Consider the following 115,343-nt stretch of genomic DNA (forward strand, 5'->3'; position numbering starts at 1 on the left):
AAGAAAATAAAGTGAGTTTGGAGGAAAAAATCGAGACAGGAACGGGTTCGCACCGATTTTATAATCAAACCATGCGGGATGCCAAAAATGGAGGATTTGGAACAATCACCGTTCGCGAAGCTTTCGAAAAATCCTCCAATGTGGCCATTTCCAAACTAGTGGATGCCCACTTTGGCTCCAGTCCATCGAAGTTTATGGCCTATATCGAGAAGGTGGGTTTGGATCAGCCTTTCGGGTTTCAGCTGGCAGGAGAAGGAAAACCATTTTTCAAAAAGCCCGGAGCCAAAGATTGGTATGGAACCTCACTTCCTTGGATTTCTATAGGGTATGAAAGTAAAATGAATCCCATTCACACCCTAGCACTTTACAATGCTGTGGCCAATGATGGAGTGATGGTCAAGCCCTACATCGTCAGAGCCATTGCCAAAGGAAATACCATCGAACAACAATTCGGGACCGAATACATCCGCAAGCAAATTGCTTCCGAAAAAACGATCAAAAATCTTCAGGAATTGCTTCAGGGTGTCGTGGACAATGGCACAGCCAAAAACATTGCCAATGCAGATTACAAAATAGCCGGAAAAACAGGCACTGCTCAGAAAATCGTCAATGGTCGATATACTCAAAAATACTACACCAGTTTTGCCGGCTATTTTCCAGCGGATCGGCCTAAATATTCCATGATCGTAGTGATCGATAGTCCTACTGGTTTTGCGGCCTATGGAGGAGATGTTTCGGCTCCGGTTTTCAAAGAAATCGCAGATCGGATTTATGCTTTGGACATGGAATTGAATCCCAGCAGTCAGGAAAAAATCCTTCGTGCTGAGGCTTCACAATCGATACTTCCGGAAGTGAAAGCCGGACGGGCTGAAGAAATCTACCAAATATTGGATCAGTTGGGGCTCAAATCCAGCCCGGTCCAGTCAGAAGAATGGGTAAAAACTGTGGCCCAAAATGATCAGGTGAAATGGAAGCCCAATGATACCGATCAGGCGACCGTTCCGGATGTGTCGGGACTGCCGCTTCGAGATGCCCTTTTCATTCTTGAAAACAAAGGAATAAATGTGAATTACAGTGGCAAAGGACTGGTTCGTAGCCAGTCGATTGATCCGGGGACCAAATTGACTCCGAATTCCACTATTAATCTTGTCTTAGGATAATGACCGTGCTCAAAGACATATTATATAAAGTATCCCTGATTTCCACCACCGGTGACATGGAAGTGGAGATCAAGAACATTGTTTTCGACAGCAGAAAAGTCGAAGAAGGATCGCTCTTTGTCGCTATACCCGGTACCCAGGTAGATGGGCATGAATATATCCCAAAAGCCGTTGAGAATGGCGCTAAGGTGATTGTTTGTCAACAGCTCCCCGAAGATAAATCCACTCAAGTCACTTGGGTGCAGGTCAAGTCTGCGGCAAAAGCTCTGGGCATCATGGCCTCTAATTTTTACGACAATCCATCTCATCAACTGAAAGTAGTTGCTGTCACCGGTACTAATGGAAAAACCACGACGGTCACCCTGCTCCATCAGCTATTTACGGCGATGGGTTACAGCACGGGATTGCTTTCGACAGTGGAAAATAAAATCAAGGAAGAGGTGATTCCGGCAACCCATACCACTCCGGATGCAATCAGTGTTCAGGCATTGCTTCGCAAAATGGTGGATGAAGGCTGTACGCATTGTTTTATGGAAGCAAGCTCCCATGCGATTGTGCAGGAACGGATCGCTGGATTGAAATTGATCGGGGCGGTATTTACCAATATCAGCCATGATCACCTGGATTATCACCAAACCTTTGACGAATACATCAAGGCCAAGAAAAAATTATTCGATGATTTGCCAAAAGATGCCTTTGCTCTGATCAACGGTGACGATAAGCGCGGGACTGTCATGCTGCAAAACAGTAAAGCGGTCGGTCAATTCTTTGCTTTGAAAAGTCCAGCAGATTTTAAAGCCAAAATCCTATCCAATACACTAGAAGGATTGGAATTGGATATCAACGGACGGCAGGTTTGGTTTCGACTGATTGGAGCATTCAATGCATACAATATCCTCGGAGTTTTAGGCACTGCAGTGCTTTTAGGAGAAGACGAAGATGAGGTCATGCAGGTCCTTTCGGGAATAAGAGGTGCCAAAGGAAGATTTGATCGGATATCTATCGGTGGTGTAACTGCCATTGTGGATTATGCGCATACGCCGGATGCCTTGGAAAATGTACTCAAAACCATCAATGGAGTCCGTACAGGAGGAGAGCAATTGATCACTGTGGTCGGATGTGGAGGAAACCGGGACAAAACCAAGCGTCCCATTATGGCAAAGTTGGCTGTGCAGGAAAGTGACAAGGCAATTCTCACTTCTGACAATCCGCGATTTGAAGAGCCAGGGGCTATCCTGGAGGATATGCAAGCTGGGGTAGGACCCAGTGATCTTCGCAAAACGCTGACCATTGTGGATCGCAAAGAAGCCATTAAAACCGCATGTATGCTTTCCCAAGCTGGAGATATCATCTTGATCGCCGGGAAGGGCCATGAAGACTATCAGGAAATCAAAGGAGTAAAGCACCACTTCGATGATGCTGAAGTAGTTAGTGAATTTTTAAACCAATTGACCAAGAAATAAAATGTTAGAACCAATTTTTGACTATTTGGATCGAGTATTGGATATCCCGGGAGCGGGGGTATTCCGCTATATCTCTTTTCGGGCAGGAATGGCGGCGGTTCTTTCATTGATTATTACGATCACTTTTGGTCACCGGATTATTAACTGGATACGAAATCGTCAGATCGGGGAGACCGTAAGGGATCTTGGACTGGAAGGTCAAAACCAGAAAAAGGGAACCCCTACGATGGGTGGCTTGATGATGATCGCGGCCATCTTGATTCCCACCTTGCTTTTCGGTGATTTGGATAATATCTACATTATTCTTCTCCTGGTGACTACGATCTGGTTGGGAGGAATCGGCTTTTTGGATGATTACATCAAGGTCTTCAGAAAAAATAAGGAAGGACTTGCCGGCAAATTCAAGATCATCGGCCAGGTAGGCATTGGGATTATAGTCGGAGGAACACTCTATTTTCATGAAGATGTGGTGATCAGGGAATTTCAAAACCCTGTCTCCATTGAGGAAGGGATAATCGAAACTCCGGCCTACCAAGATGTAAAAGTCGCCAGAACTACCATTCCTTTTGTCAAAAATAACGAGCTCGATTACGAGGTTATTTTGGGCTTTTTGGGAGAAAGCATGACTCCAGTGCTTTATATCCTAGTGGTGATTTTCATCATCACGGCTGTTTCCAATGGCGCTAATATCACCGACGGAATCGATGGATTGGCAGCGGGGACCTCGGCAATTATCGGGTTGACGATTGCCATTTTTGCCTACTTGAGCGGAAATGCCATATTCTCCCAATACCTCAATATCATGTATATCCCCAACTCCGGGGAGCTGGTAATTTTTGCCTCAGCCTTCATTGGTGCCTGCATTGGGTTTTTATGGTACAATGCCTATCCCGCCCAGGTTTTTATGGGGGATACCGGTTCGCTGATGCTGGGAGGAGTGATTGCGGTTTTGGCACTGACGCTTCGAAAGGAACTGCTCATACCGATCATGTGTGGGATTTTTGTCATCGAAAATCTCAGCGTCGTGATGCAAGTCAGCTATTTCAAATACACCAAGAAAAAATACGGTGAGGGAAGGCGAATCTTTCTGATGTCACCCCTACATCATCATTATCAAAAGAAAAATATACCAGAAGCAAAAATTGTAACTCGGTTTTGGATCGTGGGGATACTCCTAGCGGTCATCACCTTGGCTACTTTAAAATTGAGATAAGCAGAAAAATGAAAACCATAGCCATCATAGGAGCCGGAGAAAGCGGATTGGGAGCAGCAATGCTAGCCAAGCGGAAGGGCTATGGTCTGTTCGTTTCTGAAATGGGGACGATTTCAGCTGATCGAAAATCGCTGTTGGAGGAGAATGCGATTCCCTACGAAGAAGGGGGACATTCGGAAGAAAAAATTCTGGATGCGGATATGATTATCAAAAGCCCGGGAATCCCTACCCAAGCTTCCGTAATCAGTAAAGCACTCGATAAAGGAATTGCTGTGGTTGATGAACTGGAATTTGCTCATCACTTTTCCAATGGAAAAACCATTGCGATTACCGGTACGAATGGAAAAACTACAACGACACTGCTGATTTACCACCTTTTGAAATCCGCTGGCATCGACGTGGGATTAGCAGGAAATGTAGGTAAAAGCTGGGCGGGTCAACTGATCCATGAAGATCATGCTTGGTGGGTGATCGAATGCAGCAGTTTTCAAATCGATGGCATGCAGGCGTTTCGACCGGATGTTGCGATTTTGACCAATATCACTCCAGATCACCTAGATCGCTATGAATACCAATTCGATAATTATATCGCTTCCAAGTTCCGCCTCTTTCAGGCACAAAAGCAAAAGGACTTTTCCATTTTCTACGATCAAGATGAAGGCAGTAAGAAGGGAATCGGCCGCCAGAAAATCCGCTCTAAAAAATTATGGATTTCCCTGGAACATGAAGTAGAAAACGGGGCCTTTGTCCAGGATGGTGAATTTGTGATTCGTCTCCAAGACGAGGAAGTACGAATTCCAATCAGTTCGCTCTCGATCAAAGGAAAGCATAACCGCCTGAATGCCCTTTTTGCCATCACAGCAGCAAGGATTGCTGGAGCTAGTCGGGAGCAAATCCTAGACGGCATTCAGTCTTTTGAAAATGCTCCACACAGGATGGAATTTGTCGGTATGGTAGATGGCGTCCGATTTACCAATGACAGTAAAGGAACCAATGTGGAGGCCACCACTTATGCCTTGGAAAGCTATGACGAGCCCATTGTGTGGATAGCGGGTGGAGTGGACAAAGGAAATGATTATACCGCGCTAAAGGAACTCGTCAAAAACCGTGTTTTGGCCTTGATATGTCTTGGGAAGGAAAACCAAAAGCTAAAGCAAGCTTTCGAAAATATCATCCCAGAGATCAGTGAAACACAAGATATACGAGAGGCAGTCCGAAAAGGCTTGGAGTTATCGGCTGGCAAAGGAGTGGTGTTGCTTTCACCGGCATGTGCCAGTTTTGACCTATTTAAAAACTATGAAGATCGCGGTAATCAGTTTCGGGAAGCAGTGAAAAAATTAAAAATAGAATTAAACGCATGAACCAGTTTAAAACATGGATTGATGAGCATTTCAAAGGTGACCCGATCATTTGGGCTATCGTGATTTTGCTTTCTCTTTTCAGTATTCTGGTGGTATATTCTGCCACGGGTTCATTGGCGTATAAATATGCCGGTGGCAATACCGAGCTGTATCTTTTTAGACACTCAGCGCTGGTTTTTGCATCCTTGGTGGTGATGTGGTTTGCTCACAAAGTCCCCTATAGAAGCTATGCGCTTTATGCACGGCTTGCCATGTATTTGTCTATGCCGTTGCTTTTGATCACCTATCTTTTTGGCTCCAATATCAATGAGGCCAATCGCTGGCTGACCATACCTGTGATAAATCAAGCCTTCCAGCCTTCGGATTTGGCAAAGTTGGCATTGATCACCGCACTTGCTGCGATGCTAGCCAAGCGACAAAACAACATCAAAGACTTTAAAAGTACCTTCTTGCCCATCATCATTGCCATTGGGCTTATCAGCGGATTGATTGGCCTTGCCAATATGTCGACGGCTATTCTTTTGCTGTGTACTTGCCTCTTGATCATGTTTATCGGTCGAGTACCGGTGAAGTACCTGGTGATGGTGGTCATGGTGGGAGTTTTGGGATTGACGGCGGCTATTTTTCTCGGTCAGCGGGGAGATACTTTCCGCTCCAGAATCGAAGATTTTACCGCGTCTTATTCAGACGAAAGCAAAATTCCTTTCCAGGCTGAGCAGTCTTACATCGCTATTGCTACAGGAGGAGTGACAGGCAAAGGACCTGGAAACTCAGAGCAGCGTAATTCTCTGCCCCATCCTTACTCTGATTTTATCTATGCGATCATTATCGAGGAATATGGCATGATCGGAGGCGTGACGGTCCTTTTTTTCTACTTGGCTTTGCTTTATCGGGGAATGCGGATCGTGGCCAATTCCAACAAAGCATTTGGAGGACTTCTTTCGGCCGGTTTGAGCTTTGCCCTGGTGATTCAAGCCCTGATCAATATGGCTGTGGCCGTTGGGCTGGGACCGATTACGGGATTGCCTTTGCCATTATTGAGCATGGGAGGGACTTCGCTGGTCTTTACGGGGATATCTCTGGGAATTATTCTCAGTGTCAGCAGGGGAGATCATCAGGATGAGATGCAGACAGGATCTGCCATGAATAGACCTAAAATGAAATTAGCCTAAGTGAGTACGCAGACGACATATCGACTTTTGATCAGCGGAGGAGGAACCGGCGGGCATATTTATCCGGCGATAGCCATTGCCAATGCCTGGATGGAGCGTCATCCTGACACGGAAATTCAATTTGTAGGAGCCTTGGGCAAAATGGAAATGCAAAAAGTGCCTGAAGCAGGGTATTCCATCATTGGACTGCCGGTGGCAGGACTTCAGCGGAGCTTGACTTTAGCTAATCTTAGCTTTCCGATCAAGTTGTTTAAAAGCCTGCGGAAAGCTTTTCAGATCGTCAAGGAATTCAAACCGCATGCAGTCATCGGAGTGGGAGGATATGCCAGTGGCCCGGTACTGTACGCAGCTCAGAAAAAGGGCATTCCTACTTTGATTCAGGAGCAAAATTCCTACGCGGGACTTACCAATAAAATTCTGGCCAAAAAGGCTAAAAAAATATGTGTAGCCTATCCGGATATGGAGCAGTTTTTCCCAATTCAGAATTTGGTCTACACCGGAAATCCAGTTCGAAAGGACTTGTTGAAGTTGGATGGAAAACGTGAAAAAGCACTGAGTCATTTTAGACTAGATCCAGATCGAAAGACCGTTTTGGTACTGGGAGGATCTTTGGGTGCTCGCACCTTGAATCAGGGTATGGTAAAAGATATGGATGCGTTTGACCGAGATGGCTATCAGGTCTTGTGGCAGTGTGGCAAATTTTATTTCAAAGACATGCTTTCCATAGTGGAAAATTCAGGTCTAGCCCATATCCACTTGAGAGAATTTATCCGGGAAATGGATTTGGCTTATGCTGTGTCGGATGTGATTATTTCGAGAGCAGGAGCCTTGTCGGTTTCAGAGTTGGCACTGGTCGGTAAGCCAGTCATATTCATCCCCTCTCCCAATGTCGCCGAAGATCATCAAACCAAAAATGCAATGGCTTTTGTCAATCACCATGCAGCCTTGCTTTTAAAAGATCATGAGGCGGTAGGAAAATTCAAAACGACTATAGATCAGGTTTTGGGAGATCCTGAGTTGGAAAAAAATCTTGGACAAAACATCAAAAGTCTGGCGAGGCCCGAAGCGGCTGAAGCTATCATAAATGAAATTGAAAAACTGGTAGCGTGAGTTTTAAAAACATACATAGCGTCTATTTTCTAGGTATCGGTGGGATAGGGATGAGTGCCCTTGCCCGTTGGTTTCATAAGGAAAGCTATGCGGTTGCCGGATATGACAAAACACCTTCTCCGCTGACCGATGAACTGATTGCAGAAGGTATTGAAATCAGCTTTGAGGACCATTCTGAGACGATTCCACAGTCTTTCTTGACTGATAAATCCAAAGTGATGGTAGTTTGGACTCCTGCTGTTCCCAAAGAGTCAAGGTTGTTGTGTTTTTTCCAGGAAGAGCAATTTGACTTGAAAAAGCGATCGGAGATTTTGGGGATGTTGACCGAAAACCACTACAGCATAGCAGTGGCCGGAACTCACGGAAAAACAACCACATCCTCATTGATCGCCCATATTTTCAAAGCATCGGGCAGATCGATGGTGGCCTTTTTGGGAGGAATTACCCAAAACTATCAAACCAACCTTGTGCTCAATCAGCAAAAGGGAGAACCGGTAATGGTCGTGGAGGCAGATGAATTTGATCGCTCTTTTCTCCGACTCAATCCGAATGAATCAGTCATCACCAGCGTGGATGCGGATCATTTGGATATTTACGGGGACGAAGATCATTTACTTGATGGCTTTAAGGAATTTATTAAAAAACTAAAGAAAAAAGGACGCCTCTACATTCAGCAGAATGCTGCTCAAAAACTTGGTTCGGAAGCACTTCCATCTAAGCGATTGACCATTTATGGCTTGCGGAGTGAAGGAGTCCATGCAGATAATATCCAGGCTAGACCTGGTTCATTTGTCTTTGATTTTATCAGTCCCAAAGTCATTATCAAAGGGTTGGAGCTTTTTATTCCAGGATTTCACAACGTAGAAAATGCTTTGGTGGCGATAAGTATAGCATTGTCTAATGATATCGAGCCTGATCAAATCAGAGAGGCTCTCAGCACTTTCAAAGGTGTGAAAAGGCGATTTGAAATTCACGTGAATGAAGGCGGGAAAATCTTCATCGATGACTATGCGCATCATCCCGAGGAGATCAGGGCATTTCTAAGTTCAGTGCGGGCTATGTTTCCGACTAAGCATTTGACGGTCGTATTTCAGCCGCATTTATTTACCCGAACCCGGGACTTTGCTCCGCAATTTTCTGAGAGTCTTTCCCTAGCGGATGAAGTTATTCTGTTGGAAATCTATCCGGCGAGAGAGTTGCCGATTCCAGGAGTCAATTCATCTATGCTGCTAGATGGGATTCAGTCTCAGGCTAAGCAGGTGATTGAAAAGACAGCGCTCATGGAGCTTTTGAAGGCAAGGGATCCTGAATTGCTGGTGACGATCGGTGCAGGCGATATTGATCGCTTGGTTCCCGATATCGCAGCATGGACACGTTCACGCACTAACCTCAATGAAGCATGAGAAAAGCTAGGGTGAAAAAGGTCGTGACATTTATCATTCTCAATCTGGTTTTGATTGGGTTTATCGGGTTTGTAGAGAAACAAAGTCTGTATAAAACCTATCAGGGGCTGGAGGTTTCGATTGATGGGGAAAGCGGAGTGTACTTTGTAGAAGAGGCAGAAGTCAGAAAAATAATTGAAGCAAGTTTTCCAGAACTCAAAGTGGGATTGAGGCTGGGAGAGGTGCCGCTCAAAGGGATAGAGGACAGGATTTCCGGTCATCCCTTTGTCAAATTAGCGGATGCTACCGTCGGGCAGAAGGGAATTCTTCATCTTATGATCAACCAATATCAGCCGATCGCACGGATCGCTCGGCCCAATGCTGCAGACGGCTATATCACTACCGAGGGAAAAGTAATCCCGACTTCCTCATCCTATACCAGTAGAGTGTTGATCCTGGAAGGGCCTCATGCCGAAAAGCTGCTGGATAAAGGAGATGTCATTAGCGAAATGCCGGAGTTGATGGACTTGATTCGCTTCATTTCAGAGGATGAATTTTGGAGAGCCCAAATCACCAGTTTGGAGGTCAACTCAGCCACTGATATCAGGATGTATCAGCAGGTAGGAAGTCAAGTGATCGAGTTTGGAGACGCATGGGATATCGCGGACAAATTCAGCAGAGTTAAGATTTTCTATAAGGAAATTCTCCCGAGAAAAGGCTGGGATGCCTACCGTCGGGTCAGTGTAAAATTTAAGGATCAAATAGTTTGTGAATAATAGCTTGGATATGGAAAACGAAAAATTAATTGTCGGATTAGACATCGGTACCACAAAAATCTGTGCCATCGTCGGTCGAAAAAATGAATACGGAAAACTGGAAGTTCTCGGTATGGGCAAGGCGGTCTCTGACGGTGTGGAAAGAGGGGTGGTGACTAATATCGACAAAACGGTACATGCGATCCAAAAGGCCGTGGAGGAAGCCTCTGAAATGGCAGATGTGGAAATCGGCGAGGTAATCGTCGGGATAGCAGGTCAACATATCCAAAGCAAAATCCAAAGTGGGAGCATTATGCGTCCGCCCACCGAAGACGAAATCACCATCGAGGACGTGCGGAGACTTTCTTCCGAAATGGAGAATATCCTGGTTCCTCCCGGTAATCGGATCATTCATGTCATGCCTCAGGCCTATACGGTGGATTATGAGGGCGGCATCAAAGATCCGGTGGGAATGTCTGGATCCAAACTGGAGGCTGACTTTCACATCATTACCGCACAGACTACCGCCATAAATAATATCAATCGCTGTGTGCGCAGAGCGGATTTGACTTCCAAGCAGTTGATCCTTGAGCCATTGGCGAGTTCGCTTTCGGTCCTCAGTGATGAGGAAAAGGAAGCCGGGGTGTGTCTGGTGGATATCGGTGGAGGTACGACGGATATTGCGATTTTTTATGAAAATATCATTCGCCACACAGCCGTGATTCCGCTCGGAGGAAATATCATCACCAAAGACATCAAGGAAGGCTGCATGGTCATGCACAATCAAGCCGAATTGCTAAAAACCCGTTTTGGAAAGGCAATCGCAGAGGAAGCCAATCCCAATGAGATAGTTTCTATTCCTGGATTAAGAAATAGACCTCCAAAGGAAATTTCTATCCGAAATCTAGCTTCCATTATTCAGGCTCGGATGGAGGAAATCATCGAAATCGTGCAGAATGAAATCATGCAAAGCCACCACTACAATAAGCTGGCTGGAGGGATTGTCATCACGGGAGGCGGTTCACAACTTCAGTGTATTTCCCAGCTTTTCGAATACCTGACCGGTCTCGATACCCGCATCGGTTATCCCAATGAGCATTTGGGGAAATCAGTCATTGACGAGGTCAAAAGTCCCATGTATGCCACCTCTGTGGGTTTGGTGTTGGCAGGATTCAAAGCCTTGGATGACCGGGAGGAGAATTACAACAAACGAATCGCCAATGGCGGAGCCGCTATTCGAAAACCTAAGAAAGAATTCAATCCAAAAGATATTTTCCGAAACATCGGCGACAAGCTGAAAAGCATCATTCACGATGATATCGGAGACGACAACGATTACTAGGGCTTATGATTGGGGGAGATAAGCGGTCCTGCTGCTTATTTCCCTTATTAAAAAAACCTATTCAAAACGAAATTCAAATTCACCAAAACAATAAATATGTCAGATAACATGAAAGATTACAGATTTGATCTTCCAAAAAATCAAAAGTCGATTATCAAAGTAATCGGTGTAGGTGGGGGCGGCTCCAATGCCGTAAACCACATGTTTGCTCAAGGAATTAAGGATGTGGAGTTTGTCGTAGTCAATACCGACGCACAAGCACTAAAATCCAGCCCGGTTCCTCTTAGACTTCAGCTCGGTGCCAACTTGACCGAAGGCCTTGGTGCAGGAGCCAATCCCGAGCAGGGAAAAAATGCAGCCATCGAATCCCAGGATGAAATCCGGGAGCTTTTGGCCGACAATACCAAAATGGTATTTATCACCGCAGGAATGGGTGGTGGTACCGGTACCGGTGCGGCTCCAATCATCGCCAAAATCGCAAAGGAACTCAATATCCTCACCGTGGGTATTGTGACCGCGCCATTTATGTTTGAGGGCAAAAAGAAAATGTCTGTCGCTCAGGCTGGAATCGAAGCGCTTCGCGAAAATTGTGACACGGTATTGGTTATTTTAAATGACAAACTCCGTGAAATCTATGGCAATTTGGCGATCCGAACTGCCTTTGGCAAAGCGGATGATATCTTGACTACAGCTGCCAAGTCGATTGCAGAGATCATCACGATTCATCAGGATGTCAATGTTGACTTTGAAGATGTGAAAACCGTGATGAAAGAAGCCGGTGCTGCAGTGATGGGTTCATCGACCGAGGAAGGCGAAGGTCGTGCTATCCGGGCAGCCGGAGCGGCAATATCTTCTCCACTACTCAACAACGTCGATATCAAAGGCGCACAAAAAATCCTACTTTCTATCATGTCCGGGGAGGACGAAGAACTCTCTATGGATGAGTTGAGTGAAATCACTGAATACATTCAGGAGAAAGCCGGAGATAATGCAGAGGTAATCTTTGGTCAGGGTATAGATCCTGAGCTAGGTAAGGCCATCCGAGTGACGGTAATAGCGACGGGATTTGAAATGGACAGACTTTCCGGCACACTACCAAGAGTAGAATCCGAAGTGAAAGCAGCGCCAGCGCCAGTGGCGCAGAAGCCTGAACCAAAAGTAGAAGAAGATGATGTCAAAACGGTGATCAATCTGGATTCGGGCAAGTCCGAAAAAGTCAAAGAAGAGCCGATTGGTAATACTTTCGTCTTTAATAGCCCGAAAAATCCAACACCTGCAAAGGTGGAAGAAGAGCCTACCATGCCTGCTCAGAAACAAGAGTCTTTTACCTTCGATTTCAAAAAAGCTGAGTCTAAGCCGGAGGTAAAACCCAGTGCTCCTGAGAAGATCGTTCATGACCTTTATGAAGAAGAAGCTGAGGAAAATGCAAAGCCTGCAGAATCCGAAAAATCAGAACCAGCCAAGCCTGGATTTGCCAATGATTATTATGAGCAGATGAAGCAAAAGGCTATTCAAAGAGCGCATGAGCGATTTGAAAAACTCAAGGGTAGCAGATCTATCAATCCGACTCCTGAGGAGTTGAAAGAAAAACTCGAAGTACCTGCCTATTTGAGAAAAAATGTCTCTCTAAATGAGCCGGCTCATAGTTCTGAAAACAACATCAGTAAATTCAATGTCAGTGACGACAACGAAATTTTGGGTAATAACCGCTTTCTACATGACAATGTAGATTGAGGTTAAAATTCAATCAGCATTTCAGCTTGGGTATGCAGTAGTTCTGAATACAGCCTGTTGGTGAGCAGGTTATCTGACATATTTTGCTCGATTTTGGCAAGCTTCGGTTTGAGAGCAAGGACGTGCATTCCCAAGTAATGAAATATATCGGTGAGGTGGCTCAGTGCGATGCCACCTCCTCCGATACCTGACGAAAGGCCGACTAGTGCGGCTTTTTTGTTTCTAAAGGTATTGGGGTAGGTCATCCCATCGATAAAAGTTTTGAGTATTCCCGGGAATGAACCGTTGTATTCGGGCACGATAAAAACAAACTTTTTTCCAGAAGCCACCCGCTCATGAAAGGCATTGTAGCCTTCGTTTTTGCCGTTATTTTCATAAAGTGCCGTATGGATAAAATCAGCAGGAAGATCTTCTAATTCTAATATTTCCGAATCCATACCCTTTTCAGCCAAAATCTCTTGATATAGAGAGGCGAGAATTTTGGAGACTGAGTTTTTTCGGTTGGTACCGACGATAATCTTGATCATTTGAGAAAATAATTTGAAAGTGATACAAGCTAAGTGGGGTAAAAGTTCGTAGATAGGCCAAGATTCCTATCTTTACCGACCAAAATTGAACTATCATATGAACTATTTGACCCAAATCAGCGAGGCCAGTAATTTTTTAAAAAATCTTCATCCCGAACCCGTAGAAAACTTAATCATTTTAGGTACCGGACTGGGTAAACTAGGCGATCAAATTGAATTGGATCTCGAGGTAGATTATGCGGATATTCCTCATTTTCCAGTGGCCACTGTGGAGAGCCATTCCGGCAAATTATTGTTTGGAAAATTGAAAGGGAAAAGTGTGGTCGCCATGAGAGGGAGATTCCACTATTACGAAGGATATACCATGAAGCAGGTGACTTTTCCCGTTCGTGTGGCAAAGGCACTTGGCGTCAAACGCTTATTTGTTTCTAATGCTTCCGGCGGTCTCAATCCTGCCCAAGAGGTCGGAGAGGTGATGATTCTGAGTGATCATCTTGATCTCTTCCCCGAAAATCCACTTAGGGGTCCTAGTCCCGAGGAGTTTGGTCCGCGGTTTCCCGATATGAGCGAAGCCTATTCCAAACGGTTGATTAAAATGGCTTTGGAAATTGGTTCAGAAATGGGATTGAAGTTGCATACGGGCGTATATGTGGGAGTGACCGGCCCCAATCTTGAGACACCAGCCGAATATAAATACCTTCGAATCATCGGGGGGGATGCCGTGGGGATGAGTACAATTCCCGAGGTAATTGTAGCCAAACAGTCAGGCATGGAAGTTTTTGGTATTTCTGCTATCACAGATTTGGGAGTCGAGGGAAAAATCAAGGAAATCAGCATCAAGGATGTGCTCGAAGCAGCGGCAAAAGCAGAACCGATTATGGCCAAAGTAATGAGTGAATTGATCGGGCGATGTTAAGGTCTAGAATTAGAAAAAATCGATAGCTGAAAGTTCTTCTGCATTAAATACAATTAATTCTATGGGCCGACACGGAGCATCTACTTTTTCAATTTCTTTTCTCTATAGAATAAATCATTGATTTAGAAGCTTAAAATGCCAATATTTCATTGAAATTAGAATTTATGAGTTTTAAGCGTACATTTTTTTTCTTGGGATTTCTTCTGAATGCGTTGTTTGGTTTTTCTCAGACAGAATCGGATTCTCTGCAATTTGTATTCGGAAAAAGTGAAGGGATTCATCCCGAAAAGTACATCTTGACTGGAAAAATTCTCGATCAGGATTCCCAAGAACCGATAGAAGGAGTGGGCCTTCATGTGGATGGATTTTATACTGGGATAAGCTCTGATCGATTTGGGACTTATTATATCGCCCTGAGCCCGGGAGTTCATCGAGTTACCTTTAGGCATATCACCAAAATTCCCCTAAGCACCAGTGTCACCTTATTTGACAATGGAGTGGTCAATCTGAACATGAGGGAGAAAAACTTTGAATTGGACGGGGTGGTGGTGATGTCCGAAGAACCGGATAGAAATGTCAGAAACCCCATTACCGGAATTACCAAATTGACTACCCGGGAGTTAAAGGCGATTCCGGCCTTTATGGGAGAAGCCGATATTTTCAAAGGATTACAGCTCATGCCGGGCGTAAGTTCGGTCGGCGAGGGAACCTCCGGAATTAATGTCCGCGGGGCCAAGACTGATCAAAACTTGTTGCTAATGGACGAGGTTTTGGTCTTGAGCTCCAATCATGCCTTGGGATTTCTTTCTGGGTTTAATACCGATGTGACAGAAAACTTCACCTTGTATAAAGGTAATCTTCCCTCAAGTTTTGGAGGAAGGACTGGCTCCGCATTGAATATTCAGATGCGACCAGGAAATCTTCAAAGTTGGCGAGGTCAAGTCGGTCTCGGAACTTCCAACGGGAAATTATTGCTGGAAGGCCCCCTGAAAAAAGATCAGGTAAGCGTAATTTTTGGCGGGAGGATTTCCAATACCAATTGGCTCCTCAGGCAGGCGAGAGATTTTGATATTCAAAACTCAAAATTGGATTTTTATGATGGGTATTTGGGGTTGAACTGGAAAATCAAACAAGGTCATACCTTGGAAGTCAATACCTTGTTGACAGGAGATTATTTCAAATTCTCCGAAAGTTTTGGCTATGACTGGACCAACCGCGTCAGTTCGCTACGCTATCGTGGGATTGTGGGTGAAAACTGGGCCATTCAAGCCTTGATTGCGGATGGGGATTTTGACAATTCATTTTTTGATCCGGAGGGTTTGGATGCGGCGAGAATCAGCAATGGCATGCGTTATCAGCAGGGAAAAGTTTCAGCTACCTGGGCTAATGAAGAATTGTCGATTCAGTCCGGAATAGAGGGGGTATATTATCAAGGAAAAGACGAGCTGCTTAGTCCGTACAATTCTCAATCGTCTATTTTGCCGGAGCAAGAGGGCAAGGAGCAAGGGGTAGAATTAGCCCTTTATTCTAATTTGGAATGGGATATTAGTCCAAATACCGGTTTGGTAGCTGGCTTGCGCTGGAGCAATTATCGGCAACTAGGTCCAGATACCGTGTATCAATACCAATCTGCAGGCCAACTGACAGAAGATCAAATCATCGGATCAACTCCGGTTACTGGTTTGATTCAGAACTATTCTGGCTTAGAGCCCCGGATTTCTATGCGTCATTCGATCGATGAAACGACCTCCATCAAAGGCAGCTATTCCCGCTTGTTTCAATACATCCAATCCATCAGCAATACGTTTGGTCCGACTCCCATTGACCTTTGGCAACTGAGCACTCGCTACATTGCTCCCCAGCAATCCAATAATTTTTCTTTGGGGATATTTAAAAACAGCAATGAAAACCGCTGGGAATATTCCGTGGATTTCTTCTATAGAAAATCCGGCAACCAGGTGGAGTATCGGGATTTTGCCCAGATTTTCCTTAATCCCCACATGGAAACCGAATTGGTTTTTGGAGAAGGAGAAGCTTATGGAGGAGAATTTTTGATCAAAAAAAATATTGGAAGGACTACGGGATGGCTGGCTTATACCTATTCGCGATCTTTTTTCAGAAGCCAGGAGCAGTCCGAAGAAAAGCAAATCAATGGAGGGGCTTGGTTTCCCTCAAATTATGATAAACCTCATGAGGTCAATTTTATATTAAGTCATAAAGTCTATCCGAGAGGATTATTCAACTTTACGGTCAATTACAGTACTGGCAGACCTGTGAGTGCAGTCAATAGCAGCTATATCAATAAGGGATTGATTATTCCCGAATACAGTCTGCGAAATCGCTATCGAATACCTGATTATTTCCGGGTGGACCTTTCCTATACCGTCGAAAAAGTATTTTCTAAAAAAGGGGACAGTCTGAACTTCAGTATTTATAATGTATTGGGTAGGCGAAATGCTTATTCAGTTTTTTGGCAAAAAGATGGAGACAGCAGACAATTGAGACCCTATCGATTGGCAATTTTGGGGTCGATTTTCCCCTCTATTTCGTACACCTTGAATTTTGGAGGAGCTGAAAATGAATAAAAAATATTGGGTTTTGTGGGTTGTTGGGTTTCTCTGTATTCCTTTTGCCTGTGTGGAGCAAATCAGTTTTCCCTTGGATCGACAAGAAGAAAAATTGATTGTGTTCGGGCAAATCAGCAATCTTCAGGAGGAAAAGTACATTTTTCTTTCCAGCACCACCTCCCAAGACCGGCAGCCGCTTTCCTCGGGGGATTATTTGGTTTTAAATGATCTACCTAGACCGGTCACCAATGCTCAGGTCAGCTTGGTCGGTAGTGATAATTCCACCTTCCTATTTACCCATCAGTCTGATGGTCGGTACGATTTGAGTAGAAATGTGCCGATTTTGGATGGAGTCAGCTATTTTGTGGAGATCCAAGTCAATGGGAAAACCTATCGAAGTAGTCCGGAGGAAATTCCAGAGGCCGTGGGTTCAGATGAGCTCAGTTATGATTTTGGCAGAGGGGAATTGGACGGGATTCCAGGACTGGCGCTGATTTCGATCTATTCTGATGTGGAACTGCCAGAGACCAGCGAACCATATTATTTACGATGGGAAGTGGAAGAGGCGTACTTTTGGCAGCTGACTTTTTTCCCAAATCCCTTCAATCAGGGACCTCCGCCTTGTTATGTGTTTGAGTTTCCAGATTCGGAGCGAATCCCGCTGCTGAGTGGAGAATCACTCAGAGGTGGTGTGGAGGGAGGCAGGCAATTGCTAGCTACGAGACAAGTGGATCAATCCTTTCTTAGCAGACATTATTTTACCGTAAGACAGATCAGCATGAGCAAATCCGCTTTTGATTACTGGAGAAATGTCCGGGATTTGGTCAATAACACGGGTTCGGTATTTGATACACCCCCCGCACCCATTCAGGGTAATATCGTCAATGTCAATGACCCGGATGAGGTGGTCTTGGGCTATGTAGAGGTAGCGAAGGTGGCTCAAAAAAGAATTTACACTACACTGGCAGATGTGCCCTTTGAGCTGGAAGAAGTCTGTACTTATCAACCTGGCAAGCCTGCGATAGAATATCCTCAGACCTGCCGGAATTGTAATGCATTTCGCAATAGCAGTACTCAAACCCCCGAATGGTGGTTTGACCAGTAAATTCCTATAGCCGATCAAATAAAAAGTTTCTTAGCTCAGGATCCATTTTGTATTTTGAGAGCGAGTTCAAAAAACAAACCCAATAAACCTATGAAACTAAAACTCCATTTGCTTCTCGCCTTTTTAGGTGTCTTTCTATTCGCCGATCTTCAAGCTCAACAATTCAGGGCTTTGGTATTCAGCAAAACTGCCGGATTTCGGCATCAATCCATTCCTGATGCTGTAGTGGCCATCAAAAAAATGGCGAAAGATCACGTCTTTTCGGTACATACCACCGAGGATGCAAATTATTTCACCGACGAAAATCTATCTAAGTTTGATGTAATTATTTTGGCCAGTACGACAGGCACTATTCTGAATGAAGATCAAAAAGCCGCTTTTCAGCGTTTTGTTCAGAGTGGAAAAGGGGTAGTCGGGATTCATTCAGCTACGGATACCGAATACCAGTGGCCTTGGTACAACCAACTGATCGGCGCATATTTTTTGGCTCATCCTCAGCAGCAGACTCTTCGTCTCGAAGTAGTGGATCAAAGTCATCCATCCACTTGGCATCTCCCAAAAAACTGGCTTTGGACAGATGAATTGTATGAATTCCGCGATATTAATCCCAACATCAAGGTTCTCATCAATGCCGATGAATCCACCTACGAACCTGCAAAACCGATGGGAGCCAGTCATCCGATGGCTTGGTACCATGAGTTTGATGGAGGAAGATCATTTTATACTGCCTTAGGTCATGTGGAGTCTGCATTTCAGGATGCTGATTTCTTGAAACACCTCTATGGGGGAATCTGGTATGCCGCAACTGGCGAAAACCCGACGCAATAAAAAAGGAAGGAGGCTTAGGAACTTTCGGCCCCTACTTTGGTTTCTATCAACAAAAAGAAATTGATTATGCTTCAAGCTCAAGCTAGACCCGTTCACCTCTACATGGAGGCAAATCCCAATCCTAATTCCCTGAAATTCGTCGCGAATTTCATGTTGACAGAAGATGGCGTTAGTTTCGACTACCCGGATGCAGCCAGTGCTGAGAACAGTCAGTTAGCCAGAGAGTTGTTTAATTTTGCTGCAGTAAAGCGCGTGTTTATTGCTTCCAATTTTGTGACAGTGACTAAATCTGAAGAGGTGGAGTGGGCTGAAATTCAGACCATCATTCGCGATCATATTAAACAATACCTGGAAAGTGGCAAGAAAGCAGTAAGTGCCAAATTTGACAAAGACCCGCTCTTTGACGAAAGTGATTCAGAAATCGTGAAGAAAATCAAGGGTATCCTTGATGAATATATCCGTCCCGCGGTAGAGCAAGATGGAGGAGCGATTGTTTTTCATTCGTTTAAAGATGGTGTAGTCAAAGTCTTGCTACAAGGATCCTGCTCGGGATGTCCTTCCAGTACCATCACCCTAAAGGCCGGGATTCAGAATTTATTGACCCGAATGCTCCCTGAGGTAAAAGAGGTAGAAGCCGAGGGAGTTTAATTGCTACATCATGGCCAAAAAAGACTGGTCTTGGGCGATTTTAGGGGGTTTGGCACTAGGAATAAGATGGTTGGCCATTCGAAATCCCGACGCAACCGAAGAAATCTATTCACACACCTTTTTTCCTGCCATCAGGAACGTGTTTGATTTGACGCTGGGAAAGCTTCCTTTTCCCAGCGTTTATTTGTTTATTATCCTGATTTTTTTTCTGCTAGGGAGATATCTTTTACGGCTTAGAAAAAAGTCTGATTGGAAACGGAAATCCCTCTTTACCCTTCGTTCTTTATTGAATTTCACTGGTGGAATAATATTTTTCTTTTTGTTGCTGTGGGGCTATAATTATCATCGAGTGCCTGTTTTTAGACAGTTGGGTTTGGAGCCTCAGGCTTTGAATTTGGAGAAATTGACTCGGGAAATTCAAATTACCCATCGATTGGCAAGACAAAACCGCTATCAATTGACCATGGATACCGTAGCGATCGAAGAGTTTTTGTCCTATCCTGATTTGGAGTTGCTGGTTAGACAGAATATGCATGATAATCTGGAGCTTTTGGGGTTGAATTTCACAGGTAATCCCAGGACTAAACTTTTTCCTCCACCGGGATTTATGCGAAAAATGGGGATTTTGGGCATTTATTTTCCCTTTACTGGAGAAAGCTACATTGACCCTACGCTCCATCCTCTGGAGCAGCCATTTACGGTAGCCCATGAAATGGCACATAGCTACGGAGTTACGGACGAGGGAGAGGCCAATTTCATCGCCTGGGTAATCAGCACCAATTCGTTGGATCCACTTCTGCGATATTCTGGGCATTTGCGATTGCTGATGTATCAAATTCGTGATTTTTACAGAATGGATCCTGAGGGATATCAGGATTGGTTAAAAGGTCTCGATGTAGGAATCCGAAATGACATTCAAGCCATCCAAAAACGGACCGCTCAATACAAGCCTTTTTCGATAGAATTTAGTCGGAAAACCAATGATGTATTTTTGAAATCACAAGGTGTCAAAGCCGGAATCAATAGCTATCAGCAGCTTCCCATGCTTGCCTATGCCTGGCGGGAACGTATGAATAATTGAAAAAAAACCAAAAGTATTCTTGGATGAATAGTTGTCTGTCTATATTTTTAGCCAAAATATCAAATCATCATGAAGCCTTTTTTTTCGCTAGTATTAATTTTATTCTGTCTGAATTCTTTTGCCCAAATCCAAGTCGAAAGTGAACGTGATAAGGATGGAAATGTGATCATTACCGCTTCCAATACCAGTTCAGTTCCGCACACCTTACAATTCGATTTTTCCAATTTGCAGAATCTCTCTCCGGTGGGTGGGGGAAGCCCAATTGGGATCGCCAATCCAGGCATAAGTCGAGTCGCTACACTCAAGCGGGAAAATTCGTCTCAAGTGACTAATTACTCCTTTCGATATACCTATATCAAAGGGAATATCTTTGCTAAGCGCAAAAAAGAACCGATTTATCTGATCCCGGTTTCGGCAGGAACAGAAGTTCGCGGAGTTTCCATGACCCACATTCAAAATAGACTTCGGCCAGATCAGAAGAATAATGACCATGTCGGAGTTGCATTTTATCTACCCAAAGAAGTGACTATTGTAGCCCCACGGAAGGGGTATATATCGGATATGAAGATGGATTATACAGCGGGCAAAAATGACCTTGATTTCTCGAGGTCTGAGAATTTTATTGAGATTTATCATGAAGACGGCACCCTGACCCAACTCAAAGTTTTAAAAGCCAATTCTCAGCTGGTAAAAATCGGTCAAGAGGTTTTTCCAGGAGATCCCATTGCCACTTCTGCTGGTGAAAACTATCAAAATGGAAGACATGTCCGGGTAATTTGTACCCGAGTCATAAAAAACGGGGAAGGTAAAATTCAATCAGAGATTTTTCCAGTAAGCTATGTCTTGGGCGAAGATTTTAGCACTTTGGTCGAACCTATCGAGACTACGGTTCTGCACACTGATGAAGTAATTACCATGGAAATGAGTAAACGGGAGCTGAAAAACAGAAATAAAGCGAAATAGTTATTTTTTACGGTTGCCTACCCAAACTCCGAATATGACTGCTGCTATACCCAGGTAATGTCCTAAAAGTAACACCTCCCCGTCCCAAACTCCCCACATGATGGCAACAATCGGGATAAGATAAGTAACAGAGCTGGCGAAAACCGGACTGGCAACTTTGACCATCATATTGAACAGAATCAAAGCCAACGCGGTCCCCAATACGCCCAATAAGGTCACATAGCCCAAGGCAAGCCAAGCGCCATCCACGGATACCAATTTAAAGGCGAATTCTGTCCCCGCCATCAGGTAAATCAACGCAACAGGAAGGACCATCAGCAGGGAAATAGCAGTGATTTCGACCGGTTTGAGTTCTACGAATCGGAATTTGATCAGGTTGAGATTAAAACCATAGCAAATGCAGGCAAGCAAAACAAAAAAAGCATAGGTATTGATTTCGCTCAAACCACCAAATCCGCTTCCTTCCTTCACCATAACCAAAACTACGACGCCCAGAAAAGCAATGAAAAGTCCTAAGGCATTTCTGCGGGTGATTCTGGACTTGAAAAAAATAGCACCAACAACTACCACAAATAATGGGGTCAGAGCATTGAGCACTCCCGTCAGAGAGCTGCTGAGTTGAGTTTGGGCTTTTGCAAATAAAAAGGCTGGAATAAAGCTTCCTACCAATCCGACTAAAATCAAATTTTGGACTTGTTCGCTATTGAGACGCTTGACTCGGGGGAGTGACAAGGGGAGGAGAAAAGTAGCTGCCGCCACGATCCGATAGGCACCGAGTTCACCGGGAGAAAAGACCTCCAAACCACGCTTGATCAATATAAATGAACTTCCCCAAATGAGAGCAAGGATGATCAGAAATCCCCAATTCTTAACCGTATTTTCGGAGCTTTGCATGTGTGAGGGTGAAAGGTTCGAATACTTTCGCAAAGGAAAGCGCAATAGCTTGGAAATGTTTGAAAAAAAAGACCTCAGGCCAAAAAACCTGAGGTCAGGTGATTATAGGATTTAAAATTCGTGATCTGCGTAAACATTGGCGACTTGATCGAGAATTTCGCAGACCTGCTCATAGGTTTCGGCGGTAACCATTTCAGTTCGAAAGGGCTTGAAATTAGGCATCCCTCTGAAGTAATTGGTATAGTGTCGGCGCATTTCCAGAATCCCAAGTTTTTCTCCCTTCCACTCTACTGAAAAATCCAGGTGTTTTTTTGCTACTGCGATTCGCTCTTCCAAATCTGGTCCAGCGAGTTTTTCTCCAGTTTTTAGGTAATGTTTGATTTCATTGAAAATCCAAGGATAACCAATGGATGCTCTTCCGATCATCATGCCGTCTACATTGTACTTCGCTTTGTATTCGGCTGCTTTTTCGGGAGAATCGATGTCGCCATTGCCAAAGACTGGAATATGAAGTCTTGGATTGTCTTTGACCAGATTGAGCCAAGACCAATCGGCCTCACCCTTGTACATTTGCTGTCGGGTTCGAGCATGGATAGAAATAGCCTGAATGCCTACATCCTGGAGTCTTTCTGCCACTTCTACGATGCGAATGGTATCATGCGACCATCCTAGTCGGGTTTTTACGGTCACGGGGATATTTACAGCTTTTACAATCTCCGCAGTCATGGATACCATTTTATCTATATCCAACAAGATTCCGGCACCTGCACCTTTGCAGGCGACTTTATGCACGGGGCAGCCATAATTTATGTCCAAAATATCAGGTCCGGCTTCTTCCACGATCGCGGCTGCTTCACGCATGGATTCGATTTCATTCCCGAAAATCTGAATCCCAATTGGTCGCTCATAGTCGAAAATATCCAACTTTTGAACGCTTTTGGTGGCATCCCGAATCAGCCCTTCGGAACTGATAAACTCTGTGTACATTAAATCTGCGCCGTTTTGCTTACAAACTGCACGAAAGGGAGGATCACTCACATCTTCCATGGGTGCCAGCAAAAGCGGGAACTCTCCTAACTCTAACTTTCCGATCTTTACCACTGCTTATTCTAAATTTGGCGTAAATTTACGCTCAAATATGGAGATTTACGAAACCCAATCAGAAATAGCCAAACGAAAGAATTGGCTTTTGTCACTGGTAGTCACAGTTTTAATCACATTTGGGGTCTTGATTTTGCTTCAGGGCATTGCTTTGGCCCTGACCCCGTTTTTGTTCAATATTGAGTTGAGTGAGGTTTTAGGGCTGTTTTCGGGAGATTATTCCGTTTCAAATGGCCGGATGGCTATGCTTTTTGTCCAGGGTGTGGGGTCCGGTATCGGGTTTTGGGTAGCCGCTTGGATTTTGATTCACTGGATTGATCGGGCCGATCTCAAATGGAGTCTTCAACTTGTGCGGTACGATTCAAAAAAAATGGGACTGACTTTTTTGATTACCCTTGGAGCAATGTTTTTTAATGCCTTATTGGTGTACTGGAATTCTGAATTGAGTTTGCCCGAATTTATGTCCGGAGTAGAGACTTGGATGAAGGAAATGGAAGATCAGCTGATGGAAATGACCAAATTTCTGACTGATTTCCAAACTGTTCCGGAGTTATTGATGGGAGTGGTAGTGATAGGCGTATTGGCGGGGATCGGGGAGGAAATGTTTTTCCGAGGGCTTCTACAGCCCAAAATGCATCGATACACCGGATCTGTCCATTGGGGCATTTGGCTTACGGCCATTATTTTCTCAGCGATTCATGTCCAGTTCTATGGATTTATTCCCCGGGTGTTTTTGGGAGCTTTGTTTGGATATTTGTATGTGTACTCGGGAAGCTTGATCTATCCGATCTTGGCTCATATTTTCAATAATTCGTTTACGGTGATTTTGGTTTATGCCGCCAATCAGGGGATGGTGGACTTCGATATTGAGTCTAGTGATTCCTTTTCCTATCCGCTCTCAATCTTGGGATTATTGGTTCTTTTGGGAGGAATCTATTACTTTAAGAGAAACAAGCCCAAAGAAGATGAAAGATTGGATTAAAGTTTTTGAAAGTCCTCAGCAAATCCGCTGCGAAATCGTCAAGGGAATTTTGGAGGAGCATGGTATAGCTGCAGTGGTATTGAGTAAAAAAGAGGTGGCTTATCAATTTTTGGGGCACTATGAAGTCTTAGTCAACCATGAATCTGTCCAAGAGGCCAATAATCTGATCAAGAATGAGATCTCGTTTTAATATAAACAACTACAGCAATCTGGGTCAGCGCGCCATTACGGCGGCGATAGGGGCTGTGGTGGTAATTTCCTCGATCATATTCTCCGACTGGACATATTTTTTGGTTTTCGCTGCGATTTTGGGCTTTGCTCAAATGGAGTTTTACAAGCTTTGCGGATTGGATGGGATGCTGCCATTGAAGAGTTTCGGTACTATTTTGGGCTTAATGCTCTTTTCACTCACTTTTTTGATCGAAAAGGAGCAATTCCCCAATGAGTATTTGTATTTGATTTTTCCCATCGTATCCCTGACGTTTTTTATCAAACTGTATAAAAAAACGGATAAAAAACCCTTTACTGGAGTAGCATTTACCTACTTGGGGATTTTCTACGTAGCGGTGCCTTTTTCTCTGATTAATCTAGCGGTCTTCTCGGTGGATCAAACCTATCATTATGAGATTATTCTAGGGAGTCTTTTGATTTTGTGGGCTAGTGATACCGGGGCGTATTTTGCCGGGACTAAGTTTGGAAAGACCAAACTCTTTGAGCGCGTGTCTCCCAAAAAATCTTGGGAAGGGTTTCTCGGTGGGGCATTTTCGGCTATTGCCATCGCATTTTTGGTGGCACGATATTTTCACACCATAGAGGACTGGAAGTGGCTGGTCATTGCAGGGATTATCATTATAGCAGGAACTTATGGAGACTTGATCGAATCGCTGTTTAAGCGGTCTATCGAAATTAAAGATTCCGGAAAGGGACTACCCGGACATGGGGGATTTATGGATAGATTTGACGGATTGTTATTATCGGCACCATTTATCACTGCTTTTCTGAAAATCTTCTAATTCTATCCTACCTAATCTGAAAAACTACTTAATATTGTATAGCATTTCACTACTCAAATAAAAACCCAATATGGCTTACATTGAACCGGCTCCGATTAAGGATAAAGAGAATCCATTGGAGTCAATGATGGAACGATTTAACATTGCAGCGGAGAAGCTGGGACTTTCGGATGAAGTTTATAATGTTTTGAAAAATCCGGCGAAGCAGGTGATCGTTTCGCTACCAATCACCATGGATAATGGTAAGATTCAAGTTTTTGAAGGTATACGCGTAATTCACTCCAATATTCTAGGCCCGGCAAAAGGCGGGATTCGTTTCGCTCCCGATGTGCACATCGATGAAGTTCGAGCACTAGCTGCCTGGATGACTTGGAAATGCGCTGTGGTGGATATTCCCTATGGTGGAGGTAAAGGAGGCGTAAGATGTAATCCCCGTGAAATGTCAAAAGGTGAAATCGAGCGATTGATGAGAGCCTACACCATGGCGATGATCGACGTGTTTGGTCCGGACAAGGATATTCCTGCCCCTGATATGGGAACCGGTCCAAGAGAAATGGCCTGGCTGATGGATGAATATTCAAGAGCTCGTGGGATGACGGTAAACTCAGTAGTTACAGGTAAGCCTTTAGTTCTTGGAGGTTCTTTGGGACGAACAGAAGCCACAGGACGGGGCGTAATGGTCTCTGCCCTTGCAGCAATGCAGAAGTTGAAAATCAATCCATTTCAAGCGACTTGCGCTGTGCAGGGTTTTGGTAATGTCGGTTCTTGGGCCGCTCGCTTATTGGAAGAGAGAGGGCTGAAAATCGTTGCTATTTCAGACCATACAGGTGCATTTTACAATGAGAATGGAATCAATATCCTTGAGGCTATCGAGTATCGTGATGCGAATAATGGAACCTTGGATGGTTTTAAAGGTGCCGATCGTCTGGATGATCCGGGTGAGCTTTTAGAGCTGGATGTGGACGTTTTGGTACCTGCAGCGGTAGAAGATGTGATTACGGTCCGGAATGTCGATAAAATCAAAGCCAAATTGATCGTGGAGGGGGCCAATGGTCCGACATCGGCTAAAGCTGATGCCATCATCAATGAAAAAGGAATCATGGCTGTGCCTGATATTTTGGCCAATGCAGGCGGAGTGACGGTATCCTACTTTGAGTGGGTACAAAACCGACTCGGCTATAAATGGACTGCTGACCGGGTCAATAGACGGTCTGACCGAATCATGAAAGATGCCTTTGAGCACGTGTATGAAGCATCCAAAAAGTACGATGTGCCAATGCGAATAGCCGCCTACATCGTGGCTATAGACAAAGTGGCCAAAACTTATACCTTCCGGGGAGGATTCTAAGCTGGAAGCATTCGAAAGAATACCTTATCTTTGGGGCGTGAAAGTGATTTCACGCCTTTTCTTATTTATTTGCTTATGACTATTCACCGCGAAGGACGTGTTTTGTTGTTTTGGCTGATGATCATTTTGGTTGCCGGCAATTACCTGTTTTATTATTTTTTGCCCGATGAACGACTTTGGCTCAATGTCAGTATGCTCGGCAGTATCATCATTTATTTATTAATTCTCCAGTTTTTCAGAAATCCCATTTTCCCACTTCCAGATGAAGACGGAGTGGTATTTGCTCCTGCTGATGGGAAAATCGTCGTCATTGAAGAAGCTTTTGAGGATGAATGTCTTCACGAAAAGCGAAAGCAAATTTCGATTTTCATGTCTCCCATCAATGTGCATATCAACCGATCTCCCATCAAAGGAGTCGTGGAGTTTTTCAAATATCATCCCGGGAAATACCTGGTCGCTTGGCACCCTAAATCCAGTACAGAAAACGAACGGACAACCATGGTCCTAAAGGCAGAAAATGGGGTCAAAATCCTCGTTCGCCAAGTAGCTGGTGCGATGGCCAGAAGGATCAAATGGTACGTCAAAGAAGGTTCGACTTTGGAGCAGGGAGGGGAATTTGGTTTTATTAAATTCGGATCTCGGGTGGATGTTTACCTTCCGGTAGATGCAGAGATTCTTTGCGAGATGGATCAAAAAACTAAAGCAGGTCAAACTAGACTAGCACGATTGAAGAAATAAAATCTTCGAGAACTGTATCATTTTAGAAGTTGATTGCGTAATAGATTCAATCAACCAATTATTCTTTTATGAAAGCTTTTCAATTCTTTCCGCTTGTTTTTCTACTATTGGGTTTGTTTTCTTGCCAAGAAGATGAGTTGCCGAGGGCTCCTTTACTGGGAACTTGGGAAAACCGAATTTTTGACGAAACTCAGGAACTTTGGTTTGTGGAGTCTTTGACTTTCAAAAATGACAGCGTTATGGGCGTGGAGCACACGGTGAGAGAAACCGAAACCGGTCCGACTCTTGGCTACCGAATAATCTCCGAAGGCTGGTACAAGTTGGAAGGGACTACGCTTCAGTATTATTATGCAGATGCATTAATTTATTTTGGCGGAGGGTCTGATTCGGATGCACTTCCCTATGGATCCAAAGAGGAGCTGAGTGCCGGGATTATTGATTTTTTTAGAATTCCGGAAGGGGACCTGACTTTTTCTCAGGACAACAACAAATTCGAATTTCAGGAGGATTGTTGGCAGGTAAATCCTGATAGAGAATGTGTTGAATTCCCACTAAAAGAATATATCCGCGTCAATTAAGCTTTTTTCTGCTTCTGTAGATTCCATATCCTAGTCCTACTGTGCTGAGGAAAAATATCACGGTGGTCCATTCAAAAGTTCGTCTAGAAGCCAACATATCTTCAATGGTATTGTCCCGTTCATTGAGCGCTCGTTTGAGTGCTTGGACATCCTGCTCCAGACTTAAGGTAATGGTTTTGTAATCATCTTTTTCTTGACCGATCACCGCTGATTCAATCCTTCCACTGAGTTTGAGTTCCTCGATAATCTGCGTGTCCTTGGATAGGATTCGTTTAAGCCATTCATTGGTTTCGGTCATGTCTTTTTTGGTGCGATTGCCAAAAATCCCGGATTTTTTAGATTCCGAGGACTGCCATTGGTTCATCAGGATTTCTCGCTCATTGACCAGCTTTTCCAGTTTGGCACCGCCGGCTATTTCCTCTTGGAAAGGGCTGAAAAACATTAGAAAAATCAGTAAAAACGTCATGGTTATTCTTTTTTGGTACAAAAAGACAAATCCTAAGCCAAGCTTAGGATTTTGTGATAAAAACTAGATTTATCCCTCCGATTGGACTGGATTGATTTTCCAGGCTCGGGTCATTTCCTTTTTGCCCGGAGGGCCGGGAGGGTTCTCTACGGCTAGTCCCAGTTCTTTCAAATCCCGTTTGAATTGGCCCATGGCTGAATAGGTGGTAAGCACTCCTCCTGGTCTCATGGCCTCCGTTACTTTTCGGAGTAGATCAATATGCCAAAGTTCGGGCTGCTTGCTGGGAGCAAACGCATCAAAAAACACCACATCTGAGGGGTAAAGTTGGGCTTCTTCCAGCGTGACTTGATCTTTTTTGAAATTGAAGTATTCAGAAATGGGTCCTCCTTGATTCCATTCGGCCTCATGAAGGGCTTGGAAATATTTATGATAATGCCAGATGGCATCGTTTTGATTGATGTAATTGAGTTGGGAGTAGATTTCCTTGGAAATGGGAAATGGCTCAATCGTGTGATAGAGCACGGGGATTTGATTTTGCTCTGCCCAAACGAGAGTCAGCCAGGCATTGAGTCCGGTGCCAAAACCCACCTCAAAAATCCGGATTGGAAATTTATTCGGATTTTGGACTAGCCAAGAATCCAGCCCATAAATCAAAAATACATGGAGAGATTCCTTATATGCTCCGTGAAAGCTGTGGTAGCTTTCTTTCAGTCTTTCATGATAAAGTGAGTGTGAGCCGTCTTCGGTCGTGATGATTTTTAACTGATCACTCATGGCTTGAAAATCAATGTGGTACAATAAGCCGAAATTCCTTCTTCTCTACCCACAAAACCTAGCCACTCGGTGGTGGTGGCTTTGATCGAAATTTGGCTTTCAGCCACGTTCATCACTTTTGCTAGGCAAGTTTTCATGCCCGGAATGTGGGGATTTATTTTTGGATTTTGCAGGCAAATCGTGCTATCTAGATTTCCCAGCTCGTAGCCTTCTTTCCGGATCAATTCCATGACTTCTCTTAGTAAAATCTTGCTGTCGATTCCTTTGTATTTGGGGTCTTTGTCCGAAAAATGATAACCGATATCCCGCATATTGGCTGCGCCGAGTAAGGCATCACAAATGACATGAATCAGCACATCGGCATCCGAATGCCCAACAGCTCCTTTTTCATGGGCTAATTTGATCCCTCCGAGCCAAAATTCATAGCCTTCTTTGAGCTGATGGACGTCATATCCAAATCCAATTCGAAATGTGTTCATGAGTGCTTAGGTTGATAATATAAGACAGAAGCTTGGTCCTCCCGGATCAATTGCTCGCTCCAGGTTTTGACTTCTTCTGCGGTTATTTGCGATTTTGTTTCGTATTCTTTCCAGTACAAATCGGGATGCCCTAGATTAGCATAAAATGCCAAGTTCATCACTCGGTTGAGCAGTTGAATAGACTCATAGGTTTTCATCGCCTCACCTTGATTTTTGACTTTTTCGAGCTCCCGATCGGAAACACCCGTCGCCAAAAAGTCTCCGACTACCTCATCAAGTGCTTCTTCAGCTTCTTTGGCATTAATCCCGCTTTCCATTTTTCCAGAAAAAACCAATAATCCCGGTTCGATCGAACCCAAGACATAAGCACCAATTGAAGCAAAGAGTTTTCCGGATTTGACTAATCGCTGTTCCAAAATGGAAGATTTTCCAAATCCCAATAAATCTGAAATCAGATCTGCCTGAAGATAACCCTGCTTTTTTTTTCCGGGCATTTTGTAGGCTTTGAAAAGGGCGGCAGTAGGCACTGGGTAAAACACCTCTTTTTGACGCTTATTTTCTTGAGTAGGCTCTTTTAAAATAGGAATAGAATTTATTTTAATAGGCGGAATAGGTCCAAACCACTTTTCTGTCAAGGCTTTTACCTGCTCGGTCGTTACGGCTCCGCCTACCACCAAGATGGCGTTGTTAGGACCGTAATTTTTTTGATAAAAATCCCAGACATCATCTTTTGTATAGCCCTCGATGTCGGCAGGTTTCTCACCTATAGTTGGCCACTTGTACGGATGCGTCGTATAGGCCAAGTCCCGGAGGTGATGCCACACATCTCCATAAGGCTGATTGAGGTAGCGTTGTTTGTATTCCTCGAGAACGACTTTCCGCTGGGTTTCGATGGTTTTTTCACTCAGGGTGAGTTGGAGCATTCGATCTGACTCCAGCCAGAAGGCAGTTTCCAAATTGGCAGCAGGAAGACTCATGTAATAATTGGTGATGTCGGGACTGGTAAATGCATTGCAGCTCCCGCCTACTCGCTCCAGCTCGCGGTCAAAAACCAAGACGTTTTTGGACGAGCCAAACATCAAGTGCTCAAAAAAATGAGCTAAGCCGGTTTTTCCGGGAACTTCATTTTTTGAGCCAACTTTATAAAGAAGATTAAACACGGCCATTTTGCTACTGGAATCTTCATGGACAATGACTTCAAGTCCATTTTCCAGAAAAAAGCGTTGGTAGGGTAGCATCATAAGGGGCAAAGCTAAGTTTTTTGAAATTAAGCACGCTGAAAAAGAAATGCGTTTGAGGCTGATTTGTTCCAAAAATATGGGATTTAGTACTTATTTTTCCCCGTTGGTGGAAGATTCCTGATTTTTCAGAAAAAAGTCGAACTTTGGTCAAAACCATAAAGTTTGAAGCTAAATACCATCATCCTCCCCAAATTCATATGAAGAAGCACCTGATTGACCTCGAGAAGACCGGCCAATTTTCCTCATTTTTTCTGGATTATATCCAAGGCAAAGAAGAACTCAGGCCATTCTACCGGCATTTGCCGAAACTCGGGAGTTTTCGGGATGCGATCAAGGATAAAAAATTTACCGTCGAAAAGCGAAAGGTTCTCTGTCGCAGCCTTGAAAATCAATACGAAGGGATTTCGCTTTTTGAGGAAGAAAAAAAGCAGCTCAACCGACTAGCTTCAGAAAATACATTTACCGTCACCACAGGACATCAACTTAACCTTTTTACCGGCCCACTCTATTTTATTTACAAAATCGTCTCTACGATTAATTTAGCCGAAAAACTCAACAAAGAATACCCCGATTACCACTTTGTCCCGATGTATTGGATGGCATCAGAAGACCATGATTTTGACGAGATTAATTACTTCAAACTGGATGGAAAGAAATACAGCTGGCAAAGTGACCAAACCGGAGCGGTAGGAGATTTCAAACTGGACGCGACATTTAAGGAATTTCTAAAGTCGGTTTCTTTTGCACCAGAAGTTTTTAAGACTGCCTATTCGAGTTCGAAAACACTGAAAGAAGCGGTAAGAAAATATGTTCACGACCTTTTCGGTGAAAAGGGCTTGCTGATCATCGATGGTCATGATGTGGTTCTCAAGGCAGAGTTTAAGGAAGTGATGCTTGAGGATATGCTCAATCATGGACCTCACAAAGCGGCTACGCTGAAGACCGAATCATTGGAATCATTGGGATATGGAGGGCAGATATTTCCTAGGGAGATCAACTTTTTCTATTTGAAGGAAGGTCTGCGTGAGCGAATCGAGCAGAAAAAGGATAAGTATTATGTGTTGAATTCCGACTTGACATTTTCCGAAGAAGAGTTAAAGCAAGAAATAGAAAATCATCCGGAGCGATTCAGTCCCAATGTGGTGTTGCGGCCACTATATCAGGAAATGATTCTGCCTAACTTGGCTTATTTAGGCGGACCTGCAGAGGTGGTGTATTGGTTGCAGTTGCGGGGGGTTTTTGAGCTGTTTGACGAAGCTTTCCCAATCCTTTTGCCTCGTAATTTCGCCCTAATATTAGGAGAGGATGTTCAGCGCAAAATCCAACAGTTGGAATGGACTGCAGAGGATCTATTCGGGGATTTGGATCGCTGGAGGAGGGATTTTGTTTGCAAACATGCCCAGGAAGACTTGGAAATGACCGTAGAACGGGAAGCGATTGAATCGCTTTTTGATGCCAGAGGGGAGAGTGCTGCGCTATTGGAGAAAAGTTTGAAGGATTCCTTTGAGGCGGCCAAAGTTCGGGCATTTAAAATCCTGGATCATATGGGACATAAGATACGAAAAGCAGAAGAGCGAAAGCAAAAAGTCATGCTTGATCGATCTGTCGCAGTGGAAGAGTATATCAAACCGGGTGGATCTCCTCAGGAGCGGGTGGTAAATATGATGCAGTTTTACCTGGCAGATGAGGAGTTGATCGAAAAATTATTCGCCAATTTTGATCCTTTGGATTTCAGGATGGCGGTTTTGGAGTGTTGACCATGGATAAATCTGAGATCCGGAAAAAATATATCCTGAAGCGAGCTAACCTCTCTGATCAAGAACGATCCGCTTTGGACAAAAGCATCCAGAAAAAGGTATTTGATTTTTTGCAGGAGCGACCTCAGCTCCAAGGGATTCATCTTTTTTTACCTATAGCGAGACAGCATGAAATAGATACGCTGCCGATTCTTCAGTCTCTCTGGGAAAAGGAGCGGATGGTTTTTACTTCGAAAGTAAAACGGGGAAGCTTGGAGATGGATGTGTTGACAATTCCCAGAGGAGTGAAAATGATTCCCGACCATTGGGGAATTCCCATTCCTGAGACATTTGATGTGGTGGGACTTGAAGCTATCGATTTGGTGTTTGTACCGTTGCTGGCCTATGATTCAGAAGGGGGAAGAATTGGCTTTGGTAAGGGATACTATGATGTGTTTTTGGCTAAATTAAGGCCTAATGTTCTAAAAGTCGGACTGAGTTTTTTTCCACCTGAGGAACGCTTGCCCAAGGAATCTCATGATATTTCTCTGGACTATTGTATTTGCCCGGAAAAAGTTTTTACTTTTTGATCAAGTTGTGAAAAATTGACCTTTATGAAAAAAGTTTTACTCATGTCACTTGTCGGCCTTTTCCTGATTTTTTGGAAAAGCCATGAAGCAAAAGCCCAAGTAGGTGCATACAATACCATGGTGGGAGTCACTGGAGGCACCAATGTAGGGGGAACTGTAAAGCAGTTTATATCCGAACAGGGAGCCATAGATCTTTTGGTATATAATCGATGGAAGGGATGGGTCGGTGCCTTGCTATACGAACATCATATGGATATTCGGGAGTTTGATGGCTTGGAGTGGTATCTGGGAGGAGGAGTTCACTATGGCATTTGGAAAGACGGAAAAGGAGAACCACCCTGGGTGTATAAAATTGATCAGGATTACAATGTATTTGGAGTGGATGCGATAGTGGGGTTGGAATACAATATCAATCACAGTAACTTCTATGTAGGTTTTTACTGGAAACCCGCATATAATTTTGAGGAGTTTACGACACTTTGGGAAGATGAAGCAGCCTTTACCTTAAGATATTCCTTTTAAATCGATAATATCGGTTAAAAAAGAACCCTATATTTTTATTTATTTCAACAAACTGGATTATTATCGTTCAATTAGTCATCTATTCCGGCTAATTATTGATTTTTTTTCAACTGGATTAACATAGGGTTTGTATAAGTCGAAATAATTTTTGTTGAATACGGGTTAAGCTTTTAGGATATTTTCCATTTATTTAAATGGATTAATTTTTGAGTCAAAATTTAAAAAAATGCCAAGTAAAATTTTTTTTATATTCCCCAAAAAATTCTTACCATCAGAATAATATTTTGTAATTGTTAAATAATAAAGATGATTCGGTTAATAATCGTTAATTATTCAGGGAATTCAAAATAATCGACTCTACTTACCGCTCAAACAAATTTTTAACCGCTAGATCAATAAATATCTAAAAAAATTAATATTAAGGTAATCTGATATGAAATAAATAACTTTTTTATCCATAAAATATAAATAAAATGATTTTCTGTATAAAAAAATTTATTTCTAATTAATTAGGACCTCATTTTGAAATTCGGTTTAAAGGGATTTTATTTACATATCAACTAAACTAAATACCTTATGAGAAAAGCTTTACTCTTTGTTGTTGCGCTTTTCACCATGACACTCAGTTATGAGGTGTCGGCGCAGCAACGGGTAATTACCGGAACGGTAATTTCCGACGAAGATGGACTTGGCTTGCCAGGTGCAACCGTCCTCGTGAAGGGTACGACTGTGGGTACTACCACCGATTTGGATGGTAATTACTCCCTTGACGTCCCTGCGGGTTCTGATGTCCTGATTTTCTCTTTTGTGGGCCTCGAGTCCAAAGAAGAGGTGATCGGTAATCGAACCGTGATCAATGTTACCCTTACGGCCGATGCCGCCCAACTATCCGAAGTGGTAGTCACTGCGATCGGTATCGAAAGGGAAAAGAAAGCCTTGGGTTATGGAGTTACCTCAGTAGGTAGCGAACAACTTGAGAATCGTCCAGAGCAAGACGTTGCCCGCGTTTTGCAAGGAAAAGTACCGGGTGTAAGCATTACTTCTACCAACGGGATGTCAGGTTCGGGAACGAACATGGTAATCAGAGGTTATTCCTCTGCTACTGGATCTAACCAGCCTTTATTTGTAGTAGATGGGGTGCCATTTAACACTAGTACCAATGCCCAAAATGGATTTACCACGGGTGGAGCTACTACTTCTTCTCGATTCTTGGATATTGACCCGAATAACATCGAGTCAATGTCTGTATTGAAGGGCTTGTCTGCTACGGTACTTTATGGTGATCAAGGACGAAATGGAGTAATTTTGATTACTACTAAGTCTGGTGCCTCTAAAAGAAAAGCAGCAGAAGTAACAATCAATCAATCTGTATTTACCAACGAAGCAGCTTCTTTGCCTACTTATGGACAGGTTTATGGAAATGGTTTCCAGCAGGCTCCAGGATTCTTTTTCTCCAACTTTGGACCGAGAATGGATCAGGGCTTAACGGTTAATCACCCTTATGCTACTTCATCAGTTGCTTCAATTAGAAATGCATTCCCTGAATTCTTCAATGAAGATGGAACGCCTGTACAGTATGAGTACAAGGCATATGCCGATCCATCTGAAGTATTTTTCAGAAAAGGTTTGATTAGCAATACTTCGATTCAAGTAGCAGGAGGCTCAGATAACACGAGCTATAATGCAAGCTTTGGGTATACTGATGAGGAAGGATTTACGCCTGGTAATGAGTTGAAAAAATACAACTTTGGTTTGGGGATTAATTCTTCAGTGACAGATAAATTGTCAATCAAATCTTCGTTTACCTTTGCTATCACCGATTTGCAGTCTCCTCCGGTCAATGCGGCATTTGGTTCTGGCCCATCGGGAGGTATTCCTTCTGTATTTGCCCACGTATTGTATACGCCAAGATCTGTGGATTTGGGTGGTTTGCCCTGGGAAAATCCAGTTGACAGAAGCTCGGTTTATTACAGAGGGGATAATGGTATAGTCAACCCAAATTGGTTGGTTAGGAATTATACAAATACCTCTGATGTCCAGCGATTCTTTAACTCTACCTCAATCAATTACGATATCAATGACGACTTCTTCATTACTTATCGAATTGGGTTGGATACCTACACCGAATTGCAGGAAGCGCGATACAATAGAGGCGGACCTTCCTCAAGTTTGGCAACTCAAACTGGGTATTACAGATCTACCAATATTACCAATACGATTTGGAACCAGGATTTGGTATTCAACTGGAACAAGGAGTTTTCAGACGATTTCGGAATGACTGCCTTGTTAGGCGGAAACTCTAGATATGACGTCTATTCTCAAAATGGAGTTGCTTCACAGGGTCAATTAGCCTTCGGTTTGTTTCGTCATTCTAACTTTGGGCAATCATCGTCTAACGATGCCTATACCGGAAATAATCTAAACAGAACTCAGGAAGAGCGAAGAATGGGGGTTTATGCCAACGTTACTTTAGATTATAAAAATTACCTGTATTTGAATCTTTCAGCCAGAAATGACTGGACTTCTACGGTAGAGCCGGAGAATAGAAGAATCCTTTATCCAGGAGCTTCAATTTCCTTTATCCCAGCTTCAGCGTTTGACTGGAATTCGAATGTGGTCAATGATTTGAAACTGCGCTTGGGATATGGTACTTCAGCGGGATTCCCTGCTCCATATAGAACGAGAAATATTCTGGCGCAAAGTGCACGTGCATTTTCCCGAGACGGTTCGGTGACGGCTACTCACTCCGTTTCCAACCTATTGGGAAATCCGAACTTAAAACCAGAGCTTCATGAGGAGACTGAGTTTGGTATTGAAGGGGTAATGTTTAATAACAAATTAACATTTGACCTCTCTCTATATCAAAAAAATACGCGAGATCTGATTACACAATCCCCAATTGATCCTTCCACAGGATTTACCTCTACGGCAATTAATATTGGAAAAATCAGAACCCGTGGAGTTGAATTCCAGGCTACAGTTACTCCAGTTTCGACTGCTTCAGGATTTAACTGGAACTCGACTGTTAACTGGGGGCTATATCGCTCCGTAACTGTAGAGTTGGGTGGAGGTCTTGAGGAGGTGCTTATCGCCGGATTTACCACTTTGGGTAACTTTGCGATCCCAGGTGAACCATTCAATATTATCAAGGGTATTGGATTTGATCGAGACGAGCAGACTGGTCAACCAATCATCTTGTCAAATGGTCTTCAGAAGCCTGCGGCAGATCTTCAGATTTTGGGTGATCCTAACCCAAGATGGAATGGATCTTGGATCAACTCCTTCTCGTACAAAGGATTTACGCTTTCTGCGATGATGGAATACCGACACAAAGGGGTGATTCACTCTAGCACGGTAACGGCCACGCTTGCCAGAGGGGTGACCAAAGATCCTGTGATTGACAGAGAATTATCTCTAATCATGCCAGGAGTGAAAGAAGATGGTACACCAAATGATATTCAAATCACAGCATCGGATTATTTCTTTGGAGGATATCAGGGGGCTACTGATGAGCCAAATGTATTCGATGGTTCTATGATCCGATTGAGAGAAGTTTCTCTTGGCTATGCTTTACCAGCTAGCCTAGTTTCAAAGACTCCTTTTAAGAGAGCTTCTTTAGCCCTGAGTGGTACCAATCTTTGGTTCCTTGCTTTGAACTTCCCACCAAACATGAACTATGATACCGACGTGTTGGGAACTGGTGTAGGCAACGGTTTAGGATTTGACTTTGTAACTGGGCCTAGCTCCAGAAGATTTGGTGGAACCTTAACCTTGGCATTCTAAACCACAAACAGACAATACCATGAAAAAGAAAATATATAGTTTATTGCTGGCATTCAGCACCCTGTTTGCGGTTTCCTGTGATCTTGATCTCTTGGAAAACCCCAACGCGGTAAATGCCGATACAGCATCTCCTGATTTTCTCCTCAATAATATCCAGTTAGATTACCAGACTTTGTTTAATACCATTGGTAACCACGGGATGCGATTGACGAGAATGCTCAATCAGGGATCAGCACAATATGAAGGAGCTTATACTCCTGTCACAACAAACGGTTATTGGTCAAATGCTTATGCCAATATTTTACAGGATATCAAATTTCTGGAGCCATTGGCAGAGGAGGGTAATTTCCAAAGACACTTAGGAATAGCTAAAACCATTGAAGCAATGGTTCTATTCAACCTAGTGGATTCTTATGGAGATATTCCTTTCTCTCAAGCGTTGGATCCAGCAGAATTTAATCCCGCTACTGACTCTGGAGAATCAGTTTATGATGCGGCATTTGCATCTCTTGAGGAAGCTACTGCCCACTTCACAGCAGAGTCTGCCGGTGTACCAAATGATTATTATTATGACAGAGATTATGACAAATGGGTAAGACTAGTAAATACCTTGAAGCTTCGCTATTACCTAAACAGAAGATTGATTGATGGGAGTGGCTCTACATCAGGGATCAATGCCTTAATTTCTGAGGATAATATGTTGAAAGAAGGGGATGATTTTGTATTCCAGTTTGGTACTACCAATGCGGACCCGGATTCCAGACATCCTCGTTTTGCCGCCCAGTATACTTCTGGTGGTGGAGATTATCAGTCTACCTATTATATGTGGCATTTAACTGAGGAAAAAGGTTTTGATGATCCTAGAGCTAGATTTTATTTCTATCGACAAGTTTTGGTAAATTCTACCAATCCAGATGAAATCGAATGTATCACACAATTGCCTCCTTCTCACTATTTAGTGGCAGACTTTATTTATTGTCTCCCAGGTGATAGAGGATATTGGGGTCGTGATCACTTGGATCCTGATGGTATTCCACCAGATGGATTACTGAGAACTGCCTGGGGTGTTTATCCTGCCGGTGGTCGATTTGATAATGATTCAGCTACTCCGGTAAATGACCCATCTTTAGGAGCTCAGGGGGCTGGTATTCATCCGATTATGTTGGCAGCTTATGTTGACTTTATGCTTGCAGAGGCGGCCCTTACCTTAGGTACTTCCGGTGATGCTAAAGATTACATGCTTTCTGGGATAGAAAAACAGATGAACTACATGATTGATTGGAGCTTGGCTTCTGGGGATGCTGGGAATATCAGTGCTTTCTTGACTGAAGAGGAGATCGACCTAGACCGAAATATCGAAAACTACCTAGAGTATGTGGATGAGGAATACAGTGATGCTGGTTCGGAAGATGCTCGAATGAACATCATCGGCCGTGAATACTGGTTAGCATTATATGGAAATGGAATTGAGGCATATAACCTTTATAGAAGAACTGGCAAGCCTGATAATATGCAGCCTGGCTTGGAACCTAATCCTGGTATTTTCCCTCGATCATTCTTCTACCCAAATAACTATATGGTGACTAATACTTCTGCCGAGCAGAAAGCAGATCAATCGGCACAGGTATTTTGGGATAATAATCCTTCTGGAAATGCTTGGGTTTACTAACCAATAAATTTGAAAAATTATGAGAATCTTAAAATATAGTTTCGGCTTATTGGCAAGTGCTCTTGTGCTCTTTAGTTCTTGTAGGGACTTTGTAGAGCCAAACGTTCCATACAGCGAATTTGACACAGGTGCCTATTTGCGCACGATTGATAGAACCAGTACTACCTTTAACCTCTTTGATTTGCAAAGTTCAAACTTCGCATTGACTTTAGAGGCAGTAGATGCTGAAGATGGTGGTACCGTAGAGACAGTGGAAATCCGGGTTCGTCATAGACGATTGATTCCTGGGGTTGGATTGGAATATACTCCTGAGGATGATGTTTTGGTTCGTACTTTGGAAGCATCGGATTTTGCTCCAAATTCAGAATCCAGGTTTTTGAGAACAAGCTTTGAAATTCCTGCTTCTGAGGCAGTAAGTGCCGTTGGACTGTCTTTCGATGATATCGAAGGGGGTGATGTATTTGAGTTTAGATTGGTCTTGAATGATCGATTTGGTCGTTCATTCAGTACAAATAATGTGACTACAAACATTGCCGGTGCTCCTTTCTATGCATCACCTTTCCAGTATAATGTAAGCGTGGTATGCCCTTCAGACTTAGGAGGAACTTATCAGTTTGACGCGACAGAAACCTTCTGTGGAGAAACCTTCAGTGGGGAAATCACATGGACTCCTGTAGAAAGCAGTCCTGGTAGTTATGAACTTTCTGACGGTACTTTCGGGGCATGGGATGCTTGCTATCCAGATAGCTGGGGTAGTGGTGACGTGAGAATAAATGATGCGTGTAACATCCTTACCATGACAGGAACTGACAAGTACGGGGATTCCTACTCAATGACTGTAGTAAGTTCTACTCCGGAGGAATTGACCTTAGCATGGGAAAACACCTTTGGTGAATTTGGTACAGTAGTCGTTTATTCTAATGATGGTAAACCATGGCCTGATTTGCAATAATAGTTTTATCTTAAAAGGCAGCATTTCGGTGCTGCCTTTTTTTATAATAGTATATTTGGAAAAGCAAATAAGCGGTTTTTTAATCCCAATATTCTCGTGTAGTTTTGTTGTGATCTAAAAAACTGTCATGGACAAATTTTCCTACATCGCCAATGCTCACGTTTCCTATATCGATGAGCTGTATCAATCCTTCAAACAAGACCCAGATTCGATAGACCCAAGCTGGAAAGAATTTTTTCAAGGCTTTGATTTTGCCTTGACCAATTATGGGGAAGAGGAGAATGGGCAGCTTACTTCGCAACCCACACCAAAAAATGGTTCTTTGGCTACTCCAGGCACCATTATGGATATGGAGCAGCTGCCCAAAGAAATTAAAGTCAGGGCACTGATTCATGCCCATCGTTCGAGAGCTCACCTTCGCTCTAAAACCAATCCCGTAAGAGAAAGAAGAGATCGAAAGGCATTGATCGATCCTCAGGATTTTGGATTGGGCAAGGAGGATATGGACTCCGAATTCCAAGCAGGAAATGAGATTGGAATTGGAAAAGCGAAACTTTCTGCCATCATTGAGGCGCTGAAGACGATCTACGAAGGTCCGATGGGCTTTGAGTATCTTTATATTCGCGATCCGGAGATTCTAGACTGGTTAAAAACCAAGATCGAAAAGGAAGCGTTGGCCTTCAATCCATCCACGGAGGAGAAAAAGCGAATCTTGTTTAAGCTAAATCAAGCCGTGGTTTTTGAAAACTTTTTGCACACCAAATACCTCGGACAAAAGAGATTTTCCTTGGAAGGTGGTGAAAGCACGATACCATTTCTCGATGCTGCGATCAATACTGCGGCAAAAGGTGGAGTGGAGGAAGTTATGATCGGAATGGCGCACCGTGGACGATTAAATGTCCTGGCGAATATCATGGGGAAAACCTATGAGCAGATTTTTTCTGAGTTCGAGGGCACAGCAAAGCCTGACTTGACCATGGGAGATGGAGATGTGAAATATCACATGGGCTACTCCTCTGATATTATGACTCCTGATGAGAAAAAAGTTCATCTTAAACTCGCTCCAAACCCATCCCATCTTGAAGCAGTAAATCCGGTTGTCGAAGGATTTATTCGTGCCAAAATTGATTCTCAGCATCAGGGTGACGCAACTAAGGCTCTGCCGATTTTGATTCATGGAGATGCCGCGGTTGCCGGACAAGGGATTGTTTATGAAGTGACTCAAATGGCAGGGTTAAAGGGGTATCATACTGGCGGGACAATTCACTTTGTAATCAATAATCAAGTTGGTTTCACGACTGATTTTGATGATGCACGAAGCTCTATTTATTGTACCGATGTTGCTAAAATCATCGATGCACCAGTGATTCACGTCAATGGCGATAATGCGGAAGCTGTGGTATTTGCGGCTAGACTCGCTGCTGAATTCCGTCAAAAGTTCGGCAAGGATATTTTTGTAGATATGGTCTGCTATCGTCGTCACGGACACAATGAGTCGGATGAACCGAAATTTACTCAGCCGGAGCTTTACAATATCATTTCCAAACACCCCAATCCACGTGAAGTCTATATCAAGCGATTGACTGAGCGAGGAGACCTGGACGCCAAGATAGCTAAGCAAATGGACGAGGAATTCCGTCAATTGCTTCAGGATCGATTAAATATGGTAAAGGAAAAACCTTTGCCTTATCAAGCGACCAAATTTGAGCGAGAATGGGGGAGTTTGAGAAGATCTAATCCAGATGACTTTTTGAAATCTCCCGAAACAGGGATTTCGGAAGAAGCTATTGAAAAAGTAGCTGAAGCTTTGACGCTGATTCCAAAGGGGTTCAAAGCCATCAAGCAGATTGAAGTTCAAATGAAGCAACGCAAAGAAATGTTCTTCAAGTCTAAGTCGCTCAACTGGGCCTCAGCGGAGTTGTTGGCATACGGTTCCTTGCTGTTAGAGGGAAAAACTGTTCGATTGACTGGGCAGGACGTTCAGCGTGGCACTTTTTCTCACCGTCACGCAGTCTTGCATGACGCAAATTCCAATCAGCCTTATAATTCCCTTCGGGAAATGAAGGATAGAAAGGGGCAATTCTATATTTATAATTCCTTGCTTTCCGAATATGCCGTTTTGGGATTTGAGTATGGCTATGCCATGGCAAACCCACATTCTTTGACCATTTGGGAAGCTCAATTTGGGGATTTTGCTAATGGCGCTCAAACAATGATCGACCAGTTTATTTCCTCAGGTGAGTCCAAATGGCAGAAGCAAAACGGATTGGTGATGCTTCTTCCCCATGGGTACGAGGGCCAAGGTCCAGAGCACTCTAATGCCCGCCCAGAGCGATTTTTACAGCTTTCGGCCGAATACAATATGGTCGTGGCAAATATCACCGAGCCCTCCAATTTCTTCCATTTACTAAGAAGGCAATTGACTTGGGAATTCAGAAAACCATGTGTGGTAATGTCACCAAAGTCTTTGCTGAGACATCCCAAAGTAATGTCTCCGGTGGAGGAGTTTACCCAAGGCAGATTTAGAGAGGTGATTTTGGATGCGACGGTGAATGCTAAGGATGTGAAGCGAGTAGTGCTCTGCTCAGGCAAAATTTATTACGATCTGGAGGAAGTCAGAGAAAAAGAAAAGGTAAAAGATGTGGCGATTCTTCGGATCGAGCAACTTCATCCTCTCCCAATCAAACAAATTGTGGAGGCAGTGAAAGCCTATAAAGAGGCCGAGCTGGTATGGGTTCAAGAGGAGCCTGAGAATATGGGCTATTGGAATTATATTCTTCGATTACTTTATAAAGAACTTCCGATGGATTTGATCGCTAGAAAGATGAGTGCTTCTCCAGCTACCGGTTATAACAAAGTTCACGTAGAAGAACAGAAATCCATCATTTCCAAAGCCCTAAAATTGTAAATTGTCTTTAATCCAGAATAATCATTTTGTCATTTTTGCCCTGCTGGCAAAATCATAACAGAAAAACACATGAGCAAAGAAATCAAAGTTCCCGCAGTAGGAGAGTCTATTACGGAGGTCACGATTGGCCAGTGGTTTAAAAAAGACGGTGATACCGTACAAATGGACGAGGTTCTCTGTGAACTCGAATCCGATAAAGCAACATTTGAATTGCCAGCAGAAGCGGCAGGAACGCTAAGAATCAAAGCTGAGGAAGGCGATACCTTGGAAATAGGAGCAGTAATCTGTGTCATCGAAGAGTCTGATTCAGGAGTGAAAGCGGGTGATTCCAAGTCCGAAAAGAAAGACGGAGAACCCGAGAAGAAAGAAGAAAAAAGCAGCAAATCCTCCTCGTCTAAGACAGGTGAGGTAAAAGAAATGGTGGTTCCGACTGTCGGCGAATCAATTACTGAGGTGACCTTGGCTAATTGGATCAAAAGCGACGGTGACTATGTCAAGCTTGATGAAATCATCGCAGAAGTAGATTCTGATAAGGCTACATTTGAGCTACCAGCAGAAGCTTCGGGGATTTTGAGACATGTCGCTGCAGAAGGAGATACCCTGGAAATCGGCGGATTGATTTGTAAAATCGAAGTCACAGAAGGTGAACCCAGTTCCTCATCCTCTGATTCCAAAGAAGAAGAAAGTAAATCCGAGGCATCTTCTGCCGAAGGAAAGGAAAACTATGCCACTGGACATGCCTCTCCGGCTGCTTCTAAAATCTTAGCTGAGAAGGGAATCAAGGCTGAGGAAGTAAAAGGAAGCGGAAAAGATGGTCGCATCACCAAGGAGGATGCTCAAAGTGCCCAAAAATCCGCTCCCGCAGAGAAAAAGCCAGAAGCTAAAAAAGAAGAAGCTCCTCGGGAAGCAATTAAAGTAGCGGGCTCCAGAGAAGAACGAAGAGAAAAAATGTCTTCTTTAAGAAAAACAGTTTCCAAACGATTGGTAGCAGTTAAAAATGAGACAGCCATGTTGACTACGTTCAATGAAGTCAATATGAAGCCGATCATGGATTTGAGGTCCAAATTCAAAGAGCAATTCAAAGAAAAGCACGGTGTAGGATTGGGCTTTATGTCTTTCTTTACCAAAGCAGTCTGTGTAGCCCTTCAAGAATGGCCAGCAGTCAACGCTAAAATTGATGGAAATGAGATTGTTTACAACGATTACTGCGATATTTCGATTGCTGTCTCTGCACCAAAAGGATTGGTCGTGCCGGTAATACGAAATGCAGAAGGGATGACTTTCGATCAGATCGAAAAAGAAGTAGTGAGACTTGCCACTAAGGCTCGTGACAATAAACTCTCCATCGAAGAAATGACAGGCGGAACTTTTACGATCACCAATGGTGGGGTATTCGGTTCCATGATGTCCACTCCGATTATCAATGCGCCCCAATCGGCAATATTGGGTATGCACAATATCGTGGAGCGACCGATGGCTGTAAATGGCGAAGTGAAAATTCTTCCAATGATGTATGTGGCACTTTCCTACGATCACCGAATCATCGATGGACGAGAGTCTGTCAGCTTCTTAGTGAGAGTAAAGCAGCTTTTGGAAGATCCCACTCGACTGCTCTTTGGAGTGTAAATAAGTACGATTTAAGAATTACGATTTACGGGGGGCTGGGTAGAACTGGTCCTTTTTTTAACAAATTTAGACCAAGTCTTTTGTCTTGCGTCTAGTATCTAAAATCTAAGAAAAAATGTACGACGTTATAGTAATTGGTTCAGGTCCCGGAGGATATGTGGCAGCAATCAGAGCTGCGCAATTAGGGATGAAAACCGCCATAATTGAAAAATATTCAACCCTTGGAGGTACCTGCTTAAACGTAGGCTGTATTCCTTCCAAAGCACTTTTGGACTCTTCTGAGCATTATCACAATGCTGCTCATACGTTCAAGACTCATGGGATTAATCTTTCCAATTTGAAAGTAGACCTTAAGCAAATGATTGCCCGAAAAGATGATGTGGTGAAGCAAAATGTGGATGGAATTCAGTTTTTGATGAAGAAAAACAAAATCGATGTTCACCATGGGGTTGGCTCTTTTGTGGATTCGACCACAGTCAAAGTGACCAAAGAAGATGGCAAGTCGGAAGAAATCAAAGGTAAAAATATAATTATCGCCACTGGCTCAAAACCTGCGTCGCTTCCATTCATCAAATTGGACAAAGATCGGGTAATTACCTCCACGGAAGCTCTGAAGATGAAAGAAATCCCCAAGCATCTTATCGTCATCGGTGGTGGCGTGATAGGAATGGAACTGGGCTCTGTCTATGGAAGAATGGGATCCAAAGTTTCTGTGGTCGAGTTTATGGATTCTTTGATTCCATCGATGGACAAGACCATGGGAAAAGAGCTTCAGAAATCCTTGAAGAAACTCGGGTTTGAATTTTTCCTCAAGCATAAAGTCACTGCAGTAGAAAGCAAAGGCAAAGAGGTAACGGTCAAGGCTGAAAATGGAAAAGGAGAGACTATCGAACTCAAAGGCGATTATGTCTTGGTTTCAATTGGAAGAAAGCCGTACACCGAAGGCTTAAATGCAGAAGCAGCTGGTGTGAAACTCAATGATCGAGGTCAGGTAGAAGTCAATGAGCATTTGCAGACTTCTGCATCCAACATTTACGCGATTGGAGATGTCGTTAAAGGTGCGATGCTTGCGCACAAGGCAGAAGAGGAAGGCGTCTTTGTCGCAGAAGTGATCGCCGGGCAAAAACCGCATATCAACTATAATCTGATCCCCGGAGTGGTGTACACTTGGCCGGAAGTCGCTTCAGTAGGCTATACCGAGGAGCAATTGAAGGAAAAGGACATTAAATATAAGACTGGCAAATTTCCATTCTTAGCTTCCGGACGAGCCAGAGCATCCATGGATACCGATGGATTGGTCAAGGTTTTGGCGGATGCCGAAACGGATGAAATCCTTGGAGTACACATGATCGGTCCTCGTACGGCTGATATGATTGCCGAGGCGGTGGTAGCAATGGAATACCGCGCGTCTGCAGAAGATATCGCTAGAATGTCCCATGCTCACCCGACTTACACGGAAGCGTTTAAAGAGGCCTGCTTGGCAGCAACAGAGAATCGGGCATTACACATTTAAGCAAGAAAAAATACTTTTACGGAAAGCCATCCCACCAGTTGAGATGGCTTTTACTTTTTGGAGAAATTGATTTACTTCCAAGATGAAATTTCGAATTGCAATTATTGGGGCAGGAAATGTAGCCTGGCATTTAGCCCCTGCTTTGGAAGAAGCGGGTCATGAAATTACAGAGGTTTATGCCAGGACCAGTGAAGCTGCTAAAGAAGTCACTAAGCGACTTTACACCACCGAACCAAAATTGGATCTTGATTTTTCTGAAAGTCGGGCCGAAATCTTCATCCTTGCGATCAAGGACGATACCGTGGCAGAAGTTGCCGATTCGATTATATTACCGGAAGGCAGTATTTTAGTCCATACCTCAGGGACTCTTCCCCTGGAAATTCTATCGTATAGTTCGGCGAGTTTTACCGGGATTTTTTATCCTTTACAGTCCTTTACCGCTGGACAAAAAATGGATTTATCGGAGGTTCCATTTTTGATTGAATCGTCTGATCAGGAAGTTCTTCAGAAATTGAAAAAAATGGCTAAAAGCATTTCTAATCAATGTTTTATTGTAAGGTCAAAGGATCGAAAAGCGATTCATGTGGCAGCAGTTTTTGCAAGCAACTTTTCCAATCATATGATTCGGATCTCAGAGGAAATCATGCAAAGACAAGGACTCGATTTCGAAATGATGAAACCGCTGATTGTCGAGACTATTTCAAAAAGCCTTCAAATAGGAGCAAAAAAGGCCCAAACCGGGCCCGCTATTCGTGAAGATTACGAAACCTTGGAAGATCATTTTCGATTTTTAAATTTCAATCCGGAACTGGCTGAAATTTATCGATTGATCTCCCAAGATATCATTGATAGTTAACCATTCCAGCTACCAAATTTACCATTTTGATAGTCTTGGTAAGCTTCCCGAATCTGAGCCTCCGAATTCATCACAAATGGTCCTTGAGCCACGACGGGTTCATTAAACGGTTTGGCATGTCCCAAAATGATCACTGATTTTTCAGTGGCTTGAACTTCAATTTTTTCGCCCGTATTCTCAAATTCAACCAATTGGCGATAATCCACTTCTTGGCTATTGACGGTCACTTTGCCTCGGACTACGTAGAAGAAAATGTTTTCCTCCGTGGGAATATCCTTTTCAAATTTGCTTCCTTTATCTAGGTAAATGGTGCTCATCGTAACGGGAAAAGTTCCTTCAAAAGCGCCTTTTACACCATTCCATTCCCCAAAAAGCTGCTGAACTTTTACCTTGGCATCGTCTAGTTCAAGCACTGGAATTTCTTCTTTTTGAAGACCGATGTAATTAGGTGTCATCATTTTCTTTGATGCGGGAAGATTCAACCAAAGTTGTAAAATCTCCAAATCACCTCCATTCTTCTTGAATTGATCACTGGAGACTTCTGCGTGGATCAAACCTTTACCAGCAGTCATGTATTGTACACCGCCCGGCCCGATTACGGATTCATGACCTGAGCTATCCTTGTGCATAATATCGCCTTCAAGGATAAAAGTTACGGTCTCCATCCCACGGTGCGGATGTGGGCCAAATGGTAATCCACGATTATGTGCTGGATAGGTCTGATGGCCGTGATGATTGAGAAAAAGAAAGGGATCAATCATCTCCAAGCTTTGGGTCGGCATAGGGCTATAGGTGATTAAATCCGCAATGGGTCGATATTCTGAATCGTGTATTTTTTTGATGGCTCTCATAGGTGAAAATGATTACATTAAATGTATATACATGGAATGGCATTTTTCAATAGATGGTTCAAAAAATCAAGGATTTAATTCAGCTTTTTGTCAAGAGTTAAAATGGTTTTTAAAAGCACGTTGGCGCCATTCGCGATTTCTTCTTTGCTGGAGTATTCGTCTGGCGCATGACTGATGCCATCCTTGCTTGGGATAAAAATCATTCCCATTGGGGCAATTCGAGCCATTTCTTGGGCATCATGTCCAGCTCCACTTGGCAAACTCATTGTAGTCAGACCGAGTTCTTCAGCAGATTCTTTGATGATTTGCCGAATAGATTCATTGGCTATTGCAGGTTTGGAGGCCACTTCGATATGTTTGACCGAAACTTCTACTCCGAATTCTTCCGCAAATTCCTCCGCTTGACTTTCCAAACTTTCATAGAGCGACCAGATTTTTTCGGATGAGAGATCTCTGATTTCGAGGGATAATTTCACTTCCCCTGGGATCACGTTTCCAGCTCCAGGTGAGGCTTCGATTTTCCCGACTGTACCTACTTGTCTTCCTTCTTCGGCACGGATAGTTTCATTGACTTCTAAAATAAACTTGGCTGCGGGAAGCATAGGGTCTTTCCTCAAATTCATCGGGGTGGTCCCGGCGTGGTTTGCTTTTCCTTTGAAGGTAAATTCCCACCACTCGATCGCGACGATTCCTTCGACAACTCCAATATCAATTTCTTCATTGTAGAGATTGGCGCCTTGCTCAATATGTAACTCTAAAAAAGCGGCTAAGTCTCCCTGTTTACGTGCCATTTCTGGGATTTTATCAGGATTTCCACCCAGTTGACTGATTCCCTCAGCTTGGCTAACTCCCGCATTGCTGACTACTTTCAGCGCCTCCTCGTTGAGTTGGCCGACCATTGCGCGACTTCCAATGACTCCGCCTTCCTCATTAGCAAAAATGATCACTTCCAAGGGATGCTGAGTTTCGATATTTTGCTCTTGTAAAGTCTGAATGACCTCAATAGCACTTAAACTTCCGACGGGACCGTCGTAGTGTCCTCCATTGGGCACTTCATCAATATGGGAGCCGAAGGCGATGGGTTTTAAATCGGGGTTTCTTCCCGTCCGTTTTCCAATGATATTTCCTGCAAAGTCCACTTTTACTTCAAGTCCAGCTTCTCGCATTAAGCCTTGCACATATTCTCTTGCTGCCATGTCGTGGGTAGAAAATGCGACACGGTCGGACCCTTGAGCATCATTTTTTCCATAGTTGGACAAGTGCATCAAATGCTGATGGAGTCGATCCGAATTGACCAGGATCTCTTGTGCCAAAGAAACTGTGGCGCTGATAAAATAAATGCTGAGCGTGTAGAGTAGGGCTTTTTTCATCTACTCAATTTAGAGTTTAAAAAGCTAAGAAAAAACTTCTTTTTCTGGCCGATTTGGCCACAATTAAAAAAAGAAAAGTCCCACTTTTCAGCGGGACTTAGAAGATTTATTTCAACCAGGCAAGTTTGACTTCATCAGGAGCTTTCATCCGATCTGCCAATCGCATGTAGCGGTCTGCCAGATTAGAAAGGTAATCCTGAGCCTTGGAAGCCATGTCATTGAGTCCTGTGACAGCTTCGATTTTCCAGTAATCTACTAAATGCTGAATGATTCGAGCATAATCCCAACCGGTGTAGATTCCTACTTTCTGAGTAATCTCTGAGAAATCTCTGTAAAGTGATTCTCTTTTTCCACCTTCTCCCATGAGGACGGCTGGCATGACGATTTGCTTTCGCATCATTTTTTCAAAGGCCACCATTGCCCCACTCGGGTCTATTTCGAAAATTTTAGCCATAAATGACTTATAAGCTTTTTCATGTCTAGCCTCATCCCCTGCGATAGTTTTACATATTCTGGAGAGTACATAATCTCCCGCTTTATCGGCTAACTTACCAGTATTCACGTGTGAGATTTTTGTTGCACGCTCCTGAAAAGAGGTATAAATCATCGCCTGATAAGGGTCAGATTCAGACTTAGGGTCAAAGCCGTTAGAAAGCAAGCGGTGAATGGTTTGCTCCACTGCTTTCATATCCACTCGACCAGTGAGATAGAGGTATTTGTTTAGAAGGTCACCGTGCCGATTTTCTTCAGCTGTCCAGGCTTTGGACCAGCGAACCCAGCCGGAAGGAGACAGGAGGCTTCGCTCCTCATTTATTCCTTCCAACAAGTTGAAATAAGTTTGGTAAGAAGGCAAAGCCTCCTCGGTGATCATATTTCCAACAAGGGAAGTCAAGACGGTATCCGGAATTCCTTCTGCTCTTTTTTGTAATAATTTCACTTCTTCGAAAACTTCCGGATTGTGAAAATCGGGAAGGAAATCTGAGGGTTGCCAACATTCATCAGGGTCGACCAAAACATTGTCTACCGCATCCCCCACCAAGTCATCTAGTTGGGAGATGACTTCCATGTTTTTTTCTAGTTCGTAATTGATTTCTACTGATTTCATGGGTAATTAATTTATCCGAAATCCTCACTTCGGCATTGAAATGTCCTATAAAGGTACTGACAATTAAGCAGAATACACATTGAAATGTTCAATGCACCATTTGGAATTCCATGAATGGGCAAAAAATTGCTTTTATCTACTTAAAAAGTAAATAGAGCCAAGTCTGAACATAAGGCTCTATTCACTTTTAAATTGATTTGGATATGGATCAATAATCCAATTTGTAAGCAACAACTTTATTTTTGAAAAAAGTCGGCACGTAAACGACTTTATCAGCAGGATTGTATCCGATATCAGCTGTGTTGGATTCCTCTTCTGTAGTATCCAGCATTTTGGTCTGATCACCCTCGGAGGCGAACCAGATTTCACCCTGCCATCTTGATGCTACAAAATTACCATCACCTAAAATCACCAATCCGTCACCCCCCGTTACTTGGTCATTGATTACTGTGGCGCTTCCGTCTGCGTTCCATTTTTTCAAACCTGAAGCATCCAAGCCATAAATAGTACCGTCGTCTGCTACAGCAATTCCATTGATAGATTCGTGGCCTTCGGAAACGGTAGAAATCTCTCCATTGGTGTAAAGATGGACTTTACCGGTATTCATATCAGTGAAATAGACATTTTCTTCGAAAGTGGCTACATCGTTGAGAAATTCTGCTCCCTCGACTGGCCAGCGGTTGGTGACAGTAGCAGTAGCAATCTCGATTTCTACCAGATCGGTAATGTCAGTGACATATAATTTTCCGTTGGCAATACCCATTCCTTTTGGGGCATTCAGACCAGTCACCCAGTCTTGACTGATGATGTTGCCATCCTTGTCAATAATGGAGATAGATCCTTTTCCGTCTTTTTCCTGAGGATCTTGACCAATGATGTTGGAAGTATAAATCGCTCCCGTAGCTTCATCATAAAGTACGGACTCCACAGTTTCAAGAGTTGCAGGAGTTTCCCACATCATAGTTAGGGTGGGGCTTTTAGCCTCTTCAGCAGGCTGATTTTCTTCTACTTCTGTGGTTTCTTCCGTTTTTTGTGGGCTGCAATAGGTAAATAGTGCTACGGCAGAAAGGCCTAAAATCCCGACTTTCAATTGTGTTTTCATAACTATGGTTGATTAGATTCTATGATTTAGTTCTAAGTTCGTAAATAATTTTCACCAAATAAAATCCTGAATCAAGTCTTTTGTTTCAGGCTCTACCTAATTTTTAGTATTAAATATATGCAGTGGCATAGAATTGTTTTGAAAAATGCTTTTCATTTATATTGGTTTTACCGCTGGTGGATTTTTGATGTCAGAAAACTCAAAAGGAATTAAATTCAAACCAATAAAACACAGCAACCATGAGAAAATTTCTACTCCCAGCCCTATTATCAGGGCTTGTTTTAGCTTGCGGTCCTAAAGAAGTGACCGTAGATTATACCCAAATGAGCGACGAAGAACGTCTTCAAGCAGCTACTGAAATCGCTCAGTCCACTATTATGGTCGATGGCCACGTGGATCTGCCCTATCGGATGAAAGTCGGTGGATTTACCCTTCAGCGTGAAATTCTTGATGTTTCGGTCCGCACACCGGATGGGAATTTTGATTTTCCAAGATCAAGAGAAGGGGGATTGGATGCGCCGTTTATGTCGATTTATATTCCCGCAGGAAATCAAGCTATCCCAGGCGCTTCCAAGGCATTGGCGGACTCACTGATTTTAATGACCGAGCGCTTGGCCAATACTTTCCCGGATAAATTTGCGATGGCCTATAGTCCCGCTGATGTGGAGGCTAACTTTAATAAAGGAGTGATTTCTCTTCCGATGGGAATGGAAAACGGTTCTGGGATAGAAGATGAATTGGCCAACGTGGAATATTTTCACGGCAGGGGAATTCGATACATCACGCTGACACACGGCAAAGACAATCTTATCGGAGATGCGAGCTATGACACCACGGGCACTCACGGTGGATTGAGTGAATTTGGTGAGCAGGTAGTCGCCGAGATGAATCGAGTGGGAATCATGGTGGATTTGAGCCATGTTTCTGATAATACTTTCCGGGATGCCTTGGCCATTAGCAAAGTCCCTGTTATTGCTTCTCATTCCTCAGTTCGGAAATTTACGCCGGGTTTTGAGCGAAACATGAGTGATGAATTGATCAAAGCAATGGCTGATAATGGTGGTGTGATGATGATTAATTTTGGAGGATCCTTCATCGATTCCGCTTATGCGGCAGGCTCAGCCAAAGTCCGAGAGCATATTGTCAACTGGTTGGCAGAAAACAATTTAAGTCGGAGGGATTCGGCGGCTCAAGTTTATATCAAGGAATATACTGCAGCTAATAATCCATTTCCTACGGTGCAGCGCGTGGCCGATCATATCGATCATGTGGTGAATTTGGTAGGGATAGATTATGTGGGTTTTGGGTCGGATTTTGACGGGGTGGGAGATTCTTTACCGACTGGATTGAAAGATGTGTCGATGTTCCCCAATTTGATCGCTGAGCTTTTGAAACGAGGATATTCCAAGGAGGATATCGAGAAAATCTGCTACAAAAATATTTTCCGGGTTTGGCAGGCTGTGGAGGATTATGCGGCTTCTCAGAAATAGAGGTATTGAAAAAAACTAAAAATAGACCCAATTGATGGTTATGCGCTGGGTCTATTTTTTTAGGACTTCCAAAAGTTGGGAAGGAGTAAAAACTGGCAGATTTGACCGTTTAAAATCTTTGAGATTTCGGGTTAGGATGGACTCATATCCATATTCCAAAGCAGTATAATATTGAAGAGCATCTTCAAAATCTCGGAAGTCCATGTTATTTAGACTCAAATCGATGAATTTTTCATTCAGCGGCTTAACTTGAAGTAGAAGCTTGAATTTCCGTATCAGCTCTTTGGCGGATTCTGGCTTCACCAATTTTAAAAGATGATAATGAGTATTGGCAATAGATAAGACCGAAACACCACAGCTTATTTCACCTTTCTCAGCAAGTGAAAATATTATTCCAGCTTTGACATCAAAAGGCTTTCTCTGGGTTAAAAAGTCAATCAAAATATTGGCGTTAACAAAAATTCTTTTCATTGATACTTTTTTTCCAGGTATTCTCTGTATTCTTTTTTATAGTCGTAATCTTCAGGCAAAGGACCTGCTGCCCCCATCAAGCTTTTAACTAACGGGCTGATATGAGTATGATCTAATTCTTCTTCTTTAGGTTTGGAAATCCCATCCAAATAGGTTTCTATTAGTTTTGAAAGGCTAGTTTTTTGCTCTAAGGAATATTTTTTTGCTCTTTCGATCACATCCGCGTTAAGACGAATGGTAAGTTTGCTGTCCATAATTAAGTGAATTTTTGACGTATAAATTTATATTTATTGTACGACATTTTATCAACTCGGTTGATTTTTTTAAATGATTGAATTCTATTAGATGAATTTGATTATGTAGAATTCTGCCAGAAGTAGAATATCCTTTGATATTCGGGTTGAGAGAACCATGAGCGAAGCTTGCTAAAAATGAACTTTAAAGCTGATTTTAAGCCATTTAATTTCCTAACAGGCAAACAAGCGGATGATCAGATTAATGAATGTTGAGACATATTACCCTATTCAACTTTATAATATTTTTTTTACTAATTTCTTGATTTATGGAACAACTTGAAATCCTGCCATATTTTCCTGTTTTCTTTTTGAAAGTTCTCTTTTTCAGTCATTTTGACCGAAAAATGCAATTGGATTTTGATTTGATGAATAAGTTTTGAATACATTCTCAAGCAACTAAACCACTATCAATACATGGATTTTAAGCAATTCACGATCAAGTCTCAGGAGGCGATCCAAAAGGCTGCTGAGCTGACGATGGCTTCGGGTCAACCCGCCATCGAAACGGCTCATTTGCTAAAAGGGATTTTCTCCGAGGATGAAAATGTCACCGACTTTGTCTTCAAAAAACTCGGTGCAAACAAGCAATTACTTTCCCAAAAGCTAGATGAGCAATTGGGAAAACTCCCCAAAGTCAGTGGGACCAATCAGCAGCCCCATCTTTCGAATTCGGCCAACCAAGCCTTGATCAAAGCCAAAGATTACCTCAAGACTTTTGGAGACGAATATGTCGCCATCGAGCATTTGCTTTTGGCGATCCTTGCGGGAACTGATGCCACAGCCCAACTACTCAAAGATCAAGGCTTGGCAGAAAAGCCTCTGATTGAAGCTATTAAGGAACTTAGAAAAGGAAATAAAGTGACCGATCCCAACGCAGAAAGCAAATACAGGGCTTTGGAAAAGTATTCCAAAAACCTAAACGAATTGGCCAAAAAGGGTAAAATTGACCCTGTAATCGGCCGTGATGAAGAAATCAGACGGGTGCTGCAGATTCTCGCCCGTCGTACCAAAAACAACCCCATCCTGCTCGGGGAACCTGGCGTGGGAAAGACGGCAATTGTCGAAGGACTTGCGCAGCGCATCGTCTCCGGAGATGTGCCGGAAAACCTGAAAAGTAAGACGCTGATTTCTTTGGATATGGGCTTGCTTGTCGCAGGCGCCAAGTACAAGGGTGAATTTGAGGAGCGACTAAAAGCCGTAATCAAAGAAGTAACCGACGCCGAAGGAGAAATCATTCTCTTTATCGATGAGATTCATACTCTGATTGGAGCTGGGGGTGGAGGCGAAGGAGCCATGGATGCAGCAAACTTGCTTAAGCCGGCCTTAGCAAGAGGGGAGTTACATGCCATCGGAGCGACCACGTTAAAGGAATACCAAAAATACATCGAGAAAGACAAAGCCTTGGAGCGTCGTTTTCAATCGGTTATTGTGGATGAGCCGGATACGGCAGATGCGATTTCCATCCTACGCGGTATCAAGGATAAATACGAACTCCATCATGGTGTGCGAATTAAAGATGATGCAGTGATCGCTGCAGTGGAACTTTCGCAGCGGTACATTTCTGACCGTTTTCTTCCCGATAAAGCCATCGACTTGATGGATGAGGCAGCCGCTAAACTCCGAATGGAGATCGACTCATTGCCTCAGGAATTGGATGAATTGAACCGTCGAGTCATGCAGCTCGAAATCGAGCGGGAGGCGATCCGAAGAGAAAATAATAAAGACAAAGAAGCAACGCTAAGCAAAGAAATCGCTGAGCTTTCCGAAAAACGACAGTCGGTAAAAGCCAAGTGGGAAAGTGAGAAAGCGGTGATTATGGGTATTCAGCGGGAAAAAGAAGCTATCGAGAAGCTGAAACTCGAAGCCGAACAAGCCGAACGATCTGGAGATTTTGGAAAGGTAGCCGAAATCCGGTATGGAAAAATTGTGGAGTCCGAGAAAAAATTGGAATCCTTCAAGTCCCAATTGGCAGAAATGCAGGCTGGTTCGCCACTGCTGAAGGAAGAAGTGGACAACGAGGATATTGCCTCTGTGGTCTCCAAATGGACAGGTATTCCTATCAGTAAAATGATCCAATCCGAGCGGGAAAAATTACTCCATCTCGAAGACGAATTGGGTCGAAGAGTAGCCGGTCAGCGAGAAGCGATCGCAGCATTGTCAGATGCCGTCCGCAGAAGCCGAGCCGGATTACAGGATCCCAAGCGCCCGATTGGTAGTTTTATCTTTATGGGTACGACTGGTGTGGGTAAAACCGAACTGGCAAAAGCCTTAGCCGAATACCTTTTCAATGACGAGAATGCCATGGTGCGGATCGATATGTCCGAATATCAGGAACGACATTCGGTCAGCCGATTGGTTGGAGCGCCTCCGGGATACGTGGGATACGATGAAGGCGGTCAGCTGACTGAGGCTGTTCGGAGAAAACCATATTCCGTGATTCTTTTGGACGAGATCGAAAAAGCGCATCCGGATGTATTTAATATCTTGCTCCAAGTGCTCGACGATGGTCGATTGACCGATAACAAAGGCCGTATTGCCAACTTCAAGAATACCATTATCATTTTGACCACTAATATCGGTTCGCACCTGATTCAGGATCGGTTTGCTGAGATGGAGGAATGGAACAAAGAGGAGCTTTTGGAAAAAACCAAAGCTGAGGTCTTTGACTTATTGAAGAAATCAGTCCGTCCGGAGTTCTTGAACCGAATCGATGAGACGATTATGTTTGAGCCGCTGAATAAGCAGATCATCCGCAAGATTGTCGATATTCAATGGAAAGAAATTCAAAATCGACTCGCCGAATCCAATATTGAGATAGAGGCCACCAAGGAAGTTTTGGATTACCTTGGAGAGGTCGGTTTTGATCCCAATTTCGGTGCGAGACCGCTGAAGCGAACGATGCAGCGCCTGATTCTGAATGAGCTTTCCAAGCAGATATTGGCAGGCTATATCAAAAATGACTCAGCGGTTCTAGTGGATTTGGATGCCGACAAGCAGGTGTACTTTAAGAATGTGGATGCTGCGGTTACGATAGAGAACTAATCTCGGAAAAGCTTTCAGGCTGAAATAGGTAAACCCTTGAGGTCTTTTAGACCTCGAGGGTTTTGTTTTACCTGATGTAAAATGGGGCCAAACTGATTTCTATTCCTTTTCCATTTTTATTTGTCCCATATCTTGAGTAAGCTTTCTCAGAGTTACCTTAACTTCTTTCGATTGATAATGAGGATACGTTAATACTAGCGTAACTTTTTTCTTCTCGAATTTCGAGAGATTGAGCTCAAAAAATCCATTCTTGTCGGTTACTGTACCTGTCGTAGTTCCTTTGACCAATACCGCAATCCCTTGCATCGCTTTGTCTGTTTCATCTATTACCCGAGCTCTGATTTTTGGATCATTGAGGTTTTCGCTTTGTTTTGATTTGGCCTTTTCGATGGCTTGGGCGGGATGGTAGGCTACGAATAGAATAAGGGAGATGAGCAAGAGGAGATTTTTGAAACCGGGTAGTTTGAGTTTGGTTTTCAAGATTCAGAAGGATTAGAATGTTAGAAATTACTAATAGACTAGGAATTTAACCGTTTTTTAAACTAACACCCAAATAATCAAACCTTTATTTTTAGACAAATTATCGATGGTCAACAGGTAATTATCCCCCAATCCAATCCAGATAATTCCCCGAATGGATCACCTCAAAACTGGCATCCGGGTAGGCTTTTGCCCAAGCAGCCGGGGCTTTTGGAGTTTTATTTAAGGTGTATTTGAACTCGTAGCTTCGAAGCTTATCCCCCTCTTCCTCTATCCAATCCAACTCCTGCTGATCATAGGTCCGCCAGAAATAATTGTTGCAATGAATTTGGGTATAGCTCTGAAATTTAAGTCGTTCTGCAGCCAGGTAGTTTTCCCAAAGTTCTCCCACGTCGGATCTAAGATTCAGACGATTGAAGTTCTGAATCAGGGCATTCCTCACCCCGTTATCAAAGAAATACCAACGGCTGCTTTTGACAATCTCTTTTCTAAGATTTTTACTAAAGCCCCCAATCCGATAGACCACAAAAACTTTGGAAAGCATGTCGAGGTATCGTTCCACCGTGTTTTTTGACATTCCCAATTGCCTTCCGAGTTCTTCCAGAGACACTTCTTTACCGATTTGAAATGCAATCAATCGAAGAAGCGAATAGAGCTTTTCCGAGTTTTTGACTCCATCTATCATCAAGATGTCTTTGAGCAAGTAATTATTCATAATTTGATACAGGTAGTCTTCTTTGTCTTTCCAATCCGGATATTGACTTAGCTCGGGATATCCCCCAAAAATGAGTCGCTCTTCACGCTTTTCAAGTGTAGTCTTATAACCTTCCAGCTCCTTGAATTCCATTTGAGCTAAGGGAAAAAGATACACGGTGTTTTTCCGGCCAACAAGTGGCTCACCTAGCTGCTGATGAAGGTCAAAAGCAGATGATCCTGTTGCAATCACATGAATTCCCTCGATGGAATCTACGATTAACTTTAGAGCCATTCCGATATCAGGAATATGCTGCGCTTCATCGATCACCAATAACCCTTTACCAGTCATGAGACGGGTATAATTGGCCACGGACCTTTCCTTTATCAATGCTGCATCCAAGACATCATCTCCATTGAGTATAAGTGTTTCTTCGGATTTCCATTGGGAAATAAAGTGGCGGATAAAAGCTGTTTTACCTACTCTTCTCGGCCCGATCAGCATGAGGACCTTATTGGGTCTTAGTTTTTTTTCGAAGACAGTGTGTATACTGCGTGGGTAAATCTGCATAAATTTGATTTAAAGTCCTGAAAATCAAGTTAAATATCTTGTTTTTTTCTTTAAAAATCAAGTTAATTGACTCAATTAATGTAAATTCCGTCAGTTATGTGACGTAATTAATGTAAAATCCGTCAGTTATTTGACGTAATTAATGTAAATTCCGTCAGTTTAATTAACTCTGAAGGCCATTCGATTTGGGTTGATGCATTGATTTTTGGAGCTTTTTTATGATTTAAAACCATCTTTGGCAAACTATTACTTCTTTCCTATTTTGGATAGATACCATTAATAAATCAGTCGGGTAGAAGCAAATTTGAATCTTAACTTTTTCCTAATTCACCAGTTTCTTCATTATGCACGAACACTTCTTCCATTGTCCTCATTGCTTTCAGGAGATATCCATGCTCTTGGACCCTTCGGTTTCTAGGCAGGAATATATCGAGGATTGTGAAGTTTGCTGCAATCCGATCGAACTCAGTGTAGAATTTGAGGAAGGAGAATTGGTATATTTTGAAGCAAATTCCATCGAACAATAATGCTGTTTCAAAACACAGACACGCTCGAGGAAATCTTGCAAACAGTGAAGCATGAACTGCATCGCGGGGCTTTGGATGCCAAGCATCCTTTTCATTGGGTGAATTTGGGGACATTCGGAAAGGATTTTCCGGAAGTTCGAACGGTGGTTTTGCGTATGTTGACTCAAGATCTCGATTTTTTGGTTTTTACCGATTTTCGATCTGAGAAATGCAGAGATTTGAGGAAAAATCAGAAAGCCACGCTTCATTTTTACCACCCCAAAAAGCAGGTCCAAATTCGAGTTAATGCCCAAACCAAGCTTCATTTTCAGGATGAATTGGCAAATGAAATTTGGAATACTATTCCAAACCATCGAAGGTCAGAATATACCGGTGCTCAAGCTCCCGGAACTTCCATTTCCCGTCCTGAAGAAGGCTGGAAAGAAGGGATTTCTTCCGATCATTTTTTCTGTGTGTTGGAATTTTCTCCTGTAGAAATCGAGGCTTTACAGCTTCGAAGGGAAGGGCATCTTCGGGTCCATTTTTCCAAAAAGGCGGATTGGGAGGGGAGTTGGCTCGTACCTTAACTAGACGAAATTCACGTCCACATTAAAGGGATATTTCATTAAAAACTGAAGGGCTTCTTCGATTTCCAAATCCTCAAAAAGCACTCGATAGAGATTTTCAGTAATCGGGGCTCGCAGATCAGCAGTTTCTAAAAATGCTTTGATGATTTTTACCGTGTTGATCCCTTCGGCTACTTCTTCCATATCGGCCTGAATTTGCTCCAGTGTTTCTCCTTTTGCGAGGCGATAACCGACGGTGAAATTCCGGGAGTTTTCCGAATTGCAAGTGGCAACCAAATCTCCGATTCCGGCCAGACCAATGACAGATTTGACACTACCGCCCAATGCATTGCTCAGGTGGACCATTTCGACCATGCCTCGGGAGATTAACAATCCCTTGGCATTTTCGCCCAAGCCCAATCCTGCGAGTGCTCCGGCGGCTATGGCGATGATATTCTTCAAAACTCCACTGAGCTCCACACCGATGATATCGGAATTTCCGTAAACCTGAAAGCGGTCCGAGCGCAAAAGACGCTGTCCTTCCAGAATCACTTCATTAAATTTGCTGGCGATGACTGTGGCCGCAGGCTGCCCTTGACTGAGCTCGAGAGATAGATTGGGACCGGCAAGACAGCCGACTCTTACCGCGACCGTTTCTTGTTGGATCACCTCGCTCATTGTTAGCAGTTGGCCTCTCCTTAGGCGCTTCATCGTGTCGAGAGTTTGCCCAAAAGGGAGATTGATACATAGTCCTTTGGTACCGTGGATGATGAGATGATAGGGATGAAGAAAAGGGGCGAATTTACGGGCGACCTCTTGAAAACCAGAGGAAGGAACCATGAAGAACAAAACCTCACAGGCCTCGCAAATTTCTTCGGGATCATCAGTTGCTTTAATCAGCGGGTTCAAAGTTCGACCTTGAGCCTGATGTTGAGAATTGATCTCATCCACCACTTCTGATTTTCGTGCGTAGACGATGACTTGGTTTTTTTCGGCGAGCATATTGGCTATAGTCGCTCCAAAGCTCCCGATTCCCACTACACCGATTTGCTTTATTTTAGAAGAGTTTTTCGAGGCCATATCCATGCAATCTGTTGTGGTAAAAATAAAGTAAGCTGATGTCTTCGGTAACGATATCGCCGGATTGATTTCGAAGCAGCGGGCGCTTGGCGTGGTACATGCCGACATTGTCCAAGCCATGAGCTATGATCTGCTCCATACCACGCTTCATGTGCGGAGCTATTTTGATTTGGTGATCAGCTCGCAATTCCAGGATTCGATCATAGACCTGCTGACAGGCGGATTTGAATTCTTCATAAGGAATGACGATCTCCTCCTCAGGAAGCCGGATCAAGTCGAACAGGTCCAATTTCTGATTTTTTGCTTGAATCAACTCAAATGCAGTGAAGGCTACCAAGTGGCTACTAAAGACTCGGTTGATTTTGTGAAACTCTTCCACAATTCTTCTTCCGAGCATATGCGTATATTCCTCTTCCCGCTGCTGATCTACCGTAATTTTTCCATTGGACATGAAGTAATCTCTCGTATCAATGATCCTTCCATGCTTGTCTAGGCTTTTTCCATCCTGATCGACGTAATTGCCCAAAACATCCATCGCACGGCCTACTGAGACCGAAATGTCAGAACCTTTGGTGAAGAATTTGAAAAGGAACTTGGAGATTTTATAGGAAGTGGAAAATTCATCATTTTCCTTGTAATAACGCTCTTGACCAGTGATGCTGAGATGATCCCGGATCAAACTTGGTGCTTCCAGGACAAAGTGGTAATTGATCGTAACCGGAACGATGAAGATTTTGCCGGAAATGTCATTTTGCTCGTCTTGAAAATTATTCCGCTGCGCTTCAATCGCGGTGCTGAGTAGCCCAAGCTTAAGTTTGGATTCGATCATCCCACTGCGGCTTCGCGTGCCTCCGGGGAAAAACAGGGAATGACAGCCAAACTGAATTGCTTCTTTGGAGTACGTTTTTAAGGTCTCCAAATACATCAGATTTTTCTTTCTCCGATCCACTTTATAAGCCCCCAAGGCATTCATAAAGTAGGCGAAAATCGATATATTAAACAGATTTAATCCCGCTCCATAGATAAAGGGCGGAAGACCCAAAACCGAAATGATCCAACCGATCAAAATACTGTCTAGATTCGAAAAATGCGTTGGGACCATGACTACAGTTCCTTTGGTCGCCAAATCCCGGAGCTGATCGGTTTCTCCGGTGATTTGGATTTTATCCTGAAGGGTAAATTGATTGCTGAAAATTGAGCGAAAACCTTTTACCCGTGCTGCATTGAGAAGCCGTGCAAAGCCAAAGGTGACCACGCTTCGGGTAAATTTATAATGCTGATGTTTGAAGTTACTTGCGATTTCCTCAGAGTATCGAGTAGTGATTTTTTCCAAGATGTCTCTGTAGGCCTTTAAGCGGGTACTTTTATTCAGTTTGGTATCTGAGTTGACATGGAGTAAGGAACTTTTGACTTTTCCCCAAAATTCCTGCTCATCATCGGGATCCACCGCCCAGGGGTTTTGTTTGATCCGAAGTTTTTCCCGGTAAAGCGTCGTCTCCAGTTCCTCTTTGAGAAGGTCGGGATTGCTGTTGATCAGATTGAGGATTCGGTCTTGGGATTTATCGGAGACCTGCTTGATAAATTCCTTTCGCTCCCGCGCCAATTTGACCACAGGCCATTCGTTTTTGCTGGGCAAAATCGGTTCATATCGATGTTTGATGTATTTCTCCTCCAAGGTCCGTCAGTGCTTATCAAAAATTTAGGCCAAAGATAATCAAATAGATTTTGTACACCGGAAACTCTTTGTCATGAGGGTTTCAAAATGCTTTTGCTTCGAACAAAAAAAGCCACAATCAAAGAGGTGATTACACCCATCAAAACCGCCCCGATCAGGGACTGTATGATATAGCTTTTCAGATTGAAATAGGATTCGGCTTTCTCCTGAGTCAATTCCCCCGTGCTGACGGAGTATGCAATCACATTGGCAAAATAATCCGGAGTGATCCATTGGCTGATGATAAACTGAACCAAAGGACTGAGTATCGCTACAAAGAGCGTAATCCATAGACCGGTGGCAAGGCCTTGCTTGTAGGACATGAAACCGCCGAGGTCATTTTTCTTTTTGTCCATCAGGGCAAAGACATATACTGCAATAGCAGGTATGGCAAAGAATGACGTCAATTTGGCATGGTCGGCAATTTTTTCGTCATGCCAGCCGAGGGATTTTTCTAGCACCATCCAAGCGATCATGACTAAGGAAAAGAGGATCGCCCATTTGATTTCGGTTTTGAGATTTTTCATGGTGTGGGTGGGTTTTGGGTATTTGATACAAAATAAGAAAAATCCAAAACGTTTCATTCAATCTGCTGTTTCTTTGGTATGCTTAGATATTCCCTTGTCCATGAACGAAAGGGTATTATTTTTACGCCATCAAAGCCGGATGAAACCAGACCTCAAGCAAATACAAAAACCGATTGAAACCGAAATGCTCGTTTTTGAGCAGAAATTTCGGGATTTCATGAAGAGTAGGGTAAAACTGCTCGATCATATCACCAATTACATTGTCAAGCGCAAAGGGAAGCAAATGCGCCCCATGTTTGTGTTTTTGACAGCGGGTGTATGTGGTCAGGTCAATGACTCCACGCACCGGGGTGCCGCTTTGATAGAGCTGCTTCACACTGCCACGCTCGTGCATGATGACGTGGTCGATGACGCCAATTATCGGCGGGGATTTTTTTCGGTTAATGCCCTTTGGAAGAATAAAATTGCAGTACTCGTAGGAGATTATTTGCTTTCAAGGGGATTGCTGCTTTCTGTGGATAATGGGGATTTTAATTTGCTCCAAATCGTGTCGAATGCAGTAAAAGAAATGTCAGAAGGCGAACTTTTACAAATTGCTAAAGCACGAAAACTGGATATCACTGAGGAAGTGTATTACACAATTATCCGTCAGAAAACAGCCAGCTTGATTGCCTCATGTTGTGCGGTAGGTGCTGCCAGCGTCCATGCGGATTTGGAGACGGTGAGTCACATGAGGGATTTTGGGGAGAAAGTAGGAATGGCATTTCAGATTAAGGATGATTTATTTGATTTTGGCGAAGATGAAATCGGTAAGCCAGTCGGGATAGACATCAAAGAGAAAAAAATGACGCTTCCTTTGATTTTTGCCTTGACTCAATCCGGTTGGATGGAGAAAAAGCGGATCATTCACTTGATCCGAAATCGCTCAGAAGACAAAAAAGCCGTCAATGAGGTGATCCAATATGTCAAGCAAAGTGGAGGACTGGAATATGCCAAAGAAAAAATGAATGGATTTTATCAGGAGGCGCTAGAGATTTTAGATAGTTTTCCCGATTCAGAATACAAAACATCTCTGAGAGATCTAGTGAGTTATACCATTGAGCGAAAAAAGTAAAGCCGGTTCCCCGGCTTTTTTATTAGTTCATCGGATTTATTGTTTGGATTTTTCCATCCGGAAGATGAGTCAACTCAGCCATTTTGATATTTCTAAGGGGAGTTTTGCCGGAGAGCTCTGTGTCATGGTAAAACAGATACCATTTCCCTTCAAACTCAACAATAGAATGATGATTGGTCCAGCCTTCTACAGGTTCCAATACATTCCCTTGATAAGTAAAGGGGCCGTAGGGATTATCGCCAGTGGCATAGGCTATAAAATGCGTATCTCCTGTGGAGTATGACAAGTAATATTTACCCTCGTATTCATGCATCCAGGCGGCTTCAAAAAACCTTTTGTCATTTTCACCAGCTTTGATCGGTTCTCCATTTTCATCTAAAATCAAAAGTTCGCGTGGTTTTTCCGCCAATTTGGTCATCGACCTGTCCAGTTTGGCGATGTAAGGCATCAGGGCTTTTTCCTCAGCAGCTGGGATTCCATCAGTTGGCCCCTTTCTCCCTTCCACCAATTCTTGATTTTCGTACCATTGAAGCTGTCCCCCCCAGATTCCTCCAAAAAGCAAGAAATAATCTTCGCCTTCATGGAATACCGCAGGATCCATGCTGAATGTGCCTGCGATAGGCTCAGGTTCTGCGGTAAAAGGACCCTCAGGGCGATCAGAAATGGCCACTCCGATTTTGAAAATATCAGCTTTGTCTTTTGCAGGAAAGTAGAGGTAATATTTGCCATCTTTCTCTGCGGCATCAGGCGCCCAAAGCTGTCGGCCTGCCCAGGGAACGTCCTCAAGCTTAAGCGCCACACCATGGCCGGTGACTTCCCCTCCGGGCTGATCCATGGAGAAGACATGGTAATCCTTCATATCAAAATGGGAACCCATATCATCCTCTTGTACTTCAGTCTCAATATCATGCGAGGGATAGATGTAGATTTTCCCTTCAAAAATATGGGCCGAAGGATCGGCAGTATAAATATCCTCTACCAAAGGGGAATGGGCGAATTTGGATTGAACCGTTTCAGTATTCTCTACTTCAGAAGATTTTTGAGGCTGAGAACAGCCTGTTGCCAACACGAGCGCTGTGAGGAAATGAATTGAGAATTTCATGGTTGGGTAAGGTTTGAGTTAAGGACTAAAATAAGGAAGAGAACGAAAGATTACTAAATAAATCAATCTATTTGGGATCATTTAAATCAAAAAACACGTATCTTTAATCAAGTAATACGTGTGATGAAAACTAAATTAACCCTAACAATCGACAAATCAATTATTGAAAAGGCTAAGGGGTTAGCCAATAATTCCGGAAAAAGCCTATCGGATCTGGTTGAGAGGTATTTAAAAAAAGAGATTGATGAGGCAGAATTGAGGCAGTCCAATATTCCAGAGGAATTCAAAGGGCTTTTTGGGTCGGTCAATTTACCAAGCGAACTAAATGGAAAAGAGGAAATTCGTGAGATTTTAAACAAGAAATATCAGAGATGAAGCGATATTTTTTGGATACGAATATTCTATTAGACTTTTTGGGCAATCGCCAGCCTTTTGGAAAATATGCACTAGAAATTTTCAATAAGTCCCGTTTAAAGGAATGGGAACTGTGGACATCAGACAATTCAATTCTTACTAGTTATTATATTATCTCCCAAGAAATCGGTGAAACCGAAAGTAGGACAAAAATCAGTCGATTAATTAATTTTTTGGAGATTCAACCGACTAAAAAAACACATATTCAAAAAGCCTTAACCTCAGATTTTAAGGACTTGGAAGACGGAGTACAGTATTTCTCCGGATCCAGTATTCCTAAAATTAAGGGAATCATCACAAGAAATAAGAAGGACTTCAGGTCAAGCCAAATCCCTGTTTTTGAGCCTTGGGAGGTGGTTTGAATTAAAATTGATAATATGAAATCGAGCACGACGAGAACGACACACACTGGGATGATTATAATTGCGAGATTCCATATGACCTATAAAATCAAATTATAAACATATGAAATGATACTATCACCGATAATCCCATCAATCCAACCCCTTCAAAAAAGCCTTAAATTCTTCGAAATTTTTCCTCATCGGGATCACCTTTTTTTCTCCATCCAGAAAAGCTGCCAGTCGGTCAGGTAAAACTACTTTTTCTCCCAAAGCTTCCTCTACCACATCTTGGAATTTGCCTGGATGGGCCGTCTCCAGAAAGACACCCAGGTAGCCGGAATTTTCATTCATAAAATCCTTTAACCCCAAATAAGCCACGGCACCGTGAGGATCGAGTGTATAGCCTCTCCGATTCACTTTTTGGATTGCTTCGACGGTTTGGGCATCTGTATAGAAATAGCCTTTGACGTTTTTTCTAAATAGATTTTCATCCCCGCCATAAAGGGCCTGAAGTCGCGGGAAATTGCTTGGATTTCCAACATCCATGGAGTTGGAGACCGTAGAAATAGAAGGCTGGGAGGCAAATGGCGATCCCTGCAGGTATTCCGGCACCACCTTGTTCACATTGGTTGCGGCCACAAAATGATCGATTGGTAAGCCCATCCGAGAAGCCAAAATCCCTGCACCTAAGTTTCCAAAATTCCCGCTCGGGACGGAAAAAACCACTTTTTTATCGTTTTTGGGTAATCGCGAATAGGCGTAAAAATAATAGAGACACTGTGGAATCCAGCGGGCAATATTGATCGAATTGGCAGAAGTCAGCAATAGTTTTTGATTTAGCTTTTCATCCAAAAAAGCCTGCTTGACCAGCGTCTGACAATCATCAAAAACTCCGTCTATTTCCAAGGCAGTGATGTTTTTTCCTAAAGTGGTAAACTGTTTTTCCTGGAGCTTGCTGACTTTTCCTTTTGGAAAAAGGATAATCACCTCGACTCCATTCACGCCTAAAAAACCATTGGCTACCGCACTGCCGGTATCACCTGAAGTAGCTACCAAAACCCTGAGAGTCTTTGATTTTTTTTCAACCAACATACTCATCAGTTTGGAGCAGAATCGAGCCCCAAAGTCCTTAAATGCCAGTGTCGGACCATGAAAAAGCTCCAAACTGTACAGATTTTCCGCTACTTCTACGATGGGCGCATCAAAGCCTAGCGTATGATCGACAAGCTCTTTGATTTGATTTCCATTCAAATCCTCCGAAAACAATACCTCAATCACGGCATAGCCGATATCCCGGAAAGTCATATCCGGCATCTTGTCGATTATTTCCTTCGGTAAAACAGGAATCCGCTCTGGCATATAAAGTCCATTATCTGGAGCCAGTCCTTTGATGACTGCTTCAGAGAGAGAGGCAGAATGGTTGGGATTGTTGGTGCTGTAATACTTCATGTGCTAGAGAATATGAGCGCCTCGGGTATTGATGGCGGAGTGATATGCATCTACACCTAGTCCAATGGATTCAAAAACTTCCTGGGCAGCTGTAATAATTCCGGGAATGGGTGCTGATCCTTTGCAAAGGACAAACAGCGTAGGCCCCGAGCCTGAAATCCCCATGCCCAATGCTCCGGCTGCTTTAATAGCTTCTCGGACTTCATAAAAGCCTGGGATCAAAACTGCCCGATAAGGTTCTGCAATCACGTCGCGAAGGGATCTGGAAATCAAATCAAAGTCTCCCTGAAAAAGACCCGTGACGAGACCGGCCACATTTCCGGATTGGATGGTCGCGTGCCTGAGTGGGATCTGATCTCGTAATACCGATCGGGAATCGGCTGTATTGAGTTGATAATGGGGATGAAGTAAGACACAATGCAACTCTTCGGGTACAGGTAGTTTAATGACATCCAAAAGATGATAATCTCTGATCAAGACAAAACCTCCCAGGAGACTAGGTCCCACATTATCTGCATGGCCTGCTCCGCAAGCCACCTTCTCAGCTGCTATGGCAAAGGGTAATAGTTCGTTTTTTTGAAATGGATTCCCCAGCAACTCATTGGCAGCCACCAATGCAGCGACTGCACTCGCAGCACTAGATCCCATGCCAGACCCTAACGGAAGACCCTTTTCCAATTGGATTTCAATACCCGGGTTGATTCCGAGTTCGTCAATCATAGCTTGGATCGCCACTGTACAGGTGTTTTTGTCACTATCGTAGGGTAATTTTCCACCATCACCTTGGATAGAAATCACCTCCAAACCTGGGCTTTCCCGCTCGGTCACCGTGACCCAATCGCCCATGCCTTCCAAAGCAAATCCGAGGATATCAAATCCACAGGAAACGTTGGCTACCGTAGCCGGCGCAAAAGCTTTGATGGTCTTCATCACTCACGGGTGTAATTACCAATTCGAATCACATCAGCAAAAACTCCTGCGGCAGTCACATCCGCACCTGCTCCCGGGCCCCTGATAATCATGGGTCTGTCCAAGTAGCGCTCGGTAGTCAACAAGATCATATTGTCGCTTCCACTCAGGCTGCTGAATGGGTGGGAATTGGATAGGGAATTGAGTCCAACCTTGGCTTTGCCATTTTCAAGCGTAGCCATAAATCTCAGCTTTTCTCCTTTTTCATCAGCTTTCTTGAGCAGGTTGGCGAATTCCACATCGTGGGATTTCAGCTTTTCAAAAAACTCCTCGACCGAAGCGGCACCCTGACAATCATCCGGTACCATGCTTTGGATGGTGATATCTTCAAACTCCAAAGTCTGCTCCGCTTCCCGGCCCAAAATCAAAATCTTACGAGCTACGTCCATTCCGCTGAGGTCATCTCTTGGATCGGGTTCGGTAAAGCCTTTTTCCTTGGCCGATCGAACTACCTCCGAGAAAGGATCTCCTTTTTCGAGTTCCGAAAAAATAAAATTCATAGACCCACTCAGGACAGCTTCGATTCGGATCACTTTATCACCAGACAGCATCAAGTCTTGAAGCGTATTGATTACTGGCAGACCTGCTGCTACATTGGTTTCGTAGAGGAATTTGACGCCCCTTTTTTTGGCAAGTTTTTTTAGGAATTTGTATTCGTCCATCGAGCCCGAATTTGCCTTTTTATTTGGAGTGACGATGGCGACTTTAGCTCCCAATACACGACTATAGGCATCTGCTACTTCTTGACTTGCAGTACAATCCACAAATACCGAATTGGAGAAGTTCATTTCTTCCATCGTTTTGATGAATTTTTCCAAATCCATCTTTTCATCCGAATCGCTAAGCTGATGTGGGTTTTTTAGCTCAAAGCCATCCTCATGGAAAGCCATAAATCTGCTGTTGGCCATGCCGTGAATTTGAATGTCTAGTTCGCTTTCACTACGCAATTTCTGCTGCTGATTAGCGATCATTTTGATCAATGCCTGTCCGATCAGACCTGTGCCTACAAGAAAAACGTGAAGCACCTTGTTTTCGGAAAGGAAAAATGCTTCGTGGAGAGCATTGAGCGCTTTTTGTAGGTCAGCTTGAGGAATCACAGCAGAGATATTCAGCTCCGAACTCCCCTGAGCAATAGCGGCAACGTTGATGTTGTTTCTTCCCAGCGCGCGGAACATCCGTCCTGATGCTCCCGGATTTTGTTTCATGTTTTCCCCAACTACCGCGATGGTAGATAGTCCATGCAAAAGAACCACCTCGTCCATTTCTCCGGATTTGATTTCGTAGTAAAACTCCTTTTCTACGACTTCCTTGGCGAGGTAGGCTTCACTGGTTTTGATGGCCAGACAGATGATGTGCTCGGAGGAAGCTTGGGAAATCAACACGATATTCACTTTGGCTTCTGCCAAGGCTTTAAAAACCCGGCTTCCAGCTGATCCATCGAGCAAAGAGGCGCCTTGTACTGTAACAATGGAAATATTGCTCATGGAGCTGATTCCTTTGATCAGGGCTCCATTGGTTACTTCGCCATTGATCATAGTGCCTGGATTTTCCGGCTCAAAAGTATTTTTGATGTAGATCGGAATACTTTTTTTCATCGCCGGCTGCATCGTAGCCGGGAAAATTACTTTGGCCCCAAAATGGGAAAGCTCCATCGCCTCATTATAGCTGAGCTGTGGGATGGTAAATGCAGTGTAGACCAACTTTGGATCGGAAGTTAAAACTCCCGATACATCGGTCCAGATTTCTAGGTCATCTGCATCCAAGGCCCCGGCAAAGATCGCAGCAGTATAATCTGATCCCGATCTCCCCATAGTGGTCGTTTCTCCTTTGGCAGTGGAGGCGATAAATCCCGTGATGACTTTGATCCCGTCATGTTTTAAGAAGTATTCCTTGATTAGGGAGTTGGTGACCTCAAAATCGACACGAGCTTGGCCAAATCGATCATTGGTGCGGATCACTTCCCGGGTATCCAGAAATTGGGTTTTGATTCCTTTTGCGGCTAAGGCCTCGGCCAGAATAAAAGTTGATAAGCGCTCACCAAAGCTCACTACATAGTCCAAGGTCCGAGCAGAATTTTCTTTGATCAGGTAGATTCCGTGAAAAAGGTCTTCCAGTTCGTTGAACCTGACTTTGACAAAGGTCATCACCGTGGATTGATTGTGCACAGCTATGAGCTGTCGCACCATATCGAGGTGTTTTTCTTCGAGACTCTGAAGGAGATCTCGATACACCTGATCTCCCTCACGGGCAAGTCGGGCAATGGTCAATAAGCTTTCCGTCACACCTCCGAAGGCAGAAAAAACGATCGCAACATCCTGCTTTTTTAGCTTGTCCTGGATGATGGAGAATACCTTTCGAATGGTATCGGGATTGGCTACGGAGGAACCTCCAAACTTGATGATTTTCATGTGAATATTGGGGACTTTTTTTGGGAAAATTGAAAAGGCATAGAAGCCTAAGGGGCGGGTACTAATAGATTGACGACGGGACTACCCCGTAATCATTGTGGTCCCGGTCATTGTGGGCATAAAAGTGGTTGTCGCAGTACCTTGGGTATTGCGACTCGATGTAAAGAAAAAGTTGTTTGACTCAAGTACCATGACCTTGTATTTGATTGTACAATTCTAAATAGATATTTCCTTTTTCCCAAGTTTATGGGGTTTATTTTTTAAACTTTATATAAAAGTAGTAGTTTTAGTAAAGAATCGTCAAAAATGATAATTGGTTTTTTCGAATTTAAATTCTGAATATTGAGAAAATAAAGAATTTAATTTCCTAATTATTCGCTAAATTAACAGCAAACAAACAGAAATGATATGAAGTACCTTAGGATTATTTCGTTCGGACTTTTGATCTTTATTTATGGGGGTTGCGATAGCAGCAAAAATCTGAGCCCTATTGGATTGCTTACTGGAAATACTTGGGCACTTTCGTCACTTTTAGGTCAGGGATTGAATCTTAGTGAATTTTCGGGTGGCGTGCCCACGCTTAATTTTCTTGAAGAAGGAAGATTGGCAGGCTTTACCAGTTGTAATAATTTCTCGGGTGGTTTTTTGCTGGAAGGAACTACACTTGAGCTCGATCCCGGAGCTATGACCAAAAAAGCCTGCCCTGGAGATGGAGAGCAGGATTTTTTAGAGGCACTGGGCAGAGTAGCTAACCTTCAGATTTCCAAGGATAAATTGACACTGCTCGATGGGAGCACCGAATTGATGACTTTCCTTCCTAAATAATCTCCTCAATTACCTCGGGTTTGCCTCGGAATTGCACTTGGTCTTTTTCTTTTTTCCCAATTAACAATTGTCCCAAGGGGGCGTTTTTGCTAAGTAAAAAGACCTTTTCATTATCAAAATGAAGAACCCCAAAACTGATCGAAATTAGAAACCATTCTGAACCTAGTTTGACCAAACTTCCCTCTTTAACTTCGGATTGGGTATTTTTGATCGCTTGAATCCGATAGAGTTCCTCCAGGCCTTCGATGTTTTTTTCGATTTGAATTTCTACCTGTCGTAGGTCTTGGGTGAGCATTTCTCTACCGGTTTCAAATTTATCTCCGGCACTGCTTTTATTATCTTCCAAAATTCCTTCTGAAATCGCTTTTTGCTCCGATTTGAGCTCCTCGATTTTTGCTTTCAAAGCAGTAATGGCCGCTTTGAATAGTGATTCTTTTTCCCAACTCATGATCTAGCAGTCTTCTTTTCTCCGAGTATCAATAATGTAAACAATTTTCCATCCTTCGGCCATTTTGACTAGTTGGAAGGAATTGACTCCACAATGGCTGAATTGGTCATTGACATAAAATTCATAAGGCGTCCAAGCGGAAGCCATGTCTCCATCTACCTTGATCTGATAATCCAAAATTCGCTCATCGAGCTGGGTGTCCTCCGGGGTGGTGGCGATTCGGGAAACAAAATCCGCAACGGCATTGCTTCCGATGGTGCTTCCGTTTTCACCGGAGATGACCGTTTGCATAGGAGCTTCCGGGTAGAAAGCAGCCTGTACCAAATCCGTATTTTTGGTTTTCATTCCTTCAAAAAGTGACTGAATGACTGCTTTGACATTTTCTTCTTCCGATTGGGCAAATGCAGAAAATTGAAAACTGAGCATCAGGACGAAAAACAGGGACTTGATGCAATAAAATCGGTTAGGCTTCTCCATATAGTTTGAAAGTCATATTTCGTAATGCGGAATTATTGACAGCGTAGTGCATGGCTTCGGCGATTTCTTTAGGGCTGACCCATTTACTGAAATCCGCATCGGGCATGGCTTCGCGGTTTTGAGGTGTATCAATGATGCTTGGAGCAAAAACATGAGAACGGATCGCAGTTTCTTTGGTTTCGGTAGCTAGAATTTCTGCCAATGAAACGATCAGGCGTTTGCTCAATGCGTATGCAATGGTCTCAGAGGCATCCTCCAGCTGAAGTGCTGGTCGGGCACCCACAAAAAGGAAAGTGCCGCGATGATTTTTTTTCATGACGGGCAAAAATCCCCTAACCAAATGATAGGCACTGAAAAAATTCAGACTAAACATCTTTTCAAGATCCTGCTGTCCTGTTTTTTCCATGTTTCCCATTGAAAATCCCCCAACGATTAAGGCTAAAGCATCCAAATCCGCATATTGAAGTTGATATTCTTTGACAAATTCCATGACGGATTCTTCATCAGTGACATCTACTTCATAGCTGTCATCCGCTTCTTCGACTTCCTCATCTTTTCCGGGTTGGAGCAAGGCAATGACGTGGTAACCTTCTCTTTTAAACTTTTCTACTACTGCCGAACCCAAGTTTCCAGCAGCTCCAGTTACTATTATATTTCGATTCATTTGATAAAAACCAATTGATTATTGCTAAAATTAGTGGTTATTTTTCTATTAAATTATGAATCATCTAAAAACAAGCATTCAAAGTAAGGAAAATAAGCGAAGACGTAACTTTGTGATCAAGTTGGTATTGTTGATCGTTTTGGATTATATCTACTTGGGCGACACGTTTTTAAATCCTATTGCGGTGAGATATCCATTTCTGTTGGATATACTCAGAGCCTTGATTTTTGTGCTTTCGGCCAATTTGGTGATTTCGCTGGGAAGAATCGTGACGCTGCGCTTGTATCTCCAGAAAACTGCTGACACGAAAGTCTTGCCTAATTTTGTCATAGGGATAGGGAGGATTTCGGCCATTCTCAATGTACTTGCTATTTTGATTGGTTTCATGTTGGCCCTTGGGATCAAACCCTTGGAATTTCTGACATCGATTACCATCGTGGCGGCGGCTTTGGCTTTATTGACCAAGGATTATATCACCAATATCGTCAATGGCTTGATCATTATGTTTTCGGAGCAGCTGGAGATTGGAGACAAAATCAATGTGGGAAGAAATACCGGATTTATAAGGGATATTACCCTCATTAATTTGGTCTTGAAAAGCGAAACGGGGGAAATCATCTTGATCCCAAATTCACTGATACTGACTTCGGATGTGATTAATTATTCGAAAAACAATACCCATCAGGTAGTTTTTGATGCAGAAATCCCCTATTCAAATCATTTGCAATTGAGTGAACTTGAAGAGGAACTTGGAAAAACGCTGGAAGGATTCAAGGATTTTGTGACTGTGGAGGGGGCTCAGTTGAATGTGCTGGAGCGGAAATCTGAGAGTCTGTTGATTCGCTATCAATTCCCAATTCTTTCAGGAGAAAAGGAAGTGGAGATCGGGCTAAGAAAAGCGATTAATCAAGGGTTTTTAAACTGGAAAAATGAGCAACGAAAAGGCTAATTATTTTGATTTGGTCTATCAGGTAGTGAGAGAAATTCCTCCGGGAAGAGTTTGCTCTTATGGTGCAATTGCCAATTACTTGGGCTTGAAAAGTGGGGCCAGAATGGTCGGTTACGCCATGAATGCTGCACATACTCTATCGGATGTGCCTGCACATCGAGTAGTCAATCGACAGGGGCGATTGACTGGAAAGCATCATTTTGAAACGCCAACAAGAATGCTGGAATTGCTGGAAGCGGAAGGAGTCCAAATAGTAAATGATCAAGTTCAGGATTTTGAAAATCGATTTTGGGATCCGGAAAAGGAGCTAGGGTTTTAATTTTTTCGCCGGAACATGTAGAGTCCGATAAACATCAAAAGTCCGTTAAGAATCAAGGCTTCAAAGCCAAATTTATATCCCCAGAGCCAAGCCTCTGAATTGCTGCTGATCATAAATGTAATCAATGGGGCAGCCACTGCTAAGTAAGGGACCACTCGATCTTTCACCTTTAATTTGGTAAACAGTCCAAAGGAATATAAGCCCAAAAGCGGACCATAGGTATAGCCGGCAATGATAAATACCGAATTGATGACACTTTGGTCATTGATCCAGTGAAAAATCAAAATGGCTAAAAACATAACTCCCGTAAACGCCAAGTGGACTTTTTTCCGTAAAGGGATCTGCTTTTCTTTTGGGTATTTTCGCTCGATTTCCAGAAAATCAATGCAAAAAGATGTGGTCAAAGCCGTCAGTGTAGAATCAGCGCTGGAATAGGCTGCTGCTGTGATTCCCAGGACAAATACGATTCCCGCAAATTCAGAGAAATGCTGGGTCGCCAGTAGCGGAAACAATTCGTCGGTTTTGGTAGGGATGGCAATTCCGTTGGTCTCCGCATAGAGATATAGCATGACTCCCAATGCCAAAAACAAGAGATTAACAAAGACCAGAATTATGGTAAACCAAAACATATTCTTCTGAGCATCCCCGATGTTCTTGCAAGTCAAATTCTTCTGCATCATATCCTGGTCCAATCCAGTCATGACAATGGTGATGAATGCCCCTGATATGAATTGTTTGAAAAAGTTTGTTCCGGCTTTCCAGTCCCAGTTAAAAATATCAGACCTCGGATCATTGCTGACAGCACTGAAATAATCACTAATCCCAGCAAAACTGAGTTCTTCTCCGACTAGGATGATGCATGTCACTACTGCCGCTAGCATGAAAAATGTCTGTAGCGTATCAGTCCAAACAACCGTTTTGATACCTCCCCGATGAGTGTAAAGCCAAATGAGGCCTACCGTAATCAAAACCGAAACCCAAAACGGGATTCCCAGAGAATCAAAAAGAATCAACTGGAGCACCGATGCTACTAAAAATACCCGCAGGGATGAACCTAAAGTCCGTGAAAGAATAAAGAAAAATGCGCCGGTTTTATAGGACCAAAAGCCAAAGCGATCTTCTAAATAGGAGTAGATCGAGACTAGGTTTAATCGGTAATAAAGCGGGAGCAATACCTTTGCAATTGTAAAATAACCCAAGGTATATCCCAAAACCACTTGGAAATAAAAGAAGTTACTATTTCCGACTTCTCCGGGTACAGAGATGAAGGTGACACCGGACAATGATGCCCCGATCATTCCAAAAGCCACCAAAAACCATGGCGATTGTCGATCTCCGGTAAAGAAAGTTTCAGCGGTCACTTTTCGTGAAGTGAACCATGAGATTGAAAAGAGCATTAAAAAATAGACTGATATGACGAGCAGGACAATAGTAGGATTCATAAAAGGCGCAGAAATGAATCGCTAAAATTGGCCATAATTCTTAATTTTGCAACATGATCGATATGAGAACGACATTTCCACAGGTTGAAGAAGAAGAAATCTTAGTAGAGGAATTGGTGGATTTGGAATCACATGACTTAGTGGTTTTCAACGATGATTTCAATACATTTGAACATGTAACCAATGTGCTGATTAAGGTCTGTAAACATACTCGGGAGCAGGCCGAACAATGCACGCTGATTATTCATTATAAGGGTAAATGCGCTGTGAAGAAAGGAACTTTCGAGGAGCTTAAGCCCATGTGTGAGGCGATTTTAGAAGCCGGAATTCAAGCCACTATCACCTAATTGTCACTTTGTGAATTTTCCCTCTAAATTAATCGAAGATGCAGTCACGGAGATTTCGCGTCTTCCCGGGATTGGTAAAAAAACTGCATTAAGGCTTGCGTTGCATCTGCTTAAGCAGCATGAAGCGCATACAGAAGCGTTGTCGCTTGCCCTGACCCGAATGCGTCAGGAAATCAAATATTGTAAAATTTGTCACAACATTGCCGATGAGGAGGAGTGCAGCATTTGCAAAAGCCATCGAAGGGACGGTTCCATCATCTGCGTGGTGGAGGATATGCGGGATGTGTTGGCGATAGAAAACACCAATCAGTTCAACGGTAAATATCATGTTCTCGGCGGGGTGATTTCTCCTATCCAAGGGATTGGTCCTGAAGAATTAAAAATTGATTCTTTGGTTGCAAGGATAGATCTAGGGATGAATTCTGAGCCAGTCAGGGAAATTATTTTGGCCTTAAGTGCGACCATGGAAGGAGATACTACTTCCTTTTATTTAGCCAAAAGGTTAAAAGATAAAGGTGTCAAGGTAAGTACGATTGCCCGTGGAATTCCGGTGGGAGGTGAGTTGGAATTTACCGATGAGGTGACCTTAGGGCGAAGCATTATGACTAGAATAAATTACAGTAGCGAATAAATTTTTTTGTGGGATAAAATCCCTGTTCTATATTTGCAGACCTTATGGGGGATTAGCTCAGCTGGCTAGAGCGCTACACTGGCAGTGTAGAGGTCATCGGTTCGACTCCGTTATCCTCCACTACAAAGCTTCACAGCGATGTGGGGCTTTTTTTATGAAATTGGCTCAGCTGTCTAGAGCGTCCCGCTAGGTAGCGGGAAGATTGCCGAAATTCTTCGGCACAAGCTATCGGTTCGACTCCCTGCCTTTGCCGGCCAGGCAGGCGTTATCCTCCACTACAAAGCTTCACAGAAATGTGGAGCTTTTTTTGTGAAATCAGTTTAGCAGGCTAGTGGGAGGGGCCCAGAATTCATTTCACCCAAGGTTAATCCAAGTTCAGGATTTTGAGTTGTTTTTTAGTTCAGTTTTGACTTTAGAATTGGTTTTTGGCGAAGCTAAATCCTGTCTATTCATCTATTTTTGGACCTGTTTTCGAATAGGAAAATTGATTCTTTAGAAGAATTTATAAGATTTTTCAAAAATATTTTCATCTAATTCTGGGGTCAAGTCCAAAAAATCTATTGTTAAACGAGCTTTTTGGTATTTGTAAAAATAATCCCATAAACCAAAGGTTATCAGTGATTTAAATCATGTTTTCGTATTGCTTCATTGCGTATTTTTGAAGTCCTGAAAAGCCTTGAATTGATGACAAGAAGTGGGTATATATGGCTAATATTTTGGGTATTCATTTTTCTGAATTCCCTAGGGAAGGTCTTGGCACAATGTTCTCAAAATAATTTTGTTGTAGATGGTTTTCAACTTCGTGATGCTGATGGAAATCCATTTTCGGCTACGGATGATTATGAATTGGGAGAAGAAATCAATGGTGAACTATGGGTTATGTTAGGAGGCTCATCTACTAATGGATATAATCTTCGTTTTTACTTTGATATCTACATCAATGGTGTTTTGGTTGCTGATGATCAATATGAATGTCTCTTCTCAGGAACCCAAGCTCAGCAATATGTTTGGGTGAAGGTCAGGGATTTTACATGGAATTGGGGAGATGTGGTAGATATAAAAGATATTTTTATCTATTGGGATACAGGTACTGCCAAAGAAGAAAGTACTTGTGTGATTAGTGATAAGAATAATATTAATTCCCAATGTTATACGAATGAAGAAGGCTTTACCGCTGCAGTCCCTCTTTTTCCTAAGTTTGATTTTCAGTCCAATGGAATTTGCAATACAACCATTGAATTTACCTCGGAGACGATAGGGGGTTCTCCCCCTTTCGAATATACTTTCGAGTGGGATTTTGACGGTTTAGGAACTGCCACAGGTTCAGATCCCGTATTCAATTTTCCTGCCTCAGGGACATATACAATTGGCTTGACAGCAGATGACGGAGTTAGTACGACAACCATCTATAAGGATATATTTATTGACCCCAATTTTGGGATTCAAGTCACTATTTTCCCAACAAAAATTGACGATAGCTCTGGGATAATCTACGTGGAAGAAGTAACGGGGGGAACTGAACCGTATTCCTTTTATTGGGTAGGGCCTGATGGTTTCACTAGTACCAATAAAGATATCTTTGGGTTAAAAGATGGCTGGTATTATTTGACTGTGACAGATGCCAATGGTTGCACTCAAACAGTAGAGTATTTATTGGATATTGCTTCAGTTCTGTCCCTAGACCTCTCATTTTTGGAAGCTTATTGGGATAAAAGCGCAGATCAAATCAGCGTTTCTTGGGAAACAAATAAAGAAGCCGAGGCTGGAGAATTTGAAATTCAGCGAAAAACTCAGAAGCAAGAAAAATTTCAATTGATCGGGACTATTGACGTTCCCGAGATAAAAATTGAAAAAACCAGCTATCACTTCCAAGATTCTGCTTTTGCCTTTAATCAGGATCAACTTTACTATCGAATCCGAAAAAAAACCAAAGATGCAGACTATTACAGCTCCGTACTTTTGGTCCGTCGGGAAGTCCCAAAAGCTCTGGTAAATGACTGGACCTTATTTCCAAATCCAAGCGTTCCGGGTGAAAATTTGGAACTTGCGTTTTTGGGAAATGGAGATATTTTAGGACAAAAAATCGAGCTTCGATTGGTTGGGGCTTCGGGTGAACTAGGGAGAAAATCAATCCCCATGCCTGCAAACTCCAAAATCACTTTTAATTCGTATTTTGGCCCCATACCTCCAGGATTCTATGTGCTTGAGGTAGTTTGGGATAACAAAGTCAACCGAATTAAAATCTTAAGAAATTAACCAATGAAGACAACTCTTCTTAAAGCCTTCACTTTCCTGATGGCTATTTTTTTGTTTGGAGGCTGTGCCTGCGAACCAGAGTCCATTATTCGCTTGGCGATGAAAGGAATGGATATGATGGTGGGTGACGGATTTTTACCTTCTCAGGAACTTATAGCCTTGGGGGATTTTCAGCACGTCAGCGTTTCGATCCAAAAAACGAATGATCAAGGGGAGGTTTTTTTAAAATTGGAAAATGGAGATCCGACCCTAATAGGAGATAGGCCGGAAGTATTGGCTAGAAAATGTGCTGAAATTTATCTGCGAGATTTTGAAAATGCAGCAGATTATCAGCAAATTACTGTGCAATTTCTTCAGTCCGATCCTCAAAACTCAGATAATTTTGCCATGCAGGAATACAGTTTTGAGATATCGGATTTTTTCTAACCCTAAATCCTAGCACCATGCAAATGCCCGAAGAATTCAAAAAACCACCCCTAAGTCTGGGAGATTGGATTATTTCTGTCCTAGTCAGCAAAATCCCCTTAATCGGATTTATCATGCTAATCGTCTGGGCTGTGGACTCCAATACAGATAAAAACAAATCCAACTGGGCCAAAGCAGAACTGATCGTCACCTTGATTTTTATCGGAATTTCTATTCTCTTTGTGGCCATCATCGGATTTGGCTTTTTTGCCAATTTTGCCGACGATGTAGACTGGTCCCAAATCGATTAATGCAATTCAAAGCCATCTGTACCGATATTGACGGTACACTTCTCAACTCGGATAGAGATCTATCGCCGAGGTTAAAAGCAATTGTAAAAAATATTCCCGAGTCAATTCCTTTGATTCTGGCGAGTTCCCGCATGCCTGATGCTATGCGGCATTTGCAGCGGGATTTGGGTCGATCCGCCGAACCCTTGATTTGCTATAATGGGGGATATGTGATTGATGGAGAAGGGCACGTGTTGGATTCGGTGGAGATTTCTTTTCCCATCGTCCAATCCATCTTTGCACTTTGTCAAGGCGAAGAGATTCATTTGAGCCTTTTCCGAGGGGAGCATTGGTATGAAGAAAAGGAGGATTATTGGTCCAATAGGGAAATCAGAAATACCAAGGTGCAGCCTACCTGGATACCCTTGAGAAAGCTTCTTGATGACTGGGAAAGCCAACATTTGGGCGCGCATAAAATCATGTGTATGGGTGAATCGAACTTGATCAATTGGCTATTTGGTGAGTTACATTTGAATTTTGGTGATCAGCTTCACTTGTATCGCTCAAAGGATACTTACATAGAAATCGCACCTAAGAAGATATCCAAGGCCTCTGCCCTGAAACTAGTTTTAGAGAAAAAGTTTGATTTTGGAATGGGTGAGGTAATCGCTTTTGGGGACAATTACAACGATATTGATTTGATTCAATCCGTGGGATGGGGAGTGGCTGTAGCCAATGGCCGAGCAGAGTTAAAAGCGGTTTGCAAAGAATTGACACTTCATCACAAAGAAGATGGGGTAGCCGCTAGTTTGGAAAAATACTTTGGGTAGGCTTGATTATAGAATCCCGCTGCCGTCTTCTACATCCTCTATAGCTTTAGCGAGAAAATCATTAAAAGGCTTCATGACGCTAAAACCATCCAATGCGAGATTGATAAAATTGCCGGAATTCACATCTTTATCGGCAATCGGGTGAGATACCGTAAAGCTCTTCAACCGTAGGTATTCGATGTAAGGATGATCTGCTTCATAATCCCTCGGACTGGTTTTGAGTTTTTCTCCCTCGATTCCCGAGAATAACTTTTTGAATTCTGCTGAATGTTCGATTTTCTCCAGTTCGGTTCCACTGTAATCAATTTCTCTTCTGATTTTTTTCAGATTCTCGGCTTCCGGCATCCATATTCCACCGGCAAAAAATGAGTTTCCAGGTTGGATTTGAAGGTAATAACCTGGTCCTGGTGATTTTTTTCCTTTGGGAGAAAAGTAAGCTCCAAAATTCGTTTTGTAGGGATCCTTATTGGCCGAAAACCGGATGTCCCGATTTTGTCGAAATACGCAGTCCTTGGGCTTAAAAGCCGAAAGCTCAGGTTCCAATTCGCTTAGCTTTTTTAGGATGACCTCCACATCCTTTAAAAATTCCTGGCGCGTCTCCTGATACCAATCGCGATTGGCATCCATCCATTCTTTGTTATTGTTTTCGGCTAGTGAACTGAGGAATTTGAGGAAAGGACGCATAGGAAGAATTAGGGATAAAGTTTGAATTTTGAAGTGATTCAATAGTTAAACTGGGATTTAGAAAATTGGTTTTGGCTTAAAGATGCTCATTTTTTCTAGTGTTTGTAATGGGCCGCTTTCGACAAACTCATCGATTTCTGTAAAGAATTGAGAACTTTTGAGTATGTTGCACGTGTTTAAATTTTAAAATCCACACGTGTAATGAATACGAAACTAACACTCACACTGGAAAAAGATGTGATCGAAAAAGCAAAGGAATATGCTGCCCGACAGGGACAGAGCCTTTCTTCAATTGTTGAAAATTACTTTAAACTTTTGACCTTGGATCGAAATCAAGAGCCAAAAAATGAAGAGTTGAAGTCCTTGCCAGAAAGTTTTTTGAGATTAAGAGGCGTTTTAAAAATGGAAGATGGCCACTTTGACTACAAAGAAGAACTGACTAAGGCTTTGGAGGAAAAATATGGAAAATAGCTACTTTTTAGATTCAGACGTAATTCTCGATTATTTACTGGACCGGATGCCATTCGCAGATAGTTCCCAGGAAATTTTCACGCTTGCAATGAATTCAAAGATCAATCTTTTTATTTCTTCCTTATCTATTTCAAACGTGGATTATTTGCTGAAGAAAAAGGTTGGAAGAATTATTAGCCTTCAAATGATCAAAGATTTTTGTACAATCTGTGGAATTCTTTCAGTAGGAGAAAAAGAAATCCTTCAAGCTTTTAAAAGCAATTTTAAGGATTTTGAAGATTCGATTCAGCACCAAACAGCTTTAGGCAATCCAGAAATCAAAGCAATTATCACCCGAAACGTAGCGGATTATAAAAAGTCTCAAATCCCGGTTTTTTCGCCGGAAATTTTCCTTTCCAGATTCAAATAAAATCCACCAATCCCTCCAGCTTCATTCCCCGACTTCCTTTAATTAAAATCAAATAATCCTCCAGTTTGCTGTCCTGAAGCCAGTTTCGGAAAGAAAAAGGATCTGGGAAATACAGCGCTTTGGGAGCTTTTTCTACAGCCGAAACCATTAATTTTCCCGTAAGACAAATTTTATCAATCGGATACTCACTGACGATTTCCCCGATCTTGCGATGTTCTTCTTCGGCATGCTCACCTAACTCAAACATATCTCCCAAAATCACCATCTTATGCTTTTTCCCTTTCATTTCTCCAAAGGTTCGAATGGCTGCATCCATGCTCGAGGGGTTGGCGTTGTAAGCATCAAGAATGATCAAGTTGCTGCGCTTTTCGATCAATTGGGAGCGCATGTTTTCAGGTTTGTAACTGACAATTGCCTCGACCGCTTTTTCCAAATCCACACCAAAGTATTTACCAATCGTTAGCGCATTGGCGATATTCCCAAAATTATACGCGCCGATAAGTGAAGTCAAATGTTCACCCGTAACCTCTTCTACTGAAAACTTCACAAAGGGATCAGCGCCCAAAAAACGCACCTCGCAAAAATCTCCGGCTGCCGGATAAAGCACCGGGTTTTCGAAGCGCTTGATCATATTGGAGAGAATGGGGTCTTGGCTATTGATGAAAACGGTCCCTTTGTTTGCCCGCAGGTGCTGATAGAGTTCGGTTTTGGTTTTTAAAACGCCCTCGGGTCCGCCCATTCCTTCAAGATGTGCCTTGCCAATATTGGTAATGAAGCCGTGTGTGGGTTCGGCGATTTCGCAGAGTTCGGCAATGTCTCCCTGCTTATTGGCTCCCATTTCGATGATGGCAATCTGATGCTCTTTGTTGAGTTTGAGCAAGGTCAAAGGGACACCGATGTGATTATTGAGGTTACCCTCCGTGGCTAACGTATTAAATTTTTGGCTGAGAACTGCGTTCAATAACTCTTTTGATGTGGTTTTACCATTGGAACCGGTCAAGCCGATGATGGGGATATCAAATTGATGCCGGTGATAATTAGCTAGCTTTTGCAAACAGGCTAAAGCACTTTCTCCAATAAAATACCGCTCGTCATCCTCTTCAAAAAAAGCAGCTTCATCCACCACGACTGCCGAAGCACCCATTTCCAAGGCTTTAGCCGCAAATTCATTGGCGTTAAAATTGGGTCCTTTGAGTGCAAAAAATAGATTTCCCTTTTCGATTTTTCGGGTATCGGTACTTACTCCGGTACTTTTGAGAAAGAGTTGATAGAGGATGGCGATGTTCATGATCGGAAATTTTCTTCAAAATAAATGATTCATCACATCTTTAGGCAAAAGGCTACGTATTAAATTTAGCTTTGAGCTTTACACTATGCGATTTCTTCTCTCCGCTTTTTTCTTTCTTTTGACCCAGTGGTCTTTTGGCCAGACTAATTTTAGCCTGCAAAACCTGCCGGTTTTTTCTCAAAATGAGGAAGAGTTGCCTTCGGCTTGGAGTGGGGGGATCAATAGCGCACAGATTCAATTGATCGACTTAAATTTTGACGGGCAGGAAGAGTGGGTCATTTGGGATATCAATTCGCGCCAGCTTTCTGTATTTGAAAAAGAAGGAAATCAGTTTATCCATCAACCCGAATGGACTTATTTTTTTCCAACTGACATCAGTGGATTTTTAGTCCTGGCTGACTATAATGCAGACGGATTGAAGGACCTGTTTACCTCGACGGCCAGAGGGATCAAAGCGTATAAAAATACATCATCGGATGGGAATATTTCCTTTGAGGTGGCGCGGGATTTCCTTCCGCTGGATAATGGATCCAATATTCAGGCTAATAATTTGGACACGCCATTGATCCAAGATTTGGATGGAGATGGGGATCTGGATCTGGTTGTGTTTAATTTTGCCTCGGGGGATTATCTGGAGTTTTATGAAAATACTTCTGTGGATCGGACAGGCAATTTGGATATTGATGGATTTGCCTTTCCATTGACGCATTGGGGGAATTTTGAATTTTGTGATTGCGATGACATCTCTTTTGGACAGACTTGCTCAGGTTTGGAGCTGAGAATTGATCCATCGGAAAATCAAAAAATCCAACATGCAGGCGGGCATTCCATTCTCTACCGGGATTTTGATGGAGATGGAGTATCAGATCTGCTTTTGGGAAGGGATGAGTGTGATGTATTGTATTTTTTGTCCAATAAAGGAACATCGGCCGAGCCGCTTTTTGATGAATTTTCCAATGAAATTCCCGAATTGGGAGAATTACCCCGATTTCCGATTTTTCATAACCCTGCCTTTATCGATGAGCAGCTGATTATCAGTTCCAATTCCAATGAAGCGGCACAAGTTTACGGAGTGGATTTTGCCAATTCCATTTTTTCGTTTGAGGGTTCGCTCAGCCCGATTTTGCAGAGTCAACTTGTTGATCTGGGCGAGAATACACGACCCTTTTACCTGGGTAATCAAAATGGAGGAAGGCTCTTTGTCGGTGCCAATGTGACTCGTTCGGGAGAGGTTTTGGGTGAAATCGCCGTTTTTGACTTCCAGAATGGGATCGTAGAATTAAGTGAGCAGGATTTTTCGATTCGAGAGTGGAATCTGACCGAAATCCAGTATTTGGAATTTCAGGATCAGTCTGGAGTTTCTCGGCAATTGTTGACGGGAATTCGATTTGAGGGAAATATTCCGCAACAGCGGGTTTTTCAGAAGGAAAATAATCAGTGGGAAGAGATCAACTTTTCAGGATTTGAACCGAATCGGGGTGATCATTTGACCTTTTTCGACTATCAAAATCAGGATCATTTGCTGGTAGCCGCCCAAAATGGAGGTTTGGACTTGTATGCCGTTGATTTTGAAAATTTGTCTGCGGAACTGATGGAGTTAGATTTTTTGGGCTTTCAGGATAACCCATCCAATCGAAATTTGAATGTGGCAGTGAATCCGCAACCTCAGCCCGGGCTCTATGTCGTCGATCAGCGAGGGATTTTGATCTATATCGAAAACTTCATGGAGCAGACCCAGCGTGAGGAGGTTCAGGTTGCCATCCAAAATCAAAATTCCCCAACTCGACTGGGCAGAAATACCTGGATTACCTTGGTGCCGGATGTGTTGGGAGCAAACCCCGATTTGATACTGGGCACTCGTGCTGGAGGTTTGATTTACCTCAATGCAGAGGAAGGAACTGATCCCCTTTCGGAAGGCCTTCAATTGCTTCTCTATCCCAATCCAACTACCGGACCCATCAAAGTTATTTCAAACCAATCGGGTCTGGGTAGAATTATCAATGCGATGGGAAAAGTGCTTTTAGATGAGATTTCTGTTCAGGCTGGACAAGAAATCGAAATCCAATCCGGTATTTACACTCCGGGCCTTTATATTTTCCAACTCGAAACTGCCAATCGACGGCAGGTTTCAAAGAAGTTTTGGGTGAGGTGAGTAAAATGATTTTGTTTGGATTGTGGAAAAATCCTAGCTTTCCCCTACAGAATAAACACCAACTTATGAGAAATACTTACTTCCTAGCCTTATTGGCTTTTATCGGGTTCTCCTGTAGCTCAGGCCCTGAAAATCCAGCAGACCAAGTTTTTATCAATGGCATCATCTACACCGTCGATGAATCCAATCCAAAAGTGGAGGCCGTCGCCGTTAAGGATGGCATGATTCAAGCCGTGGGAACGACTGCCGAAATCCAAGAATGGGCGGGAGAAACTACCGAAGTCATTGATCTCGAAGGCAAAACCATGACACCCGGCTTGATCGAATCTCATGCGCACCTGATGGGAATCGGCTATAATAAACTTGAGCTTGATCTCATGTACGTGAAAACCTACGATGAATTGGTCGAAAAAGTAGCCGAAGCCGTGGAAAAAGCCCAGCCAGGCGACTGGATTACGGGCAGGGGCTGGCATCAGGATAAATGGATCGAAAAGCCCGAGAAAATGGTCAAAGGCTTTCAAACCAATGAAAAGCTTAATGAAGTCTCCAAAGACAATCCGGTATTTCTCCGTCATGCTTCAGGACATGCCTCTTTCGCTAATGCAAAGGCTTTAGAGATGGCGGGGATTGCAAATTTGAGTGGAGAGCGCCCCGGAGAGGTAGAGGGCGGAGAGATTATTTTGGATGATTTGGGAAATCCAACCGGTGTATTGACCGAAAGAGCTTCCAATTTAGTCGCTAGATTGGTTCCCGAAGAGACCCCCGAACGGGCAGAAGAAGCCTTGACTTTGGCCTTGCAGGAATTGGTGGAAAAAGGGATCACTTCTTTTCACGATGCAGGTTCGGGTCAGGATGTGATTGATTTGGTGGAGAAATTCAAAAACGAAGGCAAACTCACCGTTCGTCAATACATCATGCTCACAGGTCGTCAGCCCGAGCTCTTGGAGGAGTGGTATCAAAAAGGACCGATGATCGACACGGCTGATCATTTGCTGACGGTTCGATCCATCAAATTGAATTGTGACGGCGCCTTAGGTCCAAGAGGTGCATGGTTGCTGGAAGATTATTATGATCGTCCGGGGCACAGAGGCCATGAGACTTTGCCGATGTCTGTGGTGACAGAAGTTTCCGAGAAAGCGCTGCCTTTAGGGTTTCAGGTTTGTTCCCACGCTATCGGAGATCGCGCCAATCAGGAGATTTTGGATCGCTACGAGGCCGCATTTGCTAAAAATCCAGAAGCAACCGATCATCGTTTTCGGATCGAACATGCCCAGCACATTCATCCCGATGACATTCCCCGATTTGGAGAAATGGGCGTGATCGCCGCCATGCAGGCGATTCACTTGAGTTCGGACCGTCCTTGGGCGATTGATCGCTTGGGCGAAAAGCGAATCATTGACGGGGCTTATGTTTGGCAGAAGCTGATGAAATCCGGTGCGGTAGTGACCAACGGAACAGATGCACCCGTAGAGCCGGTGGATCCGATTCCTTCTTTTTATGCTTCGGTGACCCGAAAAACGCTGGAAGGAACTCCCGAAAACGGCTACGAAGCCGATCAAAAAATGACTCGGGAAGAAGCCTTGAAATCCTATACTTTGGATGGAGCTTATGCCGAGTTTGAGGAAGATTTCAAAGGCTCGATTGAAGTAGGCAAGGCGGCTGATTTCACCGTTTTTGATCAAAATATCATGGAAGTTCCCGAAGAGGAGATACTGAAGACGAAAGTAGCCATGACTGTGATGGGGGGAAAAGTTGTATTTAAAAGATAATAATTAAGACCTTTCGAGGTTAGTTAAATTTTAAAAAGTTCCCTTTATGGGAACTTTTCTTTTATATTTGAATTTAGAAACATGTGAGAATAATTGCAAAACGGACCTTGCGGGAATTTTGGGAAAAACATTCCGATTCTGAACAACAGCTAAAAGCCTGGTATCGAGAAGCTGAAAAGTCTCAATGGAGTATTACCCACGATCTAAAAAGAGCGTATCCAAACGCCAGTTTATTGGGAGAAAATAGAGTAGTATTCAATATTAAGGGGAATCACTACCGATTGATTGTAAAAATCAATTTTGAATTTCAGTTATGTTGGATTCGCTTTATAGGAACTCACGCCGAGTATGACAAAATCAACGTAAATACGATCTAATATGAATATCAAGCCTATCAAAACTGAAACAGATTATCAAAAAGCACTGATTCGCCTTGAAGAGATTTTTGATGCTCAAAAGGGGAGCAAGAAAGGGGACGAATTGGAAATACTTTCTATTCTAATCGATCAATATGAAAAAGAAAATTTCCCGATTGACCTACCCGATCCTATCGAAGCGATCAAGTTTCGAATGGAGCAGATGGATCTCAGAAATAAAGATCTTGCTGAGGTGGTAGGAAATAAAAGTCGGGTAAGTGAAGTGTTGAATAGAAAAAGAAAACTTTCGCTGGATATGATCCGAAAACTGAACACCTATCTTCGAATTCCTACAGAGGTATTGGTTCAGGAATATTGATCCCATGATTTATTTGATTTTTTGTTTAGGCTTACTTTTTCAAATTCAAGAACAGTACAGCAATACACCACCTGAAGATGAAATACTAAAAACCCAATTTGCTATGATAGTGGTGGGGGAAAAGTGGTGTTTAAGAAGTATTCGGTAGAAACCTGAATGCTTATATCTAAGTTAGACTTTCCAGGTTTTGAAAACCTGGAAGGTTTTTTTGATGTATTTGCCAACTATCGAACTTGCTAAAATTCAATATTCCTCTGAAGAAGCTAGTCTTAATTAGGTTTGGAAAATTGATTAGTGGTTTCTCAGAAACTTCAAAAATCTGCTCACTTGGGGTGGACATAGTTGAATTGTGAACCTTTACTTTTGCCCTTCACTCAGGTTGGGATATCAAAAAACCAATTTTTTATTAAATCCTGATTGAAACCCCGTCCAAAACAAATCCCATTAGATTTTTCCCTATTTTCACTCTTCTAATAAAAAACCAATTTCATGAGAAAAACACTACAACTCTTTTTGGGCATGATGCTGATTGCTTTTATCGCACAGGCTCAGGACACCAAACCCATCGCCTGGCAGGATATTGCCACTTGGAAATACATGCCCGGACAGGCATTTCGACTCTCTCCCGACGGTCAGTGGCAAGCATTTGGCCTCGTTCAGACCGAAGGTGACGCTGAGATCATCCTCCAGAAAGTTGGGGATGAATCCTCCAAAAAAACCTTTAAAATCGGTTCGACCAACTACCCCTCCATGCAATTTAGCGAGGATGGAAAGTGGTTTGTTTATACCGAGTACCCAACTTTCTCTGAAAAAAAGGCCAATGAAAAAAACAAAGGCAAGGCTTTGAAGAACAAGGCGATTCTGATCAAGTTGGGAACCGAAGACAAAAAGGAATTCGAGGGTGTATCCAATTACGCTTTCAACGGAGAAGCTTCCAGTGTCTTGGCCATTAACCTATCCAAAGAGGGGAATGGTGATGCCCGAGGCTCAGATTTGCTGATGTATCATCTAGCAACGGAAAAAGCCCAGAACATCGGCAATGTCGCTGATTTTTCTTTCAACAAAGCGGGAAGTTACCTCGCCTACACCGTCGATGCGGCCAATCAGTCCGGAAATGGGCTTTATCTGATGAATGTGACCGGCAATAGCATGCAGATTCTGGACTCGGACAAGGCTTCTTACCGTTCACTTAACTGGACGGAAAAAGGTGAGGCTTTTGCTGCCTTGAAACTAGTTAAAGACAAAAAATACAAGCAGGATAAGGGGCAGGTCATCGGGGTGAAAAACCTCACTCCTCCGCAGGTCACCGTTTACAATCCTGAAAAAGATTCGGTCAATTTTGATCAGGAATTTACCATTTCTCCTAATAGAACTCCGATGTGGTCGGAGGATTTGACTCGATTGTTTTATGGAATTCACCCCTTGGTTTTAGCGGAAAAAGAGGAAGCCAAAAAGGAAGTGGATCAGGACTCTGTTAAACAGACTGAAGCGGAAGCCATGAAAAAAATCATGGCCGACACCACGATCAAATCCATTTCAGATTTGCAAAAAGCGATCGCCAAATTGGATTCTGGGAAGGTGAAAGATAAAAAAGACGATGAGGCCGACACACCGGATATGACGATCTGGCACTGGAATGATAGTCGTCTGCAGTCTCGACAGCAGGTCATGCAAAACCAGGATAAAAACTACAGTTTCTGGGCGATGTACGATGTCAATGCAGCGAAACATATTCAACTCCAGGATAGCAGCATGCGGGAATTGAATATCTTGGACAAGGAACGCTATGCATTGGGTTCAGACCTGCAAGCCTATGAATTGGATGGAAATCTGAATGGGCAAAGCTATCGGGATTTTTACATCGTGGACCTGAAAACTGGAGAAAAGAAGGAGCTTTTCACCAACTTTTATCTGCCAAATTATTCCTCTTTCCCGCGGGAATCTCCCGATGGCACCAAGTTGATTTATGGCCTCGATGGGCATTACTACATCTATGACATTCTTACCGCTCAAAGCCGAAATATCACCGAAGGCATGCCCGTTTCCTTCGTCAATGTAGAAGACGATCACAATATCGAAAAACCGCTCTATGGCGCTTTGGGCTGGAGTTCGGATAGCAAATACGTACTCATCCGGGACGGTTGGGATATTTGGCAAATTCCTGTTACCGAATCCAAAGAAACCCCCGTCAACCTTACTGTCAATGGCAAAACGGATCAGATTCGCTATCAATACCGATTTACCTTAGACCCGGAGGAGAAGGGAATTGACTTAAGTAAGCCTGCTTTCATCCGCATGTATGGCGAATGGACCAAGAAAAGCGGAATCGCTAAACTCACTCCGGAGCGGAGAGGAGGAATGAATCCAGGTGCTGAGGTTTTGATTTGGGAAGATGCCAATGTGGGTAATCTCTCCAAAGCTAAGAATGCGGAGACTTATTATTTTTCCAAAGAAAAATTCAATGAACCCACCCAAATCTACTTAACAGATGCTTCCTTAACTAACCCGACACAGGCGACAGAAAATGCGCCGGATGCTGGAAAATACGCTTGGTCAGCCGGAACCATGCTCGTGGATTATGTTTCCGACAAGGGCGACAAACTTCAAGGCACGCTCTTTTTGCCTGCAGGCTATGAAGAAGGGAAAAAATATCCCACAGTAGTTTACTATTACGAAAAACTCTCCCAAACCCGCCACAATTGGTCCAATCCAGGCTATGGAGGCACAGGCTGGAATCCCGGCGTTTATACTTCCAATGGCTTTGCGGTCTTTATTCCGGATATCGTTTACAAGCTGGACGATCCGGGAATGTCGGCCGTTTGGTGTGTGATTCCTGCCGTGAAGGAAGCGATCAAAACCGGGGTGATTGACGAAGACAATATCGGTATTCACGGTCACTCTTGGGGCGGTTACCAAACTTCCTTCCTGATCACGCAAACGGATATGTTTAAGGCTGCCGCCGCAGGCGCGCCACTGACTAATATGATTTCCATGTACGATTTGATCTATTGGAATTCAGGTGGGGGAAATATGTCCATCTTTGAAGCTTCACAGGGGAGATTCCGAGGAGCACCTTGGGAAAACTGGGAAGCCTATGAGCGAAACAGCCCGGTTTATCACGTGAAAAATGTCAAAACTCCGCTTTTGCTGCTCCACAATGACAAGGACGGTGCCGTGGACTTCACTCAGGGAATTGAATATTATTCCGCTCTCCGTCGCTTGAAAAAACCGGTGGTGATGATGCAGTACAAAGGCGAAAATCATGGACTCAGCAAGCTGGAAAACCGAAAAGACTACAGTGTGCGGATGATGGAATTTTTCGACCATCATCTGAAAGGCGAGGCTGCTCCTGACTGGTGGAAAAGCGGGGTGAATTTATTGGACTTGGATGAGCACCTGAAGGAAAGAGCTTTTTGACAGATACTAGATACTATAAACAAGAAGCAAGAAAAATCCCCCGGTGTTGTGCGTCGGGGGATTTCTGAGTTTAGATGAGGCCTGCTTCTTCTAGCTCTTTTTTTAGATCATGGTAAACTTGTACTAATTGCTCATCGGTAGGTGGAGCTGATTTTCGCCTTTCCGATGGGTCGGAAATCTGAGCGGGATTAGCCCGGACAACTTTGAATTCAAATTCTTCACCGATTTCCAAGGGCCTTTTTAACCAATCAAGATGTTCATCAGCCTCATTTAAACCTCCTAAACTGATTTGCAATTCTTTTCGATGCTGTTTGTGAATCGACTCAAAAATTGCAGAAACAACCCCATTTTCCAAGCCAAAAACAACCTGCTCTTTTTCACTTTTAAATTCAAAAGCTAAAATTTTCCTTTTATCCAATTCATTCATTTTCAACATCGATTAATCCTTTTTCGAGCAATTTTTTTTGAAGATTCTTGAAAGACAAAAGCTTGGCCTCCAAGGCTGATTTCTTACTTTTTTCTTTACTGTGTCTTTTAATTGGCTCTGTGGCTTCCTCTGTTTCAACTACCCTAATTTCAAACTTGTCACCTTCCTTTAGATTCCATTGTCCCCACACAGAGCGAAAATCAAAATTATAGCTAGAACCTGTTACAGAAAGATCCAACTCATCTCGATCGTTAACTTTTACCCTAGTGAAAATCAAAAATGTGCTCCCCGTATCGGCCGCAATTATTTTTTCTTCTTTAAAAGAAATCTCAAATCCAATCATACTAGAACTTTTAGATCATATTTCTCCTAAGTTAATAATATTCTAAAATTCTCCTTAGCTTTATTCCTCTTGTCTAAACTATGACGTTGCGAACTATTTTAGCATTTTTTCTTATGCTCTCCAGTTATTCCCTTTTTGCTCAGCAGGACTTGGGGATCGAAAAGCAATGGGTGGTAAAAACCTCTCCTTTGGCTTTATTTGAACCGGAGACAATTATTATTCAGGGAGGCTTGGAGTATTTTTTTAACACTAAAGTCAGCATTCAATCAGAGATAGGATTGAATGGGGGACTATTCGGAATGAAAGCCGGAAGAGGGGGGAATGAGGATTTTAGGATTTGGAGGAGTAAAAGTGAGGTGAAATTTTATACCAAGAAGAATTACTGGGCGGTGGAGTTTTTTTATGTAAATAAAGACTTCACTCGAAAGGATGACTCTTACGGGATGGACGGCCAGGAATTTTTCTATGATAAGGCAAGAATCAATTTTTATGTTTTGGCAACCGGAATCAAATTTGGTCGACAGGTATATACATCCAAAAATATTCTGATTGACTCATTTGCTGGACTCGGATTTCGTGGACGTTTTCGTCAGATAAGTCAGGTGGAATTATCCGAAAATCAAAGTGATGAGTTCTCGGAAAATTTCTTTGACTTTGCAGATCGCTATCGTTTCAACGGCTGGGATTCCGTTCCTCATTTTACGATTGGCGTCAAGGTAGGGATTTTGACAGGGGACCTAGATTGAATTGATTAAGGCTTTTATATCAGCTGCTCCCTTTCTAACTCTTCCTTTAATTTTAGATACATTTTCAATTTCGCCTCATCGGACAGTTCCCTTTCCTCAGCTGTTACTTTTTTGGGTAGGTGGATAGTTTTTTCCTCAGTTTTTAAAATTCTGACGGGTAGGAAACCTTCCTCCTTCGATTTATAAAACGAATAAGTAGCGTTTTGGTAGTCGCCGGATATTTCTATCGAGGTTTCTTTGACTTCCCCTAGTTCAGAGATATCGAGCAGAATCGATAGCATCACGCTTCCTTCACCGGGAAAACCGGCTTTAATTAAGGGGCCTATTTCGTCTTGATAAGTTATTACATCCATGATAACTAGGTGATTGGGTTTAAATGAGACCTTTTTCTTCGAGTTCCTTTTTCAGTTTTTTGTACCAAAGTAATTTTGTCTCCGTAGGCATTTTAGGCTTAGTTCGGGCAAAAGGGGTTGGTAATGTTATTTCCTTGAGAGACGAAGATTGGAGCTCAATTGGAAATATATCCTCCGATTTGGTTTGAAGAAATCGATATCGACTTTCTTCAGTAATTCCTGTGATACGGATTTCCGACTCTTCAATTTTTCCTAATGGGGACAGGGTACAGATTAAATTAATATGGATGGTTCCTGTACTCGGTAAACCCACTTCCAACTGCCTTTTTCCGATGTTGCATGCTATGATTTCCATTTCATCCATATAATGACAATTTTTTTAAATAAAGCGAAAGGATAGACCTGAAAATATCCCAAAAATTCATCCTAGCTTTGCTTCTTCAATTCTCATTCAATCCACCATGATACTTCAGATTGTTTTATTGGTAGCAGGTTTATTGCTTTTGGTCAAAGGGGCCGACTGGCTCGTGGACGGCGCCTCTGTTTTGGCTAAAAAGCGAAATATTTCTGATTTGGCGATTGGTCTGACGATTGTGGCTTTCGGGACTTCTGCTCCGGAATTGGTAGTGAATGTGATCGCAGCTTCGGGCAATTATCCGGATATCGTTTTTGGCAATATCATCGGATCCAATAATTTCAATCTCTTTGTGATTTTGGGACTTTCTGGATTGATTATTCCCCTTTCGGTGCAATCCAGCACGGTTTGGAAGGAGATCCCTTACTCACTTTTGGCAGCGATTGTGATTTTTTTCTTGGCCAATAATTACTTGGTCGATGATACTCGGGAGCTTTCACAAATTGACGCCATAATTCTACTCGTTCTGTTTGCAGCGTTTCTGTATTACGTCGCCACGCAATTGAAAACAGAGGAAGGCCTGGAAACCATCGAAGTAAAAGACTATTCCCAGCTTAAAATTTGGACCCTGATTTTAATTGGGTTAGGTGGATTGATTTTAGGTGGAAAACTGGTAGTGGACAATGCCGTCTCTATGGCCCAATCGCTGGGAGTCAGCGAAAAAATCATCGGCTTGACTATCGTGGCAGCAGGAACTTCTCTGCCTGAGTTAGCCACTTCGGTGGTAGCCGCCTACCGGAAAAATACCGACATCGCCATCGGGAATATTATTGGCTCTAATATTTTCAATATTTTCTTGATTTTGGGTGTCAGCGGCTTGGTTCGTCCCCTGGAATTCAACCCATCATTCAATACCGATATTTACATTTTGATGGGAGGTACAATCTTTCTGTTTTTTGCCATGTTTACCGGAAAGCGTAAAAAACTGGATCGCTGGGAAGCGTTTATCTTACTGGCAACCTACTTACTTTATACTGGCTATTTGGTAGGAATGGAGAGTTGAGTGCTTCGGAAAATCAGCCCTTGTCATGTAGGTCGAGATTATTGGCGCCGTTCCACCCCAACATTTCATCCTCTGCAATCTCAATTGCTTTCACAGCATATTGAAGGCTTTGGATATTGGGATCTGTGGCATGGTCAAAGTCACTGCTCCTAAAGGAAAACTGCTCCCCTTCCTCAAAAAGCTCATCGACATCCTTAAACTCGGAGTGCATGGCCACATTGACCAAAGCAGTAAATACTTGGATCCTCGCCTCTTCGAGGGATTGAAATGCCTCTTTTATTTTTTCTTGATAGGTCATCTGAGTTATGATTTGATGATTTCAACACTGATAATTCTCAATTCAATTGTACCGAACCCTCATTTTTCAGGAGCTGATTTGACTATTCTTTTGATTGACTTTGACATAGGGGAAAAGAGATAAGAATCCTTTTTGCCTAATGTACATTCGGTTGAAATTGAATTGCTTAGTGGAATAAATTTACAGAAAAGTCGGGTGTTGACCTATCTCCAAGAAAGTTATGATGACATAAAGTGTCGTAATTTGCCCAAAAAGTTTAAAAGGATACTTTTTGCATATTCTGGGGAATTTTTCATGCCATTTATCAAAAAATAGAAAACCATTGCTAGGCTTACTGCTAAATTGCAGAACCCAATTTGGTAAAGTTTGCTTTGCCAGCCCAGCCTACAAACCTATGATAACCCAAAATTTACCCTTTCGGCTCTTTTTAGCCGGATTTGTCTTGTTTCTGCTAGGAAGCTTTTCGGCTTTTCCACAGGCAAAACTCCGCGGAAAGGTTAAAGATCAAAACTCCAAAAAAGACCTTCCGTTTGCTTCTGTGGCTGTTTTTACTGCATCGGATAGTTTGGTAGGAGGTGGAATTACAGGTGAAAATGGGAATTTTTCTGTAGATCTTCCCTTTGGGAAATTTTATGCTTTGGTGGAGTTTATGGGTTTTGAGGCCTATAAAAGTGCAGAATTTGAACTTTCTCGCAACAAGAATCTGCATAATCTAGGTACAATTTTTCTTCAGGCAGCTGATGAGGAATTGGAAGAAGTGGTCGTGCAGGGGGAGAAAACCTTGATGGAACTTTCGCTAGATAAGCGGATTTTCAATGTGGGTAAAGACCTAGCCAATGCCGGGGGAACGGCCACGGATATTTTGATGAATCTTCCTTCTGTGGCTGTAGACCCCGAGGGCAATGTGACACTTCGAGGTTCGTCTAATGTGCGGATTTTGATCGATGGAAAGCCATCGGGTTTGGTGAGTTTCAAAGGTTCCTCCGGATTGCGTCAGCTTCAGGCCAATCTCGTCGAGCGCGTCGAGGTCATCACCAATCCCTCCGCAAGATATGAAGCCGAAGGAATGGCCGGCGTAATCAATATCATTCTGAAAAAAGACAGCAAACAGGGCTTCAATGGTTCCTTTGAAGTGATTGCCGGCACACCGCTCAATTTGGGCTTTTCAGCCAATTTGAATTATCGAAAAAAACGGATCAATTGGTTTATTAATTACGGCTTTGCTCGTCGTTATCAACCCTATGTCAGTGAGCAATATCAGGAAGTCTATGAGGAGGGAAATACCTTGATCCTGAATCAGGCCAATTCCGGTGAGCTTCGAGGCTGGAACAATAATATCCGGGGTGGATTGGATTATTTTTTCTCTGAACAGAGTATCCTGACCGCTTCCTATCTCTGGAGACGAACGGATGGACGACGCATCACCGATATTCGCTACGAGGATTACCTGAATTCACTGGATAATTTTCTGGGCTATTCTCTTCGTAGGCAGGATGAAAAGGAAAAGGAACCCAATTCTGAAATTGCCCTAAATTATAAGCGGACGTTTGCCGAAAAAGGGCATGAACTCACTGGGACATTTACCTATTTGAGTTATTGGGAAAATTCAGATCAGCTGTTTACTGAGTTTCGTTTTGATCCTTCAGGAAATGAAGTTTTGGGAGAGGATTTGTTGCAAACCTCGATTAATGATGAATTCGAAAATCAATATTTGCTCCAATTGGATTATGTCAAGCCTTTGGGTTCGGAGGGTAAATTCGAAACGGGATTCCGGACGAGCTTCCGAGAAATGGAAAATGATTTCATCGTCTCGGAGGAAAATGAAACGGGTGAATTATTGCCAATCCCGGGCTTGGATAATATTTTTCTTTACAATGAAAATATCCTGGCAGCATACGGGATTTTGGGAAATAAAACCGGTGACTGGACCTATCAAGCTGGTTTGAGGGCAGAGCACACCGATGTGGAAACCATCCTTGCCGAGACCAATGAACGAAATCCCCGCACGTACACCAACCTCTTCCCGAGTGCGCATTTGACGTATTCAGTTTCGGAGGAAAATGCCTTCCAACTCAGCTATTCCCGCCGAGTTCGCCGTCCTGTATACAATGACCTGAGTCCCTATGTGACATTTTCTGATCAGCGAAATTTCTTCAGCGGAAATCCAGATTTAGATCCTGAATTTACCGATGCGTTTGAGCTCGGGCATATCAAATACTTTGAAGGGGGAACGCTTTTTTCTACTGCCTATTTCCGGAATACCAGGGATAAAATCGAGCGGATTCGAGCGGTCAATGACGAGGGTTTTGCGACGACTTTACCCTATAATTTGACTGGAGAGGAATCATTCGGTCTAGAGTTTAGTGCGGATTATCAGCTCAAAGAGTGGTGGAAATTGGACTTGAATTTTAATTTTTTCCATGCCGATATTGACGGCAGCAATGTGCAGACGGATTTTCGGGCAAGAACTACTTCATTTTTGACCAGACACACTTCCCGATTTATACTGGAAAATGGTTGGGATTTGCAATTCCGCGGTAATTATGACGCTCGTCAAAAAACTGCTCAGGGTGTCAGAAAAGGAATTTTCTTTATGGATATATCGGCCAGCAAACAAATCCTGGGGGAGCGGGGAAGGCTGATATTTACAGCAAATGACATTTTGAACTCTAGACGAAACCGCTTTATCACGGAGGGAGAAAATTTCTTTACCGAAGGAAACTCCCAATTTATCCGCCGACAGATCAATTTGACCTTTAGCTATCGCATCAATCCATGAAGAATTTCTGTTTAGCCCTTTTCGTAGTATTAATTTCAGGCTTTCCCGGTTTTTCTCAGAAAATCAATGATGCCTATCGTCTACACATGAAGCGTGCTTCGTCCGCGATTGTCATTGATGGTTTGATGGATGAGCAGGCATGGGAAGATGCAGAAGTGGCCACGGATTTTTTTATGATTACTCCGATGGATACCAGTTTTGCAGAGGTGAGAACTGATGTGAGAATGACCTACGATGATCAGCATCTCTACCTGATGGTGGTCAATTACCATGCGGTCGAAGGTCCCTATATGGTAGAGTCCCTGCGTCGGGATTTTAACTTTGGCAAAAACGATAATTTTCTGCTTTTTATGGATCCGTTTGATGATCAGACCAATGGATTTTCTTTTGGAGCCAACGCAGCAGGAGCTCAGTGGGATGGGATTATGTTTAATGGCGGTTCGGTGGACCTGAGTTGGGATAATAAATGGACTTCCAAAGTCACCAATTACGAGGACAAGTGGGTCTTTGAGGCGGCCATTCCTTTTAAATCCATCCGCTACAAAAAAGGCATCAAAGAATGGGGAATCAATTTCTCCCGACTGGATCTGAAAACCACCGAAAAGTCAGGTTGGGCTCCGGTCCCTCGTCAGTTTCCATCAGCTTCGCTTGCCTACACGGGAGTCTTGGTTTGGGATGAGGCGCCGCCTGAAGCGGGGGCGAATATTTCTGTGATTCCGTATTTGTTGGGAGGCATTTCCAAAGACCAAGAAAATCAAGGCGATAATCAATACCGACGGGAATTCGGGATGGATGCGAAGATTGCTTTGACTTCCTCGTTGAATCTGGACCTGACGGTTAATCCGGATTTTTCTCAAGTGGAGGTGGATCGGCAAGTGACCAATCTGGATCGATTTGAATTGTTTTTTCCCGAGCGGAGACAGTTTTTTCTCGAAAATGGAGATCTTTTCGCCAATTTCGGTTACAGCACCATTCGGCCATTTTTCTCCCGGAGAATCGGACTCAACGCGCCCATTCAGTTTGGCGCTCGCCTGAGTGGAAAAATCAACAAAGACTGGAGAATCGGAGCGATGAATATGCAGACAGGCGGAGTAGATTCCGAAGGTTTGCCATCTCAGAATTTCACCGTGATGGCGCTACAACGACAAGTAGGTGCCCGCTCCAATATTACTGGAATTGTAATCAACAAGCAGTCGCTGAATTATAATCCGGATTTGGAATCGGAAAATCAGATTTATAGTCAATACAATCGGAATCTGGGCCTCGAATACAATTTGGCATCTTCCAATAATCTGTGGACGGGAAAGGCAATGCTGCTAAAAAGTTTTGGGCCGGATGGAAGCCACAACGGATTTGTCCATGCAGCGAACTTAAGGTATGCCTCGGGGAATCTTACCTGGAATTGGCAACATGAGTATGTTTCTGAAAACTACACGGCCGAAGTGGGATTTGTACCGAGAAATGGGTTTTACAAAATTTCACCCACGCTGGGCTATCGCTGGTTTCCCAAAAGCGAAAAAATCCTGAGTCATGGTCCTGATGTGGGGACGACTTTCTTTTTCAATACCAATGGGGAGCAAACTGACAACACGACTTTTGCTTCTTACAATGTCAAATGGAGAAGTCAAAGTACCTTTATGCTGTGGACCGGCTATGATTTTGTGAAATTGCAGCGGCCCTTTGACCCTACCAATTTTTCTGGGGAAACACTCCCGGCAGGGACCAATCACACTTGGCGAGCTTGGGGAACAGAATACGCATCCAAGCCACAGAGTTTATTTACCTACAGTTTTTCGTCCCGAATGGGCGGCTATTATGCCGATGGCAATCGCTACAATGTCAGCACGGAGATGGGGTATCGCTTTCAGCCCTATGTGAGCATTGCGATGAATACCAATTACAATCGGATCATTTTGCCTGAGCCTTGGGGAACCACCAACTTCTGGCTGGTCGGTCCCCGGGTGGATGTGACGATGACCAATACGCTATTTTTCACGGCCTTTGTCCAATACAATGAGCAGATCGAAAACATCAATTTGAATACCCGATTTCAGTGGCGATTCCAGCCGGCTTCAGATCTTTTTATCGTGTACACGGATAATTATCTTCCGGCACCATTTTATACCAAAAATCGCTCAATCGTGCTGAAGTTTACTTATTGGTGGAATGTATAAGTTTTGGATAAAAAAATGGGGATTTGAGATGTCATAATCTTAGATAGATTGAGATCCTCAAAAGTCAAATGATTAATTTTATTAAAGATTTAGGCGAATATTAGAATCAATGAAAAGTGAATTACTTCGAAATTATTTTTAGAATCTTTTTATAGAAGGTATGCAGTTTGGTAGTTGCGCTTGAATTGTGGTAAGCGATAAGCAAAGAGTCTGCAAAGTCAATTCTGTTTTTCGAATATATTTTAAGAGATTCAAGAATAGTACTCTTATTTACCATTTTCAGATTTTGATAGCGAACGAGATTTTCTAAAGTGCTTTTTATAACATCTCTGGGAATTGAAAAGACTTTTTCCAAGACATAAACCACTTCAGCTAAAATAAAATCAGTCAGGAGGATTTCTTGATTTTCGATTACCTCTTTAGATAGGAGAAATTGTCTATTGTTGTCTCGGAGAAGATATCTCAAAATATAATTTGCATCAATGAGTGCCATGCTTCTCTTTCACTATTTTTTCCCAAACTAATTCCTCTTCTTTGAGTTTAGTGCTGTCGGCATAAGATTGCAAAGTCCCAGCTACATTTTTTGATTCAGATTTTTCCTTTTCCAAAGGAATTGGCTCTCCATCTACCTCCCTAACAAAATTAAACCTTAGAAGAAATTCTTTTAAATAGGCCCGATTTTCCTCTGTATCCACTTTAACTATGATTGTTTCCATGTTGACTGAATTATGATCTCAATTAAAAGTAACGAAATTTGAGCTTTTTAGATAATTATTTGAAGGTGAAATTAAAGCCTTTAGTTTTCTAAAAAGCATTTTTGAAAGATTCAGAAATTGAAATGGATAGCGTTAAAATGATAGGAGCCGAAAAAGTATTCGGCTCCTATCAAAAAATAAAATCTATGCTTTTTCTAAGTCAATTAATTCACTGGAAGCAATTTAACCAAGAGCCCGGTTCCCTCCGTGATGGCGTATAGGTAGCCATCAGGGCTTTCGGAGACCGTCCTTACCCGTCCGATGTCTTGAAACATCACTTCCTGAGAAAGAGCCTCTGTTCCTTCCATATCCACCCGGTTGATGTGCATTTTGGCCAATGCTCCAATCAAGATATCACCTTTCCAAGCGGGATATTTATCGGAAGTGACTAAAGTCATTCCGCAGGTGGCAATAGAAGGGACGTAGTAAGTTATCGGCTGTTCCATTCCTTCTTTTTCAGTGATATCGGTAATCGGCGTACCATCGTAATTGATGCCATAAGTGATCACAGGCCAACCGTAATTTTTTCCTTTTTCGATCAGGTTCAGCTCATCGCCTCCTTGTGGTCCGTGCTCTACTTCCCAAAGCCGATCATTGGCTTTGTCATAGACTAATCCTTGAGGGTTTCGATTTCCATAAGTCCAAATGGATGCTACGGCTCCTTCCTCATCTACAAATGGATTGTCAGAAGGAATTCTTCCATCGTCATGGATTCTATGGATTTTCCCGTGCGCATTGGTGAGGTCTTGGGCATTTTCAGGCTTGTTTCCTTTGTCTCCGTTGGAGAAATATAAGTATCCGTCATTGTCAAAAACAATTCGGCTCCCGAAGTGTCGTCCACCTTCCCATTCTGGCATGGCAGTGATCAGTTCTTCCTGATCTACGGCGTTGGTTCCGTCAAGCTTAAATCGCATAATGGTCAAGGCTCCTTTATTATCTGGAAAAGGTTTGGCGTAAGCAATGTATATCCAGCCATTTTCATCGTATTTTGGATGAATAGCGACATCGAGAAGTCCTGCTTGGTTCACCTCGTGAACTTCCGGGAGACCTTGGATTTTTTGTCCGGTAAATGCATCATCTTCGAAAATCAAGATTTCACCCTTTCGCTCGGTGATCAGCATTTTTCCGTCAGGAAGCCAGGTCATTCCCCAAGGACTTTCAAAATCCGTATGCAGGGTGTCTACCTTGATGAGCATTTCATCGGTTTGAGTTGCAAAAGTTGCATCTACAGTTTCTCCTTGCTCCTCAGAGACAGCTTGATCGACGTCTTTGGACTCACAAGAGAAAAGCAAAGCTGCTCCAAATGCTCCTGTAAGTAATTGATAATAGATTTTTAGTTTCATAAATTCAAGATTTAAGCTTACAAGATAATACATCCTCTTGGAAAGCTCAATCGGAATCCTTTCAGAGGTTGAAAGCAGAGATGGATTGATTGGATTTGGCGATCAACCTGAGAACCTCGTCGACCATTGTGTCAGAGCCGATGAAAAGTGGAGTCCGCTGATGAAGGGAAGTGGGCTGAATCTCCAAAATTCGCTGTGAACCATCCGTAGCTTTGGCGCCAGCTTGCTCAGCAATAAATGCCAAAGCATTGGCCTCGTACAGGAGACGGAGTTTTCCGCTCGGGTTTTTTTGTGTTCCCGGATAGAGGTAAATGCCTCCTTTGAGCAGATTACGGTGAAAATCAGCCACCAGAGAGCCAATGTATCGGGCAGAGTACCCTTTGCTTTTGCAAAAGTCAATGTATTCTTTTACTCCCAAAGACCAGTGCTTTTCAAGACCCTCATTGATAGAATAGATTTTACCATCTTCAGGGGCTTGAATATTAGGATGTGAAAGGAAAAACTCTCCAAGAGAAGCTTCATATGTGAAACCGTTGACTCCAAATCCGGTCGTGTATACGAGCATGGTGGAGGAGCCATACAGCACATACCCCGCAGCCACCTGTTCACTGCCCGGCTGCATGATATCTTCTTCCTGAATAGGAGAACCGATTGGTGTCTTTCTTCGGTAAATCGAAAAAATCGTCCCGATGCTGATATTGACATCGATGTTGGAGCTTCCGTCTAGCGGATCGATGGCAACTACGTATTTACCGGAATTATTCTGCAGATCAATCACTGCGTCTTCTTCCTCCGAAACTATGGCACAGACTTCGCCACCCTTGCTGAGGGCTCGCATAAATCGGATGTTGGCGATCACATCCAGTTTTTGCTGCTCTTCCCCTTGTACATTGATCTGGCCAAAAGCTCCGCCGATATTGGCCAATCCGGCCCGATTCGTTTCGCGATTGACTATCTTGGCGGCCAAAGCGATATCCCGCAAAAGCTGGGAGAGTTCTCCAGAAGCAAATGGGAAGTCGCTTTGTTTGAGTTTAATAAATCGGTCCAGGGTGACCCCGACGGAGTAAGCCATTCCGCTTTGGTCCGGCTGATAAGGTAGGATTTTCATAAATTAGAAAAGTACAATTATTGGGTTTATATCTTCCGAAAATTAGGAAATATTTCTTATGGCAAAAATAGCTGTTTACAAATTTGGAGGGGCTTCGGTCAAAGATGCGGATTCTATCAAAAACTTAGCTGAAATTTTTCGTAATCGATTGCGAAAAAATCTCATAGTCGTAGTTTCAGCCATGGGGAAAACCACAAATGCCTTGGAGGAAATTATTGATTTAAGATTAAAATCAGAAGATTGGTATTCGAAAAGTTCAATTTTAGAAGCCTTTCATTTGAAAGTCTGTGATGAGTTGTTTGAGTCGGAGCACCCAGTCTTTTCCAGAATTAAAAACTGGTTTATCCAATTGAAATTAGTCGTCGAGCGGCCTTTGACCAAAGAAAATTACGATGAGTTTTATGATCAAGTCGTGTCCTTTGGAGAGTTGATCGCCACGACCATTGTGATGGAGTACCTATGTAATCAGGGTTTGATTGTGCTTTGGCAAGATGCCCGGGAACTGATCCGGACCAATTCAGAATTCCGCTTTGCCAAGGTGGATTGGGAGCGGACTCGGTCTGCCTGTCAATTGCAGCTTTTACCCAAGTTGGACCTATTTCCAGTTCTTACCCAAGGATTCATTGGAGCAGATCATATCGGAAGAACCACAACTCTGGGAAGAGAGGGATCGGATTTTACCGCTGCGATTTTAGCAGCTTGCTTGGATGCCGGGAGCGTGACGATCTGGAAAGATGTACCCGGAGTATTGAATGCAGATCCGAAGCGATTTCCCAATGCCACGCTCTTTGATGAACTCGACTACAAACAAGCCGCACAAATGACTTTTTACGGAGCTTCGGTCATTCACCCCAAAACGATCAAGCCATTGGCAAATAAGTCGATTCCTCTATACGTTAAGTCTTTTTTGAATCCGGAAGCCAAGGGTACCATGATTTATGGATCGGGTAAGCAAAATCCCATTCCTACTCTGATTGTCAAAGAAAAGCAGATTTTGGTGACATTTCAGATGACTGACTTTTCCTTCGTGGAAGAACAGCATATTCATCAAGTTTACCGGGAACTGGATTTACTGAAATTGCGGGTAAATTTGCTTCAAACCTCCGCAATTGGGATTTCGATTGTGATCGATTATCAACTATTTAAGTTGGAAAAACTAGTGGAAAGTCTAGCCAAATCCTTTAAAGTCAGGTACAATGAAGGTTTGCAGTTATTGACTATTATAAATCCCGACGAAGATCTGATTCGGGATTTTTCGGCAAACTATACCATCATGCTGGAGCAGCGGACACGGACAACTTTTCAGTTAGTAGGAAAGCCGATTTAGGATGTTTTTTTTTATAAAAATGAGTACATTCCATTTTCAACCCGATAAACCTATGAAAACCAGAAGATCATTTCTCCAAAAAGCTAGTATTTCAGCCTTGGCTCTCAGTTTACCTACTATTCCTATGATTAGCTATTCCAAAACACAATCAGATCCCCTATTTAATCAAGATGAAAAACCGCTCCGTGTTGCCATCATGGGACTGGGGAGCTACGGCACCCGAGTCGCCCAAGCGATGAAAGATTGCAAGCGAGCCAAACTGGTTGGCCTGGTCAGTGGCACTCCATCCAAAATTGAATCTTGGAAAAAGGAGCATAACATTGAGGATAAAAACTGTTACAACTACGAGAATTTTGATCAAATCAAAGATAATCCGGACATCGATGCGGTGTATGTAATTACGCCCAATGGACTGCACAAGGAGCATAGCATTCGTGCTGCAAAGGCAGGGAAGCATGTCATCTGCGAAAAACCCATGGCCACCACTGTTGCCGATGCTGCCGAAATGATCAGCGTTTGCGATCAAATGGGCGTGAAGCTTTTGATTGGGTATCGAATGCACTTCGAAGCCAATACCTTGGAGGTGGTGCGAAAGCGACGAGCAGGTGAATTTGGGGAAATTAAGTTTTTTCAGGGATTAAGCGGATTCATTATTGGAGATCCTACGCAGTGGAGGTTGGATCCTGTACTTTCCGGTGGAGGGGCGATGATGGATATCGGGATTTACTCCATCAATGGCGCACGATATATGATCGGTTCGGAACCACTTTGGGTGACCGCTCAGGAGGTCAAAACCGACCCCGTCAAGTTTAAAGAAGGGATTGATGAGACGATTATTTTTCAGATGGGTTTTCCAAATGAAGTAGTCGCTTCTTGTCTTTCGACTTACAGCATGAATTATTTAGACAAATTTTACCTAAACGGCACCAAAGGTTTTGCCGAGATGCAGCCATCAACTGGATACGGTCCGATTGAAGGTCGTACGCACGAAAGCCCACTTGACAATCCGCACGTAACTCATCAAACCACTCAAATGGATCAAATGGCTGCGATGATTCTGGATGGTAAAGAAGCGGAAATTCCTGTGGATGGACGGGAAGGGCTCAAAGATATGCGCATCATCGAGGCAATTTTTGAAGCAGCAAAAACCGGTGAAAAAGTGGCCTTAGTTTGATTCCTCCAAGAGCAACTGCACAAAAATCAAGTCCAACCACTTGTCGAATTTGTGACCGATTTCTTTGAACCTTCCCACTTCTCGGAAGCCAAGTTTTCGGTGGAATTCCAAGCTGCCTAAATTGGACGAGTCGATTCCTCCTACCATGGAGTGATATCCTGCCTCTTTGGCGATGCCGATGAGTTGCTCCATGAGTTTCCTGCCTAGGCCTTTGCCTCGGGAATCTGGTCCGATATACACCGAATGCTCGACCGTAAACCGATAACCGTATTTAGGGCGAAAAGTCCCATAAAAGGCAAATCCCTCTACTCTTCCATTGATCTCAGCGACTAAAATCGGGAAGCCGGCATTTTCTTTTTGGTGAATCCAATTTTCTTGTTCTTCCAAAGTCTTGGGCACGATGTCATAATTGACCGTGGTCTGAAGGATCTCATAATTGTTGATTTCCAAAATCACAGGAATATCTTCCAATTTTGCAGCTCTGATTAAAATAGACATCGTTAGTTTTCAAATCGTTTGACAATCCGCTCGATTCCGGGTAAATAGGCGCTCCCAAAGAGATTGAGGTGGACCAAAAGCGGGTATAAATTGTAAATGCCCATCCGAGACTCAAACTCAGGCTCCAAAGGAAATGCCGATTCATACGCATCGTAAAATTCCTGATCAAAGCCACCAAATAAACGGCTGAATGCCAGATCCATTTCCCGATGTCCAAAATAAACCGCCGGATCGATCAGTGCGGGCTGTCCTTCGGCATTGCAGACCACATTTCCTGACCAAAGATCTCCGTGCAGCAAGGCAGGCTTTTCTTCCGGGAAAATTCCTTGGAGCCTAGGATAGATTTCCTGAAATTTTTTGAGAAAATCTAAAGGAATGAGCCGATCGAAATACGCTTTTCCGATCAAGGGTTCCAATCTGAATTCAATGAAAAAATCAAGCCAATTGTCAGTATGGATATTTCGTTGCTGAAGGGATGCGATGAAATTATCTTTTTCCAAACCAAATTGTTGTTCCTGAGTCAAGTGCAGGTGGGCTAGCCCGATCCCCAGATTTTCCCAATAATTGGGGTTTTGGCGTCGCTGCTGGATAAATTCCATCAGGAGGTAATTATAGTCCCCGATTCGTCCAAATCCGAAAACCTCAGGAACCTGAAGGAAGGTATTTGCCCGAAGTAAATCCAAGCCCTCAGCCTCTTTTTTCAGAATGTCCCGTTCGTGTTCGAAATTAATTTTTAGGAAAAATGAATCCGCAGGAGTGTCCAGTCGGATTCCTTGATTATGACTGCCTGATGCGATTAAGCTGGCATTTTTAAGCAGGGAATCAGCCCCAAGATTTTCAAAAAGTATTTGTTCGTAAAGGTCATTTTGATCATGCATAGAGCTGATGTCTCTCTTGGATAGTCACCAAAAAATGGTCCACGGCCTCATTGAGGATATGATAAATTTCCTCAAAACCATCCTCCGTGCCATAATAAGGATCCGGTACCGAAAGGACTTCGCTATTTGGTACAAAATTGCGGAGAAGATGAATTTCTTTATCGGCAAACCCAAATCGCACTTTTAGATTGTTGAGGTTTCGCAGATTGTTTTCATCCATCGCCAAGATGTAATCAAAATCACGGAAATCCGTACGGTTCACCTGCCTTCCCCGATGATTGACCGGAAGATTAAATTTTTTGGCACAATTGATCGTACGCTCGTCAGGCAACTCTCCAATATGAAAATCGGAGGTGCCAGCACTATCGGACTTAAAGTGGTCCTCGATACCGGCAGCTTTGATTTTTTGATCAAAAATTGCTTCTGCCAACGGGGAACGACAAATATTACCAAGACAAACGAATAATACTTTAATCATGCGAAAATACTAATTTGAGACAATGCTGTGTGTTTGGCAACTTTGAATGTAGGAATTTTTGAGTGGAAAAGCACAAAGGTATCTTGAATTTTGTCAAAAAAAGGAGAGGGTACTCAATTCAGTCCTTTGGCCGAAAATTGGGTTGTTTATGAAAAGTAAAGCTTAATTTTGGGCATGAACTGGATGTACAACTTTTCGATGAAAATTGCCGAGCTATTGATGCCTTTAGTAGCTCTGTTTTCTTCGAAAATCCGGGTTTTTTGGAGCGGAAGGAAAGGTGTTATTGATGCAGTGGGGGATTTTCGAAAAAGGAATCCGGGTGCTCTGATTTGGTTTCATGTAGCTTCTCTTGGAGAATACGAACAAGCAAAGCCCCTGATTAAAGCGCTCAAAGAGCGAAATTCAACTCATAAAATTGCCGTTAGTTTTTTCAGTCCATCGGGTTTTGAGCCGGCAAAGAACAAACCTCAAAAAGAAGTTGATTTCATTTGTTATTTACCTCTAGATACCCCTCGGAATGCCAGTGACTTTGTGGCTAACTTGAAGCCGAGCTATGTTTTTTTCGTCAAATATGACCTTTGGAATAATTTTTTGAGTGAACTTAAAAATAAAAAGATCCCTATATTCTTGATCTCAGCCGCCTTTCGGCAAGATCAGCTCTATTTCAGGCAAAAAGGCTTTTTTAGGAATCAGATTTTCTTTTTCGACCATATTTTTACCCAAAATCAGGAAAGCCAAAAATTGCTAGACGGGATTGGTTTTCATACTCATACTCTAGCTGGCGATACCCGTTTTGACCGAGTTTGGGAAACTGCTCAATCGGCTCAGGAATTTCCCGAAATATATGCTTGGACTGGAGGAAAGCCTACTTTTGTTTTGGGCTCGGTTTGGCAGGAGGATATGGAAATTTTAATCCCGCTGATTAATCAAAATAATAATTACAAGTGGATCATTGCGCCCCACAGTATGGATCCAAAACCTATGGAAATGTGGCAAAGCAAGTTAAAAAAGCCAAGTGTATATTATTCGAACTGGGATACTAATCTGCCAAGTGATATTTTATTCATTGATAATGTAGGAATGCTTTCTTCCCTCTACCAGTTTGCCCGAATTGCCTATGTGGGTGGAGGATTTGGAAAAGGGCTGCACAATATTTTGGAGCCCTTGGGTTTCGGTGTGCCGGTTTTGTTTGGTAAGGTTCACAATGACCGAAAATTTCCAGAGGCCAAAACCAGTCATGAAATAGGCTGTGGGTTTAAAGTAAAAAATTTTGAAGAGTTGATCGGAATTGTTGAATCTTTGGAAGATCAGGGAAATTATGAACTTGCGGTTAAAGCAGCCCAGACTTGGTTAGCTGAAAATGTCGGTGCAACTGACCGGATTTTAAATGTTCTCACAAGATGGATGGGAAAAGCATGAAAGGAAGAGTAATCAAATCAACCGGGAGTTGGTACACCGTAAAAACCGAAGTAGCGGAAGTAAAAGCGCGCCTCAAAGGGAAATTTAAGCAAGATGAGCTTAAACTGACCAATCCGATAGCAGTGGGAGATTGGGTGGAGTTGGCCATGGAGGAAGGTCAGGAGACTGGAGTGATTTTCGAAATTCTACCAAGAGAGAACTACGTCATCCGCAAGTCAACCCGCAAGCAGCATTTTTCCCATATTATTGCCAGTAATCTGGATCAGGCGATTTTGATCATTACGATGAAAAGTCCCAGAACCTCCCTCGGATTTATTGATCGTTTTTTGGTCAGTACAGAGAGTTTTCGGATTCCGGCGATTTTGGTCGTCAACAAAGTAGATCTAATCAGCAAAGATAGGGATCAGGAATGGCTACAGGATATCCATGAAATTTATGAACCTTTGGGCTATCCGGTACTGGAGATATCGGCGATCAAGGATACCGATCTTAGGGAAAAATTTCTTCCTTTGATCCAAGGGAAGTCTAGTTTGATCGCAGGACACTCGGGAGTTGGGAAGTCCACCCTGCTCAATAGACTTGCTCCCGGAGCCAGTCAGCAAACCAAAGAGGTATCCAATTTTAGCAGCAAGGGAGTCCATACGACGACTTTTGCCGAATTATTTGAACTCCCGGGAGGAGGGGATTTGATTGATACGCCGGGAATCAAGGAATTTGGGATTTTGGATGTGGAGGAGTATGAACTTTCGCATTATTTTCCCGAAATGCGCAAATACCTCGGTCAGTGCAAATACAACAATTGCCGACATATCAATGAGCCGGGATGTGTGATTTTGGAAAAGCTGGAAGAAGGCTACATTCACCCCTATCGGTATGAGAGCTATTTGAATATCCTTTCTGAGGAGGATTCTCACCGTTGATAAAATTTTGAAAGCAGGGTAATTTGGCCTAATTTTCATTTTTCAAACCAATCTTATGAGCGAAGTACTCCATCACGAGCAAATCCAGAAAAAGATCACCCGAATGGCTTTTGAAATCTACGAGCGGAATCTCTATTCCTCAGGATTGATTTTTGCCGGAATATCAGGCATGGGGCAGCAACTTTCCCGGTTACTTTCCCAAGAGCTCCGAAAAATCTCTGACTTGAAAATCGAAGAAATCGAAGTTAAATTGGATAAAAGCAATGTGGCAAATTCAGATATTGAACTGTCTCAAGAGCTGGATTTGAAAGGTAAAAACCTCATCTTGGTAGACGATGTCCTGAATACCGGGAAAACAATCGTCTATGCGATGAAGCCTTTTTTGGAAGAAGAGCTCAGTAAAATGGAATTGGCTGTTTTGGTCAATCGTGCCCATGGACTTTTTCCTGTTCGGCCGGATTATACGGGCTATGAGCTTTCGACGACGCTCAATGAGCACATCAAAGTTGACCTTTCCGGAGATCGCTATTCTGTTCACCTTCACTAAAAACTATGTCAGTTCACTCCTCTGCCTCCATCAAGCGGATCACCACGCATATTCTCCAGGAAATGAAAGATCGTGGAGAAAAGATTTCCATGCTTACGGCCTATGATTTTTCCATGGCAAAAATCGTTGATGCCGCGGGCATCGATATCATTCTGGTTGGCGACTCGGCTTCCAATGTCATGGCAGGACACGAAACCACCTTGCCCATCACTTTGGATCAGATGATCTATCATGCCTCTGCGGTGGTCCGAGCGGTGAAGCGTGCTTTTGTGGTCGTGGATATTCCTTTTGGCAACTATCAGGGAAATAGCTCCGAGGCTTTGCGATCGGCGATTCGAATCATGAAAGAATCCGGTGCCCATGCCGTAAAAGTAGAAGGCGGATCAGAGATCAAAGAGTCGGTCAGTCGGATTTTGACAGCCGGAGTGCCGGTAATGGGGCATTTGGGATTGACTCCCCAGTCGATTTATAAATTCGGTACTTACACTGTAAGAGCTAAAGAGGAGGCCGAAGCGCAGAAACTTTTGGAAGATGCCCAAATGCTCGAGGCCTGTGGTTGCTTTGCGATCGTATTGGAGAAAATCCCAGCTTCCTTAGCCAAAAAAGTATCTGAGCATGTCAAGATTCCGGTGATCGGAATCGGGGCGGGAGCAGATGTGGATGGGCAGGTATTGGTAATGCATGATATGTTGGGGATTACCCAGGAATTCAAACCTCGATTTCTCAGACAATACGCCGATCTGCAGCAGACGATGACAGATGCCTTTAAAAACTACATCAAAGATGTCAAAAGCCGGGATTTCCCGAATGAATCGGAAAGCTATTGATTGAGAGAATTATCCAAAAAAAGAGGCTGTCTCAAAAGTGAGGTTTGTCACATTGAGCGCCTGCCTCGCCGGCAAAGGCAGGAAGGCGAAATGTGGGCCAGAACGATAGAAATGGCCTTCGACTCCGCTCAGGCTGAACTTATAGTGATTTATGAGACAGCCTCTTTTCGCTTTAGACTTTCTCGACTTCTTTTACTTTTTCTTTCACCCGCAAGACAAAGTCACTCAACACATTCATGTAATTGATAAAGGCATCGTAAGGGGTGTCGTAGGGGCTGAAGTATTCGTGAACTGAGCCATCGGAAAAGAACTTGGTACACATGTAATAAAAGTGATCCGAGGTCTGCAAGTATTTCCAGTCTCGTTGAATATCGGGATCATTGATTTTTTTGACTTGATCTTCCAATTCATAAAGGCGGTCAAAAGCCTCATCTTGTAGATCATTTCCCAGCCAAGCAGTCAAATCCCGCTCTTCGTCCGCCCAGGAAATCGGGGTTGGTACATGAATCGCTCCCACCGGAGACACTTGGGAAATAATCTCAGATGGAGTGGAAAAGCTAAAGTCTGAATGCTTAAATACCGATTCCGGCAGCGCCCGCATAAACTCAAAAATCCCGGTTTCGGCCCACTGATGCTCACCAAAAGTTTCATAATCCATGAAAAGATTCAAGGTTTGTTCTTCCTTTGGAATAGCATTGATCCAATTGATAAATTTATCTGTGGTGAGCGGGTAATCCTCCCAGGTTTTGTTGCTGAACCGGAAGGCAATGTCATCGGAAAGCCTGAAGTTTTTGAGCAGGACTTTCAATTTAGGATTAAGGGAATTGTGATAGACATAATTGGGGCTTTTCCAACCCAATATATGCTTGGCTCCTTCGGTTAAAATCGCTTCGTATCCCATGTCAGCCACCATTTCTCCGATTTTGTCTGAGTAAATTAGTTCGGTGTTTCGAAAGACTTTTGGCGTGTAGCCATTAAAAAGTCTACTGATTTTTTCCTGATGCTTTTGGACCATATCGGTAAACTCGGCTTTGCTTTTCAGCGAAGCCAAAGCATGTCCGTAGGTTTCATTGAGCAATTCTACCTGTCCTGTCGCAACCAGTCGCTGAAAACTTTCCAATACATCCGGAGCATAGGCTTCCATCTGATCTAGAAAAGTCCCCGAGAGCGAAAAGGTTACCTTGAACTTTCCTTGATACCGTTGGATCAATTCCAGCAAAAGTGCATTCATCGGGAGATAACATTTCTGGGCTACCTTTCGAATGATCGTTCGGTTACTGAAGTCATCCCAGTAATAATGATCTTCCCCGATGTCAAAAAAGCGATAAGGTTTGATTCGGTAGGGTTGATGAACCTGAAAGTAAAAGCAGATCGTTCTCATGGTCTTGTGGATAAAGTTTTTTCGTAAACAGTGACTAATTTGGCAGCGACATGCTCCCATTTTAGTTTTTTAAGTTCTTGGCTTCCCAGTTCTTTAAACATCTGGGAGATTCCTTTGTAATGGAGCAGTGCGAAAATAGCATCCGCCATCGCATCAATGTCCCAAAAGTCCACCTTGATGGCATTAATAAGAACTTCGGCAACTCCTGACTGCTTAGAGATGATGACGGGTGTATTATGCCTGACGGCTTCTAGAGGTGATATTCCAAACGGCTCAGAAACAGAGGGCATGACATACACATCGGAAATCGCATACATGTGATCTACATCGTCGCCTTTTAAGAATCCGGTAAAGTGAAACCTCGAGGCCATGCGAAGTTCGGCAACCCGATCAATCATCCGATTGAGTAAATCCCCAGAACCAGCCATCACAAATCGGACATTAGGGTCTCGGTCCAATACTTTCTTTGCTGCTTCGACAAAGTATTCCGGGCCTTTTTGGAAGGTAATTCTACCTAAGAAGGTCACGATTTTTTCAGGGACCTTTTTCTCGTATTTCGACTTGATGATGCTCGCATCCAAGACTGCATTGTGGAGGACACTGACTTTCTCGGCAGGTATTCCGTATCTTTTAACGATGGTATTTTTGGTCAGTTGGCTGACAGCCAAAATATGGTCAGCAGCATGCATTCCTGCCCGCTCGATATCATAAACGGGCTTGTTGACTGATTCACCGGATCGGTCGTATTCGGTAGCATGGACATGGGCGATGAGGGGCTTTCCGCTGATTTCTTTGGCCGCAATTCCGGCAGGGAAAGACAACCAATCATGTGCATGGATAATTTCAAAATCACTTCGATCTCTGGCGATTTGGGCTCCAGTCAATGCATATCGGCTGACTTCTTCCATGAGATTTTTCCCGTATTTACCGCTGAACTCGTATTTGGTCGTAAAGATCGATTCATCCACGTCGGTACGGTCGTGGATGGCATAATCGGTAAATTTTTGGTATTCCTCCGGTCCCAGATAAGGGACCAAAAAGCTACTCACTTCCAGGTAAGTCAGGTTTTTCCAGATTTTTTTGAATTTCCGCTCGCGGTAATCGATGCTGATATCACTGGCATTGACAAAATCCGCCAAAGGCTCTTCATCCCCCCATAGTTTTGGGACCACAAAAATGATGTCCTGATTATGATAGGCCAAGCCTTTGACCAGACCATAGCAGGCCGTGCCTAATCCTCCTGAAATATGTGGGGGAAATTCCCACCCAAACATTAATACTTTCATAAAAATCTATTTAATTCTGTTGACCAACTCCATCATCCGCAATAGTTCTGCAATACTCCAAGCTTGAGAAACCGCGCCTTTGGGTCGGTGAGGAGGATCTCCGTCATAGATTTCCGCGACAGTTCCGACGCCATATTGGGTCATCACTCCATCAAATCCCTGGATGATCTTATTGATGAAATTCAAGGAAGATTTTCCGTGAATTTTAATATATGCTTCTACAAAATGGCCCAAAGGCCAAACCCAGACCGTACCGTTATGATAGGCTTGATCCCGGCTGATTTGATCTCCAAAGTAATATCCCTTGTACGCCGGATCATCCGGAGCCAAGGTCCGTAATCCACGAGTGGTCAGTAAATTGGATTTGACAATTTCTAAAATTTGATCACACTGAGACTCTGTCAGCATGCTGTAAGGTAGGGAGGTCGCAAAGACCATGTTGGGACGAACCATCCAATCTTTTTCCCCATCATTAACCACATCTGCCAAATAACCCATTTCTTCATCCCAGAAAACTTCTAGAAAGCTTTCTTTGACTTTTTCGGCCAGTTTTTTAATCTCTTCGTCTCCAGTCAATTCATGGTAAAAGCAAAGGGCATTGTACCAGAGTGCTTGAATTTCTACCGGGCAGCCTATTCTGGGAGTGACCGGTCCATCGGGTGTCACCGCATCCATCCAAGTCAGTGCCAGATCCTCTTGGCCACCATAGATCAGCCCATTTTCCAACATGTGTATATTGAAGTCAGTGCCGGCTTTATAGCCATCGATAATACCTTTGAGTTTGTCTAGGTATCGTTTTTTGACCGTCTTGACATCTCCAGTATAGGTGATGTATTTCTGAAGGGACCAGAAAAACCAAAGCGGGGCATCCATGGAGTTCATGTTGGCATAGTCTCCGCTTCCCACATTGGGGAAAAGGGGCCCTTGCAAATCCCGGGACATGGTATCCATGATCTCTAAAAAAGTCTCATTATCTCCTCGGGCTAAAGTCAAGCCTGGAGCGGCGATAAAGGTGTCTCTTCCCCACCAGCCAAACCAAGGATAGCCGGCAATAATTCGGGTGTCTCCGTTTCGCTTGCGGATAAATTGGGTGGCTGAATTTCTCAGGCAATTCTCAAAATTGCTTCGGGGGATTCTTCGGGCAATTTCCTTTTCAAAGGCTCGCTGTCGGGTACTGGGATCGGCTTCTGTCAGCCCTGCGGAGAAAATAACCGACTCTCCTTTTTCGATATCAAATTCAAAATATCCGGGCACATACAAATCCTCCTGATAGTCATATCCTCGCTCACGCTCTAA

At 43.2% G+C, this 115,343-nt stretch carries 109 protein-coding genes and 1 tRNA gene (2 of these 110 cut by a window edge); 67 read left to right on the forward strand and 43 right to left on the reverse strand.

Annotated elements, in window-relative coordinates:
- From BM043_RS11860 to ftsZ, 10 genes are all read left to right on the forward strand, one after another.
- A protein-coding gene (locus BM043_RS11860) for a penicillin-binding protein (protein WP_092791914.1) crosses the window boundary here: on the forward strand, nt 1–1,160 show its 3' portion. Its footprint begins 949 nt before the window's first position; the window shows 1,160 of its 2,109 coding nt (coding positions 950–2,109); its start codon lies beyond the left edge, outside the window; its stop codon occupies nt 1,158–1,160.
- Entirely contained in the window at nt 1,160–2,623 is a 1,464-nt protein-coding gene (locus BM043_RS11865; protein WP_092791916.1) for a UDP-N-acetylmuramoyl-L-alanyl-D-glutamate--2,6-diaminopimelate ligase, read from the forward strand. The genes BM043_RS11860 and BM043_RS11865 overlap by 1 nt, the downstream gene beginning before the upstream one ends.
- Before the next feature lies 1 nt (nt 2,624).
- Nucleotides 2,625–3,836: a phospho-N-acetylmuramoyl-pentapeptide-transferase gene (gene mraY, locus BM043_RS11870; RefSeq protein WP_092791918.1), complete on the forward strand. Its 1,212-nt coding sequence runs from the start codon at nt 2,625–2,627 to the stop codon at nt 3,834–3,836.
- A gap of 8 nt (nt 3,837–3,844) precedes the next feature.
- Nucleotides 3,845–5,197, forward strand: a complete 1,353-nt coding sequence (gene murD / locus BM043_RS11875; protein WP_177188471.1) for a UDP-N-acetylmuramoyl-L-alanine--D-glutamate ligase — start codon at nt 3,845–3,847, stop codon at nt 5,195–5,197.
- Nucleotides 5,194–6,369 carry an FtsW/RodA/SpoVE family cell cycle protein gene (locus tag BM043_RS11880; RefSeq protein WP_092791920.1) on the forward strand — a complete coding sequence of 392 codons (1,176 nt, stop codon included), beginning with the start codon at nt 5,194–5,196 and terminating at the stop codon, nt 6,367–6,369. The genes murD and BM043_RS11880 overlap by 4 nt, the downstream gene beginning before the upstream one ends.
- Complete coding sequence (gene murG / locus BM043_RS11885; RefSeq protein ID WP_092791922.1) at nt 6,370–7,479, forward strand: undecaprenyldiphospho-muramoylpentapeptide beta-N-acetylglucosaminyltransferase; 1,110 nt, start codon at nt 6,370–6,372, stop codon at nt 7,477–7,479.
- Nucleotides 7,476–8,882 carry a UDP-N-acetylmuramate--L-alanine ligase gene (murC, locus tag BM043_RS11890; RefSeq protein WP_092791924.1) on the forward strand — a complete coding sequence of 469 codons (1,407 nt, stop codon included), beginning with the start codon at nt 7,476–7,478 and terminating at the stop codon, nt 8,880–8,882. Before murG ends, murC begins: the two co-directional genes overlap by 4 nt.
- Nucleotides 8,879–9,637 carry a cell division protein gene (locus BM043_RS11895; RefSeq protein WP_092791926.1) on the forward strand — a complete coding sequence of 253 codons (759 nt, stop codon included), beginning with the start codon at nt 8,879–8,881 and terminating at the stop codon, nt 9,635–9,637. Before murC ends, BM043_RS11895 begins: the two co-directional genes overlap by 4 nt.
- Nucleotides 9,638–9,647: 10 nt before the next feature.
- Nucleotides 9,648–10,958 carry a cell division protein FtsA gene (gene ftsA / locus BM043_RS11900; RefSeq protein ID WP_092791927.1) on the forward strand — a complete coding sequence of 437 codons (1,311 nt, stop codon included), beginning with the start codon at nt 9,648–9,650 and terminating at the stop codon, nt 10,956–10,958.
- Between the two features lie 96 nt (nt 10,959–11,054).
- Nucleotides 11,055–12,692, forward strand: a complete 1,638-nt coding sequence (ftsZ, locus tag BM043_RS11905; RefSeq protein WP_245753023.1) for a cell division protein FtsZ — start codon at nt 11,055–11,057, stop codon at nt 12,690–12,692.
- Nucleotides 12,693–12,694: 2 nt separating this feature from the next.
- On the opposite strand, the gene BM043_RS11910 is transcribed toward ftsZ, so the two are convergent.
- On the reverse strand, nt 12,695–13,219 hold the full coding sequence (locus tag BM043_RS11910) for an NADPH-dependent FMN reductase (RefSeq protein ID WP_092791930.1): 525 nt from the start codon (nt 13,217–13,219) through the stop codon (nt 12,695–12,697).
- Between the two features lie 97 nt (nt 13,220–13,316).
- Between BM043_RS11910 and BM043_RS11915 the strand changes: the two genes are divergently transcribed.
- The 7 genes from BM043_RS11915 to BM043_RS11945 all read left to right on the forward strand — a co-directional run bounded on the left by BM043_RS11915 (nt 13,317) and on the right by BM043_RS11945 (nt 21,327).
- Nucleotides 13,317–14,135: a purine-nucleoside phosphorylase gene (locus BM043_RS11915; RefSeq protein WP_092791932.1), complete on the forward strand. Its 819-nt coding sequence runs from the start codon at nt 13,317–13,319 to the stop codon at nt 14,133–14,135.
- Nucleotides 14,136–14,299: 164 nt separating this feature from the next.
- A complete protein-coding gene (locus BM043_RS11920) occupies nt 14,300–16,720 on the forward strand; it encodes a TonB-dependent receptor (protein WP_092791934.1) in 2,421 nt (806 codons plus the stop codon).
- A complete protein-coding gene (locus tag BM043_RS11925; RefSeq protein ID WP_092791935.1) occupies nt 16,713–17,807 on the forward strand; it encodes a DUF4249 domain-containing protein in 1,095 nt (364 codons plus the stop codon). Before BM043_RS11920 ends, BM043_RS11925 begins: the two co-directional genes overlap by 8 nt.
- 90 nt (nt 17,808–17,897) lie before the next feature.
- Complete coding sequence (locus BM043_RS11930) at nt 17,898–18,635, forward strand: ThuA domain-containing protein (protein ID WP_092791937.1); 738 nt, start codon at nt 17,898–17,900, stop codon at nt 18,633–18,635.
- 66 nt (nt 18,636–18,701) lie between these two features.
- The gene (locus tag BM043_RS11935; protein ID WP_092791939.1) at nt 18,702–19,283 is read left to right on the forward strand and encodes a NifU family protein; all 582 of its coding nucleotides are present in this window, start codon (nt 18,702–18,704) and stop codon (nt 19,281–19,283) included.
- Between the two features lie 10 nt (nt 19,284–19,293).
- Nucleotides 19,294–20,364: a DUF3810 domain-containing protein gene (locus BM043_RS11940; protein WP_092791941.1), complete on the forward strand. Its 1,071-nt coding sequence runs from the start codon at nt 19,294–19,296 to the stop codon at nt 20,362–20,364.
- A gap of 69 nt (nt 20,365–20,433) precedes the next feature.
- Nucleotides 20,434–21,327, forward strand: coding sequence for a peptidoglycan DD-metalloendopeptidase family protein (locus BM043_RS11945; RefSeq protein ID WP_092791942.1), 894 nt, complete (start codon nt 20,434–20,436; stop codon nt 21,325–21,327).
- On the opposite strand, the gene BM043_RS11950 is transcribed toward BM043_RS11945, so the two are convergent.
- Nucleotides 21,328–22,221, reverse strand: coding sequence for a DMT family transporter (locus tag BM043_RS11950; protein ID WP_092791944.1), 894 nt, complete (start codon nt 22,219–22,221; stop codon nt 21,328–21,330).
- Nucleotides 22,222–22,332: 111 nt separating this feature from the next.
- On the reverse strand, nt 22,333–23,322 hold the full coding sequence (gene dusB, locus BM043_RS11955) for a tRNA dihydrouridine synthase DusB (RefSeq protein ID WP_092791945.1): 990 nt from the start codon (nt 23,320–23,322) through the stop codon (nt 22,333–22,335).
- A gap of 37 nt (nt 23,323–23,359) precedes the next feature.
- Between dusB and BM043_RS11960 the strand changes: the two genes are divergently transcribed.
- The 6 genes from BM043_RS11960 (at nt 23,360) to BM043_RS11985 (ending at nt 27,981) form a co-directional block, all read left to right on the forward strand.
- Nucleotides 23,360–24,304: a CPBP family intramembrane glutamic endopeptidase gene (locus BM043_RS11960; RefSeq protein ID WP_092791947.1), complete on the forward strand. Its 945-nt coding sequence runs from the start codon at nt 23,360–23,362 to the stop codon at nt 24,302–24,304.
- A complete protein-coding gene (locus BM043_RS11965; RefSeq protein ID WP_092791949.1) occupies nt 24,288–24,494 on the forward strand; it encodes a putative signal transducing protein in 207 nt (68 codons plus the stop codon). Before BM043_RS11960 ends, BM043_RS11965 begins: the two co-directional genes overlap by 17 nt.
- Complete coding sequence (locus BM043_RS11970) at nt 24,478–25,317, forward strand: phosphatidate cytidylyltransferase (protein ID WP_092791952.1); 840 nt, start codon at nt 24,478–24,480, stop codon at nt 25,315–25,317. Before BM043_RS11965 ends, BM043_RS11970 begins: the two co-directional genes overlap by 17 nt.
- A gap of 70 nt (nt 25,318–25,387) precedes the next feature.
- A complete protein-coding gene (locus BM043_RS11975) occupies nt 25,388–26,665 on the forward strand; it encodes a Glu/Leu/Phe/Val family dehydrogenase (RefSeq protein ID WP_092791955.1) in 1,278 nt (425 codons plus the stop codon).
- Between the two features lie 75 nt (nt 26,666–26,740).
- Nucleotides 26,741–27,403, forward strand: coding sequence for a phosphatidylserine decarboxylase family protein (locus BM043_RS11980; RefSeq protein ID WP_092791957.1), 663 nt, complete (start codon nt 26,741–26,743; stop codon nt 27,401–27,403).
- 68 nt (nt 27,404–27,471) lie between these two features.
- Nucleotides 27,472–27,981, forward strand: a complete 510-nt coding sequence (locus BM043_RS11985; RefSeq protein ID WP_092791958.1) for a hypothetical protein — start codon at nt 27,472–27,474, stop codon at nt 27,979–27,981.
- Here BM043_RS11985 and BM043_RS11990 read toward each other — a convergent pair.
- The 4 genes from BM043_RS11990 to BM043_RS12005 form a co-directional block, all read right to left on the reverse strand.
- Complete coding sequence (locus BM043_RS11990) at nt 27,974–28,447, reverse strand: Clp protease ClpB (protein WP_092791961.1); 474 nt, start codon at nt 28,445–28,447, stop codon at nt 27,974–27,976. The two genes, BM043_RS11985 and BM043_RS11990, sit on opposite strands and share 8 nt — an antisense overlap.
- Before the next feature lie 69 nt (nt 28,448–28,516).
- Complete coding sequence (gene mnmD, locus BM043_RS11995; RefSeq protein WP_092791963.1) at nt 28,517–29,221, reverse strand: tRNA (5-methylaminomethyl-2-thiouridine)(34)-methyltransferase MnmC2; 705 nt, start codon at nt 29,219–29,221, stop codon at nt 28,517–28,519.
- On the reverse strand, nt 29,218–29,700 hold the full coding sequence (ispF, locus tag BM043_RS12000; protein WP_092791965.1) for a 2-C-methyl-D-erythritol 2,4-cyclodiphosphate synthase: 483 nt from the start codon (nt 29,698–29,700) through the stop codon (nt 29,218–29,220). Before ispF ends, mnmD begins: the two co-directional genes overlap by 4 nt.
- Nucleotides 29,697–30,938 carry a M16 family metallopeptidase gene (locus BM043_RS12005; protein ID WP_092791967.1) on the reverse strand — a complete coding sequence of 414 codons (1,242 nt, stop codon included), beginning with the start codon at nt 30,936–30,938 and terminating at the stop codon, nt 29,697–29,699. Before BM043_RS12005 ends, ispF begins: the two co-directional genes overlap by 4 nt.
- 200 nt (nt 30,939–31,138) lie before the next feature.
- On the opposite strand from BM043_RS12005, the gene bshC reads away from it, so the two are divergent.
- From bshC to BM043_RS12060, 10 genes are all read left to right on the forward strand, one after another.
- Entirely contained in the window at nt 31,139–32,698 is a 1,560-nt protein-coding gene (gene bshC, locus BM043_RS12015) for a bacillithiol biosynthesis cysteine-adding enzyme BshC (RefSeq protein ID WP_092791970.1), read from the forward strand.
- A 2-nt stretch (nt 32,699–32,700) separates the two neighbouring features.
- Nucleotides 32,701–33,267: a 5-formyltetrahydrofolate cyclo-ligase gene (locus tag BM043_RS12020; RefSeq protein WP_092791971.1), complete on the forward strand. Its 567-nt coding sequence runs from the start codon at nt 32,701–32,703 to the stop codon at nt 33,265–33,267.
- A gap of 24 nt (nt 33,268–33,291) precedes the next feature.
- Nucleotides 33,292–33,789, forward strand: coding sequence for a hypothetical protein (locus tag BM043_RS12025; RefSeq protein WP_092791973.1), 498 nt, complete (start codon nt 33,292–33,294; stop codon nt 33,787–33,789).
- A 576-nt stretch (nt 33,790–34,365) separates the two neighbouring features.
- On the forward strand, nt 34,366–37,572 hold the full coding sequence (locus tag BM043_RS12030) for a SusC/RagA family TonB-linked outer membrane protein (protein ID WP_092791975.1): 3,207 nt from the start codon (nt 34,366–34,368) through the stop codon (nt 37,570–37,572).
- Nucleotides 37,573–37,591: 19 nt separating this feature from the next.
- Nucleotides 37,592–39,241, forward strand: coding sequence for a SusD/RagB family nutrient-binding outer membrane lipoprotein (locus BM043_RS12035; RefSeq protein ID WP_092791977.1), 1,650 nt, complete (start codon nt 37,592–37,594; stop codon nt 39,239–39,241).
- Nucleotides 39,242–39,260: 19 nt separating this feature from the next.
- Nucleotides 39,261–40,193: a hypothetical protein gene (locus BM043_RS12040; RefSeq protein WP_092791979.1), complete on the forward strand. Its 933-nt coding sequence runs from the start codon at nt 39,261–39,263 to the stop codon at nt 40,191–40,193.
- A gap of 127 nt (nt 40,194–40,320) precedes the next feature.
- Nucleotides 40,321–43,101, forward strand: a complete 2,781-nt coding sequence (locus BM043_RS12045; RefSeq protein ID WP_092791981.1) for a 2-oxoglutarate dehydrogenase E1 component — start codon at nt 40,321–40,323, stop codon at nt 43,099–43,101.
- Between the two features lie 69 nt (nt 43,102–43,170).
- A complete protein-coding gene (gene odhB, locus BM043_RS12050; protein ID WP_092791983.1) occupies nt 43,171–44,727 on the forward strand; it encodes a 2-oxoglutarate dehydrogenase complex dihydrolipoyllysine-residue succinyltransferase in 1,557 nt (518 codons plus the stop codon).
- 115 nt (nt 44,728–44,842) lie between these two features.
- Nucleotides 44,843–46,240, forward strand: a complete 1,398-nt coding sequence (gene lpdA / locus BM043_RS12055; protein ID WP_092791985.1) for a dihydrolipoyl dehydrogenase — start codon at nt 44,843–44,845, stop codon at nt 46,238–46,240.
- Between the two features lie 82 nt (nt 46,241–46,322).
- Nucleotides 46,323–47,096: a Rossmann-like and DUF2520 domain-containing protein gene (locus BM043_RS12060; RefSeq protein ID WP_092791987.1), complete on the forward strand. Its 774-nt coding sequence runs from the start codon at nt 46,323–46,325 to the stop codon at nt 47,094–47,096.
- Here the strand turns inward: BM043_RS12060 and BM043_RS12065 are convergent.
- The 4 genes from BM043_RS12065 to BM043_RS12080 all read right to left on the reverse strand — a co-directional run bounded on the left by BM043_RS12065 (nt 47,093) and on the right by BM043_RS12080 (nt 51,524).
- Entirely contained in the window at nt 47,093–47,947 is an 855-nt protein-coding gene (locus tag BM043_RS12065; protein WP_092791989.1) for a pirin family protein, read from the reverse strand. The genes BM043_RS12060 and BM043_RS12065 overlap by 4 nt on opposite strands.
- 74 nt (nt 47,948–48,021) lie before the next feature.
- Complete coding sequence (locus BM043_RS12070; protein ID WP_092791991.1) at nt 48,022–49,317, reverse strand: Zn-dependent hydrolase; 1,296 nt, start codon at nt 49,315–49,317, stop codon at nt 48,022–48,024.
- Between the two features lie 106 nt (nt 49,318–49,423).
- Nucleotides 49,424–50,422 carry an acyl-ACP desaturase gene (locus BM043_RS12075; protein WP_092791993.1) on the reverse strand — a complete coding sequence of 333 codons (999 nt, stop codon included), beginning with the start codon at nt 50,420–50,422 and terminating at the stop codon, nt 49,424–49,426.
- Between the two features lie 208 nt (nt 50,423–50,630).
- Nucleotides 50,631–51,524 (reverse strand): SMP-30/gluconolactonase/LRE family protein, encoded by an 894-nt coding sequence (locus tag BM043_RS12080; protein WP_092791995.1) that lies wholly within the window; start codon nt 51,522–51,524, stop codon nt 50,631–50,633.
- 239 nt (nt 51,525–51,763) lie between these two features.
- Between BM043_RS12080 and BM043_RS12085 the strand changes: the two genes are divergently transcribed.
- Nucleotides 51,764–53,014, forward strand: coding sequence for a dipeptidase (locus tag BM043_RS12085; RefSeq protein WP_092791997.1), 1,251 nt, complete (start codon nt 51,764–51,766; stop codon nt 53,012–53,014).
- Nucleotides 53,015–53,065: 51 nt separating this feature from the next.
- Here the strand turns inward: BM043_RS12085 and BM043_RS12090 are convergent, their stop codons facing one another.
- Nucleotides 53,066–53,485 carry a type II toxin-antitoxin system VapC family toxin gene (locus BM043_RS12090; protein ID WP_143189531.1) on the reverse strand — a complete coding sequence of 140 codons (420 nt, stop codon included), beginning with the start codon at nt 53,483–53,485 and terminating at the stop codon, nt 53,066–53,068.
- Nucleotides 53,482–53,739, reverse strand: coding sequence for a DUF6364 family protein (locus BM043_RS12095; RefSeq protein ID WP_092792000.1), 258 nt, complete (start codon nt 53,737–53,739; stop codon nt 53,482–53,484). Before BM043_RS12095 ends, BM043_RS12090 begins: the two co-directional genes overlap by 4 nt.
- Before the next feature lie 456 nt (nt 53,740–54,195).
- Between BM043_RS12095 and clpB the strand changes: the two genes are divergently transcribed.
- Complete coding sequence (gene clpB, locus BM043_RS12100) at nt 54,196–56,823, forward strand: ATP-dependent chaperone ClpB (protein WP_092792001.1); 2,628 nt, start codon at nt 54,196–54,198, stop codon at nt 56,821–56,823.
- Nucleotides 56,824–56,922: 99 nt separating this feature from the next.
- On the opposite strand, the gene BM043_RS12105 is transcribed toward clpB, so the two are convergent.
- Entirely contained in the window at nt 56,923–57,303 is a 381-nt protein-coding gene (locus tag BM043_RS12105) for a carboxypeptidase-like regulatory domain-containing protein (protein ID WP_092792002.1), read from the reverse strand.
- A gap of 121 nt (nt 57,304–57,424) precedes the next feature.
- Nucleotides 57,425–58,567, reverse strand: coding sequence for an ATP-binding protein (locus BM043_RS12110; RefSeq protein ID WP_092792004.1), 1,143 nt, complete (start codon nt 58,565–58,567; stop codon nt 57,425–57,427).
- A gap of 344 nt (nt 58,568–58,911) precedes the next feature.
- On the opposite strand from BM043_RS12110, the gene BM043_RS12115 reads away from it, so the two are divergent.
- Together BM043_RS12115 and BM043_RS12120 are read left to right on the forward strand one after the other, a co-directional pair.
- Nucleotides 58,912–59,094, forward strand: coding sequence for a CPXCG motif-containing cysteine-rich protein (locus tag BM043_RS12115; RefSeq protein ID WP_092792005.1), 183 nt, complete (start codon nt 58,912–58,914; stop codon nt 59,092–59,094).
- Nucleotides 59,094–59,660, forward strand: a complete 567-nt coding sequence (locus BM043_RS12120; RefSeq protein WP_092792006.1) for a pyridoxamine 5'-phosphate oxidase family protein — start codon at nt 59,094–59,096, stop codon at nt 59,658–59,660. Before BM043_RS12115 ends, BM043_RS12120 begins: the two co-directional genes overlap by 1 nt.
- On the opposite strand, the gene BM043_RS12125 is transcribed toward BM043_RS12120, so the two are convergent.
- From BM043_RS12125 to BM043_RS12135, 3 genes are all read right to left on the reverse strand, one after another.
- Complete coding sequence (locus tag BM043_RS12125; RefSeq protein ID WP_092792173.1) at nt 59,661–60,719, reverse strand: NAD(P)H-dependent glycerol-3-phosphate dehydrogenase; 1,059 nt, start codon at nt 60,717–60,719, stop codon at nt 59,661–59,663.
- Nucleotides 60,697–62,394 (reverse strand): 1-acyl-sn-glycerol-3-phosphate acyltransferase, encoded by a 1,698-nt coding sequence (locus tag BM043_RS12130; protein WP_092792008.1) that lies wholly within the window; start codon nt 62,392–62,394, stop codon nt 60,697–60,699. The genes BM043_RS12125 and BM043_RS12130 overlap by 23 nt, the downstream gene beginning before the upstream one ends.
- Before the next feature lie 71 nt (nt 62,395–62,465).
- A complete protein-coding gene (locus BM043_RS12135) occupies nt 62,466–62,960 on the reverse strand; it encodes a DUF4199 domain-containing protein (RefSeq protein WP_092792009.1) in 495 nt (164 codons plus the stop codon).
- A 139-nt stretch (nt 62,961–63,099) separates the two neighbouring features.
- Between BM043_RS12135 and BM043_RS12140 the strand changes: the two genes are divergently transcribed.
- A complete protein-coding gene (locus tag BM043_RS12140) occupies nt 63,100–64,074 on the forward strand; it encodes a polyprenyl synthetase family protein (protein ID WP_092792175.1) in 975 nt (324 codons plus the stop codon).
- Between the two features lie 22 nt (nt 64,075–64,096).
- Here the strand turns inward: BM043_RS12140 and BM043_RS12145 are convergent, their stop codons facing one another.
- Complete coding sequence (locus BM043_RS12145) at nt 64,097–65,176, reverse strand: glycoside hydrolase family 43 protein (RefSeq protein WP_092792011.1); 1,080 nt, start codon at nt 65,174–65,176, stop codon at nt 64,097–64,099.
- A gap of 123 nt (nt 65,177–65,299) precedes the next feature.
- On the opposite strand from BM043_RS12145, the gene BM043_RS12150 reads away from it, so the two are divergent.
- Entirely contained in the window at nt 65,300–65,551 is a 252-nt protein-coding gene (locus tag BM043_RS12150) for a DUF6364 family protein (protein WP_092792012.1), read from the forward strand.
- A complete protein-coding gene (locus tag BM043_RS12155) occupies nt 65,548–65,952 on the forward strand; it encodes a type II toxin-antitoxin system VapC family toxin (RefSeq protein WP_092792014.1) in 405 nt (134 codons plus the stop codon). The genes BM043_RS12150 and BM043_RS12155 overlap by 4 nt, the downstream gene beginning before the upstream one ends.
- A gap of 132 nt (nt 65,953–66,084) precedes the next feature.
- On the opposite strand, the gene thrC is transcribed toward BM043_RS12155, so the two are convergent.
- From thrC to thrA, 3 genes are read right to left on the reverse strand one after another with little or no spacing between them, the layout of a single operon-like run.
- Nucleotides 66,085–67,383, reverse strand: a complete 1,299-nt coding sequence (gene thrC, locus BM043_RS12160; protein WP_092792015.1) for a threonine synthase — start codon at nt 67,381–67,383, stop codon at nt 66,085–66,087.
- A 3-nt stretch (nt 67,384–67,386) separates the two neighbouring features.
- Nucleotides 67,387–68,313, reverse strand: coding sequence for a homoserine kinase (locus BM043_RS12165; protein ID WP_092792017.1), 927 nt, complete (start codon nt 68,311–68,313; stop codon nt 67,387–67,389).
- Nucleotides 68,313–70,760 (reverse strand): bifunctional aspartate kinase/homoserine dehydrogenase I, encoded by a 2,448-nt coding sequence (gene thrA / locus BM043_RS12170; protein ID WP_092792018.1) that lies wholly within the window; start codon nt 70,758–70,760, stop codon nt 68,313–68,315. The genes BM043_RS12165 and thrA overlap by 1 nt, the downstream gene beginning before the upstream one ends.
- A 408-nt stretch (nt 70,761–71,168) precedes the next feature.
- Here thrA and BM043_RS12175 point away from each other — a divergent pair, with 408 nt between their 5' ends.
- Nucleotides 71,169–71,585, forward strand: coding sequence for an META domain-containing protein (locus BM043_RS12175; protein ID WP_092792020.1), 417 nt, complete (start codon nt 71,169–71,171; stop codon nt 71,583–71,585).
- On the opposite strand, the gene BM043_RS12180 is transcribed toward BM043_RS12175, so the two are convergent.
- The 3 genes from BM043_RS12180 to BM043_RS12190 are packed head-to-tail and all read right to left on the reverse strand — an operon-like array spanning nt 71,578 to nt 73,174.
- A complete protein-coding gene (locus BM043_RS12180) occupies nt 71,578–72,033 on the reverse strand; it encodes a hypothetical protein (protein ID WP_092792021.1) in 456 nt (151 codons plus the stop codon). The genes BM043_RS12175 and BM043_RS12180 overlap by 8 nt on opposite strands.
- A gap of 3 nt (nt 72,034–72,036) precedes the next feature.
- Entirely contained in the window at nt 72,037–72,459 is a 423-nt protein-coding gene (locus BM043_RS12185) for a nuclear transport factor 2 family protein (RefSeq protein ID WP_092792023.1), read from the reverse strand.
- A gap of 37 nt (nt 72,460–72,496) precedes the next feature.
- Entirely contained in the window at nt 72,497–73,174 is a 678-nt protein-coding gene (locus tag BM043_RS12190; protein WP_092792025.1) for an SDR family NAD(P)-dependent oxidoreductase, read from the reverse strand.
- A gap of 55 nt (nt 73,175–73,229) precedes the next feature.
- Between BM043_RS12190 and BM043_RS12195 the strand changes: the two genes are divergently transcribed.
- Nucleotides 73,230–74,123 (forward strand): mechanosensitive ion channel family protein, encoded by an 894-nt coding sequence (locus BM043_RS12195; RefSeq protein ID WP_092792027.1) that lies wholly within the window; start codon nt 73,230–73,232, stop codon nt 74,121–74,123.
- Nucleotides 74,104–74,442, forward strand: a complete 339-nt coding sequence (locus tag BM043_RS12200) for an MGMT family protein (protein ID WP_092792029.1) — start codon at nt 74,104–74,106, stop codon at nt 74,440–74,442. Before BM043_RS12195 ends, BM043_RS12200 begins: the two co-directional genes overlap by 20 nt.
- On the opposite strand, the gene BM043_RS12205 is transcribed toward BM043_RS12200, so the two are convergent.
- Entirely contained in the window at nt 74,439–75,884 is a 1,446-nt protein-coding gene (locus BM043_RS12205) for a sodium:solute symporter (protein WP_092792031.1), read from the reverse strand. The two genes, BM043_RS12200 and BM043_RS12205, sit on opposite strands and share 4 nt — an antisense overlap.
- Nucleotides 75,885–75,946: 62 nt before the next feature.
- On the opposite strand from BM043_RS12205, the gene BM043_RS12210 reads away from it, so the two are divergent.
- The 7 genes from BM043_RS12210 to BM043_RS12240 all read left to right on the forward strand — a co-directional run bounded on the left by BM043_RS12210 (nt 75,947) and on the right by BM043_RS12240 (nt 80,643).
- Entirely contained in the window at nt 75,947–76,231 is a 285-nt protein-coding gene (locus BM043_RS12210; protein ID WP_092792177.1) for an ATP-dependent Clp protease adaptor ClpS, read from the forward strand.
- A 10-nt stretch (nt 76,232–76,241) separates the two neighbouring features.
- Nucleotides 76,242–76,862, forward strand: a complete 621-nt coding sequence (gene recR, locus BM043_RS12215) for a recombination mediator RecR (RefSeq protein ID WP_092792033.1) — start codon at nt 76,242–76,244, stop codon at nt 76,860–76,862.
- A 46-nt stretch (nt 76,863–76,908) separates the two neighbouring features.
- Nucleotides 76,909–76,982 (forward strand) — tRNA-Ala (locus BM043_RS12220).
- 633 nt (nt 76,983–77,615) lie between these two features.
- Nucleotides 77,616–79,118 (forward strand): PKD domain-containing protein, encoded by a 1,503-nt coding sequence (locus tag BM043_RS12225; RefSeq protein WP_177188472.1) that lies wholly within the window; start codon nt 77,616–77,618, stop codon nt 79,116–79,118.
- Nucleotides 79,119–79,121: 3 nt separating this feature from the next.
- On the forward strand, nt 79,122–79,544 hold the full coding sequence (locus BM043_RS12230; protein WP_143189532.1) for a hypothetical protein: 423 nt from the start codon (nt 79,122–79,124) through the stop codon (nt 79,542–79,544).
- A gap of 17 nt (nt 79,545–79,561) precedes the next feature.
- Nucleotides 79,562–79,834, forward strand: a complete 273-nt coding sequence (locus BM043_RS12235; RefSeq protein ID WP_092792040.1) for a hypothetical protein — start codon at nt 79,562–79,564, stop codon at nt 79,832–79,834.
- Entirely contained in the window at nt 79,834–80,643 is an 810-nt protein-coding gene (locus BM043_RS12240) for a Cof-type HAD-IIB family hydrolase (RefSeq protein WP_092792042.1), read from the forward strand. The genes BM043_RS12235 and BM043_RS12240 overlap by 1 nt, the downstream gene beginning before the upstream one ends.
- Nucleotides 80,644–80,649: 6 nt before the next feature.
- Here the strand turns inward: BM043_RS12240 and BM043_RS12245 are convergent, their stop codons facing one another.
- Nucleotides 80,650–81,327: a DUF2461 domain-containing protein gene (locus BM043_RS12245; RefSeq protein WP_092792044.1), complete on the reverse strand. Its 678-nt coding sequence runs from the start codon at nt 81,325–81,327 to the stop codon at nt 80,650–80,652.
- Nucleotides 81,328–81,528: 201 nt separating this feature from the next.
- Between BM043_RS12245 and BM043_RS12250 the strand changes: the two genes are divergently transcribed.
- A complete protein-coding gene (locus BM043_RS12250; RefSeq protein WP_092792047.1) occupies nt 81,529–81,798 on the forward strand; it encodes a DUF6364 family protein in 270 nt (89 codons plus the stop codon).
- Nucleotides 81,788–82,207, forward strand: coding sequence for a type II toxin-antitoxin system VapC family toxin (locus BM043_RS19705; protein ID WP_092792049.1), 420 nt, complete (start codon nt 81,788–81,790; stop codon nt 82,205–82,207). The genes BM043_RS12250 and BM043_RS19705 overlap by 11 nt, the downstream gene beginning before the upstream one ends.
- On the opposite strand, the gene BM043_RS12260 is transcribed toward BM043_RS19705, so the two are convergent.
- The gene (locus tag BM043_RS12260) at nt 82,200–83,495 is read right to left on the reverse strand and encodes a UDP-N-acetylmuramoyl-tripeptide--D-alanyl-D-alanine ligase (protein WP_092792051.1); all 1,296 of its coding nucleotides are present in this window, start codon (nt 83,493–83,495) and stop codon (nt 82,200–82,202) included. The two genes, BM043_RS19705 and BM043_RS12260, sit on opposite strands and share 8 nt — an antisense overlap.
- Before the next feature lie 85 nt (nt 83,496–83,580).
- On the opposite strand from BM043_RS12260, the gene BM043_RS12265 reads away from it, so the two are divergent.
- From BM043_RS12265 to BM043_RS12285, 5 genes are all read left to right on the forward strand, one after another.
- Entirely contained in the window at nt 83,581–85,647 is a 2,067-nt protein-coding gene (locus BM043_RS12265; RefSeq protein WP_092792053.1) for a T9SS type A sorting domain-containing protein, read from the forward strand.
- 65 nt (nt 85,648–85,712) lie between these two features.
- Nucleotides 85,713–87,416: an amidohydrolase gene (locus tag BM043_RS12270; protein ID WP_092792179.1), complete on the forward strand. Its 1,704-nt coding sequence runs from the start codon at nt 85,713–85,715 to the stop codon at nt 87,414–87,416.
- A gap of 83 nt (nt 87,417–87,499) precedes the next feature.
- Entirely contained in the window at nt 87,500–87,793 is a 294-nt protein-coding gene (locus tag BM043_RS12275) for a type II toxin-antitoxin system HigB family toxin (protein ID WP_092792055.1), read from the forward strand.
- A gap of 1 nt (nt 87,794) precedes the next feature.
- A complete protein-coding gene (locus BM043_RS12280; protein WP_092792058.1) occupies nt 87,795–88,151 on the forward strand; it encodes a helix-turn-helix domain-containing protein in 357 nt (118 codons plus the stop codon).
- 489 nt (nt 88,152–88,640) lie between these two features.
- The gene (locus BM043_RS12285) at nt 88,641–91,568 is read left to right on the forward strand and encodes a S9 family peptidase (RefSeq protein ID WP_092792060.1); all 2,928 of its coding nucleotides are present in this window, start codon (nt 88,641–88,643) and stop codon (nt 91,566–91,568) included.
- A 70-nt stretch (nt 91,569–91,638) separates the two neighbouring features.
- On the opposite strand, the gene BM043_RS12290 is transcribed toward BM043_RS12285, so the two are convergent.
- Both BM043_RS12290 and BM043_RS12295 read right to left on the reverse strand, forming a co-directional pair.
- Nucleotides 91,639–91,995 carry a hypothetical protein gene (locus BM043_RS12290; RefSeq protein ID WP_143189533.1) on the reverse strand — a complete coding sequence of 119 codons (357 nt, stop codon included), beginning with the start codon at nt 91,993–91,995 and terminating at the stop codon, nt 91,639–91,641.
- Complete coding sequence (locus BM043_RS12295; protein ID WP_092792064.1) at nt 91,988–92,338, reverse strand: hypothetical protein; 351 nt, start codon at nt 92,336–92,338, stop codon at nt 91,988–91,990. Before BM043_RS12295 ends, BM043_RS12290 begins: the two co-directional genes overlap by 8 nt.
- An 80-nt stretch (nt 92,339–92,418) precedes the next feature.
- Here BM043_RS12295 and BM043_RS12300 point away from each other — a divergent pair, with 80 nt between their 5' ends.
- Nucleotides 92,419–93,084: a DUF3575 domain-containing protein gene (locus tag BM043_RS12300; RefSeq protein WP_143189534.1), complete on the forward strand. Its 666-nt coding sequence runs from the start codon at nt 92,419–92,421 to the stop codon at nt 93,082–93,084.
- 14 nt (nt 93,085–93,098) lie between these two features.
- Here BM043_RS12300 and BM043_RS12305 read toward each other — a convergent pair whose 3' ends face one another.
- Together BM043_RS12305 and BM043_RS12310 are read right to left on the reverse strand one after the other, a co-directional pair.
- Entirely contained in the window at nt 93,099–93,437 is a 339-nt protein-coding gene (locus BM043_RS12305) for a hypothetical protein (protein ID WP_092792067.1), read from the reverse strand.
- Between the two features lie 19 nt (nt 93,438–93,456).
- The gene (locus tag BM043_RS12310) at nt 93,457–93,801 is read right to left on the reverse strand and encodes a hypothetical protein (protein WP_092792069.1); all 345 of its coding nucleotides are present in this window, start codon (nt 93,799–93,801) and stop codon (nt 93,457–93,459) included.
- A gap of 97 nt (nt 93,802–93,898) precedes the next feature.
- On the opposite strand from BM043_RS12310, the gene BM043_RS12315 reads away from it, so the two are divergent.
- On the forward strand, nt 93,899–94,855 hold the full coding sequence (locus BM043_RS12315) for a calcium/sodium antiporter (protein WP_092792070.1): 957 nt from the start codon (nt 93,899–93,901) through the stop codon (nt 94,853–94,855).
- 13 nt (nt 94,856–94,868) lie between these two features.
- Here the strand turns inward: BM043_RS12315 and BM043_RS12320 are convergent, their stop codons facing one another.
- Nucleotides 94,869–95,153: a hypothetical protein gene (locus BM043_RS12320; RefSeq protein ID WP_092792072.1), complete on the reverse strand. Its 285-nt coding sequence runs from the start codon at nt 95,151–95,153 to the stop codon at nt 94,869–94,871.
- A 394-nt stretch (nt 95,154–95,547) separates the two neighbouring features.
- On the opposite strand from BM043_RS12320, the gene BM043_RS12325 reads away from it, so the two are divergent.
- Entirely contained in the window at nt 95,548–97,932 is a 2,385-nt protein-coding gene (locus tag BM043_RS12325; protein ID WP_092792074.1) for a TonB-dependent receptor, read from the forward strand.
- Nucleotides 97,929–100,106, forward strand: coding sequence for a DUF5916 domain-containing protein (locus tag BM043_RS12330; RefSeq protein WP_092792076.1), 2,178 nt, complete (start codon nt 97,929–97,931; stop codon nt 100,104–100,106). The genes BM043_RS12325 and BM043_RS12330 overlap by 4 nt, the downstream gene beginning before the upstream one ends.
- A gap of 121 nt (nt 100,107–100,227) precedes the next feature.
- Here BM043_RS12330 and BM043_RS12335 read toward each other — a convergent pair whose 3' ends face one another.
- The 4 genes from BM043_RS12335 to fbp all read right to left on the reverse strand — a co-directional run bounded on the left by BM043_RS12335 (nt 100,228) and on the right by fbp (nt 103,312).
- The gene (locus tag BM043_RS12335) at nt 100,228–100,599 is read right to left on the reverse strand and encodes a PIN domain-containing protein (RefSeq protein ID WP_092792078.1); all 372 of its coding nucleotides are present in this window, start codon (nt 100,597–100,599) and stop codon (nt 100,228–100,230) included.
- Nucleotides 100,586–100,822 (reverse strand): hypothetical protein, encoded by a 237-nt coding sequence (locus BM043_RS12340; RefSeq protein ID WP_092792080.1) that lies wholly within the window; start codon nt 100,820–100,822, stop codon nt 100,586–100,588. Before BM043_RS12340 ends, BM043_RS12335 begins: the two co-directional genes overlap by 14 nt.
- Before the next feature lie 203 nt (nt 100,823–101,025).
- Complete coding sequence (locus BM043_RS12345; protein WP_245753024.1) at nt 101,026–102,204, reverse strand: PQQ-dependent sugar dehydrogenase; 1,179 nt, start codon at nt 102,202–102,204, stop codon at nt 101,026–101,028.
- A gap of 61 nt (nt 102,205–102,265) precedes the next feature.
- Nucleotides 102,266–103,312, reverse strand: coding sequence for a class 1 fructose-bisphosphatase (fbp, locus tag BM043_RS12350; RefSeq protein ID WP_092792082.1), 1,047 nt, complete (start codon nt 103,310–103,312; stop codon nt 102,266–102,268).
- Between the two features lie 58 nt (nt 103,313–103,370).
- Between fbp and BM043_RS12355 the strand changes: the two genes are divergently transcribed.
- Nucleotides 103,371–104,639, forward strand: coding sequence for an aspartate kinase (locus BM043_RS12355; protein WP_092792084.1), 1,269 nt, complete (start codon nt 103,371–103,373; stop codon nt 104,637–104,639).
- 52 nt (nt 104,640–104,691) lie between these two features.
- Nucleotides 104,692–105,813 carry a Gfo/Idh/MocA family protein gene (locus BM043_RS12360; RefSeq protein ID WP_092792183.1) on the forward strand — a complete coding sequence of 374 codons (1,122 nt, stop codon included), beginning with the start codon at nt 104,692–104,694 and terminating at the stop codon, nt 105,811–105,813.
- Here BM043_RS12360 and BM043_RS12365 read toward each other — a convergent pair.
- The 3 genes from BM043_RS12365 to BM043_RS12375 are packed head-to-tail and all read right to left on the reverse strand — an operon-like array spanning nt 105,805 to nt 107,667.
- On the reverse strand, nt 105,805–106,311 hold the full coding sequence (locus BM043_RS12365) for a GNAT family N-acetyltransferase (RefSeq protein ID WP_092792086.1): 507 nt from the start codon (nt 106,309–106,311) through the stop codon (nt 105,805–105,807). The genes BM043_RS12360 and BM043_RS12365 overlap by 9 nt on opposite strands.
- Before the next feature lie 2 nt (nt 106,312–106,313).
- Complete coding sequence (locus BM043_RS12370; RefSeq protein ID WP_092792088.1) at nt 106,314–107,189, reverse strand: fructosamine kinase family protein; 876 nt, start codon at nt 107,187–107,189, stop codon at nt 106,314–106,316.
- Nucleotides 107,182–107,667: a low molecular weight protein-tyrosine-phosphatase gene (locus tag BM043_RS12375; RefSeq protein ID WP_092792090.1), complete on the reverse strand. Its 486-nt coding sequence runs from the start codon at nt 107,665–107,667 to the stop codon at nt 107,182–107,184. The genes BM043_RS12370 and BM043_RS12375 overlap by 8 nt, the downstream gene beginning before the upstream one ends.
- A gap of 174 nt (nt 107,668–107,841) precedes the next feature.
- Between BM043_RS12375 and BM043_RS12380 the strand changes: the two genes are divergently transcribed.
- Genes BM043_RS12380 through panB form a run of 4 tightly spaced genes read left to right on the forward strand, consistent with a single transcriptional unit; the run spans nt 107,842 to nt 111,380 of the window.
- Nucleotides 107,842–109,086 (forward strand): 3-deoxy-D-manno-octulosonic acid transferase, encoded by a 1,245-nt coding sequence (locus BM043_RS12380; RefSeq protein WP_092792092.1) that lies wholly within the window; start codon nt 107,842–107,844, stop codon nt 109,084–109,086.
- Entirely contained in the window at nt 109,083–110,006 is a 924-nt protein-coding gene (gene rsgA, locus BM043_RS12385) for a ribosome small subunit-dependent GTPase A (protein ID WP_092792185.1), read from the forward strand. The genes BM043_RS12380 and rsgA overlap by 4 nt, the downstream gene beginning before the upstream one ends.
- A 55-nt stretch (nt 110,007–110,061) precedes the next feature.
- Nucleotides 110,062–110,553, forward strand: a complete 492-nt coding sequence (locus BM043_RS12390) for a phosphoribosyltransferase family protein (protein WP_092792094.1) — start codon at nt 110,062–110,064, stop codon at nt 110,551–110,553.
- A gap of 5 nt (nt 110,554–110,558) precedes the next feature.
- A complete protein-coding gene (gene panB, locus BM043_RS12395) occupies nt 110,559–111,380 on the forward strand; it encodes a 3-methyl-2-oxobutanoate hydroxymethyltransferase (protein WP_092792095.1) in 822 nt (273 codons plus the stop codon).
- Between the two features lie 172 nt (nt 111,381–111,552).
- On the opposite strand, the gene BM043_RS12400 is transcribed toward panB, so the two are convergent.
- The 3 genes in view from BM043_RS12400 to BM043_RS12410 are tightly spaced (at most 6 nt apart) and all read right to left on the reverse strand, a layout consistent with a single transcriptional unit that may run on beyond the window.
- A complete protein-coding gene (locus BM043_RS12400; RefSeq protein ID WP_092792098.1) occupies nt 111,553–112,761 on the reverse strand; it encodes a glycoside hydrolase family 57 protein in 1,209 nt (402 codons plus the stop codon).
- On the reverse strand, nt 112,758–114,047 hold the full coding sequence (locus BM043_RS12405; RefSeq protein ID WP_092792100.1) for a glycosyltransferase family 4 protein: 1,290 nt from the start codon (nt 114,045–114,047) through the stop codon (nt 112,758–112,760). Before BM043_RS12405 ends, BM043_RS12400 begins: the two co-directional genes overlap by 4 nt.
- Before the next feature lie 6 nt (nt 114,048–114,053).
- Nucleotides 114,054–115,343, reverse strand: the 3' portion of a protein-coding gene (locus BM043_RS12410) for an amylo-alpha-1,6-glucosidase (protein ID WP_092792103.1). Its footprint extends 630 nt past the window's final position; 1,290 of the gene's 1,920 nt are visible here — the last part of the coding sequence; its start codon lies off the right edge, out of view; the stop codon is at nt 114,054–114,056.

The sequence above is a fragment of the Algoriphagus hitonicola genome (assembly GCF_900113375.1).
In the GTDB taxonomy this organism is placed as follows: Bacteria; Bacteroidota; Bacteroidia; order Cytophagales; family Cyclobacteriaceae; genus Algoriphagus; species Algoriphagus hitonicola.

Coding starts and splice junctions, on each gene's coding strand:
- BM043_RS11865 (WP_092791916.1), top strand. CDS start 1,160: ATGACCGTGCTCAAAGACATATTATATAAAGTATCCCTGATTTCCACC.
- mraY (WP_092791918.1), top strand. CDS start 2,625: ATGTTAGAACCAATTTTTGACTATTTGGATCGAGTATTGGATATCCCG.
- murD (WP_177188471.1), top strand. CDS start 3,845: ATGAAAACCATAGCCATCATAGGAGCCGGAGAAAGCGGATTGGGAGCA.
- BM043_RS11880 (WP_092791920.1), top strand. CDS start 5,194: ATGAACCAGTTTAAAACATGGATTGATGAGCATTTCAAAGGTGACCCG.
- BM043_RS11895 (WP_092791926.1), top strand. CDS start 8,879: ATGAGAAAAGCTAGGGTGAAAAAGGTCGTGACATTTATCATTCTCAAT.
- ftsA (WP_092791927.1), top strand. CDS start 9,648: ATGGAAAACGAAAAATTAATTGTCGGATTAGACATCGGTACCACAAAA.
- ftsZ (WP_245753023.1), top strand. CDS start 11,055: ATGTCAGATAACATGAAAGATTACAGATTTGATCTTCCAAAAAATCAA.
- BM043_RS11910 (WP_092791930.1), bottom strand. CDS start 13,219: ATGATCAAGATTATCGTCGGTACCAACCGAAAAAACTCAGTCTCCAAA.
- BM043_RS11915 (WP_092791932.1), top strand. CDS start 13,317: ATGAACTATTTGACCCAAATCAGCGAGGCCAGTAATTTTTTAAAAAAT.
- BM043_RS11920 (WP_092791934.1), top strand. CDS start 14,300: ATGAGTTTTAAGCGTACATTTTTTTTCTTGGGATTTCTTCTGAATGCG.
- BM043_RS11925 (WP_092791935.1), top strand. CDS start 16,713: ATGAATAAAAAATATTGGGTTTTGTGGGTTGTTGGGTTTCTCTGTATT.
- BM043_RS11930 (WP_092791937.1), top strand. CDS start 17,898: ATGAAACTAAAACTCCATTTGCTTCTCGCCTTTTTAGGTGTCTTTCTA.
- BM043_RS11935 (WP_092791939.1), top strand. CDS start 18,702: ATGCTTCAAGCTCAAGCTAGACCCGTTCACCTCTACATGGAGGCAAAT.
- BM043_RS11940 (WP_092791941.1), top strand. CDS start 19,294: ATGGCCAAAAAAGACTGGTCTTGGGCGATTTTAGGGGGTTTGGCACTA.
- BM043_RS11945 (WP_092791942.1), top strand. CDS start 20,434: ATGAAGCCTTTTTTTTCGCTAGTATTAATTTTATTCTGTCTGAATTCT.
- BM043_RS11950 (WP_092791944.1), bottom strand. CDS start 22,221: ATGCAAAGCTCCGAAAATACGGTTAAGAATTGGGGATTTCTGATCATC.
- BM043_RS11960 (WP_092791947.1), top strand. CDS start 23,360: ATGGAGATTTACGAAACCCAATCAGAAATAGCCAAACGAAAGAATTGG.
- BM043_RS11965 (WP_092791949.1), top strand. CDS start 24,288: ATGAAAGATTGGATTAAAGTTTTTGAAAGTCCTCAGCAAATCCGCTGC.
- BM043_RS11970 (WP_092791952.1), top strand. CDS start 24,478: ATGAGATCTCGTTTTAATATAAACAACTACAGCAATCTGGGTCAGCGC.
- BM043_RS11975 (WP_092791955.1), top strand. CDS start 25,388: ATGGCTTACATTGAACCGGCTCCGATTAAGGATAAAGAGAATCCATTG.
- BM043_RS11980 (WP_092791957.1), top strand. CDS start 26,741: ATGACTATTCACCGCGAAGGACGTGTTTTGTTGTTTTGGCTGATGATC.
- BM043_RS11985 (WP_092791958.1), top strand. CDS start 27,472: ATGAAAGCTTTTCAATTCTTTCCGCTTGTTTTTCTACTATTGGGTTTG.
- BM043_RS11990 (WP_092791961.1), bottom strand. CDS start 28,447: ATGACGTTTTTACTGATTTTTCTAATGTTTTTCAGCCCTTTCCAAGAG.
- mnmD (WP_092791963.1), bottom strand. CDS start 29,221: ATGAGTGATCAGTTAAAAATCATCACGACCGAAGACGGCTCACACTCA.
- ispF (WP_092791965.1), bottom strand. CDS start 29,700: ATGAACACATTTCGAATTGGATTTGGATATGACGTCCATCAGCTCAAA.
- BM043_RS12005 (WP_092791967.1), bottom strand. CDS start 30,938: ATGCTACCCTACCAACGCTTTTTTCTGGAAAATGGACTTGAAGTCATT.
- bshC (WP_092791970.1), top strand. CDS start 31,139: ATGAAGAAGCACCTGATTGACCTCGAGAAGACCGGCCAATTTTCCTCA.
- BM043_RS12020 (WP_092791971.1), top strand. CDS start 32,701: ATGGATAAATCTGAGATCCGGAAAAAATATATCCTGAAGCGAGCTAAC.
- BM043_RS12025 (WP_092791973.1), top strand. CDS start 33,292: ATGAAAAAAGTTTTACTCATGTCACTTGTCGGCCTTTTCCTGATTTTT.
- BM043_RS12030 (WP_092791975.1), top strand. CDS start 34,366: ATGAGAAAAGCTTTACTCTTTGTTGTTGCGCTTTTCACCATGACACTC.
- BM043_RS12035 (WP_092791977.1), top strand. CDS start 37,592: ATGAAAAAGAAAATATATAGTTTATTGCTGGCATTCAGCACCCTGTTT.
- BM043_RS12040 (WP_092791979.1), top strand. CDS start 39,261: ATGAGAATCTTAAAATATAGTTTCGGCTTATTGGCAAGTGCTCTTGTG.
- BM043_RS12045 (WP_092791981.1), top strand. CDS start 40,321: ATGGACAAATTTTCCTACATCGCCAATGCTCACGTTTCCTATATCGAT.
- odhB (WP_092791983.1), top strand. CDS start 43,171: ATGAGCAAAGAAATCAAAGTTCCCGCAGTAGGAGAGTCTATTACGGAG.
- lpdA (WP_092791985.1), top strand. CDS start 44,843: ATGTACGACGTTATAGTAATTGGTTCAGGTCCCGGAGGATATGTGGCA.
- BM043_RS12060 (WP_092791987.1), top strand. CDS start 46,323: ATGAAATTTCGAATTGCAATTATTGGGGCAGGAAATGTAGCCTGGCAT.
- BM043_RS12065 (WP_092791989.1), bottom strand. CDS start 47,947: ATGAGAGCCATCAAAAAAATACACGATTCAGAATATCGACCCATTGCG.
- BM043_RS12070 (WP_092791991.1), bottom strand. CDS start 49,317: ATGAAAAAAGCCCTACTCTACACGCTCAGCATTTATTTTATCAGCGCC.
- BM043_RS12075 (WP_092791993.1), bottom strand. CDS start 50,422: ATGAAATCAGTAGAAATCAATTACGAACTAGAAAAAAACATGGAAGTC.
- BM043_RS12080 (WP_092791995.1), bottom strand. CDS start 51,524: ATGAAAACACAATTGAAAGTCGGGATTTTAGGCCTTTCTGCCGTAGCA.
- BM043_RS12085 (WP_092791997.1), top strand. CDS start 51,764: ATGAGAAAATTTCTACTCCCAGCCCTATTATCAGGGCTTGTTTTAGCT.
- BM043_RS12090 (WP_143189531.1), bottom strand. CDS start 53,485: ATGAAAAGAATTTTTGTTAACGCCAATATTTTGATTGACTTTTTAACC.
- BM043_RS12095 (WP_092792000.1), bottom strand. CDS start 53,739: ATGGACAGCAAACTTACCATTCGTCTTAACGCGGATGTGATCGAAAGA.
- clpB (WP_092792001.1), top strand. CDS start 54,196: ATGGATTTTAAGCAATTCACGATCAAGTCTCAGGAGGCGATCCAAAAG.
- BM043_RS12110 (WP_092792004.1), bottom strand. CDS start 58,567: ATGCAGATTTACCCACGCAGTATACACACTGTCTTCGAAAAAAAACTA.
- BM043_RS12115 (WP_092792005.1), top strand. CDS start 58,912: ATGCACGAACACTTCTTCCATTGTCCTCATTGCTTTCAGGAGATATCC.
- BM043_RS12120 (WP_092792006.1), top strand. CDS start 59,094: ATGCTGTTTCAAAACACAGACACGCTCGAGGAAATCTTGCAAACAGTG.
- BM043_RS12125 (WP_092792173.1), bottom strand. CDS start 60,719: ATGGCCTCGAAAAACTCTTCTAAAATAAAGCAAATCGGTGTAGTGGGA.
- BM043_RS12135 (WP_092792009.1), bottom strand. CDS start 62,960: ATGAAAAATCTCAAAACCGAAATCAAATGGGCGATCCTCTTTTCCTTA.
- BM043_RS12140 (WP_092792175.1), top strand. CDS start 63,100: ATGAAACCAGACCTCAAGCAAATACAAAAACCGATTGAAACCGAAATG.
- BM043_RS12145 (WP_092792011.1), bottom strand. CDS start 65,176: ATGAAATTCTCAATTCATTTCCTCACAGCGCTCGTGTTGGCAACAGGC.
- BM043_RS12150 (WP_092792012.1), top strand. CDS start 65,300: ATGAAAACTAAATTAACCCTAACAATCGACAAATCAATTATTGAAAAG.
- BM043_RS12155 (WP_092792014.1), top strand. CDS start 65,548: ATGAAGCGATATTTTTTGGATACGAATATTCTATTAGACTTTTTGGGC.
- thrC (WP_092792015.1), bottom strand. CDS start 67,383: ATGAAGTATTACAGCACCAACAATCCCAACCATTCTGCCTCTCTCTCT.
- BM043_RS12165 (WP_092792017.1), bottom strand. CDS start 68,313: ATGAAGACCATCAAAGCTTTTGCGCCGGCTACGGTAGCCAACGTTTCC.
- thrA (WP_092792018.1), bottom strand. CDS start 70,760: ATGAAAATCATCAAGTTTGGAGGTTCCTCCGTAGCCAATCCCGATACC.
- BM043_RS12175 (WP_092792020.1), top strand. CDS start 71,169: ATGAAGTACCTTAGGATTATTTCGTTCGGACTTTTGATCTTTATTTAT.
- BM043_RS12180 (WP_092792021.1), bottom strand. CDS start 72,033: ATGAGTTGGGAAAAAGAATCACTATTCAAAGCGGCCATTACTGCTTTG.
- BM043_RS12185 (WP_092792023.1), bottom strand. CDS start 72,459: ATGCTCAGTTTTCAATTTTCTGCATTTGCCCAATCGGAAGAAGAAAAT.
- BM043_RS12190 (WP_092792025.1), bottom strand. CDS start 73,174: ATGAATCGAAATATAATAGTAACTGGAGCTGCTGGAAACTTGGGTTCG.
- BM043_RS12195 (WP_092792027.1), top strand. CDS start 73,230: ATGAATCATCTAAAAACAAGCATTCAAAGTAAGGAAAATAAGCGAAGA.
- BM043_RS12200 (WP_092792029.1), top strand. CDS start 74,104: ATGAGCAACGAAAAGGCTAATTATTTTGATTTGGTCTATCAGGTAGTG.
- BM043_RS12205 (WP_092792031.1), bottom strand. CDS start 75,884: ATGAATCCTACTATTGTCCTGCTCGTCATATCAGTCTATTTTTTAATG.
- BM043_RS12210 (WP_092792177.1), top strand. CDS start 75,947: ATGAGAACGACATTTCCACAGGTTGAAGAAGAAGAAATCTTAGTAGAG.
- BM043_RS12230 (WP_143189532.1), top strand. CDS start 79,122: ATGAAGACAACTCTTCTTAAAGCCTTCACTTTCCTGATGGCTATTTTT.
- BM043_RS12235 (WP_092792040.1), top strand. CDS start 79,562: ATGCAAATGCCCGAAGAATTCAAAAAACCACCCCTAAGTCTGGGAGAT.
- BM043_RS12240 (WP_092792042.1), top strand. CDS start 79,834: ATGCAATTCAAAGCCATCTGTACCGATATTGACGGTACACTTCTCAAC.
- BM043_RS12245 (WP_092792044.1), bottom strand. CDS start 81,327: ATGCGTCCTTTCCTCAAATTCCTCAGTTCACTAGCCGAAAACAATAAC.
- BM043_RS12250 (WP_092792047.1), top strand. CDS start 81,529: ATGAATACGAAACTAACACTCACACTGGAAAAAGATGTGATCGAAAAA.
- BM043_RS19705 (WP_092792049.1), top strand. CDS start 81,788: ATGGAAAATAGCTACTTTTTAGATTCAGACGTAATTCTCGATTATTTA.
- BM043_RS12260 (WP_092792051.1), bottom strand. CDS start 83,495: ATGAACATCGCCATCCTCTATCAACTCTTTCTCAAAAGTACCGGAGTA.
- BM043_RS12265 (WP_092792053.1), top strand. CDS start 83,581: ATGCGATTTCTTCTCTCCGCTTTTTTCTTTCTTTTGACCCAGTGGTCT.
- BM043_RS12270 (WP_092792179.1), top strand. CDS start 85,713: ATGAGAAATACTTACTTCCTAGCCTTATTGGCTTTTATCGGGTTCTCC.
- BM043_RS12280 (WP_092792058.1), top strand. CDS start 87,795: ATGAATATCAAGCCTATCAAAACTGAAACAGATTATCAAAAAGCACTG.
- BM043_RS12285 (WP_092792060.1), top strand. CDS start 88,641: ATGAGAAAAACACTACAACTCTTTTTGGGCATGATGCTGATTGCTTTT.
- BM043_RS12290 (WP_143189533.1), bottom strand. CDS start 91,995: ATGAATGAATTGGATAAAAGGAAAATTTTAGCTTTTGAATTTAAAAGT.
- BM043_RS12295 (WP_092792064.1), bottom strand. CDS start 92,338: ATGATTGGATTTGAGATTTCTTTTAAAGAAGAAAAAATAATTGCGGCC.
- BM043_RS12300 (WP_143189534.1), top strand. CDS start 92,419: ATGACGTTGCGAACTATTTTAGCATTTTTTCTTATGCTCTCCAGTTAT.
- BM043_RS12305 (WP_092792067.1), bottom strand. CDS start 93,437: ATGGATGTAATAACTTATCAAGACGAAATAGGCCCCTTAATTAAAGCC.
- BM043_RS12310 (WP_092792069.1), bottom strand. CDS start 93,801: ATGGATGAAATGGAAATCATAGCATGCAACATCGGAAAAAGGCAGTTG.
- BM043_RS12315 (WP_092792070.1), top strand. CDS start 93,899: ATGATACTTCAGATTGTTTTATTGGTAGCAGGTTTATTGCTTTTGGTC.
- BM043_RS12320 (WP_092792072.1), bottom strand. CDS start 95,153: ATGACCTATCAAGAAAAAATAAAAGAGGCATTTCAATCCCTCGAAGAG.
- BM043_RS12325 (WP_092792074.1), top strand. CDS start 95,548: ATGATAACCCAAAATTTACCCTTTCGGCTCTTTTTAGCCGGATTTGTC.
- BM043_RS12330 (WP_092792076.1), top strand. CDS start 97,929: ATGAAGAATTTCTGTTTAGCCCTTTTCGTAGTATTAATTTCAGGCTTT.
- BM043_RS12335 (WP_092792078.1), bottom strand. CDS start 100,599: ATGGCACTCATTGATGCAAATTATATTTTGAGATATCTTCTCCGAGAC.
- BM043_RS12340 (WP_092792080.1), bottom strand. CDS start 100,822: ATGGAAACAATCATAGTTAAAGTGGATACAGAGGAAAATCGGGCCTAT.
- BM043_RS12345 (WP_245753024.1), bottom strand. CDS start 102,204: ATGAAACTAAAAATCTATTATCAATTACTTACAGGAGCATTTGGAGCA.
- fbp (WP_092792082.1), bottom strand. CDS start 103,312: ATGAAAATCCTACCTTATCAGCCGGACCAAAGCGGAATGGCTTACTCC.
- BM043_RS12355 (WP_092792084.1), top strand. CDS start 103,371: ATGGCAAAAATAGCTGTTTACAAATTTGGAGGGGCTTCGGTCAAAGAT.
- BM043_RS12360 (WP_092792183.1), top strand. CDS start 104,692: ATGAAAACCAGAAGATCATTTCTCCAAAAAGCTAGTATTTCAGCCTTG.
- BM043_RS12365 (WP_092792086.1), bottom strand. CDS start 106,311: ATGTCTATTTTAATCAGAGCTGCAAAATTGGAAGATATTCCTGTGATT.
- BM043_RS12370 (WP_092792088.1), bottom strand. CDS start 107,189: ATGCATGATCAAAATGACCTTTACGAACAAATACTTTTTGAAAATCTT.
- BM043_RS12375 (WP_092792090.1), bottom strand. CDS start 107,667: ATGATTAAAGTATTATTCGTTTGTCTTGGTAATATTTGTCGTTCCCCG.
- BM043_RS12380 (WP_092792092.1), top strand. CDS start 107,842: ATGAACTGGATGTACAACTTTTCGATGAAAATTGCCGAGCTATTGATG.
- rsgA (WP_092792185.1), top strand. CDS start 109,083: ATGAAAGGAAGAGTAATCAAATCAACCGGGAGTTGGTACACCGTAAAA.
- BM043_RS12390 (WP_092792094.1), top strand. CDS start 110,062: ATGAGCGAAGTACTCCATCACGAGCAAATCCAGAAAAAGATCACCCGA.
- panB (WP_092792095.1), top strand. CDS start 110,559: ATGTCAGTTCACTCCTCTGCCTCCATCAAGCGGATCACCACGCATATT.
- BM043_RS12400 (WP_092792098.1), bottom strand. CDS start 112,761: ATGAGAACGATCTGCTTTTACTTTCAGGTTCATCAACCCTACCGAATC.
- BM043_RS12405 (WP_092792100.1), bottom strand. CDS start 114,047: ATGAAAGTATTAATGTTTGGGTGGGAATTTCCCCCACATATTTCAGGA.